Below are 115,343 nucleotides of genomic sequence, written 5' to 3' on the forward strand. Positions count from 1 at the left end.
AGTTGGTCATATCGGGCTTTACCGCGATGAAGAAACCTTAGAACCACATGAATATTTCTTCAAAATGCCGGAAGATATCGACAGCCGTCAAATTTTTGTAGTTGACCCAATGTTAGCCACTGGTGGTTCTGCTATCATGGCTATTGACGCCTTGAAAAAACGTGGCGCTTCAAATATCAAATTTGTTTGTTTAGTTGCTGCTCCTGAAGGCGTTAAAGCCTTGCAAGAAGCTCATCTAGATATCGACATCTATACTGCCGCGCTTGATGAAAAACTTAATGAACATGGTTACATCGTGCCAGGTCTAGGAGACGCTGGTGACCGTTTATTCGGTACGAAATAGCCAGACTAAAAACGCTTCGCCCTCAAGTCAGTAGACTTACGGCGAAGCGTTTTTTTAATCTTCATAAAGTGAGGATACCTTGCGATACCATTCAAAGATATGGGTAATCAGAACTTTTAAAGCGGCATAGACAGGAATCCCTAAAATGACGCCCACAACACCGAACAGTTTACCTGAAGTCAATAAGACTAATAAAATCGTCACTGGATGAATCTCTAATTGGCTGCCCAATACAAGCGGTGATACGAAGCGGCCTTCAATCGTCTGCTCGACAATAAAGACAACAATCACTTTCACCAACATCACTGGTCCAGCTACAATCCCTAAGAATACCGCCGGAATCATCGCTAAAAAGGAGCCTAAATAGGGAATCAGATTTAAGAAACCAGCAGCAATCCCTAAGGTCACCGCATAGTCTAAGCCAATAACTGAGAAACCGATAATGAACATTACGGCAACTGCGAAGGCTACGGTTAACTGACCACGAATATAAGAGGAAACTTGTTGATTCATTTCCTGTAAGACGGTTAACGTTGGTTGACGCATTTTATTCGGTAAAAATTTAACGATATATTTTGGTAACTGCTTGCCGTCTTTCAGTAAATAAAACAAGATAAACGGCATAGTCACTACGGCTACCACGACCGTCGTAACGGCGCCTAAAATACTAGTGATTCCTTGGAAAGCATTAGAAGAAACACTTTTCAACACTTCGGTCACATTGCTGACTAAGTTGTCTCCCACTGATTCGATTTGTTGGCGGAATTGACCAAATAGCGGATCCTTTAAAACATCTTGGATTGTGGCATCGATCGTGTTGAGATAGCCCGGAAAATTATTGACAAAGCTCAAGGTTTGTTCTTGGATTTTGGGGATAATCACGACGATTCCCCAAACCAACAAGCCCACTACTAGCACAAACAACGCGACAATGGCAATGATTCGGTGGACACCCTTTTTCTCCAAATAATCCACTACTGGATTCATTAAATAATACAGAATGGCCGCCAATATGATTGGCAAGCCTACGATGGCTAAGAATTGCCAAACTGGTGCAAATAGATAAGATACCTTGGTGAAAACCAAGAGAATCAACAGAATCAGTAACACGATTACTAACGCTGTCACCACTTGATTATTTAAAAACCACTTCCAAAACCAGGAAAGGCGGCTTTCTTTTTCTTTATCTGGCATAGTCCCTCCTATGAATAATAGATTTGACTTTCAACGTGTAGTTCTGGTAAAACATGTGGCGTCAAATACACGCCATTGGCAATGTTTTCTGCCCCTTCATCGCCAAAAATCAGCGTCACGTGGCCCAGTTCATTTAAATTTTGATTGGCCATGCGACCAACAGCTGCTACTTGGTAGGCTTGATCATCGAAACGTAGTGTCATGCCTGGTGTCAACGTGATTTCGCCGGGCTCCGCAAAATGTTGAACTACGGAGTATTCCCGCAGAGCTGGTGTTGCCGTCTCGTCAAATAAGATCAGCATGGGTTCTTTAGGATCAATGGCTTGAGATCCAATATGGGTAATCGTTGCTTTCATTCATCTAGCTCCTTCTTTTTTGATACTTTTTTATTATAGCATAAGTTTTTTGATAGCCTTCTCAATTTTTCGGAAAGTCTGTGCTATACTGAGGCTAGATTGATTATTGGAGGGATTTTTTGTGACATTACCGATTTATCTAGGCACTTACACACGCCGTGACAGCAAAGGGATCTATCAGATCGACCTAAACACGGAAACACAGCAATTGGAAAATCTAACTTTACTGATCGACGAGGTCAGCCCAACTTATTTAGCCCAAGCTCAAAGTGGTGAACTATTCACGGTTACTACCGTTGACGGCTTAGGCGGTACCGCCGCGTACAATAAAACAGCGGAAGGCTATCAAAAAGCCAATGCCATCACAGAAGAAGGCGCACCAACTTGTTATGTCGCGGTCGATGAAAAACGGCAATTAGTCTACGCGGCTAACTATCACAAAGGGGAAGTTTTGGTTTACAAAATCAACGCTGATGGCACTTTAACGTTGACTGATAAAGCCCAACATGAAGGTACTGGTCCTCATGAAAACCAAGAAAAAGCCCACGCTCATTATAGTGACTTAACTCCAGACGGACGTTTAGTCGTTTGCGACCTAGGGACAGACGAAGTCTTCACCTATGACGTTAGCAATGAAGGCAAATTAACAGAGGTGGCCCGTTTTACCGCACAGCCTGGCACCGGCCCGCGTCACATCGTGTTCCATCCAAACCATACAACGGCTTATTTATTTGGCGAATTGAATAGCACCGTTAACGTGCTAACTTACGATGCTGCGACTGGTAGCTTCACCGAAGAAATGGTGGCTTCTACTTTACCTGCAGACTATGACGGCTTCAACGGTGGCGCGGCAATCCGTATTTCAAAGGATGGTCGCTTCGTTTATGCTTCTAATCGTGGGCATAATTCCATCGCCGTGTTTGCCGTTAAAGATAACAGCGTGGAACGTATCCAGCTAATCAGTACTGAGGGGGATTTCCCGCGGGACTTCAATTTAGATCCAAGTGGTGAATTCGTAGTAGCAGCCAATCAAAATTCCGATAACTTGACGCTTTACCGTCGTGACGCTGAATCTGGCCAGTTGAGCTTACTGCAAAAAGATGTTTATGCACCAGAAGCAGTTTGCGTTGTATTTGCTTAATTTTTAGGGACTGAGAATTTTCTCAGTCCTTTTTTGCTGCCTTTCTGTTTCTCAAATAGTTGGACTTTCGGTATACTTAAAGAAAAGGAGGTCCTGAAATGACAAATACACCACAAATTGAATTTCTTTTGAAATATTTATCTGAGATCCATAATAAAAGTTTGGCGCTCTACGAATTGGTGATTTCTCGCCCCAAGCCGAGCCACGAACGCGTCGTGTTGAACATCAATGAGCTTTTTACGTTGTATCATACAACAAATCTCTTTTACTTCGAGCATCCTGAGTTGAATCAAGGTGAAGTAGTGCCGTTTTTAAGCGCCTTTGATGATTTTTACTTTGAATTGAAGCAAGTTTTCCTTAATGAAGACGATGATACGGCTTTACTTTATAATCGGTTACTTACCATGAAAGAGACTTTTGAAGAATTGACGAAAGCCTACAATGTCTTATAATAGCAAGTAGGAGTGTGAAGCCAATGAACGCACAGGATGTTTTAGAACGGTTACGAGAAGAATTGGAAATGCCATTTTTCAACGGTAAGGTCGAAGAAAAAACGTATACGGAAGAAGAATATCAAGAGCTAAAGCAAAGTTTGATTCGCTACTTTGATGATTATGTCCGTAATGTAGAAAATTAAGTTAAGAAGAGGACTTCGACAGCTGTCGAAGTCCTCTTTCTATGTGCGTTTAACGAAAACGATGTTGAATGAACTTCCCAAGCTCGGCAATCAGCAAGACACTGAAGGCCGCCAAGGTAGCAATGCCCCACTCCAAGCTGGTCAGACCAACTGTATGGAAAGCCTGTTGCATAAAGGGTACATAGGTCATTAAAAGCTGCAGCAGTAACATAATCCCAATAATCACAAAGGCCGGTCTGTTTGTAGTCCATTCTTTGTATGCGGGTTGCTTGGTCCGAATACTGAAAAGATAGAAAATCTTACTCAAGACCATGATATTCACCATCATGGTGCTGGCCGTCGCCATGTCCGCTCCTTGTGCCAATAACCAATCATGAGCAAAGAGACTGACTAGCGCCATAAAAATGGAAATATAGGCCATTTGCACCACATCCACTTTTGACATCAAGCTTTGACCTGTTTGCCGAGGTGGCCGCTCCATGATACCCGCTTCAGCTGGTTCAAAAATAAACGCAAACTGAATGGTGATGGCCGAGACCATATTGATCCACAATAGCTGAGTTGCTTGTAACGGCATCTCCTGCTGCGTCAAAATCGTAAAGGCAATAATCAAGCCTTCAGCAAAGGACGTTGGCAATAAGAAAAGGATACTTTTTTTGATGTTGTCGTAAATTCGCCGACCTTCCTTGATAGCAACCGCCATCGTGGCAAAGTGGTCATCTGTCAAAATCATATCGGCAGCGTCTTTGGCCACGTCCGTTCCGCTGATCCCCATAGCAACGCCAATATCGGCTTTTTTCAAAGCAGGCGCATCATTGACCCCGTCACCGGTCATGGCGGTTACTTTTCCATTCGTTTGCAAGGCTTCCACGATTTGCAGTTTATTTTGAGGCGTGGTTCTGGCAAAGACCTGATTTTCAGCAACGGCTTGCGCTAATTCTGTTTCATTCATCTTATCTAATTCAGGGCCTGTCACCGCTTTGATTTCATCAGCTAATCCTAAGGCTGAACCAATCGCGCTGGCGGTCAATGGGTGGTCACCGGTAATCATCTTAACGGCGACACCTGCTTGACGCATCTCTTTTAAGGCAGTGATTACCTCAGGGCGTGGCGGGTCGATAATAGCCGCCAAGCCTAATAACTGCACATCAGCTAATAAGGCGGAGGTGATCTCTGTCACCGTTGACGCAACTTCTTTACTAGCTACTGCCACGACCCGTTTCCCAGCTTTTGAATACTTGGAAACAGCATCAAACCAATAATCATCAGTCACACCAGCCATGGGCAATAGCTTATCAGGTGAGCCTTTTAGTAATAGTTCCTGTTTGCCAGAAGGCCAAGCCACTAATTTGGCTACAATTCGAGTATCTGAATCAAAAGGCAAGCGGTCCACTTCGACTGCCGCTGGCTCTGTTGCAAAGGCTTTGTAATAGGCGGTCAAAAAGGCCCCATCGGTTGGTTCCCCATTTAACTGCCAGGTATCTCCCTGCTTCTGTAAAACAGAGTCATTGGCCTCAAAACCTGCTACTAAGAAATTCTTTAGGGCCGTATCCGTATCGGGGTCAAGCACAGTCTCAGCTTGGAATGTCCCTTCTGGCGTATAACCGACACCAGTGACTTCAATGGTGCGGTCGGATAAAATAATCTCTTGCAAGGTCATTTCGTTTTTAGTCAAGGTTCCTGTTTTGTCTGTTGCAATAACATCGACTGAGCCTAAGGTTTCAGCGGCCGGCATGGTTTTAACCACCGCTTTTTTCTTCGCCAAGTCTCTGACGCCCATCGCCAAAATTACAGAAGTCGTGGCGGGCAATCCTTCTGGCACGGAACCTACAATCATTGTCACCACCGCCAATGCTAAAGCGGACAATGAATAAACACCGGACCATAGCCCAATCAAGAATAACACGATTGAAGCTAACATAATGGCGATGGTAATGCCTCGCCCCAGGCCGTCGATTTCTTGCATCAAAGGCGTTTTACGCCCCTTCAAGCTATTAACTTCGCGGGAAATTTTCCCAATCTCGGTTTCATCAGCAGTTGCGGTAACAATCCCTAGACCGGTCCCATTGGTCACGGCAGTGGAAGCATAGGCTAAGTTGTAACGCTCAGCTAATGGCAGCTCCTGTTTAAAGGCGTTCGTTACTTTTTCAATAGAGTCTGCTTCCCCCGTCAAGGAGGCTTCCTGAATGCGCAGATTATCTTCGTCTACGATTCGCAAATCGGCAGGGACATTATCGCCAGCCTCTAAGTACACCACATCCCCCACAACGATCTCCTCAGCAGGGATGTCTTGGCGCTGACCGTTGCGGTAAACCGTTGCAACTTTAGCTAACATCGATTTGATTTTTTCAATCGCATCACTGGCATTGGCTTCTTGAACATAACCAATCACTGCATTGGCCACAATCACTAAAGCAATAATCAAAGCATCGGAATAGTGCCCCATAATCATCGTTAAGAGGGCAGCAATCATTAAGATGTAGATAATCATATTGTTAAATTGTCGCAAAAACAAATTCCATTTTGGCACTGGTTTACTTTCAATTTTATTGGGGCCAAATTTGGCCAATCGCCTCTGGGCCTCGTCATCGTCTAAGCCAACTAAGGCATCCTCAACTTGATAACGATTCTGTACCTCTTGGCTTTCTAGTTGATAATCTGGTGTTGTTTTTTCCATTTTATATTTCGCTCCTATCTAACACAAATAAGCACCTATTTTAGTCCACACTAAAATACGCACTACTCCCGTTGATAGAATCTTCGTTTAAAAAAGTACCTCTGGTCTGGGTCCACTTGGATCTCTCACCTCACTTACCCAAATCATAACATGCGTTTTTATTTTTTGTCAAAATTAATGAAAAATCTTTATAAAAACAAAAAAACCACCAGGCTGGTTAGACCTGGTGGAAAAAGGAGTAATTACTCGATATCGAGTAAAATGAAAAATAAAAAGGTTGTTGTTGGTTATGTAACTACTATAACCGCTCAATAGATATTCGTCCACTAAAAATAACGTGAGAAATAAATTAGATAACCTTTGTTCATTTAAATTACTCGATTGTTTATTTTTTCAATAACATATTTGTCATACGAGAGATGGCGAAGGAGATTTCATCCGTTGCTTTGTCTTGTTTTTCTTCCGCGGCATTAAAGCCAGTAACATCTACACCATCAGTTACTGCCAAGACCATTTCGTCACAGCCAGCTACATAGCTCATGTAAGAACGTTCGAATTTTTTATGGATACCCATAACCCGCGCTGGCGGTCGTAAACCGCTGACTTTTTCTAACATCGCATGATAAGCCTTGGTGCCGCTCTCAAATTTTTCTTGAATCTCCGCTAAATGTTCTGTCGATAAGTCTGCCACCTTGTCATTATCAATCGCTGTCCGAATCTCTTCGTAGTAAGGGTGCAATGTTTCACCGATGGCTTCCGTATCTTTCACAATATTATTGATTGTCTGCACATAGTAACCTAAATTGGGTTTCACTGTTTTTCCTACTTTCTTCAACTTTTTCCCCAAGGGATCATGATTATTTTACCATAAATTAGCATACTAGGAACAGTCACCCAAAAAGAAGTCTTACTGGCCTCCTCTCCCCAAAAACTGTCATTGACTGACTTTTTAGCCAAAAAAAGGACCATGACAAAGGCCATGATCCTTAAAATACTTAATGTGCGCCCATTTTACGTTGGACGAATTTGACGATTTCTACGATTGGAATAATCGCAACAGAAGCCCCTAAAACGATGCCCCATTGGTAAAGGTCCAAATGCGCTACCCGGAAGATATCATTCAAACCTGGTACCACAATAATGATCCCCATCAAGACAAAGGACAGCAAGATTGCCCAGTTAAAGGACTTGTTGCGGAAAGGTCCCACTTTGAAAATCGATTGATGAACCGATTTAACGTTGAAAGCGTGGAATAGCTGCATGAAACCAAGTGTCGCAAATGCCATAGTCAAGGCATCTGAATGAATCGCGTCGTAGGTTGTATGAACCGGCCATTGGATAGCAGACCAATAAACAAACAGCACTGTAGCACCTTCTAAAATCCCTTGGTAAATGATGGAACTCATCACGCCACCAGAGAATAGGTTCGAGCTACGGCCACGAGGCGGTTGTTTCATCAAGTCTTTTTCAGCAGGTTCCATCCCTAACGCAATCGCTGGGAAGGTATCAGTTACTAAGTTGATCCATAGTAAATGAATTGGTAACAACGTGTCCCAACCAAGTAAAGTAGCCACAAACAAGGTTAAAACTTCCCCTAAGTTGGCTGCCAACAAGTATTGAACCGTTTTTTGAATGTTAGAGAAGACTTTACGGCCTTCTTCAACGGCTACGACGATAGTGGCAAAGTTATCATCCGCCAAGACCATATCAGAGGCCCCTTTAGATACTTCCGTACCAGTAATCCCCATACCAATTCCGATATCTGCTTGTTTCAAGGCAGGCGCATCATTTACACCGTCACCAGTCATGGCAACAACTTTGCCTTCTTTTTGCCAAGCTTTTACAATCCGAACCTTATGCTCAGGTGAAACCCGGGCGTAAACGGAATATTCATGGACTTTTTGTGCAAACTCATTGTCATCCATTTCATTTAATTGAGCTCCCGTCAAGACGGCATCATCATCGCCGGCTTTAATGATGCCCAAACGAACGGCAATGGCTTCAGCTGTATCTTTGTGGTCCCCAGTGATCATAATAGGACGGACGCCAGCTTCTTTGGCAACCCGGACAGCTTCGGCTGCTTCTTTACGTTCTGGGTCAATCATACCAACTAGACCCGCGAAAACTAAGTCCGTTTCTAAAGTATCGGTACTTAATTCGCTTGGCACTTCGCTAACGATCTTATAGGCCATTGCTAAGACCCGCAAGGCTTGTTTCGCCATGTCTGTGTTGTTATCTAAAATTTGTTGACGTTCTTTTTCGGTCATTGGCACTTCTGCATGGTTCAATAATACCCGGTTAGCTCGGGTCAACAATACATCTGGCGCACCTTTGACGGCCACTAGGAATTGACCATCCGCCAATTGGTGAACCGTACTCATCAACTTACGATCAGAGTCAAAAGGTAATTCAGCTACCCGTGGTTCTGCAGCAACTTTTTCGACTACATTAAAGCCGTGATCCAAACCATATTGGACTAAAGCCGTTTCAGTTGGGTCGCCAATCAAGGTGCCATCTTGGGCAAATTTGGTATCGTTACTGTAGTTCATAATTTTCAGTGCCATGTTGTCCATGGAAACATCCGCACTTGCTGGTACTTGTTGATTATCCGTATATAATTTTTCAACGGTCATTTGGTTCAAAGTCAAAGTCCCGGTTTTATCAGATGCGATAATATCCGTTGAACCTAATGTTTCGACTGCTGGTAATTTCCGGATCACGGAATTACGACGAGCCATTACTTGGGTACCTAATGCCAAAATAATGGTTACGATGGCTGGTAGGCCTTCTGGAATCGCGGCAACGGCTAGTGAAATCGACGTCAATAGCATGTCGATTGGTGACGTCTGGTTGACTAAAGTCCCAACAAAGAACATGATAACCGCAATAACTAAAATTGCAGCTGTTAGGAACTTCCCTAATTGGTTCAAGTTGTTTTTCAATGGTGTTTCAGTTTCATCGGCTTGGGCTAGCATACCGGCGATTTTACCGACTTCCGTGTTCATCCCGGTATTAACGATGACCCCTTTCCCACGACCATACGTCACATTACTGTTAGAGTAGGCCATATTCAAACGATCGCCGATACCAATATCCGTAGCTTCTAAAACTGTTAAGTCTTTTTCAACCGGCACCGATTCCCCAGTTAAAGCTGCTTCTTCAATTTTTAAAGAATTCGCTTCAATCAAACGCATATCGGCAGGGACCACATCACCGGCTTCTAAAAGCACGATATCCCCTGGCACTAGTTCGTCACTTTTTACAGATTGAATGTGTCCATCCCGCAGGACATTGGCATTTGGTGTTGACATTTCCCGCAATGCTTCGATAGCTTGTTCCGCTTTCGATTCTTGGATGACTCCCATCACCGCATTGATGATCACAACCAACATGATGATGATTGAATCCACTACCTCATGAGATACTACGGCTGAAATAATTGCCGCAACAATCAAGACCAGGATCATTAAATCCTTGAATTGTTCAAAGAATTTTGCGACTAACGATTTCTTTTTCCCTTCGTCCAACTCGTTAGGGCCATATAAGGCTAAACGTTTCTGCGCCTCATTGTTGCTTAACCCCTCGGCTGAAGCGTCTACTTTTTCCAGAACGGTCTCTACCGGTTCCGCGTAGAAAGCTTCGGATAATTGCTGTTTCTTTTCTTCTGACATGTGCTTCCTCCTCATTTTTTGGCTACAGGTCCATTTTACTGATTTTCCTGAAAAAGGAAAAAAAAATAGACTTGTGTATGCCGAATCAGAACATACATAAGTCTCACCGTTTAAGACAACACCAGAAATTTCTTTCTTGTTGGTGATGTTGCCACAGCTGCCCGCTGCCAGTTACTCCCTCATGACTTGAGTCGCTATTACGCCTCAACGTCTCCTATTATACCTTGCACCCGTTATTTGGGCAATATTTTTCCAAAATTTTTCATTATTTCTGAAAAAAGACTTATAGAAAGAACGGCGTTCACGAGTTTCCGACTATTTATGGAATACAAAACGAACATTATGTAAAATATATATTGCATACACCGTCAAAACTGCTAAAATGAACTCGAGGTGTCGTGATGAAAAATTTAAAGCTAAAGGCTGCCCGCGTTGCCTGTGACTTGACCCAAGCAGAACTGGCTGAAAAGGTTCAGGTGACAAGGCAAACGATTGGCGCTATTGAGAAGGGCAATTATAATCCTACGATCCACTTATGTATCCAAATTTGTAAAGCGTTGGGAAAAACACTAGATGAGCTTTTTTGGGAGGAAACATGATGAAATTATTTGATGAACGACAGCAACAGATTCGGGCACGTGGCATTTTGCTAGCCTTTTGGCTGCTAATTGGTTTCTTAGCCGCTACCTACTTTGGAGACCTTTTATTTAACTATACTTTATTCGCCACAATGGACACTATGCTTTACAGTATTATTTTGGTCTCATTACTGCTCTTAGTAGAGTATTTACTGCTGCAAGATGCCTTTATGGAAATGCGTGCTGACGCGGTTCAAAAAAGCATGTGGGTCTTTGCTACTTCCTTTTTCGCACTTACTGCGAGTGGTGTGCTTTTTGGTCGGCTCCTAGCTAGCGACTTTCAGCCCATTCGCCATGGTCAGCTGACAGGTGACGCCGCGCTGATAGTTATCACGCTATTAAGCACGATTCTCTTTGTTACTAGCCTCTACAAATTATTGGAGAAACGGTTTGTACAAAGTCTACCCATCAGTTTTCGGCTGTATCTGCTGGCAAGCTATGCCAGCATCTTGCTAGGTATTTTACTAAATGTGCCCCTGGGTGCGGATGCCTTCAATGTTTCGTTTTTGCTTACATCAGGCCTATTTCTAGGTATTTGCGGGTTCGTTCTCCGACCGCAAAAACGATTAGCCGCCACTTTACTCCTACTTCTGACGATACTCTGGCAAGGCTACCTGATACTTCACTTCTTGCTTGGTTTTCACAACCCTTTTTGGGGTAACTAGTCCCTTTAGACATTTAAAAACGCGACGAACTTTGTTTGAGTTCATCGCGTTTTTTTTGATTTGATTTAGTTAAAACCTTTTGACACCTTTAGACGGACAAAAGCTGTGGTGAGTTCCAAAAGTCCCCCACAGTGCCTTGCTCCATACCCATAATAAATTTCTCCCGAATATCAGGATATTGTTGGGCCAGACCACTAACGACATGTTTGATTTCTTCTCGCTTGGTCTGCTTATCTACGGGACAAGGATTGAAGATCACTGGTAATTCTTCTCGTTTAACGAACTTGATGATTTCTTTTTCCTGCAAGTAGATCATAGGTCGAATCAAGGTAATACCAGTTTTGCTTAAATAGCTTTTAGGCTCAAAACTGGCTAATTTCCCGTGAAATAGAAAATTCATAAAATACGTTTCAATGGCATCATCTAAATGGTGGCCTAGTGCCACCTTATTACAGCCAATCTCCGCAGCATAGTTATAAAGAATCCCTCGCCGCAGCTTAGCACATAGAGAACACGGCGAGCGCTCGGCCCGAATATCGAAGACTACCTGCGCAATATTCGTAGGGAGTACAGTCAATTCATACCCCAACGCCTCCACAAACTGCCGTAGCGGTGTAATATCCATGTCAAAGCCCATATCCATTGTGATGGGGACAATCTCAAAGGAGTAGCCCAACCGTTCTTGCCGCCGAATCATATCTAGAAAATACAATAGCGCGGTGCTGTCTTTACCGCCACTCATACCGATAGCTACTTTGTCCCCCGGTGCAATCATTTCATGGTGCAGTATGCCCCGGCGGATGGGATTGTAATAATGTTGATTATCTTTTTTCTTAAAACTCATTTGGCCTCCTCAAAAAAATGTTCCTGAATACTATATTGTTTGCCCGCAACTAAGTCATACTGAATCATTTGATAGTCTTGATAAAGCTGGGTCAGCTTGGCGTCTTTTTGCATTTCCTTGAACCACTGGCCATCTTGATAGTAAAAATTCTTTTCAAATGCCGGCAATTGGTCATGGAGCTGTGCCACTAGCTGATAGAAGCCCGTCAGAGGCAAGCCGCTTTCTTTAAACAGCACTGGCGCAAAATAGGTAGGACTCATAACAAATTCGTGGTCCTTTTGGTCAGCTAATTTGTGCTGGTTATCATACATCAAAAACTGTGTTTCATGTAAAGTCGCTTCATCATTCATTTGCTTGATTTCATCATTATAAATACTTGGTAAATGATCGCCCCAGAAAACCACCAACGTACGGCGCGGCAACTGATCGACTTCCTTCAAAAAGTCCTGTAGGGCCTTAGCACTATAAGAAACATCCTGCAAGTAATCCGCAATGGTGTTGGTATCACCAGGGGCTTGCACCGTCGCCTCATGCTGCGTATATTTGCTGCCATAAGGCATATGAGTCTGCATCGTCACCAGATGAACAAACTGAGGATCATTACTCTTCAACAGACTCATGATTTCTTGGTAGGCCGCCGCGTCAGAGATATAAGGATTATTGTCGATTTTATCTGTATGTTGCATCGTATCTTCATTAAGAAACTGGTCAAAACCTAGCACATCATAAACGTCTTTTCGTTTGTACATGGAGGTATTATAGGGATGAATGGCTGTCGTCTGATAAGCTTGACCTTTCAATAAGGAAACCAGTGAAGGCAATTCCGTTAGTTTAGGCACCAACATCGTGTAAGGTGTTGTCAACTGTGCATTTAAAGGTTCCATCGATAAACTGGTTAAAGCCTCAAATTCAATATTAGCCGTACCGCCGCCATAGTTTTGCGATAGCATGCGTCCACTCAAGGTTTGGTCCGCCACTTGATAATAGGCTGCTAATGGATCACCAGAGACAGAAACTCCATTTAAATGGCTAGGATCAGAGAAGCTTTCGCTCATGACATAAATAATATTCGGTTTCTCACTTTGAGTCGGATCTGCTTGGTAACGAGCGGTAATTTCTTTGATTTTAGCCTCTGAATAGCCATTCGGTTTGGCCATTGGTTCAACTTTTAAGTTATATAAAAAGCCCCCAATAAAACCCGTATTATAGTAATTCATTTTTTGACTATAGGGAATCCACAGCGCGGTCCGATTATACGCTCTCCGGATTAAGTTTTGCGGATTATTGAAATCTGTGATATACGTCAATAAACCGATGGATAGTACCAAGACAGCAACTCTAGCGATCTGCTGACGTTTAGGTAAAAAGAAACTGCGATAAATTGCGATACCCACTGCAATCAGGCCCACCAGCAGGACACCCACCAAAATGATAAAAGGCACCGTGCCCACCATTTCTCTTAACAAGCTGAATTCCGTGATCATTTTCAGGTCGTCCGGATAGATTGGTTCCGTGCGGTAAGACATCTTCAAGTAATCGGCCACCCCTAAGACGCCAATCGCGATACTGTAAAATAAGGCCCCCACGGAAACTGAGCCCGCAAGACCAATCAAAAACAGTAGCAAGACCGCTAAAACAAAGCAGCCTAAAAAGAATTTTTCGGTGTGCCAAGAAAAGGCAAATTTAAACGCTAAACTGTAAGAATGATCATTTTGGCTCCATTGCAAATAAAGATTGCTGAAAATAACCAGCAACAATAAACCCACAACAATCAAACTCCATTTTACTGCCGGTTTTTTTAAATAGTTCTTCATAATTATGCGACGTCCTTTCCTTGCTATTTTATGCTTTCATGAAATAGATGTAAAGGCGCAAAAAAACACATAGTCAGCTAGCTACTTTCTGCAAAGTAGGAAATCTGCGCTATGTGTTTTTTTCTTTAAAGACTATTTCCAGAAATCATCAAAAATTGTGATGGGTAGATGACGTTTATGCTGCGTCTTAGCCCACCAGCCTTCAATTTTTTCGGCCGCTGCTGGTGCGACTTCCTTTCCTTCTAGGTAATCATCGATATCTTGATAGGTGACCCCTAGCGCCACTTCGTCTGCCACTAAAGGCTTGCCGTCTTCCAAATCAGCTGTCGGCACCTTTTCGTAGAGCGCTGCCGGTGCCCCTAATGCCGCTAATAATTGTTTTCCTTGGCGTTTGTTTAAACGGAATAACGGTAAAATATCGGCACCGCCATCACCAAATTTGGTAAAGAATCCCGTGATGTTCTCAGCTGCGTGATCCGTTCCAATCACCGCGCCTTGATGCTCACCAGCAATGGCATATTGCATGATCATTCGTTGCCGCGCCTTCATATTGCCTTTATTGAAATCGCTGATAACTTCTTCAGTCTCAGCTAAAGAAGCTACCGCCGCATCTACGGCTGGTTTGATGTTGACTCTTCTCGTCTGATCAGCTTGAATGAACGCCAATGCCTGTAACGCATCGGCTTCATCTGCTTGCTCACCGTAAGGAAGACGAACCGCGATAAACTGGTAACTGTCATCACCCGTTTCTTCTCGCATCTCTGTCATGGTTAGTTGCGCTAGGCGACCAGCGAGGGAAGAATCTTGGCCCCCACTAATACCTAAAACAAAGGTTTTTAAGAAAGGATGTTTACGCAAGTAGGCTTTCAAAAAGTCGATGCTTTTGCGAATTTCGGCTTGCGGATCGATTACAGCTTGAACCCCTAATTCTTGAATAATGGCTTGTTGTATTGGTTTCATGCTTCTCCCTCCAACTTGACATTTTTTTCATTGACTTGCTTACGAACAGTCTCCATTAGTTTCATCTTATGATTCCACAGATCCGTTGACAGATCCACTGGGTATTTTTGCGGATTCAAATCACGCTTGTATTCCTCCCACAAGGAATCTAGATTTTCTTTCGTATATTGTTTAATCGCTTCTAAGCTAGGCAGTTCATAAACCAACTGACCATCACGATAGATTTCCCGCAAGACCGGACGTGCGCTAAAATTCCGGACGGTTTTATTGATAAAAGTGTGAACGGGATGGAACATAAAGATCTCGGCTTCTTCACGAGGGTCTTCGTCCCATAACGTCACGTAATCGCCTTCCGACTTGCCATCGCTGTTGCGGGTAATCCGCCATACTTGTTTTTTACCTGGTGTCGTTACTTTTTCAGCATTGCTGGAAAGTTTAATCGTGTCTTGCATCACACCTTCATCATCTTCAATGGATACCAGCTTGAAAACTGCGCCAAGCGCCGGTTGGTCATAGGCGGTGATCAACTTAGTTCCCACACCCCAGACATCGATTTTAGCCTTTTGCATCTTTAAGTTTAGAATCGTTGTTTCGTCTAAATCATTGGAAGCGTAAATTTTTGCGGCTGTAAAGCCTGCTTCGTCCAGCTGTTCCCGTACGCGTTTTGAAATATAGGCCATATCACCACTGTCGATACGAACCCCTAAGAAATTAATTTGGTCGCCCAGCTCTTTAGCAACCCGAATAGCGTTAGGAACGCCTGATTTCAAGGTGTCATAGGTATCAACCAAAAAGACACAATCTTTATGAGTCTTAGCGTAGGCTAAAAAGGCCTCGTAATCATTGCCATAAGATTGGACTAATGAATGGGCGTGGGTCCCGCTAGCGGGAATGCCAAAAATTTTACCAGCTCGCACATTACTGGTAGCATCCGCTCCACCGATATAAGCCGCCCGCGTACCCCAGACAGCTGCATCTAATTCCTGAGCCCGTCGCGTGCCAAATTCTAATAGTGGATCTGTTCCAATCACTGATTTGATGCGGGCTGCTTTAGTGGCAATCAACGTTTGGAAATTCACCATATTCAACAAGGCTGTTTCCACTAGTTGACATTGTGCTAAGGGACCTTCCACCTCAATCAAAGGTTCATTGTTAAAGACGATTTCTCCTTCCACCGCTGAACGTACCGTACAGGTGAATTTAAATGCCTTTAAATACTCTAAGAAATCTTCTGGATAACCGATTTCTCGTAAATAAGCGATATCGGTCTCACTGAAGGTCAAATTTTCTAAATAATGTACAAAACGCTCCAACCCTGCAAAAATCGCATAACCGTGGTTAAAGGGCATTTCACGAAAATAGCACTCGAAAACGGCATGCCGCTCCGCGCGCCCCAACTCCCAATACGTTTGCATCATGTTGATTTGATACAAATCAGTATGTAGTGTCAAACTATCGTCCGCAAATGTTTTCATCCTGTTTACTCCTTTAGGCTTTAAACTTAAGGACTATTATAACAAAAAAGAAGAAGCATTGTCTTGACAATCGCTTCTTCATTCAATATTTTGCGGTTTTTCCTTAAAAATCAGCCACTTACTAAAGACGTAATTCAATAAAATGACCACGACTTGAACAACGGTTTTTGCCCAGAAATCAGACCAGTGCAAGACACTGATGAACAAGATCATGCCGCCCATATCCAAGATAAAAGACAAGCCGCGGTACCAATAAAACAGCAGCAGCTCTTTCATAACGGTATTCCGGTGCATACTGTCGCTGGCAAAAACAAAAAATTTATTGGTCCAAAATGCAAACATCACTGATAAAAACCATGCCAGTGCGTTGCTAAGGCGATAATCCCACCCTAACTGTAAACAGCCAAAGTAGACCAGGTAATTCACTACGGTTGTCAGTACACCAAATACAAGATACATCACAATTTCACGATATTTTTTCACAGTTTGCGCTCCTTAAAAAACAGCAAAGCGACCCCACGAGGTAACTTTGCTGTATTCATACAATTATTCGTCGACATCTGCTTGCAGCACGACAAAATCCTTGGCTTCAAAATACAATTCTTCCTCTGCCATCTTTTGTAACACATTATCGATTCGAAGTAAATTTTCTTTTGGCACTTCAGGTAAAAGTTCGCGGCAGATAAAATCAATCTCATCTGGTCGAATTTTCGTTCGTTTGTTGAAAATAACCAACACAATGGAGTCGAAGGTATCCACTTTTAAGATAGTGGTTCGGTCCAATGTATAGATTTCATAGCTTTTGATGCGCATGTCGCGAAACAGATAAGAGCAGATAATCGGATAGACACGACGCAATGCCACAGTTGTGTTCAGATTACTTTTGACTAGTTTCAAGTGATCACTTCCTTTTGGCTACATTTTACCAAATCTCGTGAATCAGGCAAAGAGACAACCCTTGGCTACTCTGCCAGTGGTAGTTCAATCCGGATGATATCTTTTCGTGGTGCTGAAAATTGGAACCCAGCGGCCACCATTTCATTTTTAACATTGACGTCAATGGACACATATTCCCTAGTTGTATGCAGCAAACGCTTGATGGCGATATCAATCTCGTGCTTTGTAATTTTTTTCTTAGTGTTGACTAAAATCAACGTGACTTTATCGTACGTATCTGCATAGATGATTTGTGTCCGGTCTAAAGAATAGAATTTGAATAGCTTGATTGCCTTATCACCAAATACATACTGCGTGATGTTAGGATAAAAAGAGGCAAGATTCAAATTTGAATTCACCGGTGTCTCAATTAATTTCATCACATAACCTCCTTATAAAATACCCTTTAAAACGGAAAAATCGATATTGCCGCCAGAAACCACGGCCACCGTCTTTTTCCCCTTCAGTAGATGATTGATTTGTCCGCTGAGAATTGCAGCGGTACTAAGGGCGCCCGCACCTTCCGCCACGACTTTTTCTTTCAAGGCTAAGTAAAAGATAGCCCGTTGAATATCTGCTTCTTCCACTAAGACGGTCTCGTCGATCCGCTTGTGTAGCAACTCATAGGTCAAAGCCCCTGCCAAGGCGACATCACAGCCGTCCGCCAAGGTTTTTGAGGTTCGATTTACAACTAATTGTTGTGCCCACAGTGAGCTGATCATGCCGTGGACCTGATAAGACTGCACCCCAATGATGCGCGTCTCAGGATGTAGTTCCTTGATGGCTAAAGCGATTCCGGCAATCAACCCACCCCCGCCAATGGGGACAATGACATTATCTACATCTGGTAAATCAGCTAAAATCTCTAAGCCAATCGTCCCTTGTCCTTCAATTACATCGCGGTCATCAAAAGGCGAGATAAACACTTCACCTGTTTGCTGGGCCTCTTGAATCGTCAATTCTTTGGTCTCATCAAAACTTTCGCCTACTAGCACCACCTCGGCGCCATAGCCTTTCGTTGCCTCAATTTTCGTCAAAGGTGCCGTAACCGGCATAAAAATTCGCGCCCTAATCCCTAAAAGTGAAGCAGCTAGCGCGACGCCTTGGGCATGATTTCCGGCTGAACAGGCAATTACACCCGCTTGCTTCTCTACTTCGCTTAATTTATGCAGCTTATTATATGCCCCGCGGAATTTGAAGGCCCCGGTTCGTTGCAGATTTTCTAGTTTTAAAAAAATTTCTCCATCATATTCTTGGGAGAGGATATTGCTAGGTGCTAACGGCGTCCGTATCGCTAAATTTTGTAATGTTTGTGCCGCGGCATTGATTCCCGCCAGCTCATTCATTTGTGTTTCCATAAGCTCACCTTCTGTTATTTTCTCTACCCTAAAGGTAGCGTTTTCTAAAAGCAAGGTCAAGTAGGAATAACAAAGAAATTCAGGGAAATTAAAGAAGAAAAAAATGAGACAAAGTCGCCTTTGCCTCATTCTTATTCAGTCGTGAATTACATCATACCGCCCATGCCCATAGATGGATCCATAGCTGGAGCTGGTGCTGCTGGTTCTGGTTTGTCGGCTACTACAGCTTCTGTTGTCAGCAATAGTGCTGCTACAGAGGCTGCATTTTGTAGAGCTGAACGGGTTACTTTAGTTGGGTCAACAATCCCAGCTTCCAACATGTTTACCCATTCGCCAGTTGCAGCATTGAAACCAATGCCTAGTTCAACGTTTTTCAATTTATCCACGATGACTGAACCTTCGTACCCAGCATTTTCAGCGATTTGACGAATTGGTTCTTCCAACGCGCGTAAGACAATTTTCACACCAGTAGCGGCGTCACCTTCTGCTTCAACGGCACTAACTTTGTTGATGACGTTGACTAAAGCGGTTCCCCCACCGGAGACCATACCTTCTTCAACAGCTGCCCGAGTAGCGTTCAAGGCATCTTCAATACGTAGTTTCAATTCTTTCAATTCTGTTTCAGTTGGTGCCCCAACTTTAATAACTGCAACACCGCCAGCCAATTTAGCTAAACGTTCTTGCAATTTTTCACGATCAAAGTCTGAAGTAGTATCTGCGATTTGATTTTTAATCAATTGTACGCGAGCGTCGATGGCTGCTTTTTCGCCAGCACCTTCAACGATTGTTGTATTGTCTTTATCAACTACTACTTTGCTAGCATTCCCTAGATTTTCAATCGTTGCATCTTTCAATTCAAGACCTAAATCTTCTGTAATCACGGTACCACCAGTTAAAACAGCGATATCTTCTAGCATTGCTTTACGGCGATCGCCAAAGCCTGGTGCTTTAACAGCGACAACATTGAAGGTTCCACGGATTTTATTCAATACCAAGGTTGGCAAAGCTTCACCATCAACATCGTCCGCAATGATTAACAATGGACGAGATTGTTGTAAGATTTGTTCCAACAAAGGTAAGATTTCTTGAATGTTTGAGATTTTTTTGTCCGTAATCAAGATATATGGATTTTCTAAAACAGCTTCCATCTTGTCGTTATCCGTTACCATATATTGAGATAGGTAACCACGGTCAAATTGCATTCCTTCCACAACATCTAATTCTGTTTCGATCCCTTTAGATTCTTCGATAGTAATAACACCATCATTGCCGACTTTTTCCATTGCATCTGCAATGAAAGTGCCCACTTGGTCACTACCAGAAGAAACAGCCGCTACTTGCGCAATGGCTTCTTTTGAATCAACCACAGCAGAAATATTGTGTAATTCTTCAACAGCAGCTTTAGTCGCTAATTCAATACCGCGACGAATCCCTAATGGGTTAGCCCCAGCTGTGACGTTTTTCAAGCCTTCACGTACGATAGCTTGGGTTAAAAGTGTTGCAGTTGTAGTCCCGTCACCAGCGATATCATTGGTTTTAGAAGCAACTTCAGATACTAATTTTGCTCCCATATTTTCAAAATGATCTTCTAATTCGATTTCTTTTGCAATGGTAACACCATCGTTTGTAATCAAAGGTGAACCAAATGATTTTTCTAACACAACGTTACGACCTTTAGGGCCTAAGGTTACTTTTACTGTATCTGCTAATTTGTCAACACCGCGAAGCATCGCTGCCCGTGCGTCTTCAGAAAATTTGATTTCTTTTGCCATTTCCTTTTCACCTCATTGGATTGATTAATAAATTACGCTACGATCGCCATTAAATCTTTTTCGTGAACGACCAGATATTCTTTTCCTTCAAATTTCACTTCGGTACCAGCATATTTTTCAAATACGACTGTGTCGCCCTCTTTCACAGAAAGGGGTGCTTTTTCACCGTTGTCTAACAAACGGCCTTCACCGACTGCGATAATGGTTCCTGTTTGCGGTTTTTCTTGTGCCGCAGAAGCTAGGACGATACCGCCTACCGTTTTTTCTTCTTCTTTTGCTACTTCAATGATGACACGATCACCTAATGGTTTTAACACGTGAATCCCTCCATAAAAGAATCTAGATTTTAGTTAGCACTCTCAACTCATGAGTGCTAACCCACTTCTTTATAATACTCATTTCACTTACTAAATGCAAGCCTTTTGATTCTGATTTTCTCTCGTAGAAAAAAGTTCTATCCTGGCTACCATCAGCAGAAGGGAATCGTTCGTCCTATGGTATACTATCATCGAAAGGAGTGCTGTTATGTCTATTCGAAAATACGCGTTAGCAACGATTGGCTTATTTGCTTTTGTCCAGCTGGCGCCTTTACTTTATGTTCATTTTGTCTCCTCACAAACCGTCTATATCTTGATTGCCACCTTGCTCTATATCATTGGTGCACTGGGCATGATCTGGTTTTACCGTGGTGCTGAGCCGGTTATCACGGAGCAAGCTGCTAAACCTTTAGCAACGCCCCTGATTATTTTGATTGGATTGGGTTTTATCATCCCTTCATTGTTACTGCAAAATGTTGCTTTCCTAATTGAAAGTCAACTATTTGGAGCGCCAGTTGGGTCAGAGAATACCGAAAATATTATCCAACTGATTTTACAAAATCCAGCCTTTATTGTTGCTACCACCATTGCGGGACCTATCATGGAAGAATTTGTTTTCCGTCGGGCGATTCTCGGCTGGTCAGCTAAAAAAATCGGCTTTCTCGGTGGGGCCCTGCTAAGCTCAGCCCTCTTCTCATTAGCCCATGCTGACGGTCATTTTCTCGTCTACTTCTCATTAGGCTTATTGTTTGCTGGTCTTTATAAATGGACGGGAAAAGTTTGGACGGCTATGTTGACTCACTGTGGTATGAACGCCTTAGTGGTGATTGCCCAGCTCCTGGTTCACGCTGGTGTTCTGCAATTACCTCAGTAAATGGTAAAAAAAATTCAATACTAAAAAACATCCTGTGCCGACATTGGACAGGATGTTTTTTAGTATTGCCTATTCTGGTTGATGATGATGCAAAAAGTAAATCAACGTTTGCAATTCATTGGTCAAATCAACATTTTGGACTAAAACACCAGCATCGGCATGAATTCTGGCTGGCGTAAAGTTCAAAATACCTTTGATTCCAGCGGCCACTAACTCATTAACCGTTTCTTGCGCCTGTGAAGCCGGAATTGTCAAAATCGCGATCTCGATTTGCTGAACTTTGATTTGTTCCAGCATATCTTCCATTGGATAGACCGGGATGCCATCCACAATGCGGCCCACGATATCTTCTTTGACATCAAAGGCACAACTGATGCGGATGCTATTACTTTGATGGAAGCGGTATTTCAGTAAGGCACTCCCTAAATTCCCCACCCCAACTAAAGCGACATTAGTCAACTCGTCGTCATTCAAAGTTTTAGCAAAAAAGTTCATTAGGGTTTCGACATCATAGCCGTAACCGCGCTTGCCCAGTTCCCCAAAGTAAGAAAAATCCCGACGAATGGTGGCACTGTCCACTTGGACTGCTTCACTAAGTTCTGTTGAAGAAACTTTCGTCTTACCAGTATTGTGAAGTATGCGCAAATAACGATAATACAAAGGCAGACGCTTGGCGGTCGCCTTTGGAATGTTTTGTTCTTTCACTGTATTCCCTCCTGAGTGAATCTATTCCACGTTCACTATCCACATAATAGCAGTATTGTAAAGGAAAAAGCAATTTATCCGCCTACAATTGTGAATTTTTTAATTTTTTCTAATCGTTGTCAAATAGCGATTGGAATGCGCTTTCGAAATCATTCACCCCGTTATCTTAGCAAAATTCACAAAGTTCTTTTTTCCTCGCTAGCCTTTGGGGAATATGCTAAACTGGAGCTAATGGATCCAAGAGAAATGAGGAAAATACAATGATTATCCTACAAGCTAACCAGGTAGCCCGCTATTTTGGCGCCGAGGTTTTATTTGAAAATATTCAACTAGAAGTTGATAGTCACAGCCGCATCGCCCTGGTTGGCCGGAACGGCGCCGGCAAATCGACTTTGTTAAAAATTATTGCTGGCTTAGAAGCGCCTGATACCGGTACAATTGCCAAAAATAAACAAGCTACTATTGGCTATCTAGCCCAAAATACAGGACTAGACTCGGAGGAAACTGTCTGGAACGAAATGTTAGGCGCCTTTGAAGAAGTCCGCCAAATGGAACGACGCATGCGGGAGTTAGAGCTAGAGATTAGTGAGGCCTTGCCCGAATCACCTAGCTATCAATTGATTTTAAAAGAATACGACCGGCTGCAGCATGACTTTGCTGAGGTGAATGGGTACGGCTATGAAGCGGAGATTCGTTCCGTTCTCCATGGTTTTCGGTTTCCGGAGACGATGTTTGAGCAAGTAATCAATACACTCTCTGGGGGTCAGAAAACCCGGCTAGCCCTCGCCCGGCTATTACTGCAAAAGCCTGATATCTTGATTTTAGATGAGCCCACCAACCATTTGGACATTGAGACTCTTAGTTGGTTAGAAGGCTACTTGCAAAATTATCGTGGCGCTCTGTTAATCGTTTCCCATGACCGCTACTTCTTAGATAAGGTTGCAACGGAGGTTTACGAATTGAGTCGCCGGAAAATCCACCGGTATAAGGGCAATTATTCCAAGTATTTGGACTTAAAAGCGGAACAATTGGCAACGCAATGGAAGGCCTATGAAAAGCAACAGACCGAAATTGCCAAATTAGAAGATTTTGTTGCTCGTAATTTAGTGCGGGCCAGCACCACCAAACGAGCTCAAAGCCGCCGGAAAGCCTTAGAAAAAATGGATCGACTAGATCGACCACAAGGGGATGAAAAATCGGCAAATTTCCTGTTTGCCATCGACAAGCCTTCTGGCAATGTCGTCTTACAGGTGGAGGACGCCGCCATCGGCTATGATGAAGTCTTATCCGCCCCTATCAACCTTGATATTCGTCGTCAGGACGCCATTGCTTTAGTCGGACCGAATGGAATCGGCAAGTCAACGCTTTTAAAAGCTATTATTGGTACCCAGCCTTTCTTACAAGGTGAAAGCCGGCTTGGTACAAACGTTGAGATTGGCTACTACGATCAAGAACAGGCCCAGCTCCACAGCACTAAGACGGTCCTGGCTGAAATCTGGGATGAGCACCCTATGACACCGGAAAAAGATATCCGCTCTGTTTTAGGCAGCTTCCTTTTTTCTGGTGAGGATGTCGAAAAAACCATTCCGCTACTAAGCGGTGGTGAAAAAGCACGGGTAGCCTTGGCTAAGTTGTCTATGGACCACGATAACTTCTTGATTCTAGATGAACCGACGAACCACTTGGACATCGACAACAAGGAAGTGCTGGAAAATGCCTTAATTGATTACGAAGGCACCCTGTTCTTCGTTTCCCATGACCGCTATTTTATTAACCGCATTGCGACTAAAGTAGTGGAGCTCTCAGAAAATGGCAGTCGCGTTTATCTGGGTGATTACGACTATTATCTGGAAAAGAAACGCGAAGAAGAAGAGTTGGCCGCCCTAGCAGAAGACACTGCGCCCGTAGAAACCAAGCAGACTGCCTATGCCTTGTCTAAAGAACAACAAAAGCTAGAACGCAGCTTGCAGCGAAAAATCGAAGCACTGGAAGCTGAAATGGCTAAAGTCGATACCGCCCTTGCTGAAACGCAGCATGCTATGAGCCAGCCGGCAGTCAGCGAAGACCATACTGAATTGATTCGCTTAAATGATGAGCTGGAGCATTATCAGTCGCAGCAAGAAAGTTTGCTAGATGAATGGGAAAGCCTTTCCCTTGAACTAGAAGAATTAAGTCACTAAAAAAATCAGAGTTGCGAGGGGCCCTCAGCAACTCTGATTTTTTATTGAGCAGCGACTTTTTCAGTGCTATAAGGGACGACCCGTAGTTCGCCTTGAAAATATTCCGCCAAAAAGATATTGGTAATATCAGTCAAACCCTTGTCCGTCAACTGCTGCTCCAGCCAAGTTTGATCCTTATCGATAGCCTCTAAAGCATCCTCCACCACGTGACCATCTGCGATAACGTAAGTGCCGCGATTAGGATCGCCCTTCTCCACAATCGTTAAATCGCCATTTTGCTCTAGCTGGGCCGTTTTAATCTCGTCGATGGAATCCACCCCATGTAACCGCAGCATCGTGCCAAAGTCATGGGCTGAGAGATTAGCGTTTTTAAAGTTTTCAGGAATCAATTTGCCATGATCGATTAAGAGAATTGGTTGCCCGTCCACTAAACGCTTAACCTCTGGATTATGTAGCTTGGCGATGCGCAGAACCGTTACTAAGGTGCCCCAAATCAATAACACAATCAAAAATTGCAACAACGTGATTTGAGAGTTATAAATCACCCCACCGATGATTCCCCCTAATACATAATTCTGTACTTGATCCGCCGCGCTTTTTGGTGCCAGGTTGCCTTTGCCAGAAATATTGATGAAAATGATTAAACATAATAAACCAACCGCCAGCTTCAAGCCAATGTCCATGTATGACATTACTCACCGCTCCCTTCTACATCTGTGATTTGAATCTCGCTACGATTGCCTACATCGATTTTTTCTAGCAAATAAGACAGCTTATCATCTGACATATGTAAGATGTAAAACTGCTCTTCTGCCATGATAACCGGATCGACATTCAAATCGGTGCGATTGATTTTAATCACATCTGGATCCACATCCAGTGATTTTGCTGCCGCCTGAATCGTAGCCAACAGCTGAGCGTACTGATTATCACTGGCCTCTTCATTATAATAGGTGTTTAGCTGGACGCCTCCCAAAAGCAGCAACAAAATAATCAGCAGCACGCCGACTTCTTTTAAACGATAATCTAAACGACGCCGCACCCAGAAATAGCCCATAATCAGCAACGCAATAAAAATTACCGCCATCACGGCCCACTGGATTTTATTGACCGTATGGGTTTGTTGTACCAAATATTGATAGGTATAAAATGGCATTCATATCCCCTCCATTAACTCCTATTTTAGCAAAAAGGCGGCTAAGTTGCCTTTCATAAGCGTTCAAACAAAAAAATAACCGTCCGGTGGGTGGCCGGACGGCAAGGAGTTATTTTTACGAGGAGTAAAAATGAAAAAGTGTTGTTCTCACGATGGGTAGTCGTGAAAACTGTTAGGGTTGTTTTGTTGGTATGCTTATACTATACCCAGTAGTTGTGAAGAAAGTATGTCGGAAAATTTTAGTTTTTGTTAGGTTTACTTAAGAAAGAATTAAGCCTAAATCACTTCTGCCCCGAGGGTATTTTTAAAGTGTCCCAAAGCCCATTCATGTCCAACGGGGTCAAAGCTGGCTACGGCATCTTGATGAATCACCAACTGATAACCAAGGTTATACGCATCAACAGCTGTGTGCAACACACAGATATCCGTGCAAACTCCGGTTAAATGGAGCTTCGTAATCTTGCGTTCTCGTAAGCGGATATCCAGATCTGTACCACTAAAAGCTGAATAGTGTCGTTTGTCGATCCAATAGACATTTTCTTTGTCGCGATTTTCTTCATATAAAGGGGCCAACGTACCGTACAAAGCGCGTCCGGATGTCCCCGCAACATTATGTGGTGGAAATAATTTATTTTCAGGATGATAAGGATCATTAGGATCGTGTTTATCAATCGTAAAAACCACGAATTGGTCCTTTTCAATAAATTCCTTCGTCAAAGCCACCAAGGTAGACTCAATGGCTTGTCCCGGCTCACCGGTTGTTAAAGCACCGTCAGTTGCAACAAAATCATTGGTATAATCAATTGAAATCAAGGCTTCCATGGAATTCCCTCCTTAAACGATATGCTCGACAAATTTTACCACCATTTCGGCTGATTGACGACCCGCTTCTACGATAAACTCATCAAAAGTCGTGGCTGCTTCGTGGTCAGCTGTATCGCTAATAGCCCGTACTACCACAAAAGGTATGTTGAATTGGCTCGCTGTTTGTGCAATCGCCGCCCCTTCCATTTCACACGCTAGTGCTTCAGGAAAATCAGTGACTATTTGTTTGATTTTAGCTGGATCATTGATAAAGCTGTCGCCGGTAACAATCAAACCTTCCTGCACATTAAAGTCGGCTTTTTCAGCAGCTTGGGTAATTTCACTAACTAAATAGCGACTTGGTTCAAAGTACAATGGCATATTCGGCAGCTGACCTGGTTTGTAGCCAAAGCCTGTAACATCGACATCGAAATAGGCCAATTTTTCAGAAACCACGAGGTCGCCGACTTTTAGACCGGCCCCAATCCCACCGGCTGATCCGGTATTAATCACCATATTAACGCCGTATTGTTGAATCAGCATTAAGGTCGTCATGGACGCCATTACCTTGCCAATACCAGAGCGGACAACGATTACTTCGTGTTTGCCCATAGCCCCAGAAGTATAGATAGCACCCCCGCGCTCCCAAGACATTTTATCTGTTAAACGTTCTTTTAAAATCGCCACTTCCTCATCCATGGCGCCAATAATTCCTATTTTCATCTGTCTCCTCCTACCAATTAAAGACTAAATACATCACTACAGCTAGCAAGACTGCCACCACGATAATGGCGGTGACTAGAAAACGGCTCAATTCCCGTGACCGCGTTCGTTCGCCAGTCCGACTTTTCTGAACCGGCTTTTGTTTTTTCTGTTCCTTACGATAAAACTGGTCAATCTTGCGTTCTTGCTGTTCATATTCTTTTTCTGCCTGCCGCGCGGCTTCCGCTTGTTGCTGCTCCTCGGCTTCTTTTCGTTTACGTAATTCAGCTCTCGTGATCAGCGGTTTCTGACCCATTCCCTAGCCTCCTTTTTAGCGTTTCCAATTCCCAGTATTGAATGCCGCAAACTGTCTTAATATCACAGATTGCGCCACTGGCTATGGCTGTTTTGGCCTCTGCCAAGGTCAGCTCATGTAATTCCAACACCTCATCAGGATCTTGTGGGCGCGGATTTTCCACTCGCTCTAACTGGTCCGCAAAATAAATATACAGCTTTTCATTGGCAAAGCCTGGCGATAAATAAGCGGCCGTTACTAAGCGTAATTCCTGCGCCCGCATGCCAATCTCTTCTTCCAACTCGCGGGCTGCCGCAACCTCTGGCAACTGTTGTTCTCCCGGATCAATCTTACCGGCTGGAATCTCCAGTAGCACTTGTTCCATCGGCTTACGGAATTGTTTGACTAAAATGATCTTATTATCCGCCGTAATTGGAATCACCGCTACACCACCTGGATGGAAAACTAGTTCACGGAAACTCGTGCCACCTTTGGGTAATGCTACTTTATCTAATACGACTTCAATGATTTTCCCCTTGAAAATCTCTTGCCGCTCCAATGTTTTTTCTTCAAAATCTTCTTCACGCATAATTTTCACCTCTCAGAATACATGATACAGTTTCCCTGGCGCCTTTTCAATTTTTCTTAGGATTCTTATATTTTTTGTAAATCGTGAAAATCAACCTTGGGACGGATACCCTGTCTAGGATCAGCTGTGCTAAAATAAACGTGTGATCAGTTCAAAGAACAGGAGGAAATCTCATGAATCGTAAATATTTGACCCCTATCTTTATTTTAACCTTGATAGGTATTTTTTGGTTGTTGCGTGATTCACTCTTCGCCTTGATTTTATTTGGGCTCTTAGCGCTGTTGGTCTATATGATTATGCGGCAGTTTGGCAAGCCTAAGCCAGAAGAACTTCCCGGTTTATCAAAAGAAAAGGAAGCTCACTACCAAACAACTGGCATGAGCGACGCGGAGATCAAATTTTTCCGTGAAACGATGAATACCACTAAACAACAAATCCAGCAGTTGCAAAAGAACATCAATAGTGTCTCTAAGCTAAAAGCCATCGATTTGCGCAATGATACGTTGCGAACTAGCAAAGCTCTTTTCAAAGAGCTGGTGAAGGAACCTGATAAGCTGCACAAAGCCAATCACTTCCTTTACACACACTTACCAAATTTGGTAGAGCTGACCGATAAATATGTTGAGATCTCCAACCATGAGATCAAAAACAAACAAACCTATGTCAAGCTTGATGAAAGTGCGCAAATTATTGATCAAATGTCCAAACTGATCATCCAAGATTACCAAAGCTTGGTGGCGGACGATCTAGATGAGCTAGATGTAGAGATATCAATTGCGAAAAACAGTCTCAAAGGAGATAATAAAGAATAGATGAACAAAGGAGGAGTTTGAATGGACGAACAAAATCAACCCGTTAAACCCGTTGAAAATACATTAGACGATCTACTGAATAATCCTTTTTCCACACCCGTTGATACGCTGACCACAACTCAGCAACAGGAAATCAACGCGTTGAAAGAACAGGACCGTGCTCCCCGTTTGATTGATAAATTACCAGCTGATCGTCAAGCGCAGGCTCGTGAGTTAGCTAGCAAAATCGACGTACAGGATTCACAATCCGTTTTAAGCTATGGTACCGCCGCGCAACAAAAATTAAGTGAGTTCTCGCAATCTATGCTGAACCATGTTCAAAATCAGGAACTAGGTCCCGTGGGGGATTCCTTAAATGAGCTGATGTACCGCCTAAATGAAGCCAATCCGGAAGAGTTGAATGCAGAAGGCAATATCTTTAAACGTGTCTTTGGCAAGGTGAAACAGTCTATCTATGAGGTAACGGCTAAATATCAAAAAATTGGGGCGCAAATCGACAAAATCGGTGTTAAATTAAACCACGAAAAAGACGGTTTGCTGAAAGACAATTTGATGCTGGAACAGCTGTATCAAAAGAATAAGGACTATTTTGATGCCTTAAACATCTACATTGCAGCCGGCGAAGTCAAAATTGAGGAATTACAGACGACTATTATCCCAGAAGCTATGAATAAAGCGGAAGCTAGTGGGGATCAAATGGATGTCCAAGTTGTTAACGACTATACCCAATTCCTTGATCGGTTAGATAAGCGGACCCATGACTTGCGCTTAGCGCGTCAAATCACGATCCAACAAGCACCACAGATTCGCTTGATTCAAAATACCAATCAGGCTTTAGCTGAAAAAATCCAAACCTCCATTAACACGGCAATTCCTTTATGGAAAAACCAAGTAGTGATTGCCTTGACGCTTTTACGACAAAAAGATGCCGTTACGGCGCAACGCCAAGTCTCTGAAACAACTAATGACTTGTTGAAGAAAAACTCTGAAATGTTGAAGATTTCGGCTATCGAGACCGCCAAAGAAAACGAACGCGGCATTGTCGATATTGAAACGTTGCAAAAGACACAAAACGACTTAGTGGAAACAATCCAAGAAACATTACGGATTCAAAAAGAGGGCAAAGAAAAACGGCGCTCTGCCGAGATTGAACTGGTCCAAATGGAAGAAGATTTGAAAAACAAATTATTGGAATTGACCCAATAATAAAACGGCTCCGATGCAACTGTTAGCAGTTGGCACCGGAGTCGTTTCTTTTTTTAACCTTCTCGTTGATCATAACCTGTCTTTTCCCACAAAGGGAGGACAATATTTTCATACGTCATGGGATCTAGGTTCGTTAAGGTGATCCCTAATAAGCGAATCCCTTTTTCAAGACCTAAAATCTCTTCCCAAATCAAATTGGCCTGGTAAAAAAGCTCTTCTTTTTTATAAATATATTCTGGTAAGGTGACGCGTTTGGTAATGGTCGTATAGTCTGCATAACGCACCTTCAAAACGACGGTTTTCCCGTGTTTTTGATGGCGTTTTAGCGAGACCTCCACTCGTTCAGCCAGTTGGCGTAATTGCGTCGTCACCTGCTCTTCATGAATCAAGGGAGTGCCATATGTATGTTCTTTGCCCACTGATTTACGATCACGGGTGACATTGACTGGTGAGTCATGGATACCACGAACTTTGCGGTACAAAGAATAGCCCATTTTACCAAATTGCCGAATCAAGTCCATTTCACTTTTTTCATAAAGATCAGCCCCTGTAAAAATACCCAGCTCGTGCATTTTCGGCACCGTCTTTTTTCCTACACCGTGAAATTTTTCAATGGGTAAGGCTTTAAGAAAAGCCTCGGCGTCCTCTGGCATAACCACCGTCAGACCTTTGGGCTTTTGAAAATCGGACGCTAATTTAGCTAAAAATTTATTGTAGCTGACACCAGCAGAACAGGTCAGATGCAATTCTTGCCAAATATCGTATTGGATTAGCCGCGCGATTCGAATTGCTGACTTAGCTCCTAATTTGTTCACCGTGACATCTAGATAAGCCTCATCAATGGAAACAGGTTCAATTACATCGGTATAACGCCGGAAAATGGCGCGAATCTCTTGGGAAATCCGGCTGTATTTCTCATGATCTCCCGCCTTGAAAATTGCTTGTGGACAGAGTTCATAAGCTTTTTGGGCACTCATAGCCGAATGGATGCCGTATTTGCGGGCTTCATAATTAGCAGTAGTGACCACCCCGCGGCCACCGGTGTCGTGAGGATGCCGGGCAATTACCAAAGGATGTCCCACCAACTCAGGGTGATCCCGTTCTTCAACGGAAGCAAAAAAAGCATCCATATCAATATGAATAATTTTCCTTGACGTATCCTTCTTTAAAGGAAACTGAAGCTCGGTCATAGACTCACCTCCCCCCATATTATAACCAAACGTTCGTTCTGACACAAGTTATATAAAAGGCAGATTTAAAAAAATCCAGCAGGCAATTTAGCTTCAAAAAGAAGGGTAACATGCCGCTTGGTCATAATAAAAAGCCATGACAATTCTCGTCACGGCTCAGCAGATTATTTTGGTTCATGATAGGCCTGATAAACTTCTTGCTTAGGCAGTTTACGTCTTTTGGCCACTTCTTTGATTGCTTCTTTACTACTGCTGCCAGTAGCCATCAAGGCTAACACGTGTTCTTGTAAAGTCAGCTCTGCATAATCAGCCTCTGGCTCAGCCGCTTCACCACCAGCTACTAAAAGACAGCATTCCCCTTTAAGCTCATGCTCGCTTAAATATTCGGCTAATTCCGTCAAAGTCCCCCGCAAGTATTCTTCATGGATTTTGGTCAATTCCCGGCAGATAACCGCCTCTCGCGGACCAAAAACCTCCGCCATCAACGTAACCGTTTGTTTGATTCGGTAGGGTGATTCGTAAAAAATTTGTGTCGGTTGGGCTCCTTGTAATTGTTCTAAAGCTTCGCGCTGCTCTTTCTTTTTCCGTGGTAGGAACCCATAAAAGGTAAAGGGTTGCGGTAACAGGCCTGAAGCAATCAAGGCGGTTAACCCAGCAGTTGGGCCTGGTAGTGCCACCACCGGCAGTTCTGCTGCGATACAGGCTGTCACTAGTTCATGTCCCGGGTCGCTGACTGAGGGCATGCCAGCATCACTGACTTGCGCAATCACTGCACCATTGTGCAATTTCTCCAGCAATTGCGGGATCCGTTCGCGAATATTATGCTCATGAAAACTTAACTGCGGCGTTTTGATTTCAAAATGATTCAGCAATTTTTGCGTATTGCGGGTATCCTCACTGGCAATCAAGTCGGCTTCCTGCAAGATTCGGATCCCTCGCATAGTCATATCTTCTAAATTTCCAATGGGTGTCGGCACTAAGTAAAGGATTCCTTTAGCTGGTTCCTTGAAACTTTTTTGTATTTGCATCTTCCCGTCTCCTTTTCCAAAAAAAAGCTGTGACATAAGCCCCAACCATAATCATCAAAGAATCTGATCATCATGTATTCGAGTCTATGTCACAGACCTTTATTTACGTTCACCATAAATCACATCTAAGCAAAAAGCACACTCTTCATCATTTTCCCGTCTCGACCCATAAAGGACGTTACAAACGTGAAAGCCTTCTTCATAAAGCTTTTCCAAGTTCATTCGTGACTTAGATAGGCCTTTTGCCTTGCCGTCTGTTGGCTTATTGATTTCTTGTAAGTGTTCCCGTAATCGCTGATTCTCGATTTCCAAGGTCGTATTCTTTTCTACCAGCTCATGCAGTGCTTCCCGTAATTCAGATAATTCTGTCAAGGTACTGCGAAGTTCTGATTCCACCTGGCTCAAGCCATCATATAAAGAACGTTTATCCATGTACATCGTCCTTTGCCTGCCCAACTGCTTGGGCTTCTTTCAATTCTTCGTAGTCATATTCTACGGCTGTCTCACGACCTACCAAACGTACTTTGACAATTCGGCTTAAGAGATTTAGACCCACTACCCGACCTTTGCCGTCTGGTGTCTGGATCTCCTTACCATAATCTGGCATCTCTTTTTTGGCTGCTTCATATTCGTCATTCTCATATTTCAAACAGCACATCAAGCGGCCGCAAAGACCGGAAATCTTAGTTGGGTTAAGTGATAACCCTTGATCTTTAGCCATCTTGATTGATACTGGCATAAAATCTCCCAGAAATGTCGAACAGCATAACTGTCTACCACAAGGACCAATCCCGCCTAAAGCTTTGGCTTCGTCCCGTACACCGATTTGTCGTAATTCGATTCGTGTTCGGAAGCAGGCGGCCAGATCCTTGACTAAATCACGAAAGTCGACGCGGCCATCAGCAGTAAAGTAAAAAATCATTTTACTGCGATCAAAGGTATATTCCACACGGATCAGTTTCATTTCCAACTGATGTTCACGAATCTTTACCTTAGCGACCCGAAAAGCTTCTTCAGCATCCGTCAGATTTTTTCTTTCCGTTTCGATCTCGGCAGCATTAGCTTTATGTAAAATCGGTTTTAGATCATCAGGCAAATCCTTTTGATCCATCGTCTTTTTAGGTACGACGACTGTTCCTAACTGTTTCGACTGTTGCGTTTCTACAAGTACACGATCATTGTAGAAATAATCTGCTTTTCCGGGAGTAAAATAATAGATATGGCCCGCTTGACGAAAGCGAACACCGACAACTTCTACCATCTTGCTCCTCCTATTCTTGTGGCAACACGATCCGCAAAGCCAACTGTTCCAAAACGGCTTGAAAAGCCACATTACTGTGCCATTTTTGCTGAGCGGTTAAGACAGCTTCAACCTCTGTTTGCGTTTGGCGGCGTACCGTCTGGCGGTAGAAAGCCAATAAGAGATCAAAGGCTAGTTCTTGCTGACTTTTTTCTTTAAAGACCTTTACCAGCTTTTTTTGGACATAAACAAAAGCCTGCAAATCTTTTTGCGTTAGAAAAGTAAACCACTGACGCATCGTGTCCTTAGCCTCATTAAACCATTCATCCTGGGATAATTCAACAGCTTTCTCTAAGCTGTTGGTCAATTGAGCCAACAGTTGGGCTGACTGAGGTCCCACCCCTTTAGCTCCCAGCCGACGGGTCATTTCGCTCTCACTTAGTGCGTGAAAAAAGATATATTGACAGCGAGAACGAATCGTTGGCAATAGTTGGCTAGCACTTTCCGTTTCTAAAACAGCCAAAATCTCGCCATCCGGCTCCTCTAAAAACTTCAGCAAACTATTGGCAGCCCCAGTGGACATCTTTTCGGCATCGCGGATCAAAAATACTTGACGCTTGGTTTCCACACCGCTTTTAGAAAAAGCGGTTTTCAATTCGCGAATTTGATCCACTTTGATACTTTGACCATCAGGCTCAATTACATGGACATCTGGGTGTTCGCCTTCATTGATCCGCGTACAGTTATGACACTGATTACAAGGATTTCCGTCAACTAAAGCTGTGCAAAAGCGGCTTTTCGCCAACCACAGCGCAAATTCATGTTTTCCAGTCCCGGCTTGTCCTTCAAATAAATACGCATGACTGACCCGTTTTTCCAAAATACTATGGTGTAATTGGGTATAAACGATTGGCTGTAAAGCAGCCAAAGTTTCTGCTTCATTCATATCAGTATTGGTGGAAGCCTTCTACTGGTAAGACGAAGACCGTTGCGCCGCCCACTTCAACTTCCACGGGATAAGGCACTTGCCCTTCCAAGGAGATATCTAGGGTAACGGGTGTTGAGACATATTGTTTCCGTGATTGACACGTTTCTTTGATTAGCTCTAGCGCTTCTTCCACTCGATCATCATCGATTCCGACGATAAAGGTACTGTTACCGGACTTCAAAAAGCCGACAGTTGAGGAAAGTTTTGTTGCGCGAATATTGGCGTCGATAAATTCATTCGCCAAACGATTACTGTCTTTGTCCTGTACAATAGCTAAGATGATTTTCATATTCTTCCGTCCTTTCTATTCTAGGCAAAATACTCAGGGAAACGTTGTACGATCGCTTGATAGGTTGCTTCTACCACTTCTTCCAGACGCATACGAGCATCGATTTGAATTACCCGTTGCGGATTTTGTTCAGCAATTTTTAAATAAGCATGCCGGACACGTTGGTGAAATTCAGGGGACTCGGTATCTAAACGGTCAACATCGTGCTTGCGGCTGCGGGCAATCCGTTCCAAGCCGGTATCCGAATCAACATCTAGATAAATCGTCGCATCCGGCACCGTTCCTTCGGTGGCAAATTCATTAATGGCCGCGATTGCTTCCATGCCGATGCGCCGGCCAGCTCCTTGATAAGCTAATGAACTATCAACAAAGCGATCGCATAACACGATTTTACCTTCCATCAAAGCGGGTAAAACCTTTTGCACTAAATGTTGTCTTCTAGAAGCTGCATATAGTAGGGCCTCTGTTCGTTCATCCATCGCAGTGTTTTTCGGATCAAGAATGATCGTGCGAATTTTCTCCGCGATAGGAATACCGCCTGGTTCACGAGTTTTAACTAATGGCGCTTTTGCCACCATCTGTAATCTTGGTAATACTTCTTCTAAGACACTGGTCTTGCCAGCACCGTCTGGTCCTTCAAATGTGATAAAAATTCCCTTCACGATTGCGCCTCCATCTATGTTTCTCATTGTACTTGAATTTCGAGAACCTGTCTAATCGCTACAATTCTCGGCGGCCTTCTACCGCTTTTAACAACGTGACTTCATCTGCATACTCTATGTCACTGCCCACTGATAAGCCGTGAGCCAAACGGGTGACTTTGATACCAGCTGGTTTGATCAAACGTGATAAGTAAATCGCAGTTGCTTCACCCTCAGTTGTGGCATTGGTGGCAATGATTACTTCTTGGACTTCTTGATCATGTAGCCGTTGGATCAAAGCGGGAATATTGATATCCTCAGGTCCCGTCCCCTCCATTGGAGAAAGTACACCATGTAACACATGGTACAAGCCATGATACTCACGCATTTTTTCTAGCGCCATCACATCTTTAGGCTCTTCTACAACTAAAATTGTGGAACGATCGCGAGTGGTGTCCCGACAGATTTCACAGGGATCTTCCTCGGTAATATTGCCGCAAATACTGCAAAAATGCAGGTCGCGTTTCACGCTAATCAAGGCTTTGGCAAAAGCATTGACATCTTCTTCCTTCATATCAATAGTAAAAAAAGCCAATCTTGTCGCCGTTTTTTGACCGATTCCCGGCAACTTCATGTAGCTTTCAATCAATTTTGCAATTGGTTCTGGATAGTGCATCCTCTCACTCCTCTACAAAAGAAAACGGGGAAAAAGCACGCTTTTTCACCCGATCCTCCACCATTAGAAACCTGGCAAGCCTTTAGTATATTTGCCCATGGTGGCTTCTGTTTCTTTTTCGATTTGGGCTAGCGCGTCATTAACTGCTAGCATCACCAAGTCTTGTAGCATTTCCACATCATCTGGGTCTACGACCGCTTCTTGAATACTCATGTCCACCATTTTACGATCACCAGTAAACGTTACAGTCACCAAATCATTGGTCGCTGCTCCAGTAAATTGTTTTTCGTTTAAAGCTTCTTGAGCCTTCACCATATCTTTTTGCATTTTCTGCATTTGTTTCATCATGCCTTGCATGTTACCCATTCCGCGCATCATAGTACGTCACTCCTAATCATCTATTATTTCGACGGCTTCCCCAAAGAGGGCCCGCATTGGTTCGGATAAATCATCTGGTTTTTCTTCTGGTACTAGCTCGATAGGACCTTCGTCAATCGTGGCTAGATTTTCAGCCGGACTATTGCGATTTTGAGCCAAAAAGTCTTGCCGCAATTTCGGCCAAACTTCGTGGGTAATCCCGACATAATTCGGTGCGAAATCCACCAGTTTACTTAAACTATTGTGAACAGCCAGCTGTAGTTCCGTGTCATCCATCGCCCGTTGGCATAGAATCTCGTAATCAAAGGCTAACACTAGCCCTTCGCCACTAGCAGCTACCGGCTCACTAGCCTTGAGCATCGCCCGCTGTGAGACTGAAAGCATCATCAAGAGGTCGCCCCAAACATTACGAATCCGGTTTAGATGGCCCTTTGTGGCAGCCTCTAGCACCTGATAGACACGTTCTGTTGGAACTTTATAACTGCGATTATTACGATTAACCGGAGCTGGTGCCGGCTTATTCGTAGCTACTGGTTCTTGACGCAGCTGTTTCAATTCCTGCTGCAGAGTATTTATCTGTTGCTGCAGTGCCGCTAGCTCGGTTGCTGAAGCGGACTCATTTGTCGTTGGTTGCGTAGGTTCTGAAATTGCGACCGGACCTTTTAAAGTTGCTAGTTTAACTGTCACTACTTCCAAATAAACATTCGCATGGTTGGTAAAACGAATCTCGTTTTGTGTTTCATTCAAAAGCTTGATCATGGTATAAATCGTTTCAGCAGGTGTTTTAGCTAACTCTTTAAACGCCTCACTCAGTGACCCTGACTTTTCTTGTAACAGCTTAGGTGCCTGTTGATACATCAATAAGTCGCGGCAGTATAGCAGCAAGTCTTCCAAAAAGCGGCGGGCTTCTTTCCCTTCACCAAGAATCTTCTCTAGAATTTCCAAAGCCCCTTCGACATCTTTGGCGGTACAGGCGGCTAAGTACTGATCCATCATCTCGTAGGTCAGTGAGCCGGTCACTTGCATCGCATCATCCGTTGTCAAACTACCTTGGCTAAAAGAAATCGCTTGGTCTAAGATACTCAGCGCATCCCGCATACCGCCTTCTGCTGCACGAGCAATTACATAGAGTGCCTGTTCTTCATAAGGTACGTCGATTTCTGCTAAGATATGCGCCATATGTTCCACAATATCTTGTGTCGCAATACGTTTGAAATCAAAGCGTTGCGTCCGTGAGATAATCGTCAACGGTACTTTGTGTGGTTCTGTGGTGGCTAAGATAAAAATAACCTTTTCCGGTGGTTCTTCCAAGGTTTTTAACAGGGCATTAAAAGCTCCTGTTGAAAGCATATGGACTTCATCAATGATGTAAACTTTATATTCTGCCTGTGTGGGGGCATATTTCACTTTATCCCGAATATCGCGGATTTCTTCAACGCCATTGTTACTGGCAGCATCAATTTCAATCACGTCATTTAAGCGCCCCTCCGTGATTGCTTGGCAAATCTCACATTCATTACATGGTTCGCCATCGTGACTGTTAGGGCAGTTGATTGCTTTGGCAAAAATCTTGGCCGCACTGGTCTTCCCGGTCCCTCGTGGTCCAGTGAATAAGTAGGCGTGCGATGTTTTCTTTTGCATAATGGCATTTTTTAACGTCTGCGTGACGGCTTGTTGTCCCACGATATCTTCAAATCGTTGCGAGCGCCAGACTCGATATAGTGCTTGATAGGCCATTGCGAACCCCCTTTTCCCGTAAATTCACTAAACTTTATTATATGCCAAAACGGCCAAAATTACTAGGTTAGCTTTCAACCTAGCCTAGTAAAAACAGACAGGCAATTATTAGCTAAATCGGCGTTATAACAAGCTTTTGCTTAATAAAATCCGCTTTAAACCAGCTGCTTTAGATAACAAAAAAACAGGCATCAGCCTGTTTGAGGTAATTTTAAATTTCAGACACATGGTGAGGCAAGCTTAGTGCTGCTTCCTTCCAGATCTGACACGCTTCACGAGCTCACCATTGTCCTAGCCTTTCGGCAAGAATTATTCTACCTTATTTTCGAGAGAATTGCTAGTATTTTTTTTGCGAGCAGCTTTTTTGCGTTCCCGCAGCTCCCGGAAAAAATTGCTTAGAATCTGGCCGCACTCGGCTGCTAAAATGCCGCCCTCCACAGCTGCCACATGATTGAACCGATCATCTGTCAAAAGATTCATCAAAGTCCCAGCGGTGCCGCCTTTAGGATCACTGGCACCAAAATAAACTTCCGTTACCCGTGACAAAATCATCGCACCACTGCACATAGGACAAGGTTCGAGCGTAACGTATAGTTGTGCATTTTCCAGTCGCCAACTGCCAGTCGCCTCGCAAGCCTCACGAATCGCAATCATTTCTGCATGGGCCGTGGCATCTTGCGTTGCCTCCCGCAGATTATGTCCGCGGCCAATTATTTTTCCTGCTTGTACCACAATCGCACCAATGGGGACTTCCCCGATAGCGCCTGCCTTTTCAGCCTCTAGCAAGGCCTCTCGCATCCAGTCTTCTTTTTCCATAGGTCACGCTCCTCGGCAACACTTTACCATAGTTTGTGGGTTCTGATAAGTTTTTCCCCGAAAAAAATCGTTCCATGCTACAATACCAATGAGGTGAATTTCACATGATGACCGTTGAAGAATTATTAGCCCTGTATCCGGCCGCCCAAATCCAGGAAACGCCCCTAACAGGCTACTTTGCGTTGCCTTATGGTGAGCAATTTTTAGTGATTCCCGAAGCGCAACTGAAGGAAAGTGAAAAAGTCTTATTACAACAGATTCCCTTGGCGCAAGAGTTGCCGCAGCAACATCCCTGGCTCCTTTATTTACGCGGACAAGGTCCTTTGCCCGATACAAAAGGCCAATACCGTGTTTTTCAATTACAACTACAGCTGCCAGCTGAATTTTTAAAGCAAGATTGGATTGACAGTATCCATGGCATGTTCCCCGAACTGGCAAGTTTATTCTTTTTAGACGAAGAACGAGCGTTGCTAGTGGAACGAATCAGCAAACGTTCCTTTGACCTGGAAGAATTAGAAGGGGTCTTTTTGACATTAGACAGTGATTTTGACACCACTACCCACGTATTCGTCGGTTCACCTTTTGATAGTGAACAAGCTGTGGCACCTTTATTTAAGGAGGAAGAACGCGTCTTTCAAGAAGAACGTGGCTCTTCTGGTAAAACAGTCTTTAGCTTTGCCGAAGTGGCCCTCCACTATGTCACCAAGCAGGCTTTACATCATAATCCTCTCATGCAGCACTTAAGACAAGAGGCTACCCTCGACGATGATATGCCGGAAATCATTCAAGTCTTGTGGGAAAATCAAGGCAATATCAGCGCGGCTGCCAAAGCATTGTTTATGCACCGCAACACGTTGCAGTATCGTCTCGATCGTTTTTACCAACAAACTGGTTTTTCCCTCAAGCATCTCGATCACTTAGTATTGCTCCATTTACTACTACCATAAACGAATAAGCGCTAAAAAAGGACAAATGCTCGCCTAGGCTGCATTTGTCCTTCTTTTTTAAAAGACGCCGTCCACAAAATCCATCAGACGACCTTTCAAGTCTTCCGTCGTGTCCTTCAAATTATCCCCATAAACGGAAATTTTTTTACGACCATCTTTGATTTTGCCTAAGATGCCTACGATAGAGTCTAAATCATCATCAGATAAGCGGTCCACCATATCTAACAGCTTTTCATTGCCGTTAAATTTATCGTCCACAAAGCGTTTGATTTTTCTACGGGTCGCAAGGTGTTTGGCTTTTTCAATAATCTTGCCTGAAGCCATTACTGCTACACTGACACTTGCTACTGCTGCGACACTTAAACCAATCGTGATTTTTGTTGATGTTTTCATCTGCTTCAGCTCCTCTTTTTTACTACTTTTATGATAACACAAAGCCTCAAGAAAAGCCGTTGCCACGATTAGTCGCTCTGACAGACTGATAGTAGTCGCGTTGCCGTCATCTCTTTTGCTGACACCCATTTTCCCCACAAAAAAAGCCGAACACAAAGGTTCGACTAATCACGGCTCCGATTCCCAAATAGAATCACTAACCGTAAAAGTTGTAAAAAGGTTGCTAAAGTAGCAGCGACATAGGTCAAGGCTGCCGCTGTCAATACTTTACGGGCCATAGGGATTTCTTCCTCCGTTAAAAGTCCCCCTGACGCCAAAATCTTCAAGGCGCGGTTTGACGCGTTAAACTCTACTGGCAACGTCACTAATTGGAACAAGAGAGCAAAGGAAAAACAAACGATCCCAATATTGATTAGGGTTTGATTGTAACTCATTAAGACACCAATCAAAATCAAGGGAAAGGCAATCATGGAACCAAAGTTGGCCACTGGTACGATACTAGCGCGAATTTTCAAGGGACTATACCCAGTATGGTCTTGCACTGCGTGACCACACTCATGGGCTGCCACCGCAATGGCTGCCACTGAAGTCGACTGAGCTGTGGCTTGCGACAAGCTCAAGGTCTTGTTACCTGAATTGTAATTGTCAGTGAGATTACCGGAAATGGCTTGAACACCCACATCCTCAATGTCTTGCGACTGTAAAATATAGCGTGCAGCTTGTGTTCCCGTCACGTTTTTTTGACTGCGTATCTCATCAAATTTGCGGTAGGTGCTGTTAACATAGGCCGAAGCAATCCCTGAGATTACTAAGCCTAGAATGACTAATAGATAGGTTGGATCGAAAAATGGATAAAACCCGTACACTTTATGTCCCCCTTTTTTCTTTTAGTGTAGCACGAATCCGCGAAAAATTGGCGAACAGATTTTGAAGGAGCTGTGAATTTCGCTTTTTAATAGCAAAAAAGTCCTACATCCATTAGATGCAAGACTTCAATAATTATAGTTTTTTAACGAATTCAGATTTCAGCTTCATCGGACCAAAGCCATCGACTTTACAATCGATATTGTGGTCACCTTCCACCAAACGAATGTTTTTAACTTTCGTTCCTTGTTTGATTGCACCACTAGCGCCTTTAACCTTTAAATCTTTAATGACCGTTACGCTGTCGCCGTCGGTTAATGGGTTGCCATTTGCATCCCGTACATCCAAACCTGTTTCAACATCTGACTCCTGCCATTCGTGACCACACTCGGGGCATACGAATAGTCCGCGGTCTTCATATGTATAAGCCGATTGACACATTGGACAATTTGGTAAAGTTTCCATTCCATTCCTCCTAAAAGTGATTAGCTTTTATTTTACCCGATTCTCGCTCACTTGAAAAGGTGTCTTTTCTGAGCCTCTTACCACACGCAAAAGACCGTCTTGTGAAAGACGGTCTCTTAACTCATTTTTGATAATCCGCACACAGTGCTTGAATTTCTTGGTAAATTGTTTCAACTTCCGCCAAATCACGGGCATTGGCCCCGCTAGCTAGTGGGTGACCGCCGCCATGATGTTTTTTAGCCAGCTCATTGATAACTGGCCCTTTGGAACGCAAGCGCACGCGGTAATACCCTTCAGGCTGTTGCACAAAAATGCCCCAGGCTAAAGCTGAGTCAATCACGCCTGGCAGGCTGACAATCGCTGCCGTTTGTGAATCCACGATGCCATATTCTTGCAAAAGACTCTGTGGCAAGATTACGCGAGCCGCCCCGTTAGGATCAATCTCTAAGTTTTGGTAGACATAGCCGGCTAGCCGTGCAACACTCATAGGAATTTGTTCCAATTCACGGTTCAGCTTGGCACTGTCAAACTCATAGCGTAAAAGTTGCGCTGCCACTTCTAGCGTATGAGGTGTCGTAGCGGGGTATAAAAAGCGGCCAGTATCGCCAACGATGCCGGCATATAAGAGGCGTGCGGCTGCATCGTTTAAGCTTAGCTCTGAAAAAGTCAACGCAAAGGTGGCGATCATTTCACTACAACTGCTTGCCTGCGTATCGACCCAAACAAGATCCCCGTAAGGCTCGTCGTTAGGATGATGATCGATTTTGATCAGCTTGGCGCCTTGATCATAGCGGTCATCACTGATACGCGGAGAATTAGCAGTATCGGTGACAATCACCAAAGCACCCGCATAGACTTCATTTGGTACATCCTGCATAGTAGCTAAATAATCCAGCCCTTCAACCGGGCCGCCTACTTGATAAATCTGCTTTTCGGGGAAAGAGTGGCGTAAAAGTTCTGCCAGTCCCACTTGTGAGCCAATAGCATCTGGATCAGGTCGCTTGTGACGGTGGATCACAATTGTCTCATAGTCTTTGATTGTTGCGAGTATTTCTTCTAAAACCGTCATTCTTCTCTACCTTTCTAGGTCCGTTCCATTACTTGGCAGGTTACAATGGCTTTGCCAACGATGGTATTCTCCCAGTATACTTCGATATCGAGCTTGGCAGAACGCCGCCCAATTTCCAAGACCCGAGGACGGATATCCAGTTCACTTTCTAATTGAATCAAGCGCAAATAATGCAAGTTAACCTGTTCAATCAACACATTGCGCCGCTGATTCAAGACCATCGTCCGTTGTGCCACATTGGCGATAATTTCACTTAAAACACCAAAGGAAATCGTCCCCACACTGTTGACCATTTGCGGTGTGACATCAAATCGGAAATTAGGTGTTTCCAAGCGGTTTCCGTTCTTGTCTTCATCTACGGTCAAGATTTCACCGCTGATTTGGTCACTGATAGTGTCCGCAATCTGTGGTTGCCGCTGTACTAACTGCATCGCCTTCATAACATCTTGTCTAGACACAATGCCCTGCAAGGCATAATCATCTTCAATTACCGGCATGACTTCCAGCCCGTCCCAAATCATTTGGTGACTCACACTAGCTACGCTCATGCTTTTCTTCACAACATTGGGATCTCGAGTCATTACCTTATCAATCATGACCTGCTCGCCTTTACCTAAGACGTCTTTTGCCGTCAGCATCCCAATCAACCGCATATTTTTATTGACGATTGGAAAGCGGGAGTGACCCGTTTCTGCGGATAATTTTTGATAATCTGCAATCGTATCCGTTGCTAAGAGGTAATTTGTTTTTTCTAGCGGCGTATAGATGTCCCCCACTAGCATAATATCCTTTTTAATTAATTGATCACTTAAGGCGCGGTTGATCATCGTTGCGACAGTAAACGTATCGTAAGTGGTACGTAAAACCGGCAATTCTAACCGATCGGCTAGTTGCGCAATGCCTTGGGTGGTATCAAAGCCCCCAGTGATTAAGACCGCTGCGCCATTTTCCAACGCTAGCTTTTGCACCCCTTCACGGTTACCAACAATCATCAAGGAGCCTGGCGTAATGTAACGCAACATGGCATCTTCCGTCATCGCACCAATCACAAATTTATTCAGAACTTTGTCTAAACCTGACTGTCCACCAAGCACGTCGCCTTCAATAATCCGCACAACTTCGCCAAAGGTCAGTTTTTCAATATGTTTCTTTAATTTTCGTTCAATGCGAATCGTACCGACCCGCTGAATCGTCGAGACCATCCCTAAGTTCTCGGCATCCTTGATGGCACGGTAAGCAGTACCTTCACTGACGTTGAGATTTTTGGCGATGCTACGGACAGAGATCCGGTCTCCCACCGGTAAAGATTCGATATAATCAAGTATTTGATCGTGTTTCGTTGCCATAATATCCCCCAACTAGTTCAATGTAAGTCGTTCTCCCGGTGCCATTACTTGTCCTTGACCTGCCGGTAATAACGCGGCAAAAGCGTGGGGATCTTGTTGGATCACGGGAAATGTATTGTAATGGATTGGTACTACCTGTTTCGCTTTTAAGCGTTTTGCTGCACGAACCGCCTCTTCAGGTCCCATTGTAAAATTGTCGCCAATCGGCAAAAAGGCCACATCAATGTCATAGGCTTCGCCAAACAGGGCCATATCGCCAAAGGCAGACGTATCGCCAGCATGATAAAGTGTTTTTCCTTCAGCCATCAATAAAAAACCACTTGGTTCGCCCATATAAAGCGTCTGACCTTGATACTCATAACTAGAGCTGTGTTGGGCATGGACAAGTTTCAACACACCAAAAGGAAAGGTATGCTTGCCGCCAATATTCATGCCATGACCTTTCAAACCTAAGCTCTTAGCAAAGTCAGTAATTTCTGCCACACTAATAATCGTTGCATCATTGGCTTTGGCAATCGCCGCCATGTCACCAATATGATCATTGTGTCCGTGGGTAATGACAATCCAATCAACTTTGACCTCTTCCGGTGCTACATCTGCTAGAGGATTATCTGCTAAAAATGGATCTACAATCAAGCGTTGTCCATCTGAAAAAACAACTTCAATACATGAATGTCCATGATAAATCACTTCCATACTCGCCAAACTCCCTTCTCTATGTAAACCGCTTTTATCAAAAGTATAACAGTTTTCCGTTTATTTTGATACAGAAAAGAACGAATCTCAAAACAGATCCGTTCTTCGTGATTAATTTCGTTGTTTACGGACGCTCAAGTAGCGGTAAGTCGTTAAAAGCAACGCACCAACACATAAGAGGAACGAGCCAAAGAAGGTGACCCGCATCCCAAAGATAAAGATATCCGGACGATCTTGAATAAAGGTGGTCACATGTTGCCCGTAAGCCGCACTCATAGCGTGATAAAGAATCGTTGTCGCTAGGGCTACCCCTGCGACCATCCCAAAATTACGCGCAAAGGAATTTAAACTGCCAGCCATCCCTAGGTTTTCCTTGTCCACACTGCTCATCACCGTTGTATTGTTTGGCGATTGGAACAAGGCGTTGCCAATCCCCATTAAGCCTGTGGCAATCACGTAATAAAAGAGCGGCGTTGTCAGTCCCATAAACATATACATTAAGGAAGTAATGGACAACAGGACTAGCCCCGCCACAGTTAAAATTTCAGGGCCCACCTTGTCAGTCAAATAGCCACTGATAGGTGAAAAGATAACCATTAGAAATGGAAAGACCATCATCAAAAGGCCAGAATAACTAGCGGACAGCTGTAAGCCATTTTGTAAGTAAAAAGGAATCACCACATTAACAAAAAAGTTAGAGGCAAAAATCATCACCGCCGTCATCAAACTAATAGTAAATAACCGATTTTTGAAAATTTTAAAGGCAATCAGTGGTGCCGCTTGTTTCTTTTCTACCATGATAAAAGCCACCAGACTCACCAAAGCTACTAGAAAACCTAGCACTGGTGTCAACTCTAGGAAGCCGACTTCCTGACCTAAGAAAACGGCCATAAAGAAACTACTAATAAAAAGCGCAAATAGTGCAAAACCTGGGAAATCGATTTTTTGCTTGGATTTCAACAGATCTTTTGGCAGGAATTTTTCACCAATCAAAATGGTAATAATCCCCACGGGAACGTTGATCCAAAATATGTAGGACCAAGAAAAATGGGCTAACAGTAAGCCGCCAATACCTGGTCCGGCAATGGAGCCTAATGATACAAAGGCCCCAATAGAGCCTAAGGCACGACCACGTTCAGATAAAGGAAACACTTCGGTAGCGATTCCTGAATTGGTGGCCATCGTCATGGCTGCACCGATTCCTTGAATCACGCGGGCAAATAACAGAAAGCCTAATGAATGGGGAATCCCACAAAGAAACGAACCTAGTGTAAAAATCAGCGTACCAATGCGATACACTTTGATCTTGCCAAAGCTGTCACCAATCTTACCAAATAGCAATAAGAAGGCACAGACCGCGATCAAATAAATCGACACCACCCACTCAGCCTGATTCATCGGTACCGCTAAGTCTTTTGAAATAGTAGGTAGCGCAATATTCACGATACTAGAATCTAAGGTCGACATAAAAGCAAACATGGCCACTGAAACGAGGATCCACCAACGATTTTTCTGTACGATAGGATCATCTTGATAACTATTCATTTTTTCACATCCTTTACAAAATAAGCAGTCTTAGTGTAGCATTTTTTCCGCAAAAAGGGTCTGTCACACTCTCGTGATAACAGACCTTTTGCTTATTTTTGACGACGACGTTGTGAGGTTTCCATGATAACTGGCAAAATCACGGGACGACGTTTTGTTTGTTCAAACAAGTAGCGACTCAACTGCTCGCGAATGTCTTGTTTTAATTTTGACCATTCAAAGTCGTTGCCGGCTAGTGTTTTTTCAACAACTTCTTCCACAATATGGGCACTTTCTTTAATCAAATCTTTACTGGTTTTAACATAGACAAAACCGCGAGAAGTGATTTGTGCTTTTGCAATGATCTTTTTTTCACGTCGACTGATGGTTACAACAGCGACGAAAATGCCATCTTCGGACAAGATTTTACGGTCGCGCAAGACGATATTGCCAATATCACCCACGCCAATTCCATCAATCATGATATTATCGGCTGGCGTACTACCGGCTACCGACATCTTGCCTTTTTTGTATTCTAAAATGTCGCCACGACCAGTAATGAAGATATCTTTATAAGGAATCCCTAGCTCATGAGCGATATCCGCATGAGCCGCTAATTGCCGATATTCCCCTTGAATTGGGACGACAAATTTAGGCTGCAGCATGTTAAGTAAAAGCTGTAAGTCAGCTGGGTTCGCGTGACCTGAAACCCGCAGGTTATCCGAGATTTGTTTAACAGTTCCCCCCGCACGGTACACGATATCTTCTGTTTTTGCAACAGTCGTTTCCATCGCCGTGGTTGGTGTTGTCGTAATATACACCAAGTCGCCTTCTTTAATGCTAACAGAGCGATGTTTGCCGGTTGCCATTCGTTGTAAGGACTTGATAGGTTCACCCATTCGGCCCGTTTCCAACACTAAAATCTCTTCATCAGGATATTTTTTCATTTCTTTTGTGGTGATTAGTAAGTCTTCACTTGGTAATTTGATTTTTTCTAAACGCATCGCTGTCCGAATGATACGTTCCAAATCTTGGCCGGTCAAGACAACTTTACGGCCCGCCACATGAGCGGCATCTAAAACTTGCTGCACCCGTTGCAAGTTGCTAGCAACAGAGGCAACGATAATACGCCCTTCCCAATATTGAATCGTATCTAATACTTCTTCAGCAATTTGCTTTTCCGAAGCGATTTGGGCAGGATTTTCTGCGTTAGAAGAATCACTCAACAGTGCCAAAACACCCTCTTTGCCAATTTCAGCGATTCGGCCAAAGTCCGTACGATACATTGGAACGGCACTTGGGTCAATCTTGAAATCACCCGTGTAAACGATACTGCCTTCTTTGGTTTTCACCACGATTCCTAATGAATCAGGGATGGAATGGGTCGTTTTAAAGAAACTAACAGTGGCATTGGTAAAGTCGATTTCCGTATGTTCATCAACTACGTGGAAATCTTTGAATTTAGCCGTTTCTTGATGATTATTCACATTTAATTTCGCTAACTCGATGGTCAATTCAGAACCAAACACAGGGACTTCTAATTCCCCTAGGAAATAAGGAAGCGCCCCAATGGCATCAGCGTGTCCATGGGTTAAAAAGATACCAGCCACTCGGTCACGATTTTCTAACAAATAACTGAAATCAGGAATCACGACATCAATTCCTAACAATTCATTTTCCGGATATTTTAATCCGCAATCTAAAATGAAAATTTCATCTTCCACTTCTGCGATGTACATATTTTTTCCGTGTTCACGGACACCGCCAAGTGGGATGATTTTAATACTACTCAACATAGTCACCTCTTCTATTATACTTTGCTTTTGCTTCTTAGGTACACGTACAAATTTTCTATCAGTTAATGCGGACTAAGTCTAATTTATGCAAACTTTCCGCGATTTGAACAGAATTCCAGGCAGCACCCTTCAATAAATTGTCAGCTACAACCCACATATGAAAGCCATTTTCTACGTCGACATCTTGGCGAACGCGTCCCACAAAGGTATCTTTTTGATCCACAGCAAATAATGCTTGGGGATAGCTTTGCTGACTAGGATCATCTACTAAGGTTACCCCTGGTGCTTGTGCCAAAAGACTTTGCACGTCAGCCACCGTTGCCCCTGATTCTACTGTTTCCAAATAAACCGACTCAGAATGGCCAGTCAAGACTGGAATGCGAACACAAGTGGCTACTACTGAGAGCGCCGTGTCAGCCATAATTTTTTTGGTTTCATTGATCATTTTCCACTCTTCATAAGTATAGCCATCTTCAGCAAACAAATCGATTTGTGGTAAGGCATTGAAGGCGATGGGATAATGTTTTTTATCGCCGCCACTAGGTAAGATAGCTGCCGAAAGTTCGGTTGCTGGCGTCCCATCCAAAAAGGTCTGTGCCTGCTCTTTCAACTCCGTCATTGCTTTCGCACCCGCCCCGCTGACAGCCTGATAAGTGGACACGATGATTCGACGCAAGCCATAAGCTTGGCGAATCGGTTCCAGCGCCACCACCATTTGTATAGTGGAACAATTGGGGTTAGCAATGATTCCTTGATGCTGCCGCAACGCTTTCTCATTCACTTCTGGCACTACTAGTGGTACCGTTGGATCCATTCGAAAATGACTCGTATTGTCGATCACCACGGCGCCTCTTTTAACGGCTTCCGGTGCGAATGCTTCTGAAATAGAGCCACCAGCACTGAAAAGAGCAATATCGACACCTTCAAAAGAAGCCGGCACCAGCTCTTCAATCACTAGCTCGGCCCCACGAAAAGTACGGACTTGCCCTGCTGAACGTTTAGATGCCAATAGTTTCAAGGAGGCAATCGGCAATGTCGTGGTTTCCAACATTTCGATCATCTTTGTTCCTACCGCGCCTGTCGCGCCAACCACTGCAACATGATAGCCATTTTTCATACGTGTATTCCTCCTAGGTCCGAAAACCTCGCCTCTTCATTTTACCATAGTTCACCTAAAAATACGGCAAATCCCACGATGAAATGCTCTGGGAAAAGTTTTTCTGCTGGTTCTTTGTGTATTTGACCTATTTTACTGTATTTTTCTGAAAAGGAAAAGAATTTTATCAGTGTCCTTCACCGCCTCTTGACGTGGCGCGCTGGCTCTTGTTATAGTGGAGCGAAAATACAAGGAGGAATCATCTTGGCAAAAGTAGAAAGTTTTCAATTAGACCATAATTTAGTCAAAGCACCTTATGTGCGGCAGGCAGGCCGTGAGGAACATCAGGGCGCAGTCGTTCAAAAATATGATTTGCGGTTTTTACAGCCCAATCAAGAAGCTATGCCCACTGCAGCACTGCACACTTTAGAACACCTATTAGCAACTTATTTACGGGATGAACTGTCTGGTATCATTGATATTTCACCTATGGGTTGTCGGACTGGTTTCTATATGATCATGTGGGATGGCGCCACTCCTGAAGCAGTTCGCGATGCCCTAGTAACCGTGTTAGAGAAAGTCACGACTACCGAAGTTGTACCGGCCGTTTCCGCAAAGGAATGTGGCAATTACCGCGACCATTCGCTATTCTCAGCTCAAGAATATGCTCGCCAAGTCTTGGCAAAGGGCATCAGCAGCGATCCCTTCGAACGCAAATAAAAATGGCGTTTCCCTCCAATTGGCTCCATGCCACTGTGGGGAAACGTCATTTTCTTATGCGTAATTGATCCAAAGCCAATTGAATCGCTGATTCTTTTTGAAAGGCTTGAATCATCTCCTGCTCCAACTGGGTTCTGACCGTCGAGCCATCTTTATAAAAGACCATGTAACGTACTTTTACAATGACCCCTAAAGGATCACTGGCTACTAAGGTCACCGGCTGAGGATTCCCGTCAAATAAAGGAAATTGGGCCGATTCCCGCGCAAAATCTACCGGTTCAGAAAAAGTCGTCGTCTTCAAGCCTGCTGTATAACGCTGGGCTACGTCAGCCATGATAGCTAGCGCTCGGTCGATATCACTCTCATACGTCAAGGTGTACTGAATCTCATTCCAAATAAAATGGGTCCGTTCAGTATAATTATAGATAGCCTCTTCAAAAATTAGCTTATTAGGCAGTTTAACCGTCCGACCAGTAGGCGACTCTGCATCAAACCAGTTGGCCAACTCCATTACCGTAAAAAACATCGGTTTGATTTCAATCACTTCACCCTTGATTCCGTCCACTTCAATTCGGTCATAGATCCGAAAGTGGTGCCGACTGACAATAAAAAACCACCCCGCCAAGTTGATAATCAAATTTTTAATTGATAAACTTGCCAAAAGCAAAAAGCCCATCACAATCAGTAAAAATGAATCTAATGCATTAAACCAAACAATCAAAATCGCCACTACTAATACGGCCCGCAGTACATTGTGTAATACCAGGTAAAGTACGCGGTCCCGCTTCATATCTTTTGCGCTACGGATAAAAATCTTTTTCAGGCCCCACTGGCACAAAAGAAAGAGCAGCCCTAATAACACGGTTACCATGATTTTTCCGGAAAAACTGCCGGAATCAGTGACACTATGCTGCATTTCCGTGAGCATTTCTTCTAAAAATGAGCCTAACTCTTGATCCATGCGGCCCCTCCTTCCACGAAAGAAAAAAGCCCGCTGTCAGCAGGCTGTCCCTTTAGCATAACAGTTAACCTGCATGCCAAACGGGACAACTGCTAATCAGCGGCCACATCATTATTTTTTAAATTTTTTCTTTACATCATCAAAGGCATCTTTAATTTTATCACCAGCGTGATCAGCACCTTCTTTGATATCATGACCGGCTTTTTCAGCGCCTTCTTTCACGTCATCGCCAAAATCACGGGCTTTTGATTTCACATCTGCAAAAGCAGATTGCGCTTTGCCTTCTGCTTCTTTACTCTTGTCGTCCGTTACTTTGCCGACACCTGCTTTTGTTTCACCAACTACTTTATCTTTCGCATCTTCTGCGCGACCTTTTACATCTGCCATTTCTAATTCCTCCTTTAGTTTTCTACATAAAGGATAGCATTTCTTAGAATTATTGACAAAAGATAGCCTTTACAGCAAAGCCAACCAGGTTTTTGCTTGGGTGATTTCTGGCATCACGACTTGATGGCCTTGAGACGTTTGGGTCACCTGAACCTCAGCCCCGCGTCCTTCCAGCTGCTTCACTAGGGTATTAAAGCTTTCCGGTGAAACGATGGGGTCCCCTTCACCAAAAGAAGCCCAGATTTTTTTATCTGACAGATCAAACTTTTGACTATCCACCCCTAATGACATGGGATGGAAAAACAAGCCATATCGTAAATCCGTTTCCCGTTCTAATAATAAATGAGCCGCAATATTGGCGCCATTAGAATAGCCCACTAAGACCCAGTCCTCTAAGGGAATGCCTTGGGCCGCACTTTGTTCTTCAATGGCCGCCAAGAGTTTGTCGGTTTCTGCTTCTAAGCTTTCGATGTTGAACTGGTTCAACCCATCGCGTTTAAAGAAACGATTCATCCCGTCTTCTTCGATTTCACCACGGAAAGACAGAATCGTACAAGCACCATCTAAAAACCGTGCGATATCCACTAACGAATGCTCGTCGCCGCCTGTTCCATGCAGCAGTAATAATTTTTTGCCATTGGCTTCGCCCGTTTCAAATAAATGTTTCATTTATTCATCTCCTAACTGCAAAGGTCTGATCATCCGTTCAACAAATTCCCGTTGTTCTTCTAAAAAGGGTGGCAATTTCAAGGTAGTGCCACTTGTTTCGTAAGGCTCATCCACGAAAAAGCCAGGTCCATCAGTACTTAACTCCAACATAATACCTGGTGAAGCACCAAAATAGGCGGATTTGAAATACAAACGATCGACGGGATCGGTTACCTGAATCTCAAAATGACGAATCCGCTCAATCCAAAAGTCTAAGGATTCCTCGTCGTCTACCCGTAAAGCTATATGGTGAATACTGCCATAACCAGACTCGCCCGTCTCTTCATCCGATTCCTCCACGATTAAGCTGGCACCATTGCCGCCTTCATCCACTTCGTAATAGAGATAGTTTCCTTCTTGGGCTGTCATTTCAAATGCTAAAACATCCCGCAAGACTAGATCTAATAAGCGACCATCTGCTACTTTCATAATCACCGGACCTAGTCCAATAATGCCATATTCTGGTGGAACTGGTGATTCGGCCCACGGACGACCACCGGCTTCGCCAGCATCCCATTCGTCTGAAATCAATAAGTATTCGGCCCCATCGCCATCTTCAAATGGCAAAACCTTCTTACCGAAAAAGAGATACGGTGCCGCCGTCACGATGCCTAATTCAGTAAAGCGCTCCTGCCAAAAATCGATTGCTTCGTCAGAACGCACCCGAAAGGTGGCCATGCGTACTTGATTGTTGCCTAAAACCGCTGGACCTTGGTCTGGAAAATCAAAAAAGTCGATATCAGTGCCTGGTGTACCAATATCATCGGCAAAATAAAGATGATAGGTTTGAATATCATCGTAATTCAAGGTTCGCTTAATCAAACGTAGTCCTAAAATCTCCGTAAAAAAACGATAAGCTGTTTCCGCACGGCTTGTCATCCCTGTTACATGATGGATTCCTCTAATTTCATACATCGTTATCCCTCCATACAGCTTACATTTAGTAAGTATCTTATCATATCCGCCACTGCCTTCAAAATAGTCTGCTTTCTTCTATTTTACCGTATTCTCAACAAAAAAGAATGGATGAGGTTTCCCTCTCCATTCTCGTGGTTTAACTATGCAAAGCGGTTTCCCGTGCTAGCGCTAGACAACCAATAGTACCAGGGTTGTCTGCCAAAGCAGGAGCCACTAGATACTGTTCCAAAGGCGGTGTTTTGACGTAGCCTTGCAACAACTCGCTAAAGGCCGTGCGAATCATTGGTAATAATTGTGGTTGCTTCATAACACCACCACCTAAAACAATCACATCTGGTGCTAACATTAAAGTGGTATTGTAACAGCATTGCGCAATGTAATAAGCCTCCATCGCCCAAATTGGATCATCAGCAGCTAAATCTTGCCCTTTCGTGCCACTACGACCTTCCAAAGCAGGACCAGCTGCCATGCCCTCTAAACAATCGTGATGGAAAGGACAACTGCCGGCAAAGGTATCTTCAGGATGTCTTCTCACCAACATATGTCCCATTTCCGGATGGCTAAAGCCCTCCACAAAGCGACCTTCCTGCAAAGCACCGCCACCAACGCCTGTGCCAATCGTATAATAGACCACACTCGTCCGGCCGACACCTGCGCCTGCCACATATTCTCCATAGGCCGCAGCGTTGACATCAGTGGTCCAAGCTAACGGCAATGGAAAATGCTGCTTCATCGTACCAACAAAATCATAATTCTGCCAAGCTAATTTAGGGGTCGAGGTAATATAGCCATAAGTTGGCGAGTCACGATGGACATCAATTGGTCCAAACGAACCAATACCAATCGCCGCTAGTTCATATTGTTGGAAAAACGCAATGACTTGCGCCATGGTTTCCTCAGGTGTTGTGGTAGGAAAGCTAACTCTTTCTAAAATAGTCAATTCTTCATCGCCCACCGCACAAACAAATTTTGTGCCGCCAGCCTCAATACTGCCATATAGTTTCATAAATTGCCTCACTTCGTTACAATTTTAAAAGTAGTTTGGGTGTGGAAATCTGCGGCTGGTCGTAAAATCACTTCTCCCAGTCCGTCCATTTCCAAAGCCCCTGGTGGCACTTGTGTTTCTAGCGTTACACCACCGTGATTGCCGATTTTAGTCCCACGCATTGGCACGCCTTCCTCGCCAAAGTTAGCCGTAAAAATCACGACTGACGGCAAATCGGTAGTCATTTCAATCGCCACCGCTGCGTCTGGACTGGTTAGAATTGCTTGCGGACCCGCACCCGTTAACAAGAAGGGATGATCTAAACCAGACACGATTTTGTTTTGCGGATGTTCAGACGTAAAGACCTGCTCCAAAGGACGACCAGCTCGAAAATCAAAGGGCGTCGCCGTGACATCCACCAGATTTCCTGTTGGTAAAACGGCACTATCAATCTCAATAAAGCGATCTGCCGCTAATTTCAAGGTATGTTCCCCTACAGACTGACCAGGATCTCCCAGTAAATTAAAGTAAACATGGTTAGTAGGATTGTATAAAGTAGCTTGATCCGTTTCGGCAAAATAATCAATAATCCAGCGATTGTCAGCCGTCAAGGTGTAACGGACACTTATGGATAGATTACCCGGAAAGCCTTCATCACCATCTGGACTTACTAGTGTAAAGGTAACCGTTGCCGCCTCATCATTTAAATCCGCTTCACTTTCCCACAGACGTTTATCAAAGCCATTACCGCCATGGAGATTATTGCCATTTTCTGGATCTACTGGCAGTTGGTATTCCGTTTCATCAATGACAAACTGCCCTTTGCGAATCCGCCCCGCCACGCGACCAATGGAAGCGCCGATGTAAGGATCTTTGTCCGCATATTCTTCAGCTGAATCAAAGCCCAACACCAATTCTCGGCTGACACCATTCACCGGTGCTTTCAAGGAAACGATGCGCGCGCCATAATCGCTAATCGCCAATTCGATACCGTTTTCATTTTTCAAGACGAATAGCGTTGCCTCTTTACCAAAAGGTTTCTCAATCAATTGCATACTTTCACCTCATCTGATTTTTTCAACAGCTATATTGTACCATTATTCTGAAAAAGAACGACGTTTTTTTGGAATCTTTATCGGCTATCTCACATTTAAGACGGCCGACAATTACCTTTAGTTGACAAAGACTTTTGTTAAATGGTCTAATTTTTTTAACAGATGTTTTTACCAACTAGAAAGGAAGATTTCTATGAATCATTCCATCCGTGCCAGTACCAAAGAATTTCGACAACATTGGGGCAGTTATGTGCTCCTGCTATTGACCATGAACCTTGCCTTGGAATGGCTGGTCATCCCGCTCCTTCGTTGGCTGACTGAGCAAGTATTAAAACTGGGGAACATTCCTTATCTCACCATTACAAATTTACCGGAAGTTTTAGGTCATCCCTTGGTAGCACTGGGACTTTTAGCAGTGGTATTACTACTATTATTAGCCCTTTACTGGCAGTTCTCTTTTCTACTCTCTGGCATCGCCTTGATCAAACAAGAAGGTAGCTTGAAGCCCCTCACCTTGATTCGCTTCTGCTTAAGCCAAATGCGCCAACTGCCTCTTCGTACCTTTGGTTATTTCTTGATTTATGGCTTTTTAATTCTGCCTTTTGCCAATTTCTTTTTTCAAAGTGTCCTGCTGTCGAAAATCAAGATTCCTGATTTTGTCGTAGATTTTCTAAGTGCTAACCCCCTCTATTTCGTGCTAATTATGCTGTTCTTTTTGCTAATGTTATACGTGGGGCTCCGATCCTTATACTTTTTGCCCAATTTGATTCTTCAAAAGTTACCCGCAAAAACAGCCTTTCAGGAAAGTTGGCAGCGGACTAAGGGACATTCACTGAAATTATTTTTCCGCTTATTTTGGTTGAATTTTTTAACCGTCCTCTTCACCCTAGTGATCGTCTTTGGCCTGTACTTACTCCAGCTTGGCTTAGATCAGCTACCCAGCTATTGGCCATTAGTGGGGGCAACCTTAAACTTAGGCGTAATGGAAGTTGCCACCCAACTCATTACTCTGTGGGCGATGGTGGTTTTCTTCCAGCTGATTATGCCGGACTTGTCACTCCCAGCAATGCCCGCCGCCAAAGCCCGTCGCCTGCCAACGCGAATTTTAGCCATCAGTGTCATTGCAGTTTTGGGCATTGCCGTCATGATTTACAACGCCCTTTTTTTGACCGGTGCTTTGACCAGTTTTCCTTTAACAATTTCACACCGGGGGGTTAACGGTGCAAATGGCGTTCAGAATACGATTCCGGCGATGGCTGAAACCATCAAAGCGAAACCTGATTACATTGAAATGGATATTCATGAAACCAAAGACCAACAATTTGTCGTGATGCACGATGAAAATCTTGAAGCACTAGCTGGCGTCAATAAAGCGCCGCATCAACTGACCCTAGCCGAATTGACCAAACTTACCGTTCACGAAAATGGTCATGAAGCCAAAATCGCTAGCTTTGATGATTACTTAGCTTACGCCAATCAGCATCATCAAAAACTGCTAATTGAAATTAAAACGACTAAAATGGATTCGCCCAAGATGCTCCAGCATTTTATTGAACGCTATCAAGCAACGATTTTAGCGCATCAGCACCGCATCCATTCCTTAGACTATCAGGTCGTGACTGGCTTAAAAGAGCAAGCGCCTGAGCTATTCGTTAGTTTTATCCTACCGTATAATTTTGTCTATCCCCAAACGCCCGCTAACGCGTATACTATGGAACAGACTACTTTAGACAGCGATTTTATTGACAAAGCCCATCAGGCTCAAAAAGAGGTTTATATCTGGACCGTCAATGATAGCACAACAATGGACAATCTCTTCTTCATGGATGTTGATGGCATCATCACCGATGACCTCTCGACATTAAAAGACGAAATCAAAACTTATCAAAACAGTCCTTCTTATGCGGACCGACTTTTGCTCTATGTGACACAGCTGACTAGCCTGCGGAACCAAGAAAACTAATCAAAAAGCGTTGTCGACCCTTTTAACTAGTCGACAACGCCTTTTTTATAAATAATTCGCCACAACGGCTTCAATCTTTTCCGGTGTCGTGGCAGAACCAAACCGTTTCACCACATTCCCTTCACGATCCACTAAAAACTTGGTGAAGTTCCACTTGATGGCTTCTCCTAAACCCTTTTTCTCTGCCTTTAAGTACTTATACAACGGATCCGCCGTTTCACCATTCACATCTACCTTACCAAAGGTTTGAAAGGTGGTGTCATAGTGGAGCTGGCAAAATTCTTGAATCTCCTGATTACTGCCGGGCGCTTGATTCCCAAATTGATTACAAGGGAAATCCAACACCTCAAACCCCTGTTCCTTAAACTTGCGGTACATCTGCTCCAAGCCTTCATATTGCGGCGTAAAGCCACAGCCAGTTGCGGTATTCACAATCAGCAACACCTTACCTTGATAGTCTTTCAATGCGACCGGCTGCCCCGTAGCATCCTTCACAGTAAAATCATAGATTGACATAGGAATCCTCCTCTTGACGGAACTTTATTAGTCTAAAAAGTATAGCATAGAACGAACTTATCCGCTAAAAAGCGGCTTTGAGAAACAGCTTTTATGGTTGCTTTGGCATATGCTTTGGTGCCGTTTTGTTAAGCAGTAGTCCCAAAAGGCTAACTACAAGCAAGAGTACCGTTAAACCAGCCATGATGGAAAATGAGTACCCAGCAGTAACCAAATACGCATCACTTAAGTAGCCCCAAATAAGGCCTAATAAAACAAGAGCCAAACCATTGACCGCACCTATTGAATAAAATATTAGCGACTGGATCTTCGGTTTGCCACCAACAGGATTGATGAAAATCAAGACCATCACTAAAAGCTGAGACAATAGCGGCGCCGCAGTTAGTAAGATTAGGATTGTATTTAACATGAGGACCTCCCTTTGAAAGCTTGTTGTTTTGATGTTAATTATACCCCACTGCTACAATCAAGAACAGCTGTCCTAGCTTTTCAAGCCAGCTTGTCTAGTAGTGCAACGTAAATTATTTTTCTATCCGATTATCTTTCGCTATACTTGAATTAAGGAATTTTCTAAAAAAACAGGTAGAGGTGATGGTGATGACTAATGAACATCAAAATAAACAATTTATACGCGCAAATTCTTTAAAGAAGCATATTTCAGACAATCTTGTCTTAGACTGGTCCGACTTTATGATCCTCTTTTGTGCCATCGTCATCGCCAGTGTGGGCTTAGCAGAAGAAAACTCTCCCATCATTGTTGGGTCAATGCTGATTTCACCTTTGATGGATCCTCTTTTAGGCATCGGTTATGGTGGTGTGCTTCGCAACAAAAAACTTTTTCTCAAAGGTTGTCTATTATTATTTTTACAAATCGTCGTGGCAATTATTGCCTCTACAATCTACTTTTTGCTTGCGCCAGACGCCACCGTGAACCAAGCTATTCTTGACCGTACCTCTTTATCTATCGGCATTGCCATCGTAGCTTTCTTTGGTGGACTAGCAGCCATCATTGGTTCTGCGAAAAAAGATTCCGGCAATATTTTACCTGGCGTCGCCATTGCCGCCTCACTTATGCCGCCCTTAGCCACCATTGGCTTTGGGATCGCCACACAATCCTCAGCTATTTTCAGCGGTTCCCTGATTCTTTTTCTTGCAAATGTCTGCTTAATTATTCTCGGAGCCGGACTCGGAACAATTCCGATTGCACTAATACAGAAGGCAGAACGAAAATAGAAAACAGGCCTCCCGCGACAATTTGTAGTCTTTGGGAGGCCTGTTTTTAATACTGTTTTCTTGAGAGTACAAAAACTGCTCAGACGAGGGAGCAAATAACCTTGTTGTTTTACCATTACTGATTTCTTGAGAGTACAAAAACACACCAAAGAACCAATGGAAGCCACCGAGAGTTTTACCGTTACTGATTTCTTGAGAGTACAAAAACCCTACTGTTGACATTCGTCTGTCTATGCGCGTTTTACCGTTACTGATTTCTTGAGAGTACAAAAACAGGTCAAGTAATGCAGTTCTATGATTTTGGGTTTTACCGTTACTGATTTCTTGAGAGTACAAAAACTACTTGCCTAGAGTAACTTCTCTAACAGCAGTTTTACCGTTACTGATTTCTTGAGAGTACAAAAACCTTTGCCTGTGTAACCGTGTTGTAACTTTTGTTTTACCGTTACTGATTTCTTGAGAGTACAAAAACCTGTGGTCACAGCTGTAGGGACCTATTACGGTTTTACCGTTACTGATTTCTTGAGAGTACAAAAACCTGCGGAACTTATTCGCCAACTAGAAAAAAGTTTTACCGTTACTGATTTCTTGAGAGTACAAAAACATTACCTAGAAATTGACGGGAATTATCACCGTTTTACCGTTACTGATTTCTTGAGAGTACAAAAACCGCCAATTGTTTTGATCGGTACACAAGTTTGTTTTACCGTTACTGATTTCTTGAGAGTACAAAAACGGCTGTTGAGCTGTCTGAAATGTTGGGCGTGTTTTACCGTTACTGATTTCTTGAGAGTACAAAAACAGTACAAGAAAAATAAGATGGTGGCGGACGGTTTTACCGTTACTGATTTCTTGAGAGTACAAAAACAAATCAAATTTAGGATGCAATTGTTTTAAGGTTTTACCGTTACTGATTTCTTGAGAGTACAAAAACGGATGGTTTTTTATTTGAGACGGAATTTGAGTTTTACCGTTACTGATTTCTTGAGAGTACAAAAACAATTAACACTACGGAGCGAAATATCTTTAAGTTTTACCGTTACTGATTTCTTGAGAGTACAAAAACAGGGAACGTGTACGACACGCTCTATGAACGGTTTTACCGTTACTGATTTCTTGAGAGTACAAAAACGGATACTCTTGTAGATCCGTCTGACGTTGAGTTTTACCGTTACTGATTTCTTGAGAGTACAAAAACACGTGGTGATAGGTGCTATCAACTATCATAGTTTTACCGTTACTGATTTCTTGAGAGTACAAAAACCCAATACCTTGAACAATTTTCACAACTAAAGTTTTACCGTTACTGATTTCTTGAGAGTACAAAAACCGTACCTTACAAGAGTCTATGGCGACTGGAGTTTTACCGTTACTGATTTCTTGAGAGTACAAAAACTCCCATTCACTGCGGCATTGTAAGCATCTGGTTTTACCGTTACTGATTTCTTGAGAGTACAAAAACAATGGTGTGTTGCGGTAAAATGTAAACTGGGTTTTACCGTTACTGATTTCTTGAGAGTACAAAAACGGCTTGCTATTTTGCTTGGGCTTGTCTGTGTTTTACCGTTACTGATTTCTTGAGAGTACAAAAACAACTACACTACGTCAGATAGTTTACAAGCTGTTTTACCGTTACTGATTTCTTGAGAGTACAAAAACCCGATACTAATGATGAAAAACCGTTTTTTGGTTTTACCGTTACTGATTTCTTGAGAGTACAAAAACCCCACGAACCGTTAGCTTGCGAATTGCGATGTTTTACCGTTACTGATTTCTTGAGAGTACAAAAACCTCAAATGGACGTCTCCAATCCGAAATTTTCGTTTTTCCGTTAGTTTACTAAAAATTTGTGTTCCAAAATTGATAATGCACGTTCTAAATCCGTACATTTCACAGTGGAAGCGCAATTCAAAAGTTGACTAACTACTTTTAATAATACCATATCTTGATTTTTTAGATACACTTCTTGCATATCAGATTGATAACCTACATATGGAAAAATTCGGTATAAAGATTGAATTATTTGTCTATTATCCATACATAATTCATCTGGATAATAACGAGCTAATGAATCACAAAAGTTCTCGAAATCAGGTAATTGTTGATAACGTTCATAAAGAAGAACCGTGTTTGAAATATCTTCATATTCATAAGAAAGCTCCAGATAATCATCACTCATAATAAAGATATGGAGCAGACTTGTATCATCCGAAACCTTTCTTAACTTACAAATAAATTTTGATAGAATTTTTTTCGAGATAAATGCGTTAGGATTATTGATCCATAACCAATGATTTTTTTGAGTTCTTAGAATTTCTTCTTTAATAAGTGTGCAATAATCATCAATTAGTTTTTCAATATCCATCATCTCAACAGGAAAGTCGGTATTATCTTCATAGAAACTTAATTGTAAAAAATGTTTTACCATCTCTTGATAACTAGCCGGCTTTACATTAGGAATGACATGTACTAAATTTTTAGAAAAACTGTCTTGTAGCTCTATCTCCAATTGTATGAAACTATCGTTTAACTTTTCGATTTGACGATTGATTTCAAAACTATCCTCCATTTTATCAATATATTTTTGAATTAAGCTACCTTTGGTATAGCGATACTGTTCAAGAAAGCTTTCTCGGCAGTCCAAAAAATAAATTGGTAGATCTTTTGCTTTCATTTTTTTGTCATTACACTTTATCACAATTCCGTCATCGCCATAAACATTTTCTTCAAGATCAGAAAGACTTTTCCCAGTTGAAAACCGCTTTAAACCACGATACAATTTCCATTTTATTTCATGATTAGCACCTAAAATGAAAGTATAGTTTTCACCTTCAAATTCAAGATAATTTCCCCGCTCGTACTCAATTGCAATCTCCATTAAATCACCACCAATTTTTGATTTCCGATAATCTGTTCTTGATGTCCCTTTGTCCCAACCAAAAGTTGCATCTCTTCAAATTGTTTTTCACTAACGTATAACAATCTAACCTCTCCCGTTCGAGGAATCATCCGTTTTAAGATTGTTTCATATTTCTTTCCAGCAGATCGATTTGGCACGATTCGATAGTATATGGAGTATTGCAGCATTACAAAACCATTAGCTAGTAATTCTTTCCGAAACATTCTATAAGCTCGCTGCTCTTTTTTTGTTTCCATTGGTAAATCAAACATACATAAAATTCTCATTTGCTGGTACCTCATCTTTCTGCCTCCATAAAATCTTTTAGGGATACAAAATGAATTTCTTGATTAGCAGTCATTGCTTTCAAAAAACTACTGACATATTTTTGCATAACTTGATCCACACTACTCTTTGTCGAACGATATACCATTGGTTGATTCAAAAAATCTATCATTTTCAGTCTTGCCTCATAAGTTAGATACTCATAGTCTGATAAAATATATTTATCAATCCAATAATCCATAATTGGGCGAAATGGTTCCATTAAATCATCTACTAAATTGAAAGAGTTGAATTCATTTTTATGAAAAACACCAACCATTGTCATTAATCCTTGTCCTACAACTATTCGCGCGATTGCTGCCCGGACGATTGCGTAACCATAGTTCATAGCTCCATTTGTCATGCACTCATCTTCTCGTGTAAACTCCATTCCATACAAAGAATTAAAGTAAACTTTTGCCACATGCCCTTCGCGATTGCTACTATCCCCAGGCCGTAATTGGCTAAATAAATCGGTCATTACGGCTAAACGGTCTGCATTCACCTTTTTATATTTGGCAAATTCAATTTGATTCAGGATTTTTTGCCCTACAATTTCCTGCCAAATGTTCTGTTTCAGTTCTTCAGGCCATCTTATCTGCTCTAGAACTCGTTTAGCAGTATGATGATAATTTCCATAGTTTAATAACAATCCTGTTGGTAGAAACTTACTATCACAAACAATCAGAGCGATATTAAACTTGGTAAACTGTGCCAGAATATTAGTGGTAATAGAAGTATTCCCCTCTATCACTACCATGCTAATATCTGATAATGGTATCAAATATCTCTCGCCTTTTTTATGTATCTCCAAGTTGTCTAGCTTCAACTGGATTCGTTCGCTCTCTTTTATATGTATAATTCGCCAAGTCATCGTTGACCCTCCTTAAATAAAAAACCCACTCAATAAATTGAGTGGGAAATTCGGCATAAAGCCTTATTTTTGTAGATTCTCAAAAAATCAGTAACGGTACGAAGCGTCCCTCGTACCGTAATCATATCAACCTTTGAAACCGGTGTCAAGAATGTTTCTCGGATTGATTCCTTCCTTACTGATATAATATGGATTCCCCAATATGTTGGTATTCACTTTTAATAGTCTATATCCATTCCGTGTAAATTTTTTAACAAATTGACCATTAGGAGTTACCTGACCATAAAAACTGACAATTTCTTTAGAATCGAATTTTGTTTTCTCAATTGGTTTTAGCTCCACGTATCCTTTCTTCGTGGGTATTGTTCTAGATCCAAACAACAGTTCAACTGATTCATCACTATTAGTGTCTATAACTTTAATGCGATCACCACGATATAATGACATCATGAACTCTGAATTATCAGCAACTCCTTCTTCTCTTTGTATTTCTTTATATCGCTCATTTGTAATTCCATAATTTCCATTCAGATACTGCATATCACTGTACTTGATTCCCATGATTTCATATTCTTTAGTTTCTTGATTGAAATAAACATCCGTTCGCCAAGGTTTCAATGATTGCAAAACAACTTTCTTATTTTTAGCTGTTTGTGGAGTGATATCTATCGCAGAGCCCATCTTACTGTCATAATATTTAACTGATTTTATAGCAGGTCCATTGTTTCTTTTCGCAAATTTTGTAATAGGACCTTTTTCACGACGATATAGTTCAAAAGGACTAATTGGAATTCTCTTTACTCTTCCGTTATCTTGTTGAACTTCTTCAAAGTCGGGATACTCTTTTAGAACTTTTTCTAATTTTTCAAAGGTCATAGGATCAAGTTGTTGCATCAAGAATTTCGACTTATCTTTATCGTAGATTTTTTTAAAGTTCTCATATTCTTTAGTATCATATATATCCTTAATCTTTCCTAAGACGTAGTTTTGTGGCTCCTTGTCTTTGCCAACTTTTGCAGAGCGAGTTGCATAAATCGTAGCATCACTAACTTTACGATTCATTTTTTTGTCCACCTGATGATGAAATTTTATTTTATTTTCCATCACTGCGATATCTTCTAACAAACTTGCGTATGGTAGTTGGTACATCTCTTCTTGGTAAACCTTATCAGTTAATATTTCTCCCGTTTTTATATCAACGACATTCTCATTTACTTTCATTGGGATGATCTCAGCATTTCGCTCCCACAATTTTAACATTGGAGAAACAGCAATGATTGTGGCATCTACTGCATGATGATGATGCGTTTCTCTAGATTTATTCAATCGCCAAGTTTCCCTTAATTTACTAGTGAACTTCCCTCTAATTACGGTCACCTTTGTATCTAATTGCTTGCTGCGAGTAAATTGTTGCAACTCATTTAAAACAATCCGAGAAGCATATCTAGTATCCACTAAGTTCCGGGCAATAAATCTTTTTCGTACTTCAATATCATTGATGTCTTCAGTGAAGAGTAAATTACGCTTCTTAGCTCCTGACATTCTCGAATTACTTTTCAGCATAGCTTGTAACGCTGAGAATCCTTGTCCTTTTCCTGATTGCATAAATCCATAAGGCGTTTTTTGTCCCTTTTCTTGGTTCATTTCGCTATAACAAAGTACTTTGTTATTCTGGCCATCATCATAAGAAATAGATAAGGGAATAACATGGTCAATTTCGAAAAGATGATCTGTCCAGAACAAATCTTCTGCAGCAATCGTTTTGCCAGAATATGGGCATTTTCCTAGTTGCTGGTACCATAAGCGAATCTTCATACGAAGTTTTCTACGTTTATAGATTTGATTCTCAAGCTGTGAGTCACTAACCCCAGCCAATTCTTGAAATTCTTTTAAGGATTTTTCTTTCTCTGCCTCATTCTCTTTTTGAAATTTCTGTGCTTGTTTTTTCTGTTCTACTTCATCTTCAGCTTCATCTCTAGGCATTTCAACAACTAAATAAGCTATATTGGGATACTTTTTAAACAAGCTATTAAAAATATCCATAGCTTGTTTAACTGATTTTCTTACAACAGGATTATAGATATTTTCAGTTAAATTTTTAACATCTATTTTTGTTTTATTACTATAATCTTGCTTATTTTCATGTAACAATCCTAATTCTGTCAAAATTGTCATCTGCTCTTTGGAAGAGTTGAGCAGTTCAGGAATTAATAGCTGCATAGTTTTCAAAGAGAAGCGATGCCATTTTTGATTACTGGTTAATTTGAAACTATCTTTCGAGTTGATAATCAATTCAATCAAAGTCTCGTCTAAAAATATATAATCTTTTTTTAGTTCTGTTAGTGATCGCCTGATTTCTCCATTTTCTGTATTCAATGTCAAAACTCTTCCAAGAATGTCTAAAAAATCTATTGGCCAGTCGTTAATATCAATTTCCTGCTCCAGAAACTTTTTACGTACTTTATAGAAAATAGCCATCGAATGTATTTCCGGCTTATCATTGCGGTCAATTCTATAGCCAGAAATATCTGATTCCTCTGCCTTTGCTATTTTTTTAATAAGCTGCATCATATTCACTTTTTTAGTTGTTGTCTTTAACTCTTCAATGATGGATAATTTTTGGTCTTTTGTAAGTTTGCCATCTTCTAGAGTTTTTATTTTTAAGTTGTTCAAATCATTCAATAAATTATAAAGTTGTGCTGTATAAGAATTACCAGCTGCACGAAATTCATTGGGGAAAATTTTATCTTTCCCAATCAATATTTCGAACAGATTATCCAACTTTGTTCCATCAGTTCGATAGATTCCGTAATCAGTGCGTGATTTCTCGGAACCTGGTCCCACAAAGTATTCTCGCTTTCGAGATATCAACGCTGTTGCTTCTTTAATGAAATTGTCGGTAATTTCTGAGTAATATTCTTTTTGTTTTAATAAAATTAACTCTGCTTCACGAACATAAGCAGTATTGGGAAATACATTCATTAAAACAGCTGCATTTTCTTCTTGTAAATCCTTCACTTGACCTCGAATTTTCCCATATTTTTCTAAACGTTCTAATTGAATTTCACCGGGGGTTTTTTCCTTTAATAATTTTTGATTGATAGACACACTTTGCTTATAAGATGTCTGATTATCACCTTCCCCCTCAGAATCTTCGAGAGAATAACTAATTCCCCGCCGCTTTACCAAATGAAGTAGTGCTACAGACAATTCTTCCTTTGAAAGTTGTTCATTTAGTCCTCTAACTCGCAGCTCGTATGGCGTGACCAGTTGGTTCAATTTAGCTATCCTAAAACCATTTTCTTCTAATAGTATCTTCAAGTCACTAATCCGATTTTTACGGCGTCTTAATAATCTTCGGGCCTGCCGAAAAGATCTCCGCTCTTCATTTTTAGAAGCAGTACCACTTGGAAAAATACTAACACCTGTTTCAAGTATTTTCCCACTCTGTTTACTCACAACTGACCATCCTACAGAAGCAATTCCAATGTCAAAACCAATATTGACCAGTTCCTTATTTTGTTTCATTTACAAATCATCTCCTCGTAAATAAAGTGTACCGACTAAAAGTAGGTAGATGAATATTGATAATTAGGCGACGAGTATTACCTTTAACCGTGACTCTATTCCACAAGAATATTTATTGTTTAAATTCAAGTGAATCTTTCAGCCAGAAGCATAAACTGAGTTTTTTTCGATCTAATTGGCCCTACAGCCAAACCAGGCTATATCATTTTTATTCATTGGAGCGTCCTCCTTGTATATTGTTACTTACTGATTTTATGAGAGTACAAATTTAATAAATGATTTTAGTTAAGAATAAAGCATAAATAGAATCATTTATCCACCAGATTGTTACTTATCGCCCTTAATCGAACACTATCCCTTTCTAAAAGTCGGTATATTTTAAGTTTAACAATCTTTTATAAATTAATCGATAACAAATTAAAACGGTTTCATAAATATTTTTGCTTTTATCATACTCATTTTAGTCCGCTCTTGGAATCTGGTGCTTGGATTAAAGAAGTATAAGTTTGATTAGGCCATACCGATATTAAAACGACCATAGATATCTACACCCGTGTGACGAAAGTATGATCAAAACAAAAAAAACCGACTATCCTTGTAAGATAGTCGGTTAAACATTCTTGATAGATTGTTTTGATTACTCCGCAGCGTTTGTGTCTTTGAGACCGTATTTTTTGTTGAAACGGTCCACACGTCCGTCTGCTTGTGTGAATTTTTGACGTCCTGTGTAGAAAGGATGTGAGTCTGAAGTAACTTCGACACGGATCAATGGGTAAGTATTGCCATCTTCCCACTCAACAGTTTCTTGAGATCCTTTAGTAGAACCTGACAAGAATTTAAAACCTGTTGTAGAGTCCATGAAGACTACTGGATGGTAATCCGGATGAATATCTGCTTTCATGTCTTTTTCGCTCCTTTGCCCTGAGTCATTTGCTGAATCAGAGTTGATTTTTTCAAAATTTACAACAGTACTATAATAGCATGGATCAATTCGTCATGCAATTATCTTTTGGGATTTCTTTTGCTTTTTCCAAAGTGTACATCTTGAAAGGCTTGGAATAATTCTTTGTTGGTTTTCGTCTTTTTCAAGAACTGGATGAATTGCTCGGTATATTCTAAAGAATCCCCGCGCATATTGTTCCGCAATTTCCAAGTTTCCTCAAGCTGTTGCGCACTCATTAGCAGTTCTTCTTTACGAGTACCGGATTTTTTGATGTCGATTGCTGGGAATAGACGGCGTTCTGCGAGTTCACGGGAAAGGTGTAATTCCATGTTACCTGTTCCTTTGAATTCTTCATAGATGACATCATCCATTCGGCTGCCGGTATCAACAAGGGCTGTTGCCAGGATTGTTAAGGAGCCACCTTCTTCGATATTGCGGGCGGCACCAAAAAAGCGTTTTGGTTTATAAAAAGCCGCTGGGTCAATCCCGCCGCTTAAGGTGCGGCCGCTAGGCGGAACGACTAAATTATACGCACGGGCCAGACGGGTAATACTATCCATCAAAATCACAACATCCCGCTTGTCTTCTACTAAGCGCATCGCCCGTTCCAAAACGAGTTCTGATACGCGAGTATGGTTTTGCGGTTGTTGGTCAAATGTTGAATACACCACATCCCCTTTGACGCTGCGTTCCAAATCCGTCACTTCTTCTGGACGTTCATCAATGAGCAGCATAATCAGCTCAACATCTGGATGGTTATCGGTAATGCCATTGGCGATTTCTTTAAGAATACTGGTTTTACCCGCTTTAGGCGGTGCTACAATCAAGCCCCGTTGGCCAAAGCCAACCGGTGCAAAAAGATCAATCATGCGGGTTGCTAGGCGACCTGGTTTTGATTCCAATTTTAATTGTCGATCTGGGTAAAGGGCCGTTAAGGCTGGAAAATGCGGACGTTCTTTGGCTTCTTCGGGATCTTTCCCGTTAACGGACTCTACGTGCATTAAGCCGTAATACCGTTCGGATTCTTTCGGTGGTCGCGCTTTTCCGGCCACTTTATCCCCATTTCGTAAGCCAAAGCGGCGAATTTGTGAAGAAGAAATATAAATATCTTCGGCACTTGGACCGTAATTAATGGGCCGCAAAAAGCCAAAGCCTTCTTGGCCGACGATATCCAAAATACCTTCCATGAAGAAAAAGCCTTGCTTTTCAGCCTGCGCTCGAATCACGGCTAAAGCTAATTCCTTCTTATTCATTTGACTGTAATAAGGGATCTTGAACTCTTTCGCATATTGATAAATTTCTTTCAAGGTACGATTTTCAAGCTCCGCCATTGTTAAATAGTCACTCATGCGTTCTCCTCTTTGATCATTTGAATATCCGCACCTAAAGCAGTCAGTTTTTCAATAATATGATCGTAGCCTCGCAAAATGTAATCCACGTTGAAAATTGTCGTTGTGCCTTCTGCCATCAAGCCAGCCGTGACTAAGCACGCACCCGCCCGCAAATCACTAGCTACAACTTCGGCGCCGTGTAGCTTTGCAGGGCCATTAACGATAATCATGTTCCCTTCTACCGTAGCGTCAGCTCCCATCCGCACAAGCTCCGGAATATGATTGACCCGTTTTGAATAAATCGTGTCAATGATTTCACCAGTCCCCGTGGCTTTCAATAATAAAGGTGTGATGGGTTGTTGGAGATCCGTCGCAAAGCCTGGGTAAGGATAGGTTTTAACATTGGCCATCTTTAAATCAGGAGAAGGATGAACGGTAATGACATCTTCCTCAATTGTCATCTTAACGCCCATTTCGTCTAATTTTGCGATGAAGCTTTCTAAATGCTCATAAATCACGTTGCGAACTTTGATGCCTTTGCCGGTACCACAGGCCGCCGCAATCGCTAAATAAGTCCCCGCCTCAATTCGGTCTGGAATGATAGAGTGGTGGCAGCCATGTAATTCAGTGACTCCCTCGATTCGAATTTCATTTGTTCCTGCCCCGCGGATGTTAGCCCCCATATTATTCAATAAGGTGGCGACATCAATAATCTCTGGTTCCCGCGCGGCATTTTCAATAATGGTCCGTCCTTTAGCTTTCACGGCAGCCAGCATCACATTGATAGTCGCCCCAATCGATACCATATCCATAAAAATACGAGTACCAGTTAAGCCTTCTTCAGAACGTAGATACATCGCGCCATGTTCATTATTTACCGTTGCCCCTAGCGCTTCAAACCCTTTTACGTGTAAATCAATGGGACGCGGGCCTAAATAGCAGCCCCCCGGTAAACCTACCACGCCTTCGCCAAATTTACCCAACAACGCCCCCATAAAATAGTAGGAAGCGCGCAAGCTGTTGATTTTACCGCTAGGCATAGGTACTGAAACTAAGCCAGTTGGGTCGATTTCCATTGTATTGTTTTCAAAGGAGACTTTCGCTCCCATGATTTCTAAAATTTCAATCAAAGAATGGACATCCTTGATATCAGGTACACCTTCTAAGGTCACCGGAGAATCTGCTAAAATAGCGGCTGGAATCAGCGCTACTGCACTATTTTTTGCTCCGCTGATGGTTACTTCACCTTCAAGGGGCCGAGCCCCATTAATTACGATTTTTTTCATTTATATTCACCTAAGTTTATTTAAAATTTGCATATCACGGCAATGTTACCATATTCATACTCGCTAATTTTAACATAGACCATGCTTTTTCTAAAGCGTTGGCGAATAATCCCTTGGTTTAAAAAGAAAAAAACGCCAATCTCTAGATTAGCGTTCCCCTCATGCCTCATCAAACCAGTTGCTGGGTGGTTACTTGGCGATGGATTTGATAGACGGCCCCAATCATACCAGCATCATTTTGTAATTTTGCCGGAAGGACGGGGGCAATCGTTTTATTTTTCAAATAGTGGATTGATTCATGTCGATCCATTATTTCGTTTAAACGTACTTGGAAGCGGGCATTAAATTCTTCATTGGAACTAATACCTCCACCAAATAAAATAACTTCTGGATCGAAACAACTAATCAAATTCAGCATCCCAATGGATAAATCAGTTAAAAATTGGTCAACGATTTGAATTGCTAACGCTTCGCCGGCCGCTTCTCGTCGAAAAATCTCACGGGCGTCCCAAATAGCTTCCGCAGCAGCGTCGACTTGTTTTTGTGCCAGATTATATTGGTAACATAAGCCACCCACAGTTGCTGCCCGTTTATTCCAGGAAACTTCCTCGATGTCTCCTGTTTCTGGCAGTCGGTCGATGATACTCCAGCCAAATTCGCCGGCCATCCCATGGGCTCCACGAAAAACTTCTCCGTTAATAACGATGCCCCCACCAATGCCAGTTCCCAAAACAAGGCACAAGTAATTGTCCATCCCTTGGGCATTACCAATCCAGCGTTCCGCAATAGCCGCCGCATTGGCATCATTTTCAATCGAGACGCCAAGACCAGTCAAACGTTCTAGCTCGACCTTAAGATTGGCGCCGTAGAATGGTTTGATAGCACCGGCTGTTAACATATAGCCATCTTTTTGAATAATTCCCGGCGCACTGATACCAATCCCATCAATGACGCTATACCGTTTTTGCGCATCTTTCACGATTTCGTGGAGCTCGTTTAAAAAGGCGGCTAAATCATAATTAGTAGGCATTGCATTTTTTTCTAGAATATTTCCCGCTTCATCTAAAACACCATATTTTACTGTTGTACCGCCAATGTCAAATCCAATATACATATTCTCAACTTCTCTCTTCTGTATTCTCATATTGTGCAAAAACTTTTAATATCAGCTTGGCATTTAGGAAAAAAACCAGACCCGCTCCTACAAACAACCAGGCAAATAATAATTTTGGAAAATAGAATGGGACTAAAACACCACCGATACTTACAAGAAACAATAAAATGCTGATGGGCAAATGCTTGAGGGATAGAATCATCGCATTCACTACTGTCCCTGAAAGGGTATTGTCAAACCGCGCCGTCAATGGGAACAAATATAAAACGGTTAAGGCCAAAGCCGTCATCACGATCATCATTACATAATAAGCTAATCGATTGCCCACTAGAAAAGGACGCATAAAGGGAAATATGGCAAAACCGCCCAAAATCAGACCAATCAGCAGCAACCAGATTTTCGTTGCCGGCCAGAAATTCAGTTTAAATTGATGAAGATATTCTTTGTATAAGATACCCTCACGATAATCCACTAATTTGTATGCCGTTCCGTACGCGGCCGTGATTGCTGCCCCGATAGTAACTACCGGCAGACAGGAGATGATGAATAAGCAATTTAGTAGCATTACTTGATAAATGCGTTCCATCCCACCATAGATTCTGCCTTCTGTGCTAAAAAGTCTTTGCATGTTCCTCTCCCCCTTGTGTCCCTTATGCTTACTCGCTATGTGCTGAAATAGTTCGTACTATGTAAGTGGAGAAGCGTATCACTCCTCCACTTGAATATCTTTTACATATCTAATTTTTTCTTGTTTTCTTCAATCTTATCGTTACGAACCTTATTAACTGCATCTACATTGTTATCTTTTTGGAAGCTTTCGTAGCCTGATAACAAGCTATCTAGTTCGCTTTCATCTTTCGCACGCAGCATGCCTACGAGCGTTGTACTCCAGTTAGTTTGAATTGCGCTCAGAGCGCGCGCTTCTTGACTACCTGCATCTGGGCCAATATTTTCAGTTAAGAATTGTGAAGTCAGTTTGCCTTCGCCCCATTGTTGCATTTGTTTCACTGCATCTACGTATGAATCATCATTCATCGCTTTGAAACGGTCATGGCCAAATTGGATAAACTCACCCATCCGGTATTCTAATTGCCATTTTTCAGGGTCTTCTTGTTGAATCTTACGAGCGGAGTCTGTCCATTTTACTTTATCGCCATCTTTAGTATAGGTTTCGCCTTCAATACCAAAGTTTGTCAGCATTTCCCCTTCGTCACTCAAAAGGTACGTAAAGATTTGCATTGCTTTTGCAGGATCTGCACAGTTTTTACTGATATAGTTGATCATCCAGCCAGAAATACCTGCTTGTGTTAAAGTAGGTGCATTTCCTTCTGTGCTTTGAATGCCGTCGATGGCAATGTATTCACTATCAGGATTTGCTGCTTTGAACGTTTGTAGTGGGATACCTTGGTTTACAAATGATCCAATCATAACGGCGCCATATTTACCTGTTTGTAATTTTTCTTTGAATTTATCGCCATCGTCGGTAAATGTATCATCAGAAATATTTCCATCTTGATGGACTTGACGGAAAGCTTTAATCCATTTGATGTATTCAGGATCTAAATTACGATCATAGTATTTTCCATCTTTAGTATAAGGAATACCTAACATATCTTGGACCACACTATCCATTGAACCGTTAGAAGAACCATCTTTGGCAAAATCGTTGAACCCAAACGGAATCAAATCAGGGAATTTTTCTTTGATTTTCTTCATCCCATCAATAAAGCCTTCAGGCGTTGTGAAATCTGGTTTGCCAATTGCTTCATACACATCTTTTCGAATAATGAATGCATCGCGGGCAAAGATATCACCACTGTCAAAATCTTCTTGCGTATTTGAGTAATCTGGATAGCCATACGATTTGCCGTTGCCTAATTTGTACCAATTCAAGGTTTCTTGACGAGCAACTTGGTTAAAATAGGGATCATATTTTTCAGCAAGGTCTTGTAATGGTAAGGCCCAAGAGTCTGCTTTGCGGGCAACTTGTGAATTGGAATCAAAGATTGTTACGATATCCGGCATATCGCCGCCGGCAAAATAAGTATTCAATTTAGTATCATCACCGGTAATAAATTCAATATCAACATTCAGATCTTCTTTAACCTTTTTCGTTACCATGTCTTTACCAAACTCAGTGTTCCACCAGTCTGCGTTAACATACCAAGTCAATTTGGTAGGTTCTTCCTTCTTATCTAACTTCCAGGCTGGAGTATTTTCATCCACTGTGTAGCGGTCTTCAATAGAAGGTAGATCCACCTTCTTATCAGCAGTTGATTCCTGCTTGTCTCCCCCACAGGCGCTTAACGCTAGAACTGCTGTGGCAACTGCCAAAGTACCTACGATTTTCTTACTTGTAAACTTGAACATTTATTGCTCCTCCTATTCTTTTACTGCCCCAAGCATCATGCCTGAGATAAAGTGTTTTTGTAGCAATGGGTAAATAATTAAAATCGGAACGGTCGTGACCACGATAGTTGCCAGCTGTACCCCCTTAGATGTTGTGCTGATTTCGACCGCTGCGTTTAAGCCTTGTTGAGATGCTGCCTGTGATTGGGTGATGATTTCGTATAATTTCATTTGCAATGGATAGAGTGCTTTATCCGTCACGTACAATTTGGTGGTCATAAAATCATTCCATTGCCAAACGCCATGGAACAACGCAATCGTCGCCAGTGCTGGCTTTGATAGTGGCACGAAGATGCGTAGGAAAACGCCCCAGTCACTTGCCCCATCGATTTTGGCTGATTCCTCCAGTGATGTGGGAACATCACGGAAGAAGTTCATTAAAATAATGACATCGTAATAAGATAATAGTGCCGGAATAATGTAGACCCAGAAAGTATTCAGCAAACCTAAGGATTTAATCAATAAGTATGTGGGGATCATCCCGCCTGAAAAGAACATTGTAATTATACCCATTGTGGAATATAGACCACGGCCTCTTAAATTGCGTTTAGACAGGGCATAAGCCATGATGGCACAGAAAGCTGTATGGGCAAGAACACCCAGCACAGTTTTTGAAACTGAGATGACGAGTGCTCGCCAAATGGAAGCATCTCCTAAAACGCGTTTATAGTTGTCCATTGAGATTTCAGAAGGCCAGAATACAAAATCTCCTTTCGCTAGTGCATCACTGGAGGCAAAAGACGACGCAACGATATTCCAAACCGGTACGATAATAATGATGGTGAACATCACTAAAAGCAGGACATTAACGAAGTTGAAAATCTTGCTGTCTTTATCTTGAACGACATTACTTTTGGGTTTTGATAAGGATAAACTTCTTTTTTCCATCGTATTCCCTCCTTTTTAAAGTACCGATTGGTTATCGTTTAATTTTTTCGTGACAATATTCGTTAAAACTAGTAATACAACCGAGATAATCGAGATTCCTAATCCTACTGCCGTTGCATAAGAGAAATCCCCTTGCATCAAACCAACACGATAAACATATGAGTTAATAACTTCCGCTTTAGGCTGATTTTGAGAATTCATTAAAACGAGTGTTTGGTCCAAATTCGAATTGAATAAACCGCTTACACTGAGAATCAAATTCAAAGAAATGATGTTGCGAATCATAGGGATCGTAATGCTCCAAATTTGCCGCATGCGAGAAGCCCCGTCCATTTTAGCCGCTTCATAATAGGTAGGATCGATTTTAGCCATCGTGGCTAGATAAAGGATCGTACCCCAACCTGCTTCTTTCCAGACATCCGAAAGGGAGGCAATCCACCAGTATTTTCCGACATCCAGCATATGATTTTGCTGCGTTTGTATGCCGATAAAGTTAAGCAGCTCATTGATCATGCCATTTGAAGAGAACCAAGTGATAATCATCCCACCTAAAATAATCCAGGATAAAAAGTGAGGTAGATAAGAGATTGTTTGTATCGTCCGCTTAAAGACGCTATCTCGTAATTCATAAATCATCACTGCAATAATGATAGGTAAGACAAATCCAAAGGCTAGTTTCAAGGCGCTAATTCCTAGCGTGTTGACAACTGATTGCCAAAAATATTTATCCGCCATAATAATTTTGAAATTGTCCAACCCGACCCACTGAGCACTGTCAATCGTATCGACTACGGTATAGTTTTTAAAGGCAATAACTAAGCCATAGATTGGAATAAAGCTGAAAATGATCATATAAACAGCGCCTGGGATGGCCATTGTTTGCAGCTGCCATTGACGTCCGAACTCCCGACCCCATTTGCCGAGGCGTTCACTTAATGTTGGTTTCGCTTTTGCTTCCACCGTTCTTCCCCCTAATCCTTCAAATAGTTACTTTTACTTGATGCTGACTACGGTGTCTCCCGCAATCAGGCGACAATCTAAAATCTTGTTTTCCCCCTGCTTCTCTTGATTAATTAATGCTAATAATTCCAAAACAGCTTGGCGCCCTTGTTCACGAATCGGATTTTGAATCGTGGTGATGCGGGGTTTAAAGTATCTCAGCAACTCAATGTCATCAAACCCTATCACACTAAAATCTTCCGGTACGGAAAGTCCCTTAGCTTCAATCGCTTTTATCGTGCCGATTGCACTTAAGTCATTTCCCGCGATCCACGCGGTTGGCCACGAGGCCGGCTGCTGATTATCCAAAAACTTTTTCACGTTTTCAAAGCTGGCTTTTTCTTCAAATAATCCTGGAAGCACCCACTCTGAATTCACAGAAAGTCCGGCCTCTGCCATGACCTCCTTAAAGCCCCAGTAACGCTCATCACTATCGTAAACCCCTTTATGTCCCGGTAAAAAGCCGATTTTTTGATGACCCTTTTCCAGTAATTCCCGCGTCGCAAGTCGTCCTGCCTTACGTGAATCAAATACGATACTACTAATGCTGCGATCTTTGATTTGCCGATCCATAAAAACGGCATCAATTCCTTCAGAACGAACCGTAGAAAGGGCTTCTTCATCAATCAGATCTTCAAAACCAATGAAGCCATCCACCATATTTCCTAATAATTGTGAAGCCAGAATTTGCTTATCCGAGGAGATAACCACATTCACCCCATATTGATGTTTTTCGGCCTCTTCCACAATTGCTTCAATTAAGGTACTAAAGTAAGGTCCAATAATCGTATGGGTATAAAAACCAATCATTTTAGTTTGCTTAGCTTTAAGATTTTTTCCCAGCAGATTAGGAGTATAATGCAGCTTTTTAGCGGCCTCTAGGACCTTTGCTTTGGTTTTTGGCGTGACGACATCGACCCCATTCAGCGCTTTAGAAACCGTCGCGATTGACACGTTTGCTTCCCGCGCAACTTCTCGTATGGTTATTCTCTCTTTCATGCCTTCCTCCAAATAAAAACGTTTTTATTTTCTTTGAATAAAAAAGTCCGTGTTTCTTTTGACATCCTCATCATAAATAAAAACGTTTTCAAACACAATATCATTTTTAGTTGTTGGCATTCGTTTCTACTTTCGGGAAAAATCGTCACGGTGGTACAACTTGTACCACCTAGACAATTTCAAAGACACTTTCCGCGACAAGCTCCCGTGCACTTTTAGCAAGAAAGAGCCGGAACCTACCAGGATCCGTTCGTCTATGCAAATCGGCATGAACGTAAGCCAGCTCTGTAGCGGCAATTTCAAACGTAATTGTTGTTGCTTCACCGGCAGCTAAAAAGACCTGTTGCCACTTCAATAGTTCTAGCTTAGGCCGGATTACTTCGGTGACCTCATCTTGGAAATAAAGTTGCGGTAAGACAAAACCAGCTGTTTGCGAAGTATTGGTTACTGTAACCTGTACCGTTAGAGTTTGTCCCTCTGTAAGCTGCTGCTGAGAGAGCGTCAGCTGGCTGAATGAAAATTCACTGTAGGATAAGCCATGACCAAATGGGTATAATGGACCGTTTTCTTCATCTAAATAACGGGAGGTATACTTTTCCTGTTGATTCGCTTGTGTTTGCGGGCGACCCGTTGACATTTCTTGGTATGAATAAGGCAATTGTCCGACACTTCTAGGAAAGCTCATAGGTAAATGACCGCTGAAATTTTCCGCACCACTTAAAAGAGCTGCTAATGCGGAGCCGGTTTCAGTACCTAAAAACCAAGCTGTGATGATGGCGGCCACTTTGTCTGCCACATCGGTTAAAATCAGTGGGCGGCCGCTGAAGGTGACTAAAATAGCGGCTGCTTTTTGCTGATGAATGACTTCAATTAGTTCTTTTTCGCTATCGGTCAAATGTAAATCTGCTCGACTGGCCGCTTCTCCAGCCTCTTCGCTAGTTTCGCCAACAGCAATCACGACTTTATCAGCTTTTTGCAGAGCGGTACTGATCAATGACCGGTCACTGGCCTCTTCCACCGTAAGTACTTCAAGTTGGGGAAAACGCGTTGACATGCCGTCTGCTAATGAGGTCGCTTTTTCTGGGTCACCAATCCATGACCAAGCACCTAATACGTCCTTCGTCACTGCCTTAGAGCCAACTAGTAAAATGTTTTCAGTTGTTTTTAAAGGTAATACTTGTTCGTTTTTTAGTAATACTGCAGATTGAATTGCCGCTTGATAGCTGAGTTGTTTCAAGGAGGTTGTGTCTACCTTGGTATCCATCCCTCGATAGGGATTTTCGAACAAGCCTAAGTCATTTTTCAGCTTCAGCACTCGCCAAACAGCCTCATCTAACTGGGCTAGCGCGTCTTCTTCCGCTACGATTTTTGCCAGCTCTTGCAGATAAGAATCCGTCATCATATCAATATCAACGGTGGCTTTAAATGCTTTAGCAGCGGCCTCTTTACGGTCCGCTGCAACTCGATGATTGATTAACTCAGCCACAGCTGCCCAGTCTGAGATTAACACTCCGTCAAAGTCTAAGTGTTGTCTAAGGACCGTTGTTACTAATTCCTTGTTGCCGGTAACAGGGATTCCGCGCAAACTATTAAAGGAAGTCATGACTAGCTTCACATCCTGATCAATAGCTCCTTGGAAAGCCGGTAGATAATTCTGATACATTTCAACATCGGAAATATCTACCGTATTGTAGTCGCGGCCCCCCTCAGCCGCACCATATCCAATAAAGTGTTTAACACAAGCCGCTACATGCTGTGGATTTTTTGCTAAGTCTGTTCCTTGGTACCCTTTGACATAGCTTTCCGTCAACACTTTGGAAAGTCTAGGATCTTCCCCATTACTCTCCAATACTCGTCCCCAACGCGGATCCTTAACATAATCTGCCATTGGTGAAAAAGTTACATGGATACCTTCTGCAGCCGCCTCTGTGGCAGCAGCAGCGGCTGTTTTTTCAATCAACAGTGGATCAAAGCTAGCCGCCATAGCTAAGGGAATTGGAAAAATCGTTTCATAGCCGTGAATCACATCAGCCATAAACAACAATGGAATCTTATGACGACTATGGGCTAAATACTCGGTTTGGATTTTTTGGACTTCCTCTGCCCGGTGAGTCCCTAACACTGAGCCAATTTGGTACAACTGTTCCTCACTCATCGACCACTGAGCCATTGGACCGGTGATCTCGCCAGACTTACCGAAAAAGTCTGGGGTTACTTGCGCTAATTGTCCTACTTTTTCTGCCACAGTCAGCGTAGCCAATATTTCTTTAAGTTTATTTGTTTCCATCGCTGCTCCTTCTAGCTAATTTTCTTGAATCAGCTTTTGATACCAATCAAATGAATCCTTTTTCAGCCGTTTCAAGGTCCCATTTCCCGCATTATCTTTGTCGACATAAATAAAACCATAGCGTTTTTCCATTTCACCTGAACCAAAACTGACTAAGTCGATGATGCCCCATGGTGTATACCCCATCAAGTCCACGCCATCCACATTCACTGCCAAAGCCATCTGTTGGATGTGTTTTTCAAGATAATCAATTCGGTACGTGTCATGAATTTGGCCATCTTCTAATTTATCATATGCACCAAACCCATTTTCTACGATAAAGAGTGGCAAATTATAACGCTCATACACAATGTTCAGCGTATAGCGTAAGCCCACTGGATCGATTTGCCAACCCCAATCACTTGCCTCCACATACGGATTGCGGACAATTTTGGCTTCAGGAAACTCACTGATTGCCTCTCCAACCTCTGGTAATGTTGTGACCGCTCCCGACATATAATAGCTGAATCCAATGTAGTCTACCGTTCCTTCTTTCAAGGCTTGTCGTTCAGCTTCAGTAATGTCAATTTGATACCCTTTTTGCTCCCAGTATTTTTCAGCGTAGGCTGGAATGACGCCACGAGCATGAATATCTGAATAAAAGAAACGACGATCCATCACCTTGACAGAAGCCATTAAGTCATTAGGATTAGCCGAATAAGGATAGACTGGGACATAGGCCATCATACAGCCAATTTGGAAGTTAGGATTGATTTCATGCCCTAGTTTGACAACTTTAGCACTTGCAATCAATTCATTTAACCCCGCTTGAAAGGTCATTTCCTCACGATTATCGCCCTCTTTGAATAAGAGTGCTGAGTTGGTCCAAGTATGCAGTTCGTGTTGGCCATCTGCTTGATTATTGATTTCATTAAATGTCATCCAATATTTGACCTTATCTTTGTAGCGCGTCATGACGGTTTCCGCATAATGGACAAAAAAGTCAATCAGCTTTTTATTGGTAAAGCCCCCATACATTTCATATAAATGGTAAGGAATCTCAAAATGTGACAATGTAATCACAGGTTCAATCCCATTTTTCAATAATTCATCAAATAGATCATCATAAAACTGTAAGCCAGCTTCGTTAGGTTCTGTCTCATCCCCCATCGGAAAAATCCGCGTCCAATTGATGGATGTCCGGAATGCTTTCAAGCCGAGTTCTTTAAACAAGGCAATATCTTCCGGATAGCGATGATAAAAATCAATCGCTTCATGGTTGGGATAGTTTTTGCCAGGAATCACGCCAGCTGTGATTTCCCGCGCAACGCCATTGGCTCCCGCCGTCATAACGTCGGCTGTGCTGACTCCTTTACCCGCCACATCCCATGCTCCTTCAACTTGATGGGCTGCCACTGCGCCTCCCCATAAAAAATCTTTTGGAAATTGATTGTTCATTATTGCTCACCTCGTCTTTTGATAGACTCAGTATAGGTGGTAACGTTTTCTCTCACAAGACTTCAGAGCGACTATGGCATGAGAACCAGTAAAAAGAAAAAAACATCACAATGGTACAAGTTGTACCAAAGCGATGTTTAAGGAACGATACGTACCAATTATTCGCGATTTTGCAGGCGATCTGCTAATTGTTCAATCAAAAAGATACACGGAATCTGACTGGTTAAATCCTCATGCTTTTTCACTCGTCGTACACCGACATGGTAATCTAAAACATAATCAGACATTTTAGCTAACGTAGAGTTAATGTCTGCCGTAATCGCAATCGTCAAAAAATCTGCTTTGTTGCGAAACCCATTGGCGACTTCTACCACTTCGTTGGTCATACCTGAAACAGATAACGTAACTAAGATATTATCACTAGTATTTTGGAGCTTAGACATAATCGGATATGTCGGATCAATCAATGGATAGCTATTATAGCCAATAGAGGCAAAACGACGGGCGGCATACTCACAAATCGAACCCGATGCGCCAATCCCAAAAAAGATGATATTTTCACAGTATTGGATTTTCTCCACGATTTGATTCAGCTTACTTTCAATATCTCGTGGAAAACGTTCTCGATTTAGAATATTTAAGGCTGCATCAAAGTTTTCATTTTCCAATTCCTTCACACTAAACTGGCTCCGAAATTCAGTATAGCTCTCATACCCTAGTTTTCTGATCAAACGCATTACTGAAGATGCCGAGGTATGGGATTCTTGCGCAATATCGCGTACTCGCATATAGGGAATCTTGTCGGCATTACTACTCATATAATGATAGATTGCTTGATCGGTATCGGATAGCGCATTAAAATCAATATTTCCAAAAAAGCTCATGTTTTCTCCTCCTGATAACGGCTACTGTCCACCGCTCCTTCTTCCATATTCTACCGAAAAATTTACAATCTACCAATAAAAAAACGATTACAATTTTCAGATAAAAAAAATCTAGGCGAATTTCGCCTAGATCATTCTCTTGTTTCGAATTAAGCTTTACCAGCAGAACCGAACCAGTCGATGTGTTCTTCTGCATCTTTAACGATAGCAGCAACACCTGGTGCTAATAATTTACGAGGGTCAAAGCCTTTACCTTCTAAGTCTTTGCCTGCTTCGATGTATTCGCGAGTTGCTTTAGCGAATGACAATTGGAACTCAGTGTTCACGTTTACTTTAGAAACGCCCATTGAGATCGCTTTTTGGATTTGGTCTTGAGGAATACCAGAACCGCCGTGTAATACTAATGGTACGTCATGACCAACAGCATCTGCGATTTCTTGTAAGTGGTCAAATGCTAGACCAGTCCAGTTTTCAGGGTATACACCGTGAATGTTACCAATACCACAAGCTAGGTAATCGATACCTGTTGCGACCATTTGTTTACATTCTTCGATGTCCGCTAATTCACCAGCACCAATGATTCCGTCTTCTTCACCACCGATAGAACCAACTTCACATTCAACAGAAACGCCTTTAGCGTGTGCTTTTGCAACAACGTCTTTAGCTAATTTCAAGTTTTCTTCGAATGGTAAATGAGAACCATCGAACATTACTGAAGTGTAGCCAACTTCGATACATTCTAAAGCTGCTTCGTAGTCACCATGGTCTAAGTGGATTGCAACTGGAACAGTGATGTTCATTGATTCAACTAAATCAGTGATGATATCTTTTGCAACTTTGTAGCCACCCATGTATTTGGCAGCACCCATTGATGTTTGGATCAAGACTGGCGCTTTTTTAGCTTCAGCGGCTTTTAAAATCGCTTGTGTCCATTCCAAGTTGTTTGTGTTGAATCCGCCGACTGCATATCCGCCTTTGCGGGCAGCTTTTAAGAATTCTGCTCCTGATACTACTGGCATATAAAATTCCTCCTAAGTTTTGGTAAAAACTAATTTGTTAAGCCATGCTTAACCAACATTCTTATTTTAGCAAATATTTATAGACTTTTCTACTAAAATTACTTATTTCAGAAAATTTGCTTTCATTTTCACAAAGGTCTGTTCCAATTTTACTAAAACATCCTAGAGTAGCTTGCAAATACTCAGCCATAACCTGTCAAAAACGTATGCTAAAGCTGAAAGGACTGGGCTTTTTAGCCACAGTCCTCATAGAAATTATTTTTGATTGTCTAATGAAGCTCCTACAAAAGCTTTGATCAGTTTTTGTGGACGATTTGGACGTGAGATTAATTCTGGGTGGAATTGGCAACCAACAAAGAATTTTTTCTCTGGAATTTCAACGATTTCCACTAAGCGGTTGTCTGGTGAAACGCCTGAGAAGACCAACCCGTATTCTTCAAACATTTGACGGTATTTGTTGTTGAACTCATAACGGTGACGGTGACGTTCTTGTACAACTTCTTCTTCGTCATAAGCGGCTGCCGTTTTGGTTCCTTTTTTCAATTTACATGGATATAAGCCTAGACGTAATGTCCCACCAAGATTTTCAACGTTTTCTTGATCAGCCATCAAATCAATGATGTTATTTTGGGCATCTGGATATGTTTCTGTCGAGCCGGCATCTTCCAAGCCTACCACATTGCGCCCAAATTCCACACAAGCCATTTGCATACCTAAGCAGATGCCTAAGAATGGCACATCGTTTTCCCGCGCATAGCGAATGGCTTCGACTTTTCCTTCAACCCCGCGATCACCAAAACCACCAGGTACCAAGATTCCATCTGCATCTTTCAATTTTTCATGAACATTTTCAGCAGTCACATCTTGGGCCTTGATCCAATCAACTTCGATATCCGCATCATAAGCAAAACCAGAATGCTTCAAGGCTTCCACAACGGAGATGTACGCGTCTGGCAATTCTACGTATTTTCCGACTAACGCGATCCGGACTTTTTTCTTCAAGTTCAAGACTTTTTCTTCCAAAGCACGCCATTCGGTCATGTCTGCTTGTGGTGTTTCCAACTTCAAGTGATCACAAACGATTTGGTCCATACCTTGCGCTTGTAGTGCCAACGGAATAGAGTACAGGGTGTCAACGTCACGCGACTCAATTACGGCTTCTGGTGCCACATCACAAAACTGTGCCAATTTATTTTTAGTTTCCTGTGAAACTGGTAATTCAGTCCGGACAACTAAAATATTGGGTTGGATTCCTAAGCCACGTAATTCTTTGACGCTATGTTGTGTTGGCTTAGTTTTCATTTCACCGGCTGCCTTCAAATAAGGAATCAAGGTCGTGTGGATATACATCACATTGTCTGCCCCTACGTCAGCTTTCATTTGACGCAAAGCTTCCAAGAATGGCAGTGATTCGATATCGCCAACTGTCCCGCCAACTTCAGTGATAATCACATCTGAATCGGTCATTTTGGCTGCTCGCATAATCTTTTCTTTGATTTCATTGGTGATATGTGGAATAACCTGAACCGTTGCCCCTAGGTATTCCCCTTTACGTTCTTTTCGTAAAACTTCTGAGTAGATTTTCCCAGTCGTCACATTTGAGTATTTGTTCAAATTGATATCGATAAAACGTTCATAGTGCCCTAAGTCCAAATCTGTTTCAGCCCCGTCGTCGGTTACAAACACTTCACCGTGTTGGTAAGGACTCATCGTGCCTGGATCCACATTGATATAAGGATCAAATTTTTGGATCGTGACTTTCAAGCCGCGATTTTTTAGCAAACGTCCTAAAGATGCCGCAACGATCCCTTTTCCGATAGAAGACACAACGCCGCCTGTTACAAAAATATATTTCGTCATTTGTTCGAAAACTCCTTCTCGATCTAGAATTAGAGCGTGCACCAGAAAATAATAAAAGCTCCCTATCCAAAGATAGGGAGTTGTAAGGTCTTTTAAGGTGCCCAAGTAGCATAATACAAGCAAGCCGACTGAATGTCAAGGATTAAATTTTCACAAACATTTTCTGTAAATCAAAAAAAGAGGCTGACATTTACATGCCGCCCCTCTTCACTCTTAAACTTCTTCGTCCTCGTCATCATCGTCGAAATCATCTTCATCATCATCTTCAATAATGGTGAGATCTTCTTCAATATTGCCTGGCAGTTCTTCTTCATCATCACTGATATCCTCAGCGCCGATTTCTTGTAGATCTGCATTGTATGCGGCGATTTCTTCATCATCATCGTCGTCATCATCGAAGTCTTCGTCTTCGTCATCCGTCAAGTTGTCTTCATCTTCCGGATCATCGGCATTGTAGTCGATAGCTTCATCATCATCCATGATAAAGGCGTTGACTTTCTTCCGTTTTTTACGACGTGGTGTTTCTTCATCATCTTCATCAGCACCATGCGTTACTTCTTCATCGATAGAATCGATTGGATACCAAGAACGTAAGGCCCAACGATTATCACCTAAAGAAATAAAACTGCCATCAATGTTTAAATCCGTATAAAACTGTGCCAAAGCTTCACGAATATCACTATCAGATTTACCTAAATAATTTTGGATTTGGTTTACTAAATCAGAAAAATCCATTACATCGCCATGTTGCTCTAAAATCGCGTGGGCAACTTCGATCATGGACAGTTCGTCGCGGTTAGCGTCTTCGAATACTTTAATTTCCAAATGGTACACGTCCTTTCGCAGTCTACTCTCTATCATACAAAAATCGGGGTCAAAAAGCAATGCTTACTGACGAATCAAGCGGTAAAATCCAGCTCTAAATGATAATTTCCCATCAATTGTTGTTGAGATAAGAGATCGTAGTCAATCACGATTCGGCCGGATACTGGGCGGTCCTTCAAACTAAAGCGCAAGTTATGGGTCTTGGTAGTGATGTGGAACAAGCCATAAGGCGTCCGGTACGTCGTCTCCATGCTTTCTTGATAGCGGAAACGCAAACGCATCCGCATTTCCCCAGAACGGATCAATTGAATCGTTCCGTCTGGTTCCACCTTGATGGTTACGGGAATTTCTACTCCATCTTGTTTTTCTTTATAGCGTATGTATAACGTATCACCGATTTTGATGATTTGGCCGGTCAAATCAAAGAGAAAATCTTGGGTATCCTCCTGCTTGACGGTGGTTTTTAATTGAATGGAAATGGGCACTCCTTGTGTTAGGTCCATTTTATCTCCCTGCTTTCTTTACAATTTCTTCAGCTAGTGCTTCGTCAATCACAATCGTCGTACAACGTTGGGCTACTAAAAGAGGCCATAAACTGTCGGCTTTATTTTTGCCACTGGCTACGACGACGACTTGCGGGATTTCAGTTAGCTCTTCCACTTTTAATCCCAGCATCCGCTGACTGATTTCATTGTTCACGGTTTGACCGTTTTTGTCAAACAAAGACGCCGCAACATCCCCTACGATTCCCTTGTCAGCAAAATCGGAAGGATCTTGCCAGTATCCCAAAGTCTGCCAAGTTGAATTAGCCAGCGGATTTCCTAGCCCAATCAGCGCCAAGTCGACACTTTTAGCCGCTTTCATGGCTCGCTGTAACATTTGTGAACTTCTTAGGGTATCTGCTAAAATCTGTGACTCTGCCAAAGCTGGTGCATAGAAGTAATGGCAATCAGCCTGCAAGCGTTCCGCTAGGCGGAAGGTAAGATGATTCGTGTCATAGTAAAGGTGTTCACTGCTGACGCCACCTACTAAGGGACAAACCTGCATGTCAGGATAATTTTGAAAGGGGATTTCATTAATAACGGCTGCTAAAGTCGTCCCCCAGGTCAAGCCAATCTTCAGTTGTGGTCGCAGCTGCGTTAGTAAGTAGCCCGCCGCCGCTTCGGCAACAGCTTGCTTAGGGTCTACTACGTCATTACTGGGCGCCACAATGACATCTTGCAATTGAAATCTCGTCTCAATTTTGCGCGCTAGTTCGGTACTATGCGCTGTTTCATCATCTAAATAGATGCGGACGATACCTTTTTCGCGGGCCGCCTGTAAAATTTTGGAAATCATGGGACGCGAAATCTGCATCTTTTTGGCAATTTCTGCTTGCGTCCAGCCCTCTTGATAATACAAGCTGGCAACTTTTACTAATTTACGATGGTCTTCACTGTACTTCATGGACGGTGCCTACCATTTCTTTGACTGCGGCGATAATGGTTTCAACTTGCGGAGTCGCTAAATGCTCCAATTGCTTTTGGGCGGGCATCGGTGTAAAGGCGCCCCCTAAGCGACGAACTTGGGCCACCCCAGCTTCTGCGATTACGGCAGCTAGTTCAGCCGAAAAGCCACTTGCTTGAACTGCCTCCGTCACAATTAAGACCTTTTTGGTTTTAGCAGCGGATGCTTGCAAGCCGGCAACATCTAACGGCACCAATGTTCGCGGATCCATTACCTCCACGTCGATACCTTCTGCTGCTAAGGTGGTAGCAGCCTGTAAAGATTTTTGCACCATTAGGCCAGTAGCGATAATAGTTAAGTCGCGTCCCTCTCGCTTACAATCCGCCACCCCTAGTGGTAATTCGTAAGGCTCCTCAGGTACCGGGCCGACTTCTTTATACAGTAACTTGTGTTCATAGACCATGACGGGATTTTCATCTTTGATAGCAGCATGTAACAGCCCTTTGACATCATAAGGGGTGCTAGGCTGCAGGACCTTCAGACCAGGGATATGCGCCATCCAGTTTTCTAAACTTTGTGAATGTTGCGCCGCTGCCCCGGTTCCTGAACCACCAGCCGTACGCATCACTAGTGGCACCTTGGCTTGACCGTTGTACATATAATGAATCTTCGCTGCTTGGTTCACTAGCTGATCCATCGCCACCGTAATAAAATCCGAAAATTGCAGCTCCATAACAGGCCGCAAGCCGGTCATGGCTGATCCGACAGCAACGCCGGCAATCGCGCTTTCGGAAATAGGGGTTGAGCGAACTCTTTCTGCCCCAAACTCCTCCTCTAGGCCTTTGGTGGCACCAAAGCCCCCACCATAGACGCCAATATCTTCCCCAATCAGATACACCCGTTCGTCAGCCGCTAAGGCTTCCCGCAGAGCTTCAGTGACTGCCTCTAAATAGCTGATTTCTCTCATACTTCCGCCTCCGCATAGACATGCTGGTACAGAGCCGCAGCCTCTGGAAAAGGATCGCGGCGTACTTCAGCTACTAGTTCCAGTAATTCTGTCCGTTTTTCTTGGTATAACTGGTCTAAATCCACCGCTAGACCCGCCGCCTGCAATTTTTCAGCCCAACGTAAAATAGGATCATTCGCTTTTTGCCACTCTTCGATCTCAGCTTCGGTACGGTAGAGATTCTTATCTGACTTCGAGTGGCCGGCATGGCGATAAGTCATCGCCTCTAATAAAACCGGGCCTTCACCGCCGCGAACATAAGCTAATGCATCATTCATCGCATCTAAAACAGTTAAGAGATCGTTGCCATCAATCGTCACGCCAGGTATGCCGTAAGCCGCCCCGCGCTCTGACAAGTGGTCAATATTCACCATTTTTTCAATAGGGCTACTCATGGCGTAGTGATTATTCTCAATAAAGAAGATCACAGGCAGCTGCCAAATAGAAGCCAAATTCAAGGCTTCATGAAAACTCCCTTCATTGGTAGCGCCGTCGCCAGCAAAGCAAACTACTACTTGACCGGTTCCTTGCATTTTAGCACTTAAGGCAGCGCCGGTGGCAATCGGAAAACCAGCTCCCACAATTCCGTTTGAACCAAGGTTGCCCACTGCCATATCTGCAATATGCATGCTGCCGCCTTTACCGCCATTTGTGCCGGTGGTGCGGCCCATCATTTCAGCTAACATCCCCCGCACTGAAGTCCCTTTTCCAATGCAGTGACCATGGTTACGGTGGGTGGAAGTAATCCAATCCGTTTTTTCTAACAAAGCCGTTCCGCCAATTGCCGTAGCTTCTTCACCGGTACATAAATGCATGGTGCCATAGATTTCCCCTTCGTCATACAGGCTTTGGATTGTTTCTTCAAAAACGCGAATCTCCACCATTTTTTCAAGATACTGCCGCAATTGCTCCTCTGAGAGTGCGGCTTTTGTTTGGATAGACATCTCGATCATCTTTACATTTGTTCCTCTCTTGATCATTTGTTACCAAGTCTAAAGATTTTTCATGTAAAAAGCAAGTTGTTCCCGCTTTCTTCACGAATTCTTTGGAGTTCCTAGGCTGAAAGTTCGGTCCGCTTCGTTTATAATGAACTGGAGGTGAACAATATGCTGTTTTATGAAGAACAGGCAGCGCTGTTTTGTATGCACTGTCAAAAAGAAACACCCCATCACATCCATTATTTAGATCAACAGATTGCCAGTATCGATTGCCAGATTTGTCAAAACCAGATCAGTATCGATCTTGATGCTATGAAGATCTTCCACCAGTATTTATACGAACGCCTGATTTCTAAACCGGGACGCTTGACGGAGGAAGCCCGGCAGGATTTCAGCCACTTTTTGACCAGCCTACCGATGCGGATTGTTAGTAAGCCCGTCCGTTTTTCGCAAGAGTATGCCCAAATGAATAAGGAAGTCAGGGATTACTTAGATCGCGAGGTGCCCCATGACTGAACAACTAGTCTTTCAACAAAAGGTTACCGACCCCTTTGCGCCTTTTGCTTTAACCGACTGCTTAATTCAATATGCCGGTGACCATAACCAAACAATGCTGCACTTTTGGCAAATGGAAGAGCGCGTGATTTTAGGGATGAAAGATACCCGCCTGCCACATTTGAAAGATGCTGTGACAAGCTTAGAGAAGCATGGTTATGAACCCATCGTCCGTAGTGCCGGTGGTCTAGGCGTGGTTAGCGATAGCGGCGTTTTAAATGTCAGCTTGATTTTACCCAACCCTAGCGAGGCTAAAATCGCCATTGACGAGGCCTATACCCAAATGTGGCAATGGCTGCAACGAGCTTTCGCCACAGCTGAACAGCCAATTGAAGCCTATGAAATTCCTGATTCTTATTGTCCTGGTACCTTTGACTTGAGTATCCATGGGAAAAAAATCGCCGGAATCGCGCAACGACGGATCAAAAAAGGCATTGCCGTCATGCTCTATCTCTCCGTTAACGGCAACCAACTAGCTCGTGGAGCAGCCATGCGTGCCTTTTACCAAGCTGGTTTGCAGGCCGACTTTGGCAGCAATGGCTATCCACCTGTGGATCCTAACGTCATGGCTAACCTGGCTGATTTTCTACCGGAATATGACTCGATTGAGGCCGTCAAAGCTCGGCTTTTAGCCACTATGCCCGGTCAACAACTTGCTGCTGACTGGTCTGATTTTTTGAAAACCAAGGGACTACTAGCGGAATTTGAGCACCAACGTACCCGTATGCTAGCCCGCAATCAAATTTTGGAGGAGTTGTAAGCATGACCTATAAATATGAAATGCTCCCCATCGAAAAAGTTTTTCGCGATCCAGTCCATAACTATATCCATGTCCAACACCAAGTAATTTTAGACTTGATCGATTCCAAAGAGTTTCAGCGTTTGCGCCGCATCAAGCAGTTAGGCACGTCCTCCTTTACTTTTCACGGTGCTGAACATAGTCGCTTCTCTCACTCCTTAGGGGTTTACGACATTACCCGCCGGATTTGCGACTTGTTCAAACGCAATTACTCAAAGGAAAAAATTGGCGCAGACGGCTGGGATGAAGGAGAACGATTAGTGGCCTTGTGTGCAGCCTTACTCCATGACGTCGGTCACGGACCTTATTCCCATACTTTTGAGCATATTTTTCAAACGGATCACGAACAGGTAACGGTGGCGATTCTAACTTCGCCAGAAACCGAAGTCTATCAAATTTTGAACCGGGTGGAAGCAGGCTTTCCCGAAAAAGTGGCCAGCGTGATTCAAAAAACCTATCCCAATCCGCAGGTGGTTCAGATGATTTCCAGTCAGATTGATGCTGACCGGATGGACTACTTATTACGGGATGCTTATTTTACCGGTACTGAATACGGCACCTTTGATTTGACCCGAATTTTACGAGTCATTCGTCCTTATAAAGACGGTATCGCCTTTCAAATGAATGGCATGCATGCTGTGGAAGATTACATTGTCAGCCGCTATCAAATGTACATGCAAGTCTATTTCCATCCTGTATCTCGGGGCATGGAAGTGATTCTAGACCATTTATTGAAGCGAGCTAAGGAGCTTTACGAAGAAGGGCAAGAGTATTTGGAAGAAGCCCGTTTTCTGCTACCATTTTTCCGGGGTGATTATACGTTAAATGATTACCTAAAACTGGATGACGGGGTACTGAATACCTACTTTTTAGCTTGGCAGGACGCTCCTGATGCCATTTTAAGCGATCTGGCTCGGCGCTTCTTACGTCGGAAGCCGTTCAAATCAGCAACCTTTGAAGATCCTGAAGATAAAGCTTTATTGGAAGAAATGCGGGCATTGATCGACGAAGTTGGCTACAATACCAAGTACTATACCGCCATCAATTCCAGCTTTGATCTACCTTATGACTTTTACCGTCCTGAAACGAATCGACATCGCACTCAGATCGAAATTATGAAAACAGATGGTGAATTAGTGGAATTATCACAAATTTCTAGTTTGGTGGCAGCCTTAGCCGGCCAAGGTCAAGGAGACACCCGTTTTTATTTTCCAAAAGAAATGCTTGCACCTTTGCATGCAAACCATTACGATTTATTTGAGGAAGTTTACCAAGAATTTGCCAGACACATCCGCAATGGCGCGGTCGTGTCGCTTTAGGAGGAAGTTATGTCAATCAAATTAGTTGCTATCGACATCGATGGTACGTTAGTCACCGATAACAAAGAAGTCACACCAACCGTTAAGTCCGCCATCAGCGCTGCTAAAGCTCAAGGCGTGCATATCGTTTTATGTACTGGTCGTCCCTTACCAGGGGTTCATCGTTATTTAGATGAGTTAGAGCTCAATGACAATGATGATTATGTCATTACCTATAACGGCTCGCTGGTACAAGAAAGCTTATCCGGTAAGAAAATCTCCAGCCATACCTTGAGTTATGAAGATTTTCTAGAAATTGAAACCATGTCACGGCGTTTAAACGTGCATTTGCATACGATTACGGATGAGGCCATTTACACTGCCAACCGCGACATCAGCTACTATACGGTGAATGAAGCTTTTTGGGTGAAAATGCCGTTACGTTACCGGACGGTTCAAGAAATGACTCCGGAATTAAATATCATCAAAATGATGTACATTGACGAACCAGATTACCTAACCGAGGTCATCAACCGCATTCCAGCTGATTTTGCTAAAAAATATACAATGGTTCGCAGCGATACTTTCTATTATGAAATTTTGAATCGTGATGCTAGTAAAGGCGCAGGCTTAAAGGCACTAGCCGCTCACCTGCAATTAGCACCGGAAGAAGTCATGGCGATTGGCGACAACGAAAATGATCTTTCCATGATTGAATTCGCCGGTACTGGTGTGGCGATGGGCAATGCAGTAGACACGGTGAAAGCCGCCGCCGATATCGTGGCCCCTTCTAATGAAGAAGATGGTGTAGCCCATATCATTCAAGAATACGTCCTAAAATAGCAGACACGAAAAAACGCTGAGAAGCGACTTTCTCAGCGTTTTTTTAGCGATTTTTTTCGATCCATTGTAAGACTGCCCAACGATGACTCCCTCTTTTTAAGCGCACGAGGGCTTCCTTAACCGAAACCCAGTGAATCTTGTTGGTCTTCTCCAAAGGTTCCGCCACCGATTGCCAACTATCAGCAATATAAAAATAGCCGGGATTATAAAAATACGTGTCACGAAAACGAGAATAGAAATAATCCGCCGCTTCGCCTAGATACGCCCCAATCTCAATTACAAACCCTAGTTCTTCCAGCATTTCCCGTGCTAGTGCCTCAGCATGCGTCTCATTTCCTTCAATTTCGCCCCCCGGTAAAAAGCATGCGCCATTAGGAGCTTCCACAATTACGATTTGATCTTCCCGCGAAATAACGGTATACACACCTTTACGCGTTTTATAAGTTTTACCTGCTTCAGGCTGCCCAAATATTGGTTTCATTTTCCCCTCTCCTTCTCATACAAGTTTAACTGAACTCACACATTGCAACAAGCTTCAGGCAGAAAATTTTCTTTGACTAGCGGCTATGTTAAGATAAAATCAACAACTAGAAAGGAAGATGTCTATATGAAAATGGCTCATACTTGTGTCCGTGTAAAGGATTTGGAGGCGTCACTAGACTTTTATCAACGAGCATTTGGTTTTGAAGAAAGTCGTCGCCGTGATTTCCCGGAAAACAAATTTACCTTAGTCTACTTAACTTTACCAGGGGATGACTACGAATTAGAATTAACCTACAATTACGATCACGGGGCTTACGACCTTGGCGACGGCTATGGACATATTGCGATTGCCGTAGCTGACCTGGAAGCTTTACACGAAGAACAAAAAGCAGCTGGCTTTGAAATGACTGACTTAAAAGGTCTGCCTGGCACCGCTCCTTCTTACTACTTTGTAATGGATCCAGATGGCTATAAAATCGAAGTCATTCGCGCTTAAAAAACAACCAATTGGATGGTTTTAAAACATCCAATTGGTTGTTTTTTTCTGTGTCAGGATTTGCTATAGTATTCTGAGGAGGTGAAACGATGAAAAAAGTGCTAACAATTGCTGGTTCTGATATCTTTGCCGGTGGCGGCCTACAAGCCGACTTGGCAACCTTTTCACAGCTAAACACGGCTGGTCTGGCTGCAGTGACTTGCATCGCAACCGTAAAAGATCAATTTGAACTGCACCCCCTAGCAACGAGTTTAGTCCAAGAACAACTGGCTAGTTTAGCGGCGGTGCCACTGGATGCCATCAAGCTAGGGTTACTGTTGACCGAGGAAACAGTAGCAGAAACCAAAAAATTTCTAAAAAGCCAAACAGCACCGGTCATCGCCGATCCGGTTTTCGCCTTTAAAGAAAGTAAAAACTGGCAGGAGAATGGCTTAGCCCGAGCGATTGTCACAGAATTATTTCCGCTAACCACCATTACCACCCCTAATTTGGCAGAAGCAGAAATTCTGGCGGCAATGCCCATTAAATCAGTGGCGGATATGGAAGCGGCGGCGCTTAAAATCCACCGACTGGGTCCTAAAGTCGTGGTCATTAAAGGTGGTAATCGTCTAGCGGGTGAACAAGCCGTCGATTTGGTTTTCGACGGTACCTTCACTTTGTTAGAAGCAGAAAAGTTGCCCCACGAAACCGTCAACGGCGCCGGCTGTACCTTTGCAGCAGCAATTACGGCCGAGATGGCTAAAGGTGCAACAGCCATTGAGGCCATCACCTTTGCTAAGAAATTTGTTCACGCAGCGATTCGCCAAGGTTACATCGTTTCACCAGGATTCGGAAATGTCTGGCCTAATGGCTTGCAAACAGAGGAGGCGCATTAATGAAAAAAATTTCACTACCCTTATTGGCGATGCTGATCGCTGTAACCGTCACACTGTCCATCTTCTTTATTATCCCAGTACCCCCAACACGAGGTTTTGTCACCTTAGCTGAAGTTGGTATCTACACGACTTCCCTGTTATTTGGTGGCGTGCCCGGCATGATTGTGGGTGCCGCAAGTGGCGGCCTGATTGATTTGATCAGCGGCTATCCCGAATGGGCACTTTTTTCCATTATCATCCACGGCTTACAGGGCTATATTACCGGGCGTTTGGCTAAAAAAGCCTTTAAAGGGTCCGACATGACTGGTTTAGCTCTAGGCAGCATCGTAATGGTGGTTGGTTACTTCTTTGCCGGCTGGTTCCTGTTTGGCTTAGGCTCTGGACTAGCTTCTATTGTTGGCAACATCGTTCAAAATGGCTTTGGAATCATAGTGACCTTGCCGGTAGTCAAAGGCTTGGCCCGCTTCCAAGGTATACGAAAGGATCGAGTATCATGACATTTTTAGAAACCCTACAACAAGACTTAACGGAAATTACGTTAGATATTATTGAAAAATCCGACATTAAAAAAGGCGAAATTTTTGTATTAGGTTGTTCTAGTAGTGAAGTTGTTGGCGGCGTTATTGGTAAAAACTCTAGCCAAGAAGTCGGCGAAGTGATTGTCAACACACTTTATGACTTATTAAAGGAACGCGGTATTTATTTAGCTGTGCAAGGCTGCGAACATATCAACCGAGCTTTGGCAGTAGAACGTACCTTGGCGGAGCAAAAGGACTTTGAAATCGTCAGTGTGGTGCCCGCTTTACACGCTGGTGGTTCCGCTTCGGTGGCAGCTTTCCAACTATTTGAAGACCCAGTTGAAATTGAACATATTACCGCCAAAGCTGGCCTTGATATTGGCGATACTGCGATTGGCATGCACATTAAACACGTTCAAATTCCGCTGCGTCCTGTGAAGAAAACCTTAGGGGCCGCCCATGTTACAGCCTTGACTTCCCGACCAAAACTGATTGGCGGTCCTCGGGCGCAATATGAATAATTAAGACAAAAACCACTGATACGCAAAAAGAAGCATGACAGCCGCTAACGCTGCCAGGCTTCTTTTTTTAGCCAATCATAATACTTTCTTCTGGGTATTTGAATTTTGCTTCTTGCTGATTTGCCTTGGTCATTAAAGAGAAACCAACTGTATAGATGCCTACGCGACCAATATACATCAACAGCATGATAATCAACTTACCCACTACAGTCAGGTCCGGTGTTAAGCCCATTGTCAGGCCTACCGTTCCAAATGCCGAGAAGACTTCAAACGCGACATATTCTACTCCAGAGGTTTCAGGAATATTTTCCGTAATTGTCAAAATAATAATCGCCGCCACACAAAGGAAAAAGGTTAGGAAAAATAAAGTAAAGGCGCGAAAAACGACGGCTGAACGAATGGTTCGCTCCTGAAATTCTGCCCGACTTCGACCCTTGAAAATCGACATAATTTGGATACACAAGACCCCAAAAGTTGTGGTTTTTAACCCACCGGCAGTCGATCCTGAGGTTCCCCCAATGTACATCAGAAACATCGTTACGATTAAACCAGCGTTGGTCATTTGCATATAGTCAATAGAATAATAACCGGCAGTTCGTGGCGTCACCGCCATAAAGAAGGTATTAGCCAAACGCTCAAAAAAGTTCGTGCCAGTGGTCAAGCTGGCCGCATTGTTTTCAGTGATGAAGAATAGCAGCATCCCTCCGGCTAAAAGAATCCCCGTCACCCACAAGGCTAATTTAGTGTGCAAGGAAAGCAAGCGATTTTTACGATAGCCTAGCACATCACGCCAAACGATAAAACCAAAACCACCGGCGATAATCAGACCGGAAACCACTAACAGCACAAAAGGATTTTTCTGATACGGCACCAAGCTATCCCCTAACAGGTCAAATCCAGCATTACAGAAACTAGAGACAGAATGGAAAATACCAAAAAAGATGCCCTTACGCCAGCCAAATTCTGGGACAAATTGGATACTCAATAACAGGGCTCCGATAATTTGAATCGTCGCCGCAAATTTAATGATGTAAAGCATCAAACGAATTGCCCCCGACATCTCATCTAGGTTCAAGGCTTCTTGTAAAAGCATGCGTGTATGCAAACTGATTTTCCGTCTCAGGATGAAATACATCAAGACTGGCATCGTCATAAAACCTAAGCCGCCCAACTCAATCAAAACCATAATCAAGAGTTGACCCCATTCATTCCAATGTTCAGCCGTATTCAAGGTAGTTAGCCCCGTCACACAGACAGCTGAGGTTGCCGTAAAGAGACTGTCTAAATAGTTGGTGAACTCGCCACTACGAGAAAAAATCGGCAATGATAGTAAACTACCGCCTACTAAGATCAATAAAAAGAATCCTAGAGCTAATAACTGAACGGCTGAAAAACGTCGTCTTTCTTGGATTTTATATCTGCGCATCGTTTATCTCCTATTGAAAAGAGTGCCACTAAGAAGTGACACCCATATCTTTTACTTTGATCAAGCGTGTAATATCAGCCCGCTCATTTTCTTCCAGTTTCATCTGGATATAGTAAATCGTTTCTTCCAGTTGCGGAATCGTCATGTACTCTAACGCATTGACCCGTCTTCTAGTTTTTTCGATTTCAGCGGCCATCAGTTGACACGTTTTTTCAATCTCTGTTAATTCTAACAGTTTTGGCAGGATCTTGGAAATCTTTTCCATAGCTAAATCCAATTCTACATTGGAATTGAGGTAGCCATAGTCTAACGGTGCTTCCCCCAGTGCCTCATCGTAATGAAAATTCATGACGGGCACTGGAACACTCATAATATTTTTTTCGTAGACATCCAAGGTGACGTTTTGAGCCGGCACAGCCATCAATTCCTCGATGAAATTCTCGTTCAAGGCCGCATTGGCTAAGACGAAGCTGGCTAAAGCTTGGGACAATTCAGCCTCTACTTCTTGACGCAAATCATTATTTTTTCGCACCATCAAAATAAAGCGGCGCATCAGCTCATCCTGTTTGTCCTTTAACAGCTTGTGCCCCCGCGTGGCAGTGGTTCGCTGCTTTTTCAGACGCGTCAATTCCATTCGCGTGGGGTTGACGTTTAAACGTGCCATTTCCTACACCCCTTTCGGCATGTATTTGTCGATCATGTCATCCTTGATCCGTTTCAATTCTGTCCGTGGCAACATGGCCAACAATTCCCAACCAAGATCTAATGTTTCTTCGATTGAACGATTCGTGTAAAAGCCTTGATTGACATACTCTTTTTCAAACCGTTCCGCAAATTTTGCGTAGATCTTATCCACATCTGATAAAGCCGATTCTCCTAAAACTACCGCTAGCTCTTTGGCTTGTTTCCCTTGGGCATAAGCTGCGAATAACTGGTTCATAGTGGCCGCATGGTCCTCCCGCGTCTTGCCTGGTCCGGTTCCTTTATCTTTCAATCGGGAGAGGGATGGCAATACGTCGATTGGGGGCTGGATACCACTTTTATCTAAATCACGAGACAAAATAATTTGTCCTTCCGTGATATAACCAGTCAAATCGGGAATCGGATGGGTCTTGTCATCTTCTGGCATCGTTAAAATTGGAATCTGTGTCACAGAACCTTTCAACCCGCGAATGCGACCAGCCCGTTCATACAAAGTAGCCAAGTTGGTATACAGATACCCTGGATAACCGCGGCGGCCGGGAACTTCCCGACGTGCTGCTGAAATTTCCCGTAAAGCTTCACAGTAGTTAGTCATATCGGTCATAATTACCAGCACGTGCATGCCTTTTTCATAGGCGAGATATTCTGCTGCAGTCAGTGCCATCCGCGGGGTTGCAATCCGTTCAATGGCTGGATCGTTGGCTAAGTTCATAAACATCACTGAGCGATCAATCGCGCCAGTCTGCCGGAAATCTTCCATGAAGAATTCAGCTTCTTCAAAGGTAATCCCGATGGCTGCAAAAACCACGGCGAAATCTTCCTGAGAATTCAAAACCGTTGCTTGGCGCGCGATTTGGGCCGCTAGTTCTTTATGCGGCAACCCTGAACCAGAGAAAACTGGTAGTTTTTGTCCTCGAACAAGGGTATTTAAATGGTCAATAGCGGAGATTCCCGTTTGAATGAACTCATCAGGATAGTCACGCGCTACGGGATTGATGACTTCCCCATTGATATCCAGCATTTTTTCTGGCAAGATTTCAGGCCCATTGTCTTTAGGACGGCCTAAACCGTCAAAAACGCGCCCCACCATATCCTCAGAGACACCTAGTTGTAATGGATGTCCTAAGAAACGAACTTTGGAATCCCGCAAGTTGATGCCGGCAGTTCCTTCAAAAATTTGGACCATCGCTTTATCTTCTTGGGCTTCTAATACTTGGCCGCGCCGAATTTCACCATTTTGCATCCGGACTTCGATCAATTCCTCGTATTTAACACCGGCGACTTTTTCCACCGCCATCAAGGGGCCAACTGCTTCACCAATCGTACGATATTCTTTAAGCATTCGTCATGCCCCCTTCTTCAATGATTTGTTGGATCGTTGTTTTGATTGCTTGTTTAATTTCATCCAAGCGGGCTAATTCTTCTTCAGGAACGTATTTACTGCGGGCAATCTGGTCCCGTAATTCAATCGTGCCATTGATAATTTCGGTCAGATAAGCACCTAATTTTAATGCCCGTTGTCCTTCATGGGCAAAAGTTAAGATATTATCCAACATTTTGTATTGTTTTTCCCGTGAGGTAAAAGTATCGACGTCATCAAAGGCGTTTTGTTGCAGATAGTCTTCCCGAATTTGTTTGGCAACTTCTAAGGTCAAGCGATCACGGTCAGAAAGTGAATCAATCCCCACTAAGCGGACGATTTCATCCAGTTGTGACTCTTCTTGTAAAAGACTCATTGCTTCCGTCACCATCGCTGCCCAGTCAGCTTGTAAATACTGATCCATATATTGGCCGACTTCGGTCAAATAGAGGGAATAGCTGGATAACCAGTTAATTGAAGGGAAATGACGTTTTTGTGCCAAAGTAGAATCTAGCCCCCAGAAAACTTTTACAACCCGCAAGGTATTTTGAGTGACTGGTTCAGAAATATCGCCCCCAGAAGGTGAAACCGCACTGATGGCCGTGATTGAACCTTCCCGACGGTCACTACCTAAGGCGATTACTTTCCCAGAACGCTCATAGTATTCTGCTAAACGCGAACCTAAGTAAGCGGGATAGCCCTCATCCCCAGGCATTTCTTCCAAACGACCACTCATTTCCCGCAAAGCTTCGGCCCAACGTGAAGTCGAGTCTGCCATAATCGCAACGGAATACCCCATATCGCGGAAATATTCCGCAATCGTAATCCCGGTATAAATGGAAGCTTCCCGGGCTGCTACTGGCATATTCGATGTATTGGCAATCAGGACCGTTCGTTCCATCAATGATTCTCCGGTATTTGGATCGATCAGTTCTGGAAATTCATTCAGTACATCGGTCATTTCGTTCCCGCGTTCGCCACAGCCGACGTAAACCACTAGATCCACATCCGCCCATTTAGCGATTTGGTGCTGAACAACTGTTTTGCCAGCTCCAAAAGGTCCCGGTACCGCAGCCGCCCCCCCTTTAGTCACAGGGAAAAAGGTATCAATAACCCGTTGTCCCGTAAGCATCGGTTGGCTTGGATTCATTTTTTCAAAAATTGGGCGGCCTCGACGAACGGGCCATTTTTGCATCATGGTGAATTCTTTTGGTCCTTGAGGGGTTTCTAATTCGTAAACCGTCTCTTCAATCGTAAAATCGCCTGGATAAACGGCCTTGACCGTCCCTTTAACACCAAAAGGCACCATAATTTGGTGACGAATGATATTGGTTTCTTGAACGTAACCAATGATATCCCCAGCGCCGACTTCAACGCCGACTTCCGCTGTTGGAACAAAGGTCCATTTTTTTTCACGATCTAACGCGGGTATTTGGACCCCACGCGTTAAAAAGTTGCTTTTTGTTACTTGCATAAATGTATCCAGTGGCCGCTGAATTCCGTCAAACATCTCTGAGACTAATCCCGGTGCTAACTCTACTGAAAGAGCCTCACCTGTTGTTTTTACGGGTTCGCCTGGTCCAATTCCAGAGGTTTCTTCATATACTTGGATGGAGGCGACATCGCCACGCATTTCGATGATTTCTCCGATAACCCCTAGGTCACCTACGAGACAAATATCTTGAATACTGGCATCTGACATATTTTCAGCCATCACCAGTGGGCCGGATACTTTGATGATTTTTCCTACTTGCAAATTCATTTCTCCTTTGCTACAGAATGTTTTGGCCGACTGCTTTTTCCACATTATCTTGGATCTGTGCCAGGCCGATGCCTAAACTTCCATTATGACTCGGGATCAATATGATCGCCGGTTTGAGACTTTGTTTGTGTCGTTCGATGGTTTCTGGAACTGTCACGGCTGCCGCTTCTGTGATGTAGATCACGCCATAATCAGCGGCGGCCATCTCTTCAATCGCCCCACGGATTTCTATCGCTTCTTTGCCGTAACGCACATCAAAGCCAAAGAGTTTAAAAGGCATGACTGAGTCCCGATCGCCAATAACGCCGATTTTATGAGACATAGCTAAGCCGCATCCTTTCTTGTAACTGTTCTAACGAGAAGCCACTGCGTTTGCCGACCATCAGTAAGCGCAGATTTTTCCATTCAATCTCTTTTGCATTTAAAAAGGCCAATAGCGGTAACGGTCCAAAGGCCATCACTTTGGCCTTTTGGAAAAAGCTCGTGACATAGTCATCTTTGACCTTATCGAGAGCCGCCACATCCAATTCCTTTTCTTTCACAGGTAACAGTTCATGATAGCTGGTACTCATAAGAAAATCAGTAAATTCCCCTAACGAATGCTCTGCAAAAGCTAAAAATGTTTCTTTAGGGATACTGCCTGAACTGGATAAGACCGTCGTTAAGAATGTCGCGTGTTGTCCTTGCAGGATACCGCGGGCCATTGTGGTGATGTTGGTTAAATCAATAAAGGCAATCACCTCTTGCAGCAATTCTGAGTAACCTAATTTTTCCGCTAAGCGGCGTTGTTCGGTCAAAAAGGTGCGATCATAAATGATATCGATGGCCTGCATGATCTTGGCATCTTCAAAATAGGCTAATACTTCATTGATACTGGCCATCACATGTTCTGGCAGTATCGAAGATTGCCCCGTTCTGATGGCGCTTTTTAGATCGGCTAGTGAGAAATGACCATCTGAGATGACTAAATGATCGAGGTTTTGCCCCGTCACTTCGGCCTTCGTCAATACCTTCAAATTATGGAAGAGATAGCGCATCGTATAGATGGCCACCACATCGCTCTCCGGTGCATTTTCATAGGCCCAACTGAATAATTTTTGCTGTTCTTGATCTAAGATCGTTTCAATATGATCCGCAAAATCAATCGTCAGGTAAGGGCCATACACTGTGTTTTTTAAGATATCTTCGACACCGCCCAATTCCGCCTTCAATAAGCGCTCATATTGGTCATTGGTCAGCAGCGCCGATTCCTTGATACGAATCAGCGGGTTGATCTGATTATATGCTGTGTCTTTCATGGGTCCCTCCTAACGAAACAGACGTTCCGCAACTTGAAAGCTCTCTGTTTCTTGTATTTCCCGGACTAGACTGGTAAAGAGGAAATTATACTCGACACCTTCCTGCTCTACGATAAAGCCGGCTTCACCACTAACAGTTGTCCCCAGCTGGTAAGTCGTTCCTAGTTTTTGATTGACATTAGTCAGCCAAGCTGCCGTTAAAGCCACCGCTGATTTAGCGCCAGGCACTACAACAGCTCCCGCTAAATTTAGCGATTTCAAAGCTTGTTCCGCAAAAGCCTGTAACTCTTCTGTTGATTGACTTTCTAGTGCTGTCGCGGCCTCTTCAAAAAGCGTCACCAAGTAGGCTTGTTTTTGGTTCAGCACGCTCTGACGAACGTCTAACTGTTGTCGATTTCGTTTCTGATGAAATTCCTTTTCGATTGCTTGCTTATTTTTAGCAATTTGTTGCTTTTCTAGTTCTTGCAGCGTAACCAGACGCTCATTATGCGCTTCATCGATCCGCGTCTTTTCGGCGTGACGCAGCTCGGTGATCTCGGCTTGACCCTTTGCTAGGATCTGCTGCATGATTTTTTCAATTGCATCCATGCCGGTGCCTCCCTGATTAGACATTCAGAACTAATAAGAATGAAATAACAAAACCTAAGATAGCGTAAGTTTCCACCATCGCAGCGTAAATGATCCCTTTCGTTGCATGTTCTGGTTTTTTAGCCAAAATTTGGATACCAGCTGCAGCCACGCGTCCTTGGGCAATACCAGAGAACAAACCTGTGAAAGCGATTGGTAAAGAGGCCACAAAGTAGTTCAAGCCTTGAACCATTGACATATCCCCATTAAGATTGATAAAAATCAAGAAGGCGATAACGAAACCATATAACCCTTGAGTACCTGGTAACAATTGCAAAATCAATGCTTGACCGAATTTTTCCGGCTGTTCTGTCGTTAAAGCGGCGGCCGCTTCCCCGGTAAAACCGACCCCTTTTGAAGACCCGATTCCTGAGAAGATCGTAGCAGTTGCCATTCCTAATACCGCGAAAACAATTCCGCCACCATTGTTAATTAAATAATCCATCATGTTCAAAATTCCTCCATTACTTTTCGTTTTTCAGTTTATTTGCTTGAATATTGATATATTTTTCAGCCGTTTTTAAAGGCGCAAAAGGCCGGCCCCCGCCTTGATAAAACTTGCCAAAGAATTCCACATACTGTAGTCGCGCACCGTGCACATAAGCACTCAAAAGCGACAAGAAGATATTTAGCGCGTGCAGCGCAACAATCAAAAGTAGCCCCACGGTGAAACGAGCCACTGGTGGCATAAAGGCTACCAGCATATTGAAGGCGGCGGCAATACTGCCTCCTGAGATTCCTAGCGCCATCAACCGTGTATAACTGACTAAATCCCCAATATAACCTGTCAGGCCATATAGACCATACAAACCTTTTGCAAAACCTTTGACTTTTGATTTTGATTGAATAACCGGTACGGCGACGATTAACAGGGCGCTCACAAGCGCAACGCCAGCTCCGACCCAGAGTAAGGTACTACTTTTTACCAGCAATTGCCCCACCACTGCAATCAAGATACCGACTAGTAGCCCCTGCCAGGCAAAACTCTCACTGACACTAGCTAAATATTGCTTGCGTTTCGTTAATTCGATTCCGTTCACCATTAACCCCACCATAATTTGGATAAATCCGAAGATTACCGAAAGTAGGAGGATCGTATTCACATCGTCCGTTGTGGACAGGATTGGAAACGGCGAAGCGACTCCTAAAATTGTTGGCGGCAAGGTAGCCCCAAAGAAAGAGCCGTAAATAAAGCCCCAAATGATCGTTGGGAACGATAAAATAAAGAAGAAATCAGCAAAGCGTTTCATACCTCGTGGTAAAACCAAGACTTTACGAACCACCAGGGTCGCCAATAACATCAAGAGCCCGTATCCGATATCGGCCACCATCATGCCGAAAAATACCATATAAAAAGGTGTCATGATCGGTGTGGGATCAATTTCGTCATATTTTGGTAAGCTGTACATTTCTGTTAGCATTTCGAAAGGTGCTACCACCTTATGATTGCGTAATTTTGTCGGAACTTTCCCGTATTCCTTTTGATCTGGTTCTTCAAATTCCACGAAGACCTCATCAAAGGGAATCGTCCGATACAAGTGATTCAGGACTTGTTCCCGGCCATCTTCTGGTACCCAACCTTGGATTACAAAAAGATAATCCGAGTCCAACACCAGTTGCTTAGCCGCCTCGCGGTTGATATAGGCTAAGATCATTTCTTCTGTTAAAAACAGTTGCTCGATCAACGCACTATATTTTCCTAAAGCTTGCTTGATGGCCTTTTCTTCCTCTACCAATTGTGCCAGCTGCACTTTGTTACTTTGATAGGCCGCTTTAGGTGGCTCATGATAGGGATAGGTCACCACATCGAAGCTGTAACGACTCAACACCTCTTGAATTGTCGTTAGTTCCTTTGGATAAATCAGGCAATAATACAAATGATTGGTACTGTGATAAACTTCTTCCACATAAACGGATAATTTTGCCATTTCAGCTAAAAATTCCGCCTGGTTGCCGACATTTAGTACCCCAATCGTGACGTGGACACTAGCTAGTTGATCAGCCGCGGCTGGATCAATATCCAAATATTGCCAGCGTCCCAGCCAGTCCTCTTGTGCGAGGCATTCTTTTCGCTTGGCAAAAACTGCCTCCAAACGGTCCCGCAAATCTAATAGCTCACTTAACTGTTGTTTCGTATTGGCCTCATTATACTGACTTTCCAAAGCTTCAAGGGTGTAAACTTGTCGAGATAAAGCTTGTTTTTTAGGCGTACTGTAGTGACGGATGAATTGCAACATTTCTTGAATCTGAAAAAGCATCTCTTCTAGCTCTTTACGACGTTCATTAGCTCTTGGTGTATCGATAGAAAAATATTTTTCCACCAAACTGCGCTCAGGCCCGTCTACTAAGCTTTTGACTTCGATATTTTGCAAACCTTGTAAAGTTTGTAAAACAAGTTCTTCTTTTTCAGCCGCAGCAATCACCGTCATTTTTTCCATTTTAGTGACCGCCATAGAGTTTCTTCACCCTTTCTACGATATACTCGATTGCGTCCGTTTTATTTTGTTCATATTGCTGTTGGAAAAGTTGTTCATTTTGTCGTGCGTCTGCCAACAGCTCATCTTTTTCCGTTTGTAGTTCATTGGTTTGACTGGTACGGAATTCTTCCAACAAACGGCTGATCAATGCTTGACTCTGTGCCTCCGCTTGGTGAAAGGCGGCATCTTTTTCTGCTTGATAGTCGTTGATTTCAGCTTTTGCTTGCTGTTTTTCGGCGGCTATCTTTTGCTCTGCTTGGTGGATTGTTTCCAATGCTTCTAATGCCAAAAAGGTCACCTCCTTCTTGCGAATAAAAAAAGGACGTACTAAATATCCTCCTTAAAGAATAATCAGCACCTCCTGTTGATCAAAATGAATAGGACTAGCCACTGATTCTTGCTTTTCTCACCCCTTGAAAAGCTCGATCCTTGAAGCTTACGCCCAACCTTTTACTATTCGCATGTAGTTAAATTATAACAAAAGAACGACAAACTACCAAGTTTTTTTCAACGAATTGTCAATTTTACTGACTGGCGCGTCGCAAGACCTTTTCAATTCCTGATTTTGGCGCTTTATGGTACACTCGAAAAAAATTAGAAAGAAGGGATCTCTGTGACCCAACCCATTATTGGTATCGCTGGGAATCAATTACTAACAGCTGAAGCCGCTTTTCACGGCAATCAAGTCACTTATACACCCCAAGGATTTGTAGATGCCGTTCAGCAAGTTGGCGGGCTGCCATTCGTCTTGCCGATTGGTGCCCCGGAAACGGCCGCCGCCTATATTCAAAGAGTTGATAAATTGATTTTAGCAGGGGGACAGGATGTTTCACCGCAATTTTATCACGAAGAGCCACGCCCGAAAATTGGCGAGACTAATGCCCAGCGGGACCGCTTCGAATTAGCGTTGATTGCCGCCGCCATCAACCAACAAAAACCAATTTTCGCCGTTTGTCGTGGTATGCAACTATTAAATGTCGCTTTAGGCGGCAGCCTCTATCAAGATCTTAGTGAATATAGCGGCTGGCAGGTCAAGCATGAACAAGCGCCAACCCAGCCAAAATTTGCCACTCACAATATCACCATCAGTGAAGACGCACTATTTGCTTCAATTTTTGCTCAAACCTGTCGGGTGAATTCTTACCATCACCAAGCAATCAAGGACCTGGGCACAAATTTAGCCGTTGCGGCCCACAGTGATGATGGCATTGTGGAAGCTATCCAGGATCCTGCCAGACGCTTACTAGGTGTTCAATGGCATCCCGAACTTTCCTTTCCCTTTGATGAAAAGGAACAGGCTTTATTTGCCTACGCCGTTAATGAGCTCTAAAAATAGCGCCCCTCAGCAAGCTAAACTCACTGAGGGGCGCTATTATTTTGTTTATTTCTTGCGTTCGTTACGCATGATTGAAACAGATTGTTTCAAGGAAGACCAGAAACCACCTTCACTATAAACTAAAACATTTGATTTATACATATTCGCTGAGAAGATCGTCAATACCACTGCCGTCACGAGTAATAGGACTAGTGAAATGACGACGCTACTGGTAGGTGCCGTATCAAAGGCCAAGCGGACGGGCATAATATAAGAAGATAGGAAGGGAATATAGGAAGTAATCCGCACCACAATATTTTGTGGGTCATTCGCGCCTAACACTAAACCAATAATATAGCCAATCAAAGCTAGATACGTAATTGGTTGGACAGCTTTGGCGGTATCTTCTGCCTTGTTCACTAACGATCCACAAAGCGCGGCTAAAACCGAGTACAGGAAGACGCCGATGATAAAATACAACAAAATGTAAATCAAGTAGCTGCCTAAAACTTGTTGCAAGTCAATCGTCTGCAATAGTTCTTTGACAATGTCTAAGTTTTTAAATTGCATAAAGGCCACTACCCCAGCAATGCCGTAAATGGCGATTTGCGTTAGACAAACTAATAAAACGCCGACTAATTTTCCGTAAAAATGCGTTTGGGCGGTCGTACTGGAAAGAATGACTTCCATGATCCGCGTGCCCTTTTCCGAAGCAATCTCTTGGGCAATGATGGAAGCATAGGTGATGATAATCATAAACATCACAATTACTAAAGCGTAGGCCACGGCATATTGGATGCCAGTATGATCTGCACCAGTTTCAGCTTGCCCGTCTTCATTAAAGGAAATCTTGGTTTTCTCAAACTGGGCCGGCTGGCTTAAGGTCGCTACCTCTTCATTCGTCAAACCCAGCTTGCCAGCATTTAAGCCTGCTTGCATCGTGTTCAACAGCTGTTGGATCGTCATTTCATTGGTATTCCCTAAACCAGACTCAGCATAGAGCTTACCAGAAATTTGATCCTGTTGATTAGCAACCACCAAATAGCCGTCTACCTTTTCATCTTCTAAGGCTTTTTGGGCTGCCTTCTCATCAGGGTAAGCTTTAAAGTGTAATTCCTCCCCTTTTTGAGCTTCAAACTGAGCAGTCAAAGCCGCGTCCCCGACAACCCCTACTTGTGTGCCTTCGGAAAGTCCGCCGGCAAAGTAGATAGCGGCATAAGCAATTCCCATCAAAATAAAAGGCACTAAAATCATAAATAGAAATGACCAAGATTTGACATTTTTCTTATAAACATCGCTAGCGATGATCCAAAATTTATTCATTTGGCGCACCTGCTTTCATTTTGAAGATTTCTTCTAAGGTCGGCGGTTGTTGATTGAACATCGGGATATAGCCATTGGCCGTGGCCCGCATAAAGATTTCTTCACCGACTTTTGGTTCTGCCAGCGTGACTTCCGTGATGCCGTCAGGGCGAACGAAAGCCCGTTCGACACCGTCAAAGGTCAACAAGTCCGCCACTGAAAGCGGGGATTCTAAGAATAATTTCGTACGACCAAAGCTTTCACGAATCTCATGAACCTTACCATCTAAGACCATTTGGCCACTGCGAATCATGACTAAATGATCAACGATTTTTTCAACATTATCCATATTATGACTGGAGAAAATAACACACGAGCCCTTATCCTTCAACTCAAGAATCCCGTCCCGTAATAGATCCGCATTCACCGGGTCCAGTCCGCTAAATGGTTCATCTAAAATCACGAGTTTTGGTTCGTGAATCAAGGTGGCAATCAATTGGACTTTTTGTTGGTTCCCCTTAGACAAAGATTTGACCTTATCCGTTTTCTTGCCTTTAACTTGGAAACGTTCCATCCATTCATCGATTTTTGGTTCGATTTCTTTTTTGGATTTCCCCCGCAAAGCGGCAAAATACAATAATTGCTCTTCCACAGAAACTTTCGGATACAATCCCCGTTCTTCCGGCAAATAGCCGATGATATTGTAATCTTTTTCTGTCAGGGGATGGCCATCCCACAAAATCTCACCTTTATCTGGTGTCAAAAAATTCAAAATCAAACGAAATGTGGTGGTTTTGCCGGCCCCATTCTGTCCAATCAAGCCTAAAATTTTGCCATCAGGAATCCGAAATGATACGTCATCTACCGCACGATAGTCGCCAAATGTTTTGACGAGCCCATTTACTTCTAACATAATACCCTCCTTTGAACCTTGGTTTCTTCTCATATGCTACCTGTATTTTAATAACTCGTCAATTTAAATTATAATCAGACCTAGTGATTTTTCTGAATCTTTTTACTATTCAGTGTCATGGCGACTTTTCAACTGGCATAGGAGCACTGACCATTACGCCTTTTTTCCATAAAAAAAGCTGGAGTTATACTCCAGCTAATTTTGTTCCGGTTCGGTTTCTTCATGTAACTTGCGGTAAACATTTTCAGCTACATTTTGCGGTAGTCCCGCCGTTTTTAATTCCTCTACGGAAGCCGCCGTCATATTTTTCAATGATTTAAAAGTCCGTAGCAAGTTTTTCTTGCGTTTTGGTCCCAGTCCTTCGATTTCATCCAGTTTAGAAGCAAAGCTATTTTTACTTCTAAGCTGACGGTGGAAGGTGATGGCAAAACGGTGAACTTCATCTTGAACTCGCTGCAATAAGAAAAATTCTTGTGAGTTGCGGGCTAGCGGTACTACGGCTAAATCTGGGCCAAACAATAATTCGCTGGTTTTATGCTTATCATTTTTAGCCAGACCAGCGATGGGGATATCTAAACCTAGTTGATTATCCAGCACATCTTTGGCCGCATCCACTTGTCCTTTTCCGCCATCAATCAAAATCAAGTCAGGGAAAGGTAAGCCTTCTTTTAATACCCGTGCATAGCGGCGATAGATTACTTCCCGCATTGAGGCATAGTCATCCGGCCCTTTGACAGTTTTGATTTTATACTTACGGTATTCATTTTTAGCCGGCTTGCCGTCAATAAAGACCACCATTGCGGATACCGGATCGGTCCCCATAATATTGGAGTTATCAAAGGCCTCAATACGGGTCGGCGTTGGGATATTCATGGCATCGCCTAACCGTTCAGCTGCACCAATTGTGCGTTCTTGTTTCCGTACAATCAAATCGAATTTTTCCTGTAAAGCCACCCGGGCATTTTTATTGGCTAACTCCACTAATTTTTTCTTTTCCCCCCGTTGTGGCTGTAATACTTTAGTGGCTAGCATGGCCTCCACACTGGCTTTGTCAATATCATTGGGAATCAACACTTCTCGAGGAATAAAGTGTTCATTTTCTTGGTAAAATTGGCCCACGTAGGTCAAAAAATCGTCTGGTGCTTCATCGTAAAACGGAAACAGCGAAACATCGCGCTCAATCAGCTTCCCTTGACGAATAAAGAAGACCTGGACACACATCCAACCTTTATCCACTGCATAACCGAAAACATCGCGGTCCACCAAATCAGCATTGGTCATTTTTTGCCGTGTCATGACGGTTTCGATGGCCTTGATTTGATCACGGTATTCCGCCGCTTTTTCAAACTCCATGTTTTCTGCAGCTTGTGCCATTTTCGCCTCAAGATCTGTTTGGATTGCAGTATGACCGCCATTTAAAAAGCGTTTGATTTCTTCCACCATCTCCGTATACCGTTGCTTAGGAATATCAAAGACGCAGGGTGCCAAACACTGACCCATATGGTAATAGAGACAGACCTCTTTAGGCAAAACCTTACATTTCCGCAGCGGGAATAGGCGGTCCAATAGTTTTTTCGTTTCATTAGCCGCCCCCACATCGGGATACGGTCCAAAATACAAGGCTTTATCCTTCAAGACCTTCCGGGTAATCAACAAGCGCGGATAGTCTTCGTTGGTGATTTTAATGAAAGGATAGCTCTTGTCATCCTTCAACATAATGTTGTATTTAGGATTATTTTTGTGAATCAAATTGATTTCCAGCAGCAAAGCTTCAATATTTGATTCCGTCACAATATATTCAAAATCCTCAATCTCACTGACGAGGCGTTCAGTTTTGGTGTCATGACTGCCTGTGAAATAAGAACGTACTCGATTTTTCAATACCTTGGCTTTCCCAACGTAGATAATCGTGCCGTTTTTATCTTTCATCAAATAACAGCCTGGTTGATCTGGCAATAGTGCCAGTTTGTTTTTGATTCTCTCGTTCATAAGGACTCCTTTCTATCCCTCTATTATACCACCTTCGTCAATCATCACCTGTCAAAATGCCCAAAAGAAAAGAGCCTGCGATAACTGCCGCAGACTCCTTTGAACTTTTTATAAGTATTGGTCAACCATAGTCCGTAATTGGTCTTTCGAATGAACACCAATCGCTTTTTCAACTACTTCGCCATCTTTTTTCAAGACTAAAGTAGGAATACTCATGATACCGAAAGCACGTGGTGTATCGGGATTTTCATCCACATCCATCTTCACGATTTTCAATTCTTCCTCAGCGTATTCTTCTCCCAATTGTTCTAAAATAGGTGCTTGCATCCGACAAGGGCCACACCAAGTTGCCCAAAAGTCGATTAAGACAAGCCCTTTGTCAGTTTCTTGTGCAAAGTCTTTATCTGTAATTGCTTGTGACATAGTTCTTCCTCCTTTGATGTTTTACTAGAAGCATTGTAGCACGCTTCGATTGATTCCTCTAATAATCTGCTTGTAAATAGAAATCATTCCTATTTAGGCTTATTTAAATTTCACGATGGTCGCACCATTACCGCCTTGATTGGCTGGCGCAAACTCAAAGCTAGCAACACTGCGATGATTTTTCAAATAGTCTGTAATACCTTGCCGCAGTGCTCCGGTTCCCTTACCATGCACGATGGTCACTTGTGGGTAGCCAGCTAGTAAAGCCGCATCCAAATATTGATCGACTTCTTTCAAGGCCTCCTCATAGCGTTTGCCGCGCAAATCGAGCTGTGTTTCTACATGACTGGCCGAAGTCGAACGGACCGCTGTTACCCGTTGTTTCGGTTCTGGCGCTGGACTAACCGGCGTCATATCGTCCTCTGAAACCGTCATTTTCAAAATACCTAGCTGCACTTGCCAATCGTTGCCCACTTTTTTCAATAGGGTCCCTCGTTGACCATAAGTTTCCACGATTACTTCGTCGCCGGCTTTTAATTTCTTTTGTTCCTTCGCTTTACGTAACACTTTATTTTTTTGGAGATGTTCCTCTTGCTTCAAACCAGACAAGCGTGTCTTAGCTTCAATCAATTCATGCTCTTTGACTCCGCCATATTGTCCCGCTTGCTGCATCTTGCGAATATCGGCAATAATCTGTTCGGCTTGTTCTTCTGCCTGTTTCACCAATTCATTGGCCTTTTGACGGGCTTTAGCCAGCTCTTTTTCCCGCTCTTCATAAAAGGCCGCATAAGCCGTACTCAACTCTTGATGTAAGGTTTCAGCCTCTGCGACATGATGTCGAACTTCCAAATACTCCGTTTCCGCAGCTTTACGACGGTTTTCCAAATCTGCAATCATTTCATTCAAATCTTGGCTTTCGCCGTCCATGATCTGTTTGGCGCTCTCAATAATATCCGGTGCCAAACCTAAACGTTTAGAAATTTCAAAGGCATTACTACGCCCCGGAACCCCAATCAATAATCGATACGTTGGTCGTAAGGTATCGACATCAAATTCCATACTGGCGTTGATCGTCCCGGGGCGGTTATAGCCGTAGACCTTTAACTCTGGATAGTGGGTAGTCGCCATTACATAGGCACTTTTCGCACCTAAAGCATCTAAAATGGAGATGGCCAACGCGGCCCCTTCTTGCGGGTCAGTCCCCGCCCCAAGTTCATCAAATAGTACCAGACTGCGTTCATCTACCCGGTCCAAGACTTGTACAATATTCGTCATATGAGAAGAGAAGGTACTGAGGGATTGTTCAATGGACTGCTCATCGCCAATATCAGCAAAAATTTCATGGAAGATGCCCATTTGGCTGTCTTCCCCCGCAGGAATAGGTAAACCTGCCTGACCCATCAACTGTAACAAGCCGAGCGTTTTTAATGTGATGGTCTTCCCACCGGTATTCGGTCCGGTAATAACCACCGCTTGATAGTCTTTGCCAATCATAATATCGTTTGCGACTACTTGATCAGGATCAATCAAGGGATGCCGCGCTTGTTTAAAGACTACTTGATTTTCGGAACTGATAGCAGGGACGATACCCTTGATTTCACTACCATAACGCGCCTTCGCTTGAATCAGGTCCAAACGGCCAATGACATAAGCATTTTGCAAAATCTCTTGGCGATAAGGCACCAGCTCAGCCGACAATTCCGCTAAAATTCGTTCGATTTCTTGACGCTCAGCAATTTGTTGCTGCCGCAGACGGTTATTTAGCTCCACAATTTGTTTGGGCTCAATAAACAAGGTTTGACCGGAAGCACTTTGGTCGTGAACGACACCACCAAAAACGCCGCGATATTCTTGCTTAACTGGAATCACGTAACGTTCGTTGCGCATCGTCACAATGGCATCACTTAAATAGCGGGCATTTTTCCCGCGAACGATCCCATCTAATTGTTCCCGGACATTTTGTTCACTACGACGGATTTGATTACGGATGCCCTTTAATTCTGGCGAGGCTTCGTCTGTCACGCGGCCATCCTCATCAATCGCCGTGCGCAACCGTCGATTTAATTCCGGCAATGCCACCAATTTTTCTTGCCAGTCATATAAACGAATGAACTCGATTTCCTTTTCGTGCATTTCTGCAAAGAAATCGACTAATTCCTTCGTTGTTTGTAAAACACGGCTGACTTGCGCCAACTCGATACCATTAAGATTGGCACCAATCTCAATTCGCTTCATGTGGGGGCGAATATTTTCCAACTTAGGCACTGGAATTCCACCACGCAGCCGCTGGACTTTCAAGCCATCTTCGGATTCGTCCAAGCGTTCTTGGATTTTACTTTGATCTGTTAAAGGCTCCAAGTGCAAGACTTCTTCTTGTCCTTGCGCTGTCACCAAATATTGTCCTAATTGCTGTTTGACTTGGTCAAAAGCTAAGGTTCTTAAAATTCGTTCGTTCATATTTTCACTCCTTTACAAAAAAGAAACCAGGTAGCAGCATGCTGTCCTGGCTAAATCATTTGCTCGATCCACATATGGTAAATATCTTTCGTAAAGATCGGGGTATGTTCGACAATAAAGCGTGCCAAGCCACTTTGTGCAAATTGGTGTTGAATCATATCCATCGGAATCAGCGACAAGATACTCAGCAACAGGAACAAGCCAATATAAACCACGGCAAAGCTTAAAATACCACCGGCTAAACCATTCATCTGCTTTAGAATCGGCATATACATCAGTCCCCGTACCAAAATCCCTACAAAGCGCGTCAGCAGCCAGCCAATAAATAAAATCAGCAGAAAAGCGACAGCCGCGTAAAAAGCTTGGTCCAACTCCAGGGTAATCGTCTGATCAAAAAAGACCAGCTTTGTATCTGGTGTGGCAGAAGGATACGGTACATATAACTCTAATTTAGGTGCTAAGTCTAAATAAAAGGTCTTGGCTGCCAAGTAAGACAGCAGATACCCGCCTGTATAGACTAATTGTAAGGCTAAGCCACGGCGAACACCGGAATAAAATCCTACCACTAAAACTAAAATGATCAGGATAGTCAGCATATTGAAACCTCTCTTAACTATTCGCTTTTTGTTGGATCTGACGTTTGCGATTTTCGTTTAATATTTGTTGGGCTTCCACGTGGTTATGAATCTCACGGTCATCCCCGTTCTCTTTTAAGACTTGCCGAGCTTCCTGCTCGATTGCTTCGATGCGTTTCACCCGATTTTCCAGCTCTACTAACCGCACCGCTTGTTTCTTATATTCTGCTTCTTCTTTTTCTAAGCGCAAAACTTGTTCTTGTTTTTTCAACTGGTCAGACAAGGCATTTACCGCCAGCAAAATAGCCGCATCTTCATCTGAGGTTTGTGGCGACATTTTTTTGATCTCTGTCAATTGTTCATTGACCAGTTTAGTCACCATGTCCATATGATGCTTGCTTTCATTTCCAATAATCGTATACGTATGATTAGCGATCACGGCTTTGTATCGTTTTCGTTCTTGAGCCATTTCGATCGTCCCCTCCTGTAGTCCGTTAACGCTCATTTTACCACGAAATTCTCCGTCTTGTCGCAAAAAAGCGCGAAAAAAGACTTTCTTATTATAAAATAAAGTCTTCTGATTGGAAAGCCCCCTGTTTTCTCTCCCATTTCTTTATGCTAGACTGAGACACACAACCAATTTAGAAAAGAGGATGTTTCATGAGTCAAGCCGTTATTACGGTCACCCCCGCCGTCATTGAAAAAATGAAGACTACCTATCAAGCCCATCTTGCCCCCAAAGCTCCGCCTTATAGTATCTTTAGCGCCAAAAAAAACGGCGTGACGATTACGGCTTATCGTTCAGGCAAAGTCATGTTCCAAGGTGGTAACGCCGAAGCCGAGGCCGCTAAATGGGCCACAGTCCCTGCCAGTAGCGGCAAGGCTGTCTCTAAAACCAAAACAGCTGGACTGCCGGCCGGCTTTGCTGGCTGGTCCGTTATCGGCAGTGATGAGGTAGGCAATGGCAGCTATTTTGGCCCGTTGACCGTTTGCGCTGCCTTTGCTGACCGCGAGCACTTAGCCTATTTGAAAGAATTAGGCGTGCGGGATTCAAAAGAATTGACCGATCCGCAAATCCGCATTTTAGCTGAAAAAATCAAGCAAGCCATTCCTTATCAATTACTGGTGGTAGCGCCGGAAAAATACAACCAGATTCAACCACAATACAATGCGGTGCGCATGAAGGTCGCTCTGCACAACCAAGCAATTCGGTTGTTACTACAAAAAATTGCACCCCAAACACCCGATGCAATCTTAATTGACCAGTTCACCCCAGAAGCGAATTATCGTAAATATTTACGACAAGAAGCGCAACCAGTCACGCAAAATCTCTATTTTACAACCAAGGGCGAACAGTATCATTTGGCAGTGGCGGCCGCATCCATTGTTAGCCGGGCAGCTTTTCTTGATTGGCTCGATGAAGCCTCCAAAGAATTAGGACTAACCGTTCCTTCTGGCGCCGGCAGTAAATCCGATCAAGTCGCTGCTGTCGTCTTAAAAAAAGGTGGTCTGCCGCTCCTTAGCCAATACGTGAAGCTGCATTTTGCTAATACCGAAAAAGCCCAAAAGTTAGTCCGCTAACAAAGAGAGCTTGCCGTTACGGCAAGCTCTCAGACTACTATTTCTTTTTTCGTCTTACCACTATGAAGGCTACTGTTAAGACGATTGCCAAACAGACTACCGCCACTACTGGTACTAAATAACTTGATGTGGCTACCCAAATACTTGTTGGACCATCACTTTGACCAATAATATCAGTACTAGCTTTTTCCATCACAATTTACCTCTGTTATAAGTTTTAGTTTAGATACACTTTTCATTATGTAGAAAATACCTTTTTCGTAAGTCTTAACTATAAGTCAGTATAGCAGACAATCCCAGTCGTGAAAACGGCCGTTACAATCTAATAACTTGTTGTTCCTACGGGCTCTCTTGGCTATTGCTAATATTTTTCACCTGTAAGGCTTAGATATGGCTTGCATGAACGCCGTTTGAGTGCTAGAATACTTTTTGTGGTATGGGCCGTTAGCTCAGTTGGTAGAGCAGCTGACTCTTAATCAGCGGGTCGCGGGTTCGAGCCCCTCACGGCCCATTGGGTGCCAAACCCACGTCATCGGTGCGTTCTTGGCTACTTCGGTAGTTTCGAAAAGAACGTACGCGGTGGCATTTTTTTTGTTTATGGTACGCATTTTTTAAAATATAGGTTTCACAAATAAATAGCAAAAAACGATCACCGTAACGGTGATCGTTTTTTTATTTATGTTGTTCTGTTTTTACCGGGCAGCTA

General features: G+C 43.1%; 117 protein-coding genes, 1 tRNA gene, 1 other RNA gene, 1 CRISPR repeat array and 1 other annotated feature (2 of these 121 only partly in view). Of the genes, 25 read left to right on the forward strand and 94 right to left on the reverse strand.

Translation table 11 applies throughout. The features are described 5' to 3' along the window. Positions 1-343 carry the 3' portion of a uracil phosphoribosyltransferase gene (gene upp, locus ECA01S_RS06365; protein ID WP_067392812.1) on the forward strand. It extends 287 nt beyond the left edge of the window, so only the last 343 of its 630 coding nucleotides appear in the window; the start codon falls outside the window, past its left edge; the stop codon is at positions 341-343. A gap of 54 nt (positions 344-397) precedes the next feature. On the opposite strand, the gene ECA01S_RS06370 is transcribed toward upp, so the two are convergent. Together ECA01S_RS06370 and ECA01S_RS06375 are read right to left on the reverse strand one after the other, a co-directional pair. Further along, a complete protein-coding gene (locus ECA01S_RS06370; protein ID WP_067392813.1) occupies positions 398-1,537 on the reverse strand; it encodes an AI-2E family transporter in 1,140 nt (379 codons plus the stop codon). An 8-nt stretch (positions 1,538-1,545) separates the two neighbouring features. After that, positions 1,546-1,893, reverse strand: a complete 348-nt coding sequence (locus ECA01S_RS06375; RefSeq protein ID WP_067392816.1) for a PTS glucitol/sorbitol transporter subunit IIA — start codon at positions 1,891-1,893, stop codon at positions 1,546-1,548. Positions 1,894-2,014: 121 nt separating this feature from the next. Here ECA01S_RS06375 and ECA01S_RS06380 point away from each other — a divergent pair, with 121 nt between their 5' ends. The 3 genes from ECA01S_RS06380 to ECA01S_RS14350 all read left to right on the forward strand — a co-directional run bounded on the left by ECA01S_RS06380 (position 2,015) and on the right by ECA01S_RS14350 (position 3,671). Beyond that, positions 2,015-3,034, forward strand: a complete 1,020-nt coding sequence (locus tag ECA01S_RS06380) for a lactonase family protein (RefSeq protein WP_067392819.1) — start codon at positions 2,015-2,017, stop codon at positions 3,032-3,034. Between the two features lie 98 nt (positions 3,035-3,132). Next, positions 3,133-3,486 carry a hypothetical protein gene (locus ECA01S_RS06385; RefSeq protein WP_067392822.1) on the forward strand — a complete coding sequence of 118 codons (354 nt, stop codon included), beginning with the start codon at positions 3,133-3,135 and terminating at the stop codon, positions 3,484-3,486. Positions 3,487-3,509: 23 nt separating this feature from the next. Continuing rightward, complete coding sequence (locus ECA01S_RS14350) at positions 3,510-3,671, forward strand: hypothetical protein (RefSeq protein ID WP_169792764.1); 162 nt, start codon at positions 3,510-3,512, stop codon at positions 3,669-3,671. Between the two features lie 49 nt (positions 3,672-3,720). Here ECA01S_RS14350 and ECA01S_RS06390 read toward each other — a convergent pair whose 3' ends face one another. From ECA01S_RS06390 to ECA01S_RS06400, 3 genes are all read right to left on the reverse strand, one after another. After that, positions 3,721-6,348, reverse strand: a complete 2,628-nt coding sequence (locus ECA01S_RS06390; RefSeq protein ID WP_067392825.1) for an HAD-IC family P-type ATPase — start codon at positions 6,346-6,348, stop codon at positions 3,721-3,723. Between the two features lie 385 nt (positions 6,349-6,733). Next, on the reverse strand, positions 6,734-7,162 hold the full coding sequence (locus ECA01S_RS06395) for a hypothetical protein (RefSeq protein ID WP_067393189.1): 429 nt from the start codon (positions 7,160-7,162) through the stop codon (positions 6,734-6,736). 181 nt (positions 7,163-7,343) lie between these two features. Then, positions 7,344-10,019, reverse strand: coding sequence for a cation-translocating P-type ATPase (locus tag ECA01S_RS06400; protein WP_067392828.1), 2,676 nt, complete (start codon positions 10,017-10,019; stop codon positions 7,344-7,346). Positions 10,020-10,420: 401 nt separating this feature from the next. Here ECA01S_RS06400 and ECA01S_RS06405 point away from each other — a divergent pair, with 401 nt between their 5' ends. Next, on the forward strand, positions 10,421-10,618 hold the full coding sequence (locus tag ECA01S_RS06405; RefSeq protein WP_174519966.1) for a helix-turn-helix transcriptional regulator: 198 nt from the start codon (positions 10,421-10,423) through the stop codon (positions 10,616-10,618). Continuing rightward, the gene (locus ECA01S_RS06410; RefSeq protein ID WP_067392833.1) at positions 10,618-11,322 is read left to right on the forward strand and encodes a hypothetical protein; all 705 of its coding nucleotides are present in this window, start codon (positions 10,618-10,620) and stop codon (positions 11,320-11,322) included. The genes ECA01S_RS06405 and ECA01S_RS06410 overlap by 1 nt, the downstream gene beginning before the upstream one ends. A gap of 88 nt (positions 11,323-11,410) precedes the next feature. Here ECA01S_RS06410 and ECA01S_RS06415 read toward each other — a convergent pair whose 3' ends face one another. The 10 genes from ECA01S_RS06415 to groES all read right to left on the reverse strand — a co-directional run bounded on the left by ECA01S_RS06415 (position 11,411) and on the right by groES (position 20,798). Next, the gene (locus ECA01S_RS06415) at positions 11,411-12,166 is read right to left on the reverse strand and encodes a tRNA 2-thiocytidine biosynthesis TtcA family protein (RefSeq protein ID WP_067392835.1); all 756 of its coding nucleotides are present in this window, start codon (positions 12,164-12,166) and stop codon (positions 11,411-11,413) included. Then, positions 12,163-13,980, reverse strand: a complete 1,818-nt coding sequence (locus tag ECA01S_RS06420) for an LTA synthase family protein (protein ID WP_067392838.1) — start codon at positions 13,978-13,980, stop codon at positions 12,163-12,165. Before ECA01S_RS06420 ends, ECA01S_RS06415 begins: the two co-directional genes overlap by 4 nt. Before the next feature lie 132 nt (positions 13,981-14,112). Then, positions 14,113-14,940, reverse strand: a complete 828-nt coding sequence (gene nadE, locus ECA01S_RS06425; RefSeq protein WP_067392841.1) for an NAD(+) synthase — start codon at positions 14,938-14,940, stop codon at positions 14,113-14,115. Next, entirely contained in the window at positions 14,937-16,415 is a 1,479-nt protein-coding gene (locus ECA01S_RS06430) for a nicotinate phosphoribosyltransferase (RefSeq protein WP_067392844.1), read from the reverse strand. Before ECA01S_RS06430 ends, nadE begins: the two co-directional genes overlap by 4 nt. A 78-nt stretch (positions 16,416-16,493) precedes the next feature. Further along, positions 16,494-16,874 carry a GtrA family protein gene (locus ECA01S_RS06435; RefSeq protein WP_067393192.1) on the reverse strand — a complete coding sequence of 127 codons (381 nt, stop codon included), beginning with the start codon at positions 16,872-16,874 and terminating at the stop codon, positions 16,494-16,496. Positions 16,875-16,961: 87 nt separating this feature from the next. Beyond that, the gene (locus tag ECA01S_RS06440) at positions 16,962-17,312 is read right to left on the reverse strand and encodes a DUF1827 family protein (RefSeq protein WP_067392846.1); all 351 of its coding nucleotides are present in this window, start codon (positions 17,310-17,312) and stop codon (positions 16,962-16,964) included. 65 nt (positions 17,313-17,377) lie between these two features. Beyond that, on the reverse strand, positions 17,378-17,731 hold the full coding sequence (locus tag ECA01S_RS06445) for a DUF1827 family protein (protein ID WP_067392849.1): 354 nt from the start codon (positions 17,729-17,731) through the stop codon (positions 17,378-17,380). 12 nt (positions 17,732-17,743) lie between these two features. After that, the gene (locus ECA01S_RS06450; RefSeq protein WP_373277546.1) at positions 17,744-18,697 is read right to left on the reverse strand and encodes a pyridoxal-phosphate dependent enzyme; all 954 of its coding nucleotides are present in this window, start codon (positions 18,695-18,697) and stop codon (positions 17,744-17,746) included. Positions 18,698-18,855: 158 nt separating this feature from the next. Beyond that, positions 18,856-20,481, reverse strand: a complete 1,626-nt coding sequence (gene groL / locus ECA01S_RS06455; protein ID WP_067392854.1) for a chaperonin GroEL — start codon at positions 20,479-20,481, stop codon at positions 18,856-18,858. Positions 20,482-20,513: 32 nt separating this feature from the next. Continuing rightward, complete coding sequence (gene groES / locus ECA01S_RS06460) at positions 20,514-20,798, reverse strand: co-chaperone GroES (RefSeq protein WP_067392856.1); 285 nt, start codon at positions 20,796-20,798, stop codon at positions 20,514-20,516. A gap of 208 nt (positions 20,799-21,006) precedes the next feature. Between groES and ECA01S_RS06465 the strand changes: the two genes are divergently transcribed. Then, on the forward strand, positions 21,007-21,672 hold the full coding sequence (locus ECA01S_RS06465) for a CPBP family intramembrane glutamic endopeptidase (protein WP_067392859.1): 666 nt from the start codon (positions 21,007-21,009) through the stop codon (positions 21,670-21,672). A 69-nt stretch (positions 21,673-21,741) separates the two neighbouring features. Here the strand turns inward: ECA01S_RS06465 and ECA01S_RS06470 are convergent, their stop codons facing one another. Further along, entirely contained in the window at positions 21,742-22,377 is a 636-nt protein-coding gene (locus tag ECA01S_RS06470; protein ID WP_067392861.1) for a redox-sensing transcriptional repressor Rex, read from the reverse strand. Positions 22,378-22,637: 260 nt separating this feature from the next. Between ECA01S_RS06470 and ECA01S_RS06475 the strand changes: the two genes are divergently transcribed. After that, positions 22,638-24,557 (forward strand): ABC-F family ATP-binding cassette domain-containing protein, encoded by a 1,920-nt coding sequence (locus tag ECA01S_RS06475; protein WP_067392863.1) that lies wholly within the window; start codon positions 22,638-22,640, stop codon positions 24,555-24,557. 41 nt (positions 24,558-24,598) lie between these two features. On the opposite strand, the gene ECA01S_RS06480 is transcribed toward ECA01S_RS06475, so the two are convergent. From ECA01S_RS06480 to ECA01S_RS06505, 6 genes are all read right to left on the reverse strand, one after another. Further along, a complete protein-coding gene (locus tag ECA01S_RS06480) occupies positions 24,599-25,249 on the reverse strand; it encodes a DUF421 domain-containing protein (RefSeq protein ID WP_067392866.1) in 651 nt (216 codons plus the stop codon). Beyond that, positions 25,249-25,713, reverse strand: a complete 465-nt coding sequence (locus ECA01S_RS06485; protein WP_067392869.1) for a DUF3290 family protein — start codon at positions 25,711-25,713, stop codon at positions 25,249-25,251. The genes ECA01S_RS06480 and ECA01S_RS06485 overlap by 1 nt, the downstream gene beginning before the upstream one ends. Positions 25,714-25,989: 276 nt before the next feature. After that, a complete protein-coding gene (locus tag ECA01S_RS06490) occupies positions 25,990-26,535 on the reverse strand; it encodes a cysteine hydrolase family protein (protein WP_067392872.1) in 546 nt (181 codons plus the stop codon). A 12-nt stretch (positions 26,536-26,547) separates the two neighbouring features. After that, complete coding sequence (locus ECA01S_RS06495; protein WP_067392874.1) at positions 26,548-27,240, reverse strand: 5'-methylthioadenosine/adenosylhomocysteine nucleosidase; 693 nt, start codon at positions 27,238-27,240, stop codon at positions 26,548-26,550. A gap of 10 nt (positions 27,241-27,250) precedes the next feature. Then, a complete protein-coding gene (gene macP, locus ECA01S_RS06500) occupies positions 27,251-27,535 on the reverse strand; it encodes a cell wall synthase accessory phosphoprotein MacP (protein WP_067392877.1) in 285 nt (94 codons plus the stop codon). Next, entirely contained in the window at positions 27,504-28,106 is a 603-nt protein-coding gene (locus ECA01S_RS06505; protein WP_067393195.1) for an NUDIX hydrolase, read from the reverse strand. Before ECA01S_RS06505 ends, macP begins: the two co-directional genes overlap by 32 nt. 170 nt (positions 28,107-28,276) lie before the next feature. Between ECA01S_RS06505 and ECA01S_RS06510 the strand changes: the two genes are divergently transcribed. Together ECA01S_RS06510 and ECA01S_RS06515 are read left to right on the forward strand one after the other, a co-directional pair. Further along, positions 28,277-28,915, forward strand: a complete 639-nt coding sequence (locus ECA01S_RS06510) for a 5-bromo-4-chloroindolyl phosphate hydrolysis family protein (RefSeq protein WP_067392878.1) — start codon at positions 28,277-28,279, stop codon at positions 28,913-28,915. Between the two features lie 21 nt (positions 28,916-28,936). After that, the gene (locus ECA01S_RS06515; protein ID WP_067392881.1) at positions 28,937-30,121 is read left to right on the forward strand and encodes a toxic anion resistance protein; all 1,185 of its coding nucleotides are present in this window, start codon (positions 28,937-28,939) and stop codon (positions 30,119-30,121) included. 53 nt (positions 30,122-30,174) lie between these two features. On the opposite strand, the gene dinB is transcribed toward ECA01S_RS06515, so the two are convergent. From dinB to tadA, 12 genes are all read right to left on the reverse strand, one after another. Then, on the reverse strand, positions 30,175-31,311 hold the full coding sequence (gene dinB / locus ECA01S_RS06520; RefSeq protein ID WP_067392883.1) for a DNA polymerase IV: 1,137 nt from the start codon (positions 31,309-31,311) through the stop codon (positions 30,175-30,177). A 164-nt stretch (positions 31,312-31,475) separates the two neighbouring features. After that, the gene (rsmI, locus tag ECA01S_RS06525; RefSeq protein WP_067392887.1) at positions 31,476-32,339 is read right to left on the reverse strand and encodes a 16S rRNA (cytidine(1402)-2'-O)-methyltransferase; all 864 of its coding nucleotides are present in this window, start codon (positions 32,337-32,339) and stop codon (positions 31,476-31,478) included. Between the two features lie 99 nt (positions 32,340-32,438). Further along, a complete protein-coding gene (locus ECA01S_RS06530; RefSeq protein WP_067392890.1) occupies positions 32,439-32,771 on the reverse strand; it encodes a DNA replication initiation control protein YabA in 333 nt (110 codons plus the stop codon). Continuing rightward, a complete protein-coding gene (locus tag ECA01S_RS06535; RefSeq protein WP_067392893.1) occupies positions 32,764-33,600 on the reverse strand; it encodes a PSP1 domain-containing protein in 837 nt (278 codons plus the stop codon). Before ECA01S_RS06535 ends, ECA01S_RS06530 begins: the two co-directional genes overlap by 8 nt. 10 nt (positions 33,601-33,610) lie before the next feature. Continuing rightward, positions 33,611-34,525, reverse strand: coding sequence for a DNA polymerase III subunit delta' (holB, locus tag ECA01S_RS06540; protein WP_067392897.1), 915 nt, complete (start codon positions 34,523-34,525; stop codon positions 33,611-33,613). A 1-nt stretch (position 34,526) separates the two neighbouring features. Next, positions 34,527-34,856, reverse strand: coding sequence for a cyclic di-AMP receptor DarA (darA, locus tag ECA01S_RS06545; protein WP_067392900.1), 330 nt, complete (start codon positions 34,854-34,856; stop codon positions 34,527-34,529). A gap of 20 nt (positions 34,857-34,876) precedes the next feature. Then, on the reverse strand, positions 34,877-35,518 hold the full coding sequence (gene tmk / locus ECA01S_RS06550; protein ID WP_067392902.1) for a dTMP kinase: 642 nt from the start codon (positions 35,516-35,518) through the stop codon (positions 34,877-34,879). A gap of 58 nt (positions 35,519-35,576) precedes the next feature. Further along, positions 35,577-36,173, reverse strand: a complete 597-nt coding sequence (gene recR, locus ECA01S_RS06555; protein ID WP_067392905.1) for a recombination mediator RecR — start codon at positions 36,171-36,173, stop codon at positions 35,577-35,579. Between the two features lie 63 nt (positions 36,174-36,236). After that, positions 36,237-36,551, reverse strand: coding sequence for a YbaB/EbfC family nucleoid-associated protein (locus ECA01S_RS06560; RefSeq protein ID WP_067392908.1), 315 nt, complete (start codon positions 36,549-36,551; stop codon positions 36,237-36,239). A gap of 12 nt (positions 36,552-36,563) precedes the next feature. Next, positions 36,564-38,288: a DNA polymerase III subunit gamma/tau gene (gene dnaX, locus ECA01S_RS06565; RefSeq protein WP_067392911.1), complete on the reverse strand. Its 1,725-nt coding sequence runs from the start codon at positions 38,286-38,288 to the stop codon at positions 36,564-36,566. Between the two features lie 211 nt (positions 38,289-38,499). Further along, an RNA gene (ffs, locus tag ECA01S_RS06570) (signal recognition particle sRNA small type) lies at positions 38,500-38,586 on the reverse strand. A gap of 11 nt (positions 38,587-38,597) precedes the next feature. Beyond that, on the reverse strand, positions 38,598-39,104 hold the full coding sequence (gene tadA, locus ECA01S_RS06575; RefSeq protein ID WP_067392914.1) for a tRNA adenosine(34) deaminase TadA: 507 nt from the start codon (positions 39,102-39,104) through the stop codon (positions 38,598-38,600). 104 nt (positions 39,105-39,208) lie between these two features. Here tadA and ECA01S_RS06580 point away from each other — a divergent pair, with 104 nt between their 5' ends. Then, positions 39,209-40,051 (forward strand): helix-turn-helix domain-containing protein, encoded by an 843-nt coding sequence (locus ECA01S_RS06580; RefSeq protein ID WP_067392917.1) that lies wholly within the window; start codon positions 39,209-39,211, stop codon positions 40,049-40,051. Between the two features lie 57 nt (positions 40,052-40,108). Here ECA01S_RS06580 and ECA01S_RS06585 read toward each other — a convergent pair whose 3' ends face one another. The 9 genes from ECA01S_RS06585 to ECA01S_RS06625 all read right to left on the reverse strand — a co-directional run bounded on the left by ECA01S_RS06585 (position 40,109) and on the right by ECA01S_RS06625 (position 49,321). After that, positions 40,109-40,444, reverse strand: coding sequence for a hypothetical protein (locus ECA01S_RS06585; protein ID WP_067392920.1), 336 nt, complete (start codon positions 40,442-40,444; stop codon positions 40,109-40,111). A 164-nt stretch (positions 40,445-40,608) separates the two neighbouring features. Continuing rightward, positions 40,609-41,310 carry a zinc metallopeptidase gene (locus ECA01S_RS06590; RefSeq protein ID WP_067392923.1) on the reverse strand — a complete coding sequence of 234 codons (702 nt, stop codon included), beginning with the start codon at positions 41,308-41,310 and terminating at the stop codon, positions 40,609-40,611. A gap of 133 nt (positions 41,311-41,443) precedes the next feature. Continuing rightward, positions 41,444-41,773: a zinc ribbon domain-containing protein YjdM gene (locus ECA01S_RS06595; protein WP_067392926.1), complete on the reverse strand. Its 330-nt coding sequence runs from the start codon at positions 41,771-41,773 to the stop codon at positions 41,444-41,446. A 121-nt stretch (positions 41,774-41,894) separates the two neighbouring features. Beyond that, positions 41,895-42,842, reverse strand: a complete 948-nt coding sequence (locus ECA01S_RS06600; protein WP_067392929.1) for a DHH family phosphoesterase — start codon at positions 42,840-42,842, stop codon at positions 41,895-41,897. A gap of 14 nt (positions 42,843-42,856) precedes the next feature. Beyond that, on the reverse strand, positions 42,857-44,188 hold the full coding sequence (locus ECA01S_RS06605) for a DRTGG domain-containing protein (protein WP_067392932.1): 1,332 nt from the start codon (positions 44,186-44,188) through the stop codon (positions 42,857-42,859). Positions 44,189-44,200: 12 nt separating this feature from the next. After that, on the reverse strand, positions 44,201-44,884 hold the full coding sequence (locus ECA01S_RS06610; RefSeq protein ID WP_067392935.1) for a metal-dependent hydrolase: 684 nt from the start codon (positions 44,882-44,884) through the stop codon (positions 44,201-44,203). Between the two features lie 111 nt (positions 44,885-44,995). Continuing rightward, positions 44,996-46,429, reverse strand: a complete 1,434-nt coding sequence (locus tag ECA01S_RS06615) for an MFS transporter (protein ID WP_067392938.1) — start codon at positions 46,427-46,429, stop codon at positions 44,996-44,998. A 92-nt stretch (positions 46,430-46,521) separates the two neighbouring features. After that, positions 46,522-48,201 carry a ribonuclease J gene (locus ECA01S_RS06620; RefSeq protein ID WP_067393197.1) on the reverse strand — a complete coding sequence of 560 codons (1,680 nt, stop codon included), beginning with the start codon at positions 48,199-48,201 and terminating at the stop codon, positions 46,522-46,524. Between the two features lie 61 nt (positions 48,202-48,262). Further along, positions 48,263-49,321 carry an aspartate-semialdehyde dehydrogenase gene (locus tag ECA01S_RS06625; protein WP_067392940.1) on the reverse strand — a complete coding sequence of 353 codons (1,059 nt, stop codon included), beginning with the start codon at positions 49,319-49,321 and terminating at the stop codon, positions 48,263-48,265. Positions 49,322-49,564: 243 nt separating this feature from the next. Here ECA01S_RS06625 and ECA01S_RS06630 point away from each other — a divergent pair, with 243 nt between their 5' ends. Next, positions 49,565-50,020 (forward strand): S-ribosylhomocysteine lyase, encoded by a 456-nt coding sequence (locus ECA01S_RS06630; protein WP_067392942.1) that lies wholly within the window; start codon positions 49,565-49,567, stop codon positions 50,018-50,020. A 46-nt stretch (positions 50,021-50,066) separates the two neighbouring features. Here ECA01S_RS06630 and ECA01S_RS06635 read toward each other — a convergent pair whose 3' ends face one another. The 6 genes from ECA01S_RS06635 to ECA01S_RS06660 form a co-directional block, all read right to left on the reverse strand. Next, complete coding sequence (locus ECA01S_RS06635) at positions 50,067-50,981, reverse strand: mechanosensitive ion channel family protein (protein WP_067392944.1); 915 nt, start codon at positions 50,979-50,981, stop codon at positions 50,067-50,069. A 111-nt stretch (positions 50,982-51,092) separates the two neighbouring features. Further along, positions 51,093-51,368, reverse strand: a complete 276-nt coding sequence (locus ECA01S_RS06640; protein ID WP_067392946.1) for a CsbD family protein — start codon at positions 51,366-51,368, stop codon at positions 51,093-51,095. A gap of 69 nt (positions 51,369-51,437) precedes the next feature. Then, positions 51,438-52,037, reverse strand: coding sequence for an alpha/beta hydrolase (locus tag ECA01S_RS06645; protein WP_067392948.1), 600 nt, complete (start codon positions 52,035-52,037; stop codon positions 51,438-51,440). Further along, positions 52,038-52,991, reverse strand: a complete 954-nt coding sequence (locus ECA01S_RS06650) for a VOC family protein (protein ID WP_067392951.1) — start codon at positions 52,989-52,991, stop codon at positions 52,038-52,040. Positions 52,992-53,130: 139 nt separating this feature from the next. Further along, positions 53,131-54,000, reverse strand: a complete 870-nt coding sequence (locus tag ECA01S_RS06655; protein WP_067392954.1) for an ROK family protein — start codon at positions 53,998-54,000, stop codon at positions 53,131-53,133. Positions 54,001-54,008: 8 nt separating this feature from the next. After that, a complete protein-coding gene (locus tag ECA01S_RS06660; protein ID WP_067392957.1) occupies positions 54,009-55,034 on the reverse strand; it encodes an aldose epimerase family protein in 1,026 nt (341 codons plus the stop codon). A gap of 193 nt (positions 55,035-55,227) precedes the next feature. Here ECA01S_RS06660 and ECA01S_RS06665 point away from each other — a divergent pair, with 193 nt between their 5' ends. Then, positions 55,228-56,997, forward strand: coding sequence for a glycerophosphoryl diester phosphodiesterase membrane domain-containing protein (locus ECA01S_RS06665; RefSeq protein ID WP_067392960.1), 1,770 nt, complete (start codon positions 55,228-55,230; stop codon positions 56,995-56,997). 45 nt (positions 56,998-57,042) lie between these two features. Here the strand turns inward: ECA01S_RS06665 and ECA01S_RS06670 are convergent, their stop codons facing one another. Together ECA01S_RS06670 and ECA01S_RS06675 are read right to left on the reverse strand one after the other, a co-directional pair. Next, positions 57,043-57,513: a glutathione peroxidase gene (locus tag ECA01S_RS06670; RefSeq protein ID WP_067392963.1), complete on the reverse strand. Its 471-nt coding sequence runs from the start codon at positions 57,511-57,513 to the stop codon at positions 57,043-57,045. A gap of 91 nt (positions 57,514-57,604) precedes the next feature. Continuing rightward, complete coding sequence (locus ECA01S_RS06675) at positions 57,605-57,922, reverse strand: hypothetical protein (protein WP_067392965.1); 318 nt, start codon at positions 57,920-57,922, stop codon at positions 57,605-57,607. Positions 57,923-58,110: 188 nt separating this feature from the next. On the opposite strand from ECA01S_RS06675, the gene ECA01S_RS06680 reads away from it, so the two are divergent. Then, complete coding sequence (locus ECA01S_RS06680; RefSeq protein ID WP_067392968.1) at positions 58,111-58,746, forward strand: TIGR00341 family protein; 636 nt, start codon at positions 58,111-58,113, stop codon at positions 58,744-58,746. A gap of 106 nt (positions 58,747-58,852) precedes the next feature. After that, a CRISPR array of direct repeats spans positions 58,853-60,537; the repeat unit is 36 nt; unit sequence GTTTTACCGTTACTGATTTCTTGAGAGTACAAAAAC. Between the two features lie 40 nt (positions 60,538-60,577). On the opposite strand, the gene csn2-St is transcribed toward ECA01S_RS06680, so the two are convergent. The 23 genes from csn2-St to ECA01S_RS06795 form a co-directional block, all read right to left on the reverse strand. Further along, positions 60,578-61,624, reverse strand: coding sequence for a CRISPR-associated protein Csn2-St (csn2-St, locus tag ECA01S_RS06685; RefSeq protein ID WP_067392972.1), 1,047 nt, complete (start codon positions 61,622-61,624; stop codon positions 60,578-60,580). Beyond that, the gene (cas2, locus tag ECA01S_RS06690) at positions 61,624-61,932 is read right to left on the reverse strand and encodes a CRISPR-associated endonuclease Cas2 (protein WP_067393200.1); all 309 of its coding nucleotides are present in this window, start codon (positions 61,930-61,932) and stop codon (positions 61,624-61,626) included. The genes csn2-St and cas2 overlap by 1 nt, the downstream gene beginning before the upstream one ends. 11 nt (positions 61,933-61,943) lie before the next feature. Then, positions 61,944-62,843 (reverse strand): type II CRISPR-associated endonuclease Cas1, encoded by a 900-nt coding sequence (gene cas1, locus ECA01S_RS06695; RefSeq protein ID WP_067392975.1) that lies wholly within the window; start codon positions 62,841-62,843, stop codon positions 61,944-61,946. Positions 62,844-62,969: 126 nt separating this feature from the next. Further along, a complete protein-coding gene (gene cas9 / locus ECA01S_RS06700; RefSeq protein WP_067392977.1) occupies positions 62,970-66,371 on the reverse strand; it encodes a type II CRISPR RNA-guided endonuclease Cas9 in 3,402 nt (1,133 codons plus the stop codon). Between the two features lie 637 nt (positions 66,372-67,008). Continuing rightward, complete coding sequence (locus ECA01S_RS06705; RefSeq protein ID WP_067392980.1) at positions 67,009-67,272, reverse strand: type B 50S ribosomal protein L31; 264 nt, start codon at positions 67,270-67,272, stop codon at positions 67,009-67,011. A 101-nt stretch (positions 67,273-67,373) separates the two neighbouring features. Beyond that, a complete protein-coding gene (gene rho, locus ECA01S_RS06710; protein ID WP_067392983.1) occupies positions 67,374-68,663 on the reverse strand; it encodes a transcription termination factor Rho in 1,290 nt (429 codons plus the stop codon). Next, positions 68,660-69,931, reverse strand: a complete 1,272-nt coding sequence (gene murA / locus ECA01S_RS06715) for a UDP-N-acetylglucosamine 1-carboxyvinyltransferase (protein WP_067392986.1) — start codon at positions 69,929-69,931, stop codon at positions 68,660-68,662. The genes rho and murA overlap by 4 nt, the downstream gene beginning before the upstream one ends. Positions 69,932-70,100: 169 nt before the next feature. Beyond that, the gene (locus ECA01S_RS06720) at positions 70,101-71,045 is read right to left on the reverse strand and encodes an ROK family protein (protein ID WP_067392989.1); all 945 of its coding nucleotides are present in this window, start codon (positions 71,043-71,045) and stop codon (positions 70,101-70,103) included. A 4-nt stretch (positions 71,046-71,049) separates the two neighbouring features. Continuing rightward, positions 71,050-71,673 (reverse strand): YesL family protein, encoded by a 624-nt coding sequence (locus ECA01S_RS06725; RefSeq protein ID WP_067392992.1) that lies wholly within the window; start codon positions 71,671-71,673, stop codon positions 71,050-71,052. Positions 71,674-71,774: 101 nt separating this feature from the next. Next, positions 71,775-73,415 carry a type 2 periplasmic-binding domain-containing protein gene (locus ECA01S_RS06730; protein ID WP_067392995.1) on the reverse strand — a complete coding sequence of 547 codons (1,641 nt, stop codon included), beginning with the start codon at positions 73,413-73,415 and terminating at the stop codon, positions 71,775-71,777. A gap of 12 nt (positions 73,416-73,427) precedes the next feature. Further along, a complete protein-coding gene (locus ECA01S_RS06735) occupies positions 73,428-74,342 on the reverse strand; it encodes a carbohydrate ABC transporter permease (RefSeq protein WP_067392997.1) in 915 nt (304 codons plus the stop codon). Positions 74,343-74,357: 15 nt separating this feature from the next. Next, complete coding sequence (locus ECA01S_RS06740) at positions 74,358-75,218, reverse strand: ABC transporter permease (protein ID WP_211272009.1); 861 nt, start codon at positions 75,216-75,218, stop codon at positions 74,358-74,360. 117 nt (positions 75,219-75,335) lie between these two features. Next, a complete protein-coding gene (locus ECA01S_RS06745) occupies positions 75,336-76,340 on the reverse strand; it encodes a LacI family DNA-binding transcriptional regulator (protein WP_067393003.1) in 1,005 nt (334 codons plus the stop codon). Between the two features lie 169 nt (positions 76,341-76,509). After that, a complete protein-coding gene (locus tag ECA01S_RS06750) occupies positions 76,510-78,627 on the reverse strand; it encodes a glycoside hydrolase family 3 N-terminal domain-containing protein (protein ID WP_067393006.1) in 2,118 nt (705 codons plus the stop codon). Between the two features lie 15 nt (positions 78,628-78,642). Beyond that, on the reverse strand, positions 78,643-80,064 hold the full coding sequence (locus tag ECA01S_RS06755; RefSeq protein ID WP_067393009.1) for a 6-phospho-beta-glucosidase: 1,422 nt from the start codon (positions 80,062-80,064) through the stop codon (positions 78,643-78,645). 158 nt (positions 80,065-80,222) lie between these two features. After that, positions 80,223-80,948 carry a MurR/RpiR family transcriptional regulator gene (locus tag ECA01S_RS06760; RefSeq protein WP_067393012.1) on the reverse strand — a complete coding sequence of 242 codons (726 nt, stop codon included), beginning with the start codon at positions 80,946-80,948 and terminating at the stop codon, positions 80,223-80,225. Between the two features lie 149 nt (positions 80,949-81,097). Beyond that, entirely contained in the window at positions 81,098-81,967 is an 870-nt protein-coding gene (locus tag ECA01S_RS06765) for a class II fructose-bisphosphate aldolase (RefSeq protein ID WP_067393014.1), read from the reverse strand. A gap of 255 nt (positions 81,968-82,222) precedes the next feature. Further along, a complete protein-coding gene (pyrG, locus tag ECA01S_RS06770; protein ID WP_067393017.1) occupies positions 82,223-83,827 on the reverse strand; it encodes a CTP synthase in 1,605 nt (534 codons plus the stop codon). A gap of 213 nt (positions 83,828-84,040) precedes the next feature. Then, the gene (gene rpoE, locus ECA01S_RS06775) at positions 84,041-84,652 is read right to left on the reverse strand and encodes a DNA-directed RNA polymerase subunit delta (RefSeq protein WP_067393021.1); all 612 of its coding nucleotides are present in this window, start codon (positions 84,650-84,652) and stop codon (positions 84,041-84,043) included. Between the two features lie 74 nt (positions 84,653-84,726). Next, a complete protein-coding gene (locus ECA01S_RS06780; protein ID WP_067393024.1) occupies positions 84,727-85,155 on the reverse strand; it encodes a YwiB family protein in 429 nt (142 codons plus the stop codon). A gap of 1 nt (position 85,156) precedes the next feature. Next, positions 85,157-86,098, reverse strand: a complete 942-nt coding sequence (locus ECA01S_RS06785) for a sugar-binding transcriptional regulator (protein WP_067393026.1) — start codon at positions 86,096-86,098, stop codon at positions 85,157-85,159. After that, positions 86,085-87,065 carry an alpha-ketoacid dehydrogenase subunit beta gene (locus ECA01S_RS06790; protein ID WP_067393029.1) on the reverse strand — a complete coding sequence of 327 codons (981 nt, stop codon included), beginning with the start codon at positions 87,063-87,065 and terminating at the stop codon, positions 86,085-86,087. The genes ECA01S_RS06785 and ECA01S_RS06790 overlap by 14 nt, the downstream gene beginning before the upstream one ends. After that, entirely contained in the window at positions 87,062-88,057 is a 996-nt protein-coding gene (locus ECA01S_RS06795) for a thiamine pyrophosphate-dependent dehydrogenase E1 component subunit alpha (RefSeq protein WP_174519967.1), read from the reverse strand. Before ECA01S_RS06795 ends, ECA01S_RS06790 begins: the two co-directional genes overlap by 4 nt. A gap of 153 nt (positions 88,058-88,210) precedes the next feature. Here ECA01S_RS06795 and ECA01S_RS06800 point away from each other — a divergent pair, with 153 nt between their 5' ends. The 4 genes from ECA01S_RS06800 to yidA are packed head-to-tail and all read left to right on the forward strand — an operon-like array spanning position 88,211 to position 91,537. Then, positions 88,211-88,558 carry a hypothetical protein gene (locus ECA01S_RS06800; protein WP_067393034.1) on the forward strand — a complete coding sequence of 116 codons (348 nt, stop codon included), beginning with the start codon at positions 88,211-88,213 and terminating at the stop codon, positions 88,556-88,558. After that, a complete protein-coding gene (locus ECA01S_RS06805) occupies positions 88,551-89,357 on the forward strand; it encodes a lipoate--protein ligase family protein (RefSeq protein ID WP_067393037.1) in 807 nt (268 codons plus the stop codon). Before ECA01S_RS06800 ends, ECA01S_RS06805 begins: the two co-directional genes overlap by 8 nt. A 2-nt stretch (positions 89,358-89,359) precedes the next feature. After that, positions 89,360-90,715, forward strand: coding sequence for an HD domain-containing protein (locus ECA01S_RS06810; protein WP_067393039.1), 1,356 nt, complete (start codon positions 89,360-89,362; stop codon positions 90,713-90,715). Positions 90,716-90,724: 9 nt separating this feature from the next. Beyond that, the gene (gene yidA, locus ECA01S_RS06815) at positions 90,725-91,537 is read left to right on the forward strand and encodes a sugar-phosphatase (RefSeq protein WP_067393042.1); all 813 of its coding nucleotides are present in this window, start codon (positions 90,725-90,727) and stop codon (positions 91,535-91,537) included. Between the two features lie 43 nt (positions 91,538-91,580). On the opposite strand, the gene ECA01S_RS06820 is transcribed toward yidA, so the two are convergent. Next, complete coding sequence (locus ECA01S_RS06820; RefSeq protein WP_067393045.1) at positions 91,581-92,018, reverse strand: NUDIX hydrolase; 438 nt, start codon at positions 92,016-92,018, stop codon at positions 91,581-91,583. Between the two features lie 126 nt (positions 92,019-92,144). Between ECA01S_RS06820 and gloA the strand changes: the two genes are divergently transcribed. The 4 genes from gloA (at position 92,145) to ECA01S_RS06840 (ending at position 94,430) form a co-directional block, all read left to right on the forward strand. After that, complete coding sequence (gloA, locus tag ECA01S_RS06825; protein ID WP_067393048.1) at positions 92,145-92,516, forward strand: lactoylglutathione lyase; 372 nt, start codon at positions 92,145-92,147, stop codon at positions 92,514-92,516. An 89-nt stretch (positions 92,517-92,605) separates the two neighbouring features. Further along, on the forward strand, positions 92,606-93,391 hold the full coding sequence (locus tag ECA01S_RS06830; RefSeq protein ID WP_067393051.1) for a bifunctional hydroxymethylpyrimidine kinase/phosphomethylpyrimidine kinase: 786 nt from the start codon (positions 92,606-92,608) through the stop codon (positions 93,389-93,391). Next, positions 93,391-93,888, forward strand: a complete 498-nt coding sequence (locus tag ECA01S_RS06835) for an ECF transporter S component (RefSeq protein ID WP_067393054.1) — start codon at positions 93,391-93,393, stop codon at positions 93,886-93,888. The genes ECA01S_RS06830 and ECA01S_RS06835 overlap by 1 nt, the downstream gene beginning before the upstream one ends. Beyond that, the gene (locus ECA01S_RS06840) at positions 93,885-94,430 is read left to right on the forward strand and encodes a TIGR01440 family protein (RefSeq protein WP_067393057.1); all 546 of its coding nucleotides are present in this window, start codon (positions 93,885-93,887) and stop codon (positions 94,428-94,430) included. The genes ECA01S_RS06835 and ECA01S_RS06840 overlap by 4 nt, the downstream gene beginning before the upstream one ends. Before the next feature lie 67 nt (positions 94,431-94,497). Here ECA01S_RS06840 and ECA01S_RS06845 read toward each other — a convergent pair whose 3' ends face one another. Genes ECA01S_RS06845 through ECA01S_RS06890 form a run of 10 tightly spaced genes read right to left on the reverse strand, consistent with a single transcriptional unit; the run spans position 94,498 to position 104,371 of the window. Beyond that, positions 94,498-95,856: a TrkH family potassium uptake protein gene (locus ECA01S_RS06845; protein ID WP_067393059.1), complete on the reverse strand. Its 1,359-nt coding sequence runs from the start codon at positions 95,854-95,856 to the stop codon at positions 94,498-94,500. A gap of 28 nt (positions 95,857-95,884) precedes the next feature. After that, positions 95,885-96,520, reverse strand: a complete 636-nt coding sequence (locus tag ECA01S_RS06850) for a V-type ATP synthase subunit D (protein WP_067393061.1) — start codon at positions 96,518-96,520, stop codon at positions 95,885-95,887. Between the two features lie 3 nt (positions 96,521-96,523). Beyond that, positions 96,524-97,900 (reverse strand): V-type ATP synthase subunit B, encoded by a 1,377-nt coding sequence (locus ECA01S_RS06855; protein WP_067393063.1) that lies wholly within the window; start codon positions 97,898-97,900, stop codon positions 96,524-96,526. After that, positions 97,893-99,674 (reverse strand): V-type ATP synthase subunit A, encoded by a 1,782-nt coding sequence (locus ECA01S_RS06860; RefSeq protein ID WP_067393065.1) that lies wholly within the window; start codon positions 99,672-99,674, stop codon positions 97,893-97,895. Before ECA01S_RS06860 ends, ECA01S_RS06855 begins: the two co-directional genes overlap by 8 nt. 16 nt (positions 99,675-99,690) lie before the next feature. Continuing rightward, positions 99,691-100,002: a V-type ATP synthase subunit F gene (locus ECA01S_RS06865; protein ID WP_067393067.1), complete on the reverse strand. Its 312-nt coding sequence runs from the start codon at positions 100,000-100,002 to the stop codon at positions 99,691-99,693. Beyond that, positions 99,992-100,978: a V-type ATPase subunit gene (locus ECA01S_RS06870; protein WP_067393070.1), complete on the reverse strand. Its 987-nt coding sequence runs from the start codon at positions 100,976-100,978 to the stop codon at positions 99,992-99,994. The genes ECA01S_RS06865 and ECA01S_RS06870 overlap by 11 nt, the downstream gene beginning before the upstream one ends. 9 nt (positions 100,979-100,987) lie before the next feature. Beyond that, positions 100,988-101,566, reverse strand: coding sequence for a hypothetical protein (locus tag ECA01S_RS06875; protein WP_067393073.1), 579 nt, complete (start codon positions 101,564-101,566; stop codon positions 100,988-100,990). A 16-nt stretch (positions 101,567-101,582) separates the two neighbouring features. After that, positions 101,583-102,053: a V-type ATP synthase subunit K gene (locus tag ECA01S_RS06880; protein WP_067393076.1), complete on the reverse strand. Its 471-nt coding sequence runs from the start codon at positions 102,051-102,053 to the stop codon at positions 101,583-101,585. 16 nt (positions 102,054-102,069) lie between these two features. Next, a complete protein-coding gene (locus ECA01S_RS06885) occupies positions 102,070-104,058 on the reverse strand; it encodes a V-type ATP synthase subunit I (protein WP_067393080.1) in 1,989 nt (662 codons plus the stop codon). After that, complete coding sequence (locus ECA01S_RS06890) at positions 104,045-104,371, reverse strand: hypothetical protein (protein WP_067393083.1); 327 nt, start codon at positions 104,369-104,371, stop codon at positions 104,045-104,047. Before ECA01S_RS06890 ends, ECA01S_RS06885 begins: the two co-directional genes overlap by 14 nt. Before the next feature lie 110 nt (positions 104,372-104,481). Next, positions 104,482-104,530, reverse strand: a sequence feature (sodium ion sensor (DUF1646 type); this cis-regulatory element may regulate processes involved in with the transportation of sodium ions). A gap of 165 nt (positions 104,531-104,695) precedes the next feature. Between ECA01S_RS06890 and ECA01S_RS06895 the strand changes: the two genes are divergently transcribed. Then, complete coding sequence (locus ECA01S_RS06895) at positions 104,696-105,412, forward strand: gamma-glutamyl-gamma-aminobutyrate hydrolase family protein (protein ID WP_067393086.1); 717 nt, start codon at positions 104,696-104,698, stop codon at positions 105,410-105,412. A 51-nt stretch (positions 105,413-105,463) separates the two neighbouring features. Here the strand turns inward: ECA01S_RS06895 and ECA01S_RS06900 are convergent, their stop codons facing one another. The 7 genes from ECA01S_RS06900 to zapA all read right to left on the reverse strand — a co-directional run bounded on the left by ECA01S_RS06900 (position 105,464) and on the right by zapA (position 113,525). Next, positions 105,464-106,720: an ABC transporter permease gene (locus tag ECA01S_RS06900; protein WP_067393089.1), complete on the reverse strand. Its 1,257-nt coding sequence runs from the start codon at positions 106,718-106,720 to the stop codon at positions 105,464-105,466. Further along, the gene (locus ECA01S_RS06905) at positions 106,713-107,612 is read right to left on the reverse strand and encodes an ABC transporter ATP-binding protein (RefSeq protein ID WP_067393092.1); all 900 of its coding nucleotides are present in this window, start codon (positions 107,610-107,612) and stop codon (positions 106,713-106,715) included. The genes ECA01S_RS06900 and ECA01S_RS06905 overlap by 8 nt, the downstream gene beginning before the upstream one ends. Before the next feature lie 195 nt (positions 107,613-107,807). Next, complete coding sequence (uvrC, locus tag ECA01S_RS06910) at positions 107,808-109,601, reverse strand: excinuclease ABC subunit UvrC (protein ID WP_067393095.1); 1,794 nt, start codon at positions 109,599-109,601, stop codon at positions 107,808-107,810. A 108-nt stretch (positions 109,602-109,709) separates the two neighbouring features. Next, positions 109,710-110,024, reverse strand: coding sequence for a thioredoxin (trxA, locus tag ECA01S_RS06915; protein ID WP_067393097.1), 315 nt, complete (start codon positions 110,022-110,024; stop codon positions 109,710-109,712). A 99-nt stretch (positions 110,025-110,123) separates the two neighbouring features. Further along, positions 110,124-112,481 carry an endonuclease MutS2 gene (locus ECA01S_RS06920; protein ID WP_067393099.1) on the reverse strand — a complete coding sequence of 786 codons (2,358 nt, stop codon included), beginning with the start codon at positions 112,479-112,481 and terminating at the stop codon, positions 110,124-110,126. Positions 112,482-112,531: 50 nt separating this feature from the next. Further along, positions 112,532-113,077 (reverse strand): CvpA family protein, encoded by a 546-nt coding sequence (locus ECA01S_RS06925; protein ID WP_067393102.1) that lies wholly within the window; start codon positions 113,075-113,077, stop codon positions 112,532-112,534. 13 nt (positions 113,078-113,090) lie between these two features. Continuing rightward, a complete protein-coding gene (gene zapA / locus ECA01S_RS06930; protein WP_067393105.1) occupies positions 113,091-113,525 on the reverse strand; it encodes a cell division protein ZapA in 435 nt (144 codons plus the stop codon). Between the two features lie 191 nt (positions 113,526-113,716). On the opposite strand from zapA, the gene rnhC reads away from it, so the two are divergent. Beyond that, entirely contained in the window at positions 113,717-114,637 is a 921-nt protein-coding gene (rnhC, locus tag ECA01S_RS06935) for a ribonuclease HIII (RefSeq protein ID WP_067393106.1), read from the forward strand. A gap of 37 nt (positions 114,638-114,674) precedes the next feature. Here the strand turns inward: rnhC and ECA01S_RS14155 are convergent, their stop codons facing one another. Then, complete coding sequence (locus ECA01S_RS14155; protein ID WP_143139580.1) at positions 114,675-114,830, reverse strand: sodium ion-translocating decarboxylase subunit beta; 156 nt, start codon at positions 114,828-114,830, stop codon at positions 114,675-114,677. 245 nt (positions 114,831-115,075) lie between these two features. On the opposite strand from ECA01S_RS14155, the gene ECA01S_RS06940 reads away from it, so the two are divergent. Then, positions 115,076-115,148 (forward strand) — tRNA-Lys (locus ECA01S_RS06940). A gap of 161 nt (positions 115,149-115,309) precedes the next feature. Here the strand turns inward: ECA01S_RS06940 and ECA01S_RS14160 are convergent. Further along, positions 115,310-115,343, reverse strand: the 3' end of a protein-coding gene (locus tag ECA01S_RS14160; protein WP_143139579.1) for a FeoB-associated Cys-rich membrane protein. The gene runs 98 nt beyond the window's last position; only the last 34 of its 132 coding nucleotides appear in the window; its start codon lies beyond the right edge, outside the window; its stop codon occupies positions 115,310-115,312.

The organism is Enterococcus canis NBRC 100695 (assembly GCF_001544375.1).
Taxonomy (GTDB): Bacteria; Bacillota; Bacilli; order Lactobacillales; family Enterococcaceae; genus Enterococcus_H; species Enterococcus_H canis.

Excerpts from the sequence above, each read along its gene's own strand:
- pyrG (WP_067393017.1), bottom strand. The coding sequence starts at position 83,827 with ATGACGAAATATATTTTTGTAACAGGCGGCGTTGTGTCTTCTATCGGA.
- nadE (WP_067392841.1), bottom strand. The coding sequence starts at position 14,940 with ATGAAACCAATACAACAAGCCATTATTCAAGAATTAGGGGTTCAAGCT.
- ECA01S_RS06855 (WP_067393063.1), bottom strand. The coding sequence starts at position 97,900 with ATGCTTAAAGAATATCGTACGATTGGTGAAGCAGTTGGCCCCTTGATG.
- ECA01S_RS06880 (WP_067393076.1), bottom strand. The coding sequence starts at position 102,053 with ATGATGGATTATTTAATTAACAATGGTGGCGGAATTGTTTTCGCGGTA.
- ECA01S_RS14350 (WP_169792764.1), top strand. The coding sequence starts at position 3,510 with ATGAACGCACAGGATGTTTTAGAACGGTTACGAGAAGAATTGGAAATG.
- ECA01S_RS06625 (WP_067392940.1), bottom strand. The coding sequence starts at position 49,321 with ATGAAAAATGGCTATCATGTTGCAGTGGTTGGCGCGACAGGCGCGGTA.
- ECA01S_RS06740 (WP_211272009.1), bottom strand. The coding sequence starts at position 75,218 with ATGGCCATCCCAGGCGCTGTTTATATGATCATTTTCAGCTTTATTCCA.
- tadA (WP_067392914.1), bottom strand. The coding sequence starts at position 39,104 with ATGGAAAAAGAAGACTGGATGCGAGAGGCCTTGCTAGAGGCTGAAAAG.
- ECA01S_RS06390 (WP_067392825.1), bottom strand. The coding sequence starts at position 6,348 with ATGGAAAAAACAACACCAGATTATCAACTAGAAAGCCAAGAGGTACAG.
- ECA01S_RS06730 (WP_067392995.1), bottom strand. The coding sequence starts at position 73,415 with ATGTTCAAGTTTACAAGTAAGAAAATCGTAGGTACTTTGGCAGTTGCC.
- ECA01S_RS06475 (WP_067392863.1), top strand. The coding sequence starts at position 22,638 with ATGATTATCCTACAAGCTAACCAGGTAGCCCGCTATTTTGGCGCCGAG.
- ECA01S_RS06845 (WP_067393059.1), bottom strand. The coding sequence starts at position 95,856 with ATGCGCAGATATAAAATCCAAGAAAGACGACGTTTTTCAGCCGTTCAG.
- trxA (WP_067393097.1), bottom strand. The coding sequence starts at position 110,024 with ATGTCACAAGCAATTACAGATAAAGACTTTGCACAAGAAACTGACAAA.
- ECA01S_RS06905 (WP_067393092.1), bottom strand. The coding sequence starts at position 107,612 with ATGTTAGAAGTAAATGGGCTCGTCAAAACATTTGGCGACTATCGTGCG.
- ECA01S_RS06430 (WP_067392844.1), bottom strand. The coding sequence starts at position 16,415 with ATGAAAACATTTGCGGACGATAGTTTGACACTACATACTGATTTGTAT.
- ECA01S_RS06445 (WP_067392849.1), bottom strand. The coding sequence starts at position 17,731 with ATGAAATTAATTGAGACACCGGTGAATTCAAATTTGAATCTTGCCTCT.
- groL (WP_067392854.1), bottom strand. The coding sequence starts at position 20,481 with ATGGCAAAAGAAATCAAATTTTCTGAAGACGCACGGGCAGCGATGCTT.
- ECA01S_RS06745 (WP_067393003.1), bottom strand. The coding sequence starts at position 76,340 with ATGAAAGAGAGAATAACCATACGAGAAGTTGCGCGGGAAGCAAACGTG.
- ECA01S_RS14155 (WP_143139580.1), bottom strand. The coding sequence starts at position 114,830 with ATGGAAAAAGCTAGTACTGATATTATTGGTCAAAGTGATGGTCCAACA.
- ECA01S_RS06810 (WP_067393039.1), top strand. The coding sequence starts at position 89,360 with ATGACCTATAAATATGAAATGCTCCCCATCGAAAAAGTTTTTCGCGAT.
- ECA01S_RS06885 (WP_067393080.1), bottom strand. The coding sequence starts at position 104,058 with ATGGCGGTCACTAAAATGGAAAAAATGACGGTGATTGCTGCGGCTGAA.
- ECA01S_RS06790 (WP_067393029.1), bottom strand. The coding sequence starts at position 87,065 with ATGAGAGAAATCAGCTATTTAGAGGCAGTCACTGAAGCTCTGCGGGAA.
- ECA01S_RS06485 (WP_067392869.1), bottom strand. The coding sequence starts at position 25,713 with ATGCCATTTTATACCTATCAATATTTGGTACAACAAACCCATACGGTC.
- ECA01S_RS06420 (WP_067392838.1), bottom strand. The coding sequence starts at position 13,980 with ATGAAGAACTATTTAAAAAAACCGGCAGTAAAATGGAGTTTGATTGTT.
- ECA01S_RS06870 (WP_067393070.1), bottom strand. The coding sequence starts at position 100,978 with ATGAAAGACACAGCATATAATCAGATCAACCCGCTGATTCGTATCAAG.
- ECA01S_RS06515 (WP_067392881.1), top strand. The coding sequence starts at position 28,937 with ATGGACGAACAAAATCAACCCGTTAAACCCGTTGAAAATACATTAGAC.
- recR (WP_067392905.1), bottom strand. The coding sequence starts at position 36,173 with ATGCACTATCCAGAACCAATTGCAAAATTGATTGAAAGCTACATGAAG.
- ECA01S_RS06665 (WP_067392960.1), top strand. The coding sequence starts at position 55,228 with ATGAATCATTCCATCCGTGCCAGTACCAAAGAATTTCGACAACATTGG.
- ECA01S_RS06370 (WP_067392813.1), bottom strand. The coding sequence starts at position 1,537 with ATGCCAGATAAAGAAAAAGAAAGCCGCCTTTCCTGGTTTTGGAAGTGG.
- ECA01S_RS06415 (WP_067392835.1), bottom strand. The coding sequence starts at position 12,166 with ATGAGTTTTAAGAAAAAAGATAATCAACATTATTACAATCCCATCCGC.
- dinB (WP_067392883.1), bottom strand. The coding sequence starts at position 31,311 with ATGACCGAGCTTCAGTTTCCTTTAAAGAAGGATACGTCAAGGAAAATT.
- ECA01S_RS06805 (WP_067393037.1), top strand. The coding sequence starts at position 88,551 with ATGACTGAACAACTAGTCTTTCAACAAAAGGTTACCGACCCCTTTGCG.
- ECA01S_RS06595 (WP_067392926.1), bottom strand. The coding sequence starts at position 41,773 with ATGGAAACTTTACCAAATTGTCCAATGTGTCAATCGGCTTATACATAT.
- rho (WP_067392983.1), bottom strand. The coding sequence starts at position 68,663 with ATGAGTGACTATTTAACAATGGCGGAGCTTGAAAATCGTACCTTGAAA.
- ECA01S_RS06435 (WP_067393192.1), bottom strand. The coding sequence starts at position 16,874 with ATGTATCTTGTATTTGGTGTACTGACAACCGTAGTGAATTACCTGGTC.
- yidA (WP_067393042.1), top strand. The coding sequence starts at position 90,725 with ATGTCAATCAAATTAGTTGCTATCGACATCGATGGTACGTTAGTCACC.
- gloA (WP_067393048.1), top strand. The coding sequence starts at position 92,145 with ATGAAAATGGCTCATACTTGTGTCCGTGTAAAGGATTTGGAGGCGTCA.
- ECA01S_RS06755 (WP_067393009.1), bottom strand. The coding sequence starts at position 80,064 with ATGAACAATCAATTTCCAAAAGATTTTTTATGGGGAGGCGCAGTGGCA.
- murA (WP_067392986.1), bottom strand. The coding sequence starts at position 69,931 with ATGAAAAAAATCGTAATTAATGGGGCTCGGCCCCTTGAAGGTGAAGTA.
- ECA01S_RS06670 (WP_067392963.1), bottom strand. The coding sequence starts at position 57,513 with ATGTCAATCTATGATTTTACTGTGAAGGATGCTACGGGGCAGCCGGTC.
- ECA01S_RS06780 (WP_067393024.1), bottom strand. The coding sequence starts at position 85,155 with ATGGACCTAACACAAGGAGTGCCCATTTCCATTCAATTAAAAACCACC.
- ECA01S_RS06600 (WP_067392929.1), bottom strand. The coding sequence starts at position 42,842 with ATGACGGTTTTAGAAGAAATACTCGCAACAATCAAAGACTATGAGACA.
- holB (WP_067392897.1), bottom strand. The coding sequence starts at position 34,525 with ATGAATGAAGCAGAAACTTTGGCTGCTTTACAGCCAATCGTTTATACC.
- ECA01S_RS06875 (WP_067393073.1), bottom strand. The coding sequence starts at position 101,566 with ATGGATGCAATTGAAAAAATCATGCAGCAGATCCTAGCAAAGGGTCAA.
- ECA01S_RS06640 (WP_067392946.1), bottom strand. The coding sequence starts at position 51,368 with ATGGCAGATGTAAAAGGTCGCGCAGAAGATGCGAAAGATAAAGTAGTT.
- ECA01S_RS06925 (WP_067393102.1), bottom strand. The coding sequence starts at position 113,077 with ATGCTGACTATCCTGATCATTTTAGTTTTAGTGGTAGGATTTTATTCC.
- ECA01S_RS06530 (WP_067392890.1), bottom strand. The coding sequence starts at position 32,771 with ATGGATAAACGTTCTTTATATGATGGCTTGAGCCAGGTGGAATCAGAA.
- ECA01S_RS06405 (WP_174519966.1), top strand. The coding sequence starts at position 10,421 with ATGAAAAATTTAAAGCTAAAGGCTGCCCGCGTTGCCTGTGACTTGACC.
- ECA01S_RS06650 (WP_067392951.1), bottom strand. The coding sequence starts at position 52,991 with ATGTATGAAATTAGAGGAATCCATCATGTAACAGGGATGACAAGCCGT.
- ECA01S_RS06635 (WP_067392944.1), bottom strand. The coding sequence starts at position 50,981 with ATGGATCAAGAGTTAGGCTCATTTTTAGAAGAAATGCTCACGGAAATG.
- dnaX (WP_067392911.1), bottom strand. The coding sequence starts at position 38,288 with ATGGCCTATCAAGCACTATATCGAGTCTGGCGCTCGCAACGATTTGAA.
- ECA01S_RS06720 (WP_067392989.1), bottom strand. The coding sequence starts at position 71,045 with ATGTATATTGGATTTGACATTGGCGGTACAACAGTAAAATATGGTGTT.
- ECA01S_RS06535 (WP_067392893.1), bottom strand. The coding sequence starts at position 33,600 with ATGGTAGAAGTTGTCGGTGTTCGCTTTCGTCAAGCGGGCCATATCTAT.
- csn2-St (WP_067392972.1), bottom strand. The coding sequence starts at position 61,624 with ATGGAGATTGCAATTGAGTACGAGCGGGGAAATTATCTTGAATTTGAA.
- ECA01S_RS06850 (WP_067393061.1), bottom strand. The coding sequence starts at position 96,520 with ATGGCACGTTTAAACGTCAACCCCACGCGAATGGAATTGACGCGTCTG.
- ECA01S_RS06765 (WP_067393014.1), bottom strand. The coding sequence starts at position 81,967 with ATGCCAGTAGTATCAGGAGCAGAATTCTTAAAAGCTGCCCGCAAAGGC.
- ECA01S_RS06820 (WP_067393045.1), bottom strand. The coding sequence starts at position 92,018 with ATGAAACCAATATTTGGGCAGCCTGAAGCAGGTAAAACTTATAAAACG.
- ECA01S_RS06785 (WP_067393026.1), bottom strand. The coding sequence starts at position 86,098 with ATGAAGTACAGTGAAGACCATCGTAAATTAGTAAAAGTTGCCAGCTTG.
- rsmI (WP_067392887.1), bottom strand. The coding sequence starts at position 32,339 with ATGCAAATACAAAAAAGTTTCAAGGAACCAGCTAAAGGAATCCTTTAC.
- ECA01S_RS06675 (WP_067392965.1), bottom strand. The coding sequence starts at position 57,922 with ATGTTAAATACAATCCTAATCTTACTAACTGCGGCGCCGCTATTGTCT.
- ECA01S_RS06510 (WP_067392878.1), top strand. The coding sequence starts at position 28,277 with ATGAATCGTAAATATTTGACCCCTATCTTTATTTTAACCTTGATAGGT.
- ECA01S_RS06655 (WP_067392954.1), bottom strand. The coding sequence starts at position 54,000 with ATGAAACTATATGGCAGTATTGAGGCTGGCGGCACAAAATTTGTTTGT.
- ECA01S_RS06835 (WP_067393054.1), top strand. The coding sequence starts at position 93,391 with ATGAAAAAAATTTCACTACCCTTATTGGCGATGCTGATCGCTGTAACC.
- ECA01S_RS06585 (WP_067392920.1), bottom strand. The coding sequence starts at position 40,444 with ATGAAAACATCAACAAAAATCACGATTGGTTTAAGTGTCGCAGCAGTA.
- ECA01S_RS06410 (WP_067392833.1), top strand. The coding sequence starts at position 10,618 with ATGAAATTATTTGATGAACGACAGCAACAGATTCGGGCACGTGGCATT.
- cas9 (WP_067392977.1), bottom strand. The coding sequence starts at position 66,371 with ATGAAACAAAATAAGGAACTGGTCAATATTGGTTTTGACATTGGAATT.
- ECA01S_RS06800 (WP_067393034.1), top strand. The coding sequence starts at position 88,211 with ATGCTGTTTTATGAAGAACAGGCAGCGCTGTTTTGTATGCACTGTCAA.
- ECA01S_RS06865 (WP_067393067.1), bottom strand. The coding sequence starts at position 100,002 with ATGTCTCATAAAATCGGCGTTATTGGCGATCGGGACTCAGTCATGCCT.
- ECA01S_RS06760 (WP_067393012.1), bottom strand. The coding sequence starts at position 80,948 with ATGAGCTTTTTTGGAAATATTGATTTTAATGCGCTATCCGATACCGAT.
- ECA01S_RS06495 (WP_067392874.1), bottom strand. The coding sequence starts at position 27,240 with ATGAAAATAGGAATTATTGGCGCCATGGATGAGGAAGTGGCGATTTTA.
- ECA01S_RS06560 (WP_067392908.1), bottom strand. The coding sequence starts at position 36,551 with ATGATGCGCGGAATGGGTAACATGCAAGGCATGATGAAACAAATGCAG.
- ECA01S_RS06450 (WP_373277546.1), bottom strand. The coding sequence starts at position 18,697 with ATGAATGAGCTGGCGGGAATCAATGCCGCGGCACAAACATTACAAAAT.
- ECA01S_RS06725 (WP_067392992.1), bottom strand. The coding sequence starts at position 71,673 with ATGCAAAGACTTTTTAGCACAGAAGGCAGAATCTATGGTGGGATGGAA.
- ECA01S_RS06615 (WP_067392938.1), bottom strand. The coding sequence starts at position 46,429 with ATGAATAGTTATCAAGATGATCCTATCGTACAGAAAAATCGTTGGTGG.
- ECA01S_RS06900 (WP_067393089.1), bottom strand. The coding sequence starts at position 106,720 with ATGAATAAATTTTGGATCATCGCTAGCGATGTTTATAAGAAAAATGTC.
- darA (WP_067392900.1), bottom strand. The coding sequence starts at position 34,856 with ATGAAAATCATCTTAGCTATTGTACAGGACAAAGACAGTAATCGTTTG.
- cas2 (WP_067393200.1), bottom strand. The coding sequence starts at position 61,932 with ATGAGAATTTTATGTATGTTTGATTTACCAATGGAAACAAAAAAAGAG.
- zapA (WP_067393105.1), bottom strand. The coding sequence starts at position 113,525 with ATGGCTCAAGAACGAAAACGATACAAAGCCGTGATCGCTAATCATACG.
- ECA01S_RS06400 (WP_067392828.1), bottom strand. The coding sequence starts at position 10,019 with ATGTCAGAAGAAAAGAAACAGCAATTATCCGAAGCTTTCTACGCGGAA.
- ECA01S_RS06375 (WP_067392816.1), bottom strand. The coding sequence starts at position 1,893 with ATGAAAGCAACGATTACCCATATTGGATCTCAAGCCATTGATCCTAAA.
- ECA01S_RS06680 (WP_067392968.1), top strand. The coding sequence starts at position 58,111 with ATGACTAATGAACATCAAAATAAACAATTTATACGCGCAAATTCTTTA.
- ECA01S_RS06465 (WP_067392859.1), top strand. The coding sequence starts at position 21,007 with ATGTCTATTCGAAAATACGCGTTAGCAACGATTGGCTTATTTGCTTTT.
- ECA01S_RS06735 (WP_067392997.1), bottom strand. The coding sequence starts at position 74,342 with ATGGAAAAAAGAAGTTTATCCTTATCAAAACCCAAAAGTAATGTCGTT.
- ECA01S_RS06830 (WP_067393051.1), top strand. The coding sequence starts at position 92,606 with ATGAAAAAAGTGCTAACAATTGCTGGTTCTGATATCTTTGCCGGTGGC.
- ECA01S_RS06645 (WP_067392948.1), bottom strand. The coding sequence starts at position 52,037 with ATGAAACATTTATTTGAAACGGGCGAAGCCAATGGCAAAAAATTATTA.
- ECA01S_RS06920 (WP_067393099.1), bottom strand. The coding sequence starts at position 112,481 with ATGAACGAACGAATTTTAAGAACCTTAGCTTTTGACCAAGTCAAACAG.
- ECA01S_RS06605 (WP_067392932.1), bottom strand. The coding sequence starts at position 44,188 with ATGGCAACGAAACACGATCAAATACTTGATTATATCGAATCTTTACCG.
- rnhC (WP_067393106.1), top strand. The coding sequence starts at position 113,717 with ATGAGTCAAGCCGTTATTACGGTCACCCCCGCCGTCATTGAAAAAATG.
- ECA01S_RS06795 (WP_174519967.1), bottom strand. The coding sequence starts at position 88,057 with ATGATCGAGATGTCTATCCAAACAAAAGCCGCACTCTCAGAGGAGCAA.
- ECA01S_RS06610 (WP_067392935.1), bottom strand. The coding sequence starts at position 44,884 with ATGGAAGTGATTTATCATGGACATTCATGTATTGAAGTTGTTTTTTCA.
- ECA01S_RS06480 (WP_067392866.1), bottom strand. The coding sequence starts at position 25,249 with ATGTCATACATGGACATTGGCTTGAAGCTGGCGGTTGGTTTATTATGT.
- ECA01S_RS06750 (WP_067393006.1), bottom strand. The coding sequence starts at position 78,627 with ATGGAAACAAATAAACTTAAAGAAATATTGGCTACGCTGACTGTGGCA.
- cas1 (WP_067392975.1), bottom strand. The coding sequence starts at position 62,843 with ATGACTTGGCGAATTATACATATAAAAGAGAGCGAACGAATCCAGTTG.
- uvrC (WP_067393095.1), bottom strand. The coding sequence starts at position 109,601 with ATGAACGAGAGAATCAAAAACAAACTGGCACTATTGCCAGATCAACCA.
- ECA01S_RS06840 (WP_067393057.1), top strand. The coding sequence starts at position 93,885 with ATGACATTTTTAGAAACCCTACAACAAGACTTAACGGAAATTACGTTA.
- ECA01S_RS06705 (WP_067392980.1), bottom strand. The coding sequence starts at position 67,272 with ATGAAAGCAGATATTCATCCGGATTACCATCCAGTAGTCTTCATGGAC.
- ECA01S_RS06385 (WP_067392822.1), top strand. The coding sequence starts at position 3,133 with ATGACAAATACACCACAAATTGAATTTCTTTTGAAATATTTATCTGAG.
- macP (WP_067392877.1), bottom strand. The coding sequence starts at position 27,535 with ATGGGTCAGAAACCGCTGATCACGAGAGCTGAATTACGTAAACGAAAA.
- ECA01S_RS06660 (WP_067392957.1), bottom strand. The coding sequence starts at position 55,034 with ATGCAATTGATTGAGAAACCTTTTGGTAAAGAGGCAACGCTATTCGTC.
- ECA01S_RS06580 (WP_067392917.1), top strand. The coding sequence starts at position 39,209 with ATGATGACCGTTGAAGAATTATTAGCCCTGTATCCGGCCGCCCAAATC.
- ECA01S_RS06490 (WP_067392872.1), bottom strand. The coding sequence starts at position 26,535 with ATGGAAGCCTTGATTTCAATTGATTATACCAATGATTTTGTTGCAACT.